General features: G+C 64.4%; 108 protein-coding genes, 2 tRNA genes and 5 pseudogenes (1 of these 115 running past the window's edge). 46 read left to right on the forward strand and 69 right to left on the reverse strand.

What is annotated here, in order from left to right; translation table 11 throughout:
• Positions 1-86: pseudogene (locus tag HDG33_RS37270) on the forward strand (IS5/IS1182 family transposase); the annotation flags it as partial.
• 219 nt (positions 87-305) lie between these two features.
• Here the strand turns inward: HDG33_RS37270 and HDG33_RS10990 are convergent.
• A tRNA-Lys gene (locus tag HDG33_RS10990) sits at positions 306-381 on the reverse strand.
• Between the two features lie 200 nt (positions 382-581).
• On the opposite strand from HDG33_RS10990, the gene HDG33_RS10995 reads away from it, so the two are divergent.
• Both HDG33_RS10995 and HDG33_RS11000 read left to right on the forward strand, forming a co-directional pair.
• Entirely contained in the window at positions 582-986 is a 405-nt protein-coding gene (locus HDG33_RS10995) for a PaaI family thioesterase (RefSeq protein WP_018418954.1), read from the forward strand.
• A gap of 75 nt (positions 987-1,061) precedes the next feature.
• A complete protein-coding gene (locus HDG33_RS11000) occupies positions 1,062-1,940 on the forward strand; it encodes a patatin-like phospholipase family protein (protein ID WP_184025761.1) in 879 nt (292 codons plus the stop codon).
• A 64-nt stretch (positions 1,941-2,004) separates the two neighbouring features.
• Here HDG33_RS11000 and HDG33_RS11005 read toward each other — a convergent pair whose 3' ends face one another.
• The gene (locus HDG33_RS11005) at positions 2,005-3,018 is read right to left on the reverse strand and encodes a D-2-hydroxyacid dehydrogenase family protein (RefSeq protein ID WP_184025762.1); all 1,014 of its coding nucleotides are present in this window, start codon (positions 3,016-3,018) and stop codon (positions 2,005-2,007) included.
• A gap of 386 nt (positions 3,019-3,404) precedes the next feature.
• Between HDG33_RS11005 and HDG33_RS11010 the strand changes: the two genes are divergently transcribed.
• Positions 3,405-5,261, forward strand: coding sequence for a phosphoenolpyruvate carboxykinase (GTP) (locus HDG33_RS11010; protein ID WP_184025763.1), 1,857 nt, complete (start codon positions 3,405-3,407; stop codon positions 5,259-5,261).
• Positions 5,262-5,273: 12 nt separating this feature from the next.
• Here the strand turns inward: HDG33_RS11010 and HDG33_RS11015 are convergent, their stop codons facing one another.
• Entirely contained in the window at positions 5,274-5,543 is a 270-nt protein-coding gene (locus HDG33_RS11015; RefSeq protein WP_184025764.1) for a hypothetical protein, read from the reverse strand.
• 60 nt (positions 5,544-5,603) lie between these two features.
• On the opposite strand from HDG33_RS11015, the gene HDG33_RS11020 reads away from it, so the two are divergent.
• On the forward strand, positions 5,604-6,710 hold the full coding sequence (locus HDG33_RS11020; RefSeq protein WP_090802249.1) for a LysR family transcriptional regulator: 1,107 nt from the start codon (positions 5,604-5,606) through the stop codon (positions 6,708-6,710).
• A 188-nt stretch (positions 6,711-6,898) separates the two neighbouring features.
• Here the strand turns inward: HDG33_RS11020 and HDG33_RS11025 are convergent, their stop codons facing one another.
• The 3 genes from HDG33_RS11025 to dprA form a co-directional block, all read right to left on the reverse strand.
• Positions 6,899-9,565, reverse strand: coding sequence for a DNA topoisomerase III (locus HDG33_RS11025; RefSeq protein ID WP_184025765.1), 2,667 nt, complete (start codon positions 9,563-9,565; stop codon positions 6,899-6,901).
• Positions 9,566-9,873: 308 nt separating this feature from the next.
• On the reverse strand, positions 9,874-10,251 hold the full coding sequence (locus tag HDG33_RS11030) for a thioredoxin family protein (RefSeq protein WP_018418960.1): 378 nt from the start codon (positions 10,249-10,251) through the stop codon (positions 9,874-9,876).
• Between the two features lie 101 nt (positions 10,252-10,352).
• Positions 10,353-11,582, reverse strand: a complete 1,230-nt coding sequence (gene dprA, locus HDG33_RS11035; protein ID WP_184025772.1) for a DNA-processing protein DprA — start codon at positions 11,580-11,582, stop codon at positions 10,353-10,355.
• 277 nt (positions 11,583-11,859) lie between these two features.
• Here dprA and def point away from each other — a divergent pair, with 277 nt between their 5' ends.
• The 14 genes from def (at position 11,860) to HDG33_RS11105 (ending at position 24,603) form a co-directional block, all read left to right on the forward strand.
• On the forward strand, positions 11,860-12,363 hold the full coding sequence (def, locus tag HDG33_RS11040) for a peptide deformylase (RefSeq protein WP_184025774.1): 504 nt from the start codon (positions 11,860-11,862) through the stop codon (positions 12,361-12,363).
• 30 nt (positions 12,364-12,393) lie between these two features.
• Positions 12,394-13,380, forward strand: coding sequence for a methionyl-tRNA formyltransferase (gene fmt, locus HDG33_RS11045; RefSeq protein WP_184025776.1), 987 nt, complete (start codon positions 12,394-12,396; stop codon positions 13,378-13,380).
• 125 nt (positions 13,381-13,505) lie between these two features.
• Positions 13,506-14,147 carry a LysE family translocator gene (locus HDG33_RS11050; protein WP_184025779.1) on the forward strand — a complete coding sequence of 214 codons (642 nt, stop codon included), beginning with the start codon at positions 13,506-13,508 and terminating at the stop codon, positions 14,145-14,147.
• Positions 14,148-14,252: 105 nt separating this feature from the next.
• Positions 14,253-15,110 carry a zinc metalloprotease HtpX gene (gene htpX, locus HDG33_RS11055; protein WP_018418965.1) on the forward strand — a complete coding sequence of 286 codons (858 nt, stop codon included), beginning with the start codon at positions 14,253-14,255 and terminating at the stop codon, positions 15,108-15,110.
• 198 nt (positions 15,111-15,308) lie between these two features.
• A complete protein-coding gene (gene rsmB, locus HDG33_RS11060) occupies positions 15,309-16,748 on the forward strand; it encodes a 16S rRNA (cytosine(967)-C(5))-methyltransferase RsmB (RefSeq protein ID WP_184025782.1) in 1,440 nt (479 codons plus the stop codon).
• Positions 16,745-17,344, forward strand: coding sequence for a DUF4390 domain-containing protein (locus HDG33_RS11065; RefSeq protein WP_184025788.1), 600 nt, complete (start codon positions 16,745-16,747; stop codon positions 17,342-17,344). Before rsmB ends, HDG33_RS11065 begins: the two co-directional genes overlap by 4 nt.
• Positions 17,334-19,760: a PAS domain-containing sensor histidine kinase gene (locus HDG33_RS11070; protein ID WP_184025797.1), complete on the forward strand. Its 2,427-nt coding sequence runs from the start codon at positions 17,334-17,336 to the stop codon at positions 19,758-19,760. The genes HDG33_RS11065 and HDG33_RS11070 overlap by 11 nt, the downstream gene beginning before the upstream one ends.
• Positions 19,761-20,450, forward strand: a complete 690-nt coding sequence (esaR, locus tag HDG33_RS11075; protein ID WP_184025800.1) for a response regulator transcription factor EsaR — start codon at positions 19,761-19,763, stop codon at positions 20,448-20,450.
• 93 nt (positions 20,451-20,543) lie between these two features.
• Positions 20,544-20,619 (forward strand) — tRNA-Phe (locus HDG33_RS11080).
• A 395-nt stretch (positions 20,620-21,014) separates the two neighbouring features.
• Positions 21,015-21,746: a 7-cyano-7-deazaguanine synthase QueC gene (queC, locus tag HDG33_RS11085; protein WP_184025817.1), complete on the forward strand. Its 732-nt coding sequence runs from the start codon at positions 21,015-21,017 to the stop codon at positions 21,744-21,746.
• A 54-nt stretch (positions 21,747-21,800) separates the two neighbouring features.
• Positions 21,801-22,433 (forward strand): 7-carboxy-7-deazaguanine synthase, encoded by a 633-nt coding sequence (queE, locus tag HDG33_RS11090; protein ID WP_184025820.1) that lies wholly within the window; start codon positions 21,801-21,803, stop codon positions 22,431-22,433.
• A gap of 6 nt (positions 22,434-22,439) precedes the next feature.
• Complete coding sequence (queD, locus tag HDG33_RS11095) at positions 22,440-22,898, forward strand: 6-carboxytetrahydropterin synthase QueD (protein ID WP_184025823.1); 459 nt, start codon at positions 22,440-22,442, stop codon at positions 22,896-22,898.
• A gap of 191 nt (positions 22,899-23,089) precedes the next feature.
• Positions 23,090-23,872: an HpcH/HpaI aldolase/citrate lyase family protein gene (locus HDG33_RS11100; protein ID WP_184025828.1), complete on the forward strand. Its 783-nt coding sequence runs from the start codon at positions 23,090-23,092 to the stop codon at positions 23,870-23,872.
• A complete protein-coding gene (locus tag HDG33_RS11105) occupies positions 23,869-24,603 on the forward strand; it encodes a tetratricopeptide repeat protein (RefSeq protein ID WP_184025831.1) in 735 nt (244 codons plus the stop codon). Before HDG33_RS11100 ends, HDG33_RS11105 begins: the two co-directional genes overlap by 4 nt.
• An 82-nt stretch (positions 24,604-24,685) precedes the next feature.
• Here the strand turns inward: HDG33_RS11105 and rodA are convergent, their stop codons facing one another.
• From rodA to HDG33_RS11130, 5 genes are all read right to left on the reverse strand, one after another.
• Positions 24,686-25,834 (reverse strand): rod shape-determining protein RodA, encoded by a 1,149-nt coding sequence (gene rodA, locus HDG33_RS11110; protein ID WP_184025834.1) that lies wholly within the window; start codon positions 25,832-25,834, stop codon positions 24,686-24,688.
• Between the two features lie 10 nt (positions 25,835-25,844).
• Positions 25,845-28,220, reverse strand: a complete 2,376-nt coding sequence (mrdA, locus tag HDG33_RS11115; protein WP_184025837.1) for a penicillin-binding protein 2 — start codon at positions 28,218-28,220, stop codon at positions 25,845-25,847.
• Between the two features lie 79 nt (positions 28,221-28,299).
• Positions 28,300-28,812 carry a rod shape-determining protein MreD gene (gene mreD, locus HDG33_RS11120; protein ID WP_090802227.1) on the reverse strand — a complete coding sequence of 171 codons (513 nt, stop codon included), beginning with the start codon at positions 28,810-28,812 and terminating at the stop codon, positions 28,300-28,302.
• Entirely contained in the window at positions 28,809-29,945 is a 1,137-nt protein-coding gene (mreC, locus tag HDG33_RS11125) for a rod shape-determining protein MreC (RefSeq protein ID WP_184025840.1), read from the reverse strand. Before mreC ends, mreD begins: the two co-directional genes overlap by 4 nt.
• A 154-nt stretch (positions 29,946-30,099) precedes the next feature.
• Positions 30,100-31,143 (reverse strand): rod shape-determining protein, encoded by a 1,044-nt coding sequence (locus tag HDG33_RS11130; RefSeq protein ID WP_004189550.1) that lies wholly within the window; start codon positions 31,141-31,143, stop codon positions 30,100-30,102.
• A gap of 375 nt (positions 31,144-31,518) precedes the next feature.
• Here HDG33_RS11130 and gatC point away from each other — a divergent pair, with 375 nt between their 5' ends.
• From gatC to HDG33_RS11155, 5 genes are all read left to right on the forward strand, one after another.
• The gene (gene gatC / locus HDG33_RS11135) at positions 31,519-31,818 is read left to right on the forward strand and encodes an Asp-tRNA(Asn)/Glu-tRNA(Gln) amidotransferase subunit GatC (RefSeq protein ID WP_184025843.1); all 300 of its coding nucleotides are present in this window, start codon (positions 31,519-31,521) and stop codon (positions 31,816-31,818) included.
• Between the two features lie 158 nt (positions 31,819-31,976).
• On the forward strand, positions 31,977-33,464 hold the full coding sequence (gene gatA, locus HDG33_RS11140) for an Asp-tRNA(Asn)/Glu-tRNA(Gln) amidotransferase subunit GatA (RefSeq protein WP_184025846.1): 1,488 nt from the start codon (positions 31,977-31,979) through the stop codon (positions 33,462-33,464).
• Positions 33,465-33,469: 5 nt separating this feature from the next.
• A complete protein-coding gene (gene gatB / locus HDG33_RS11145; protein WP_184025849.1) occupies positions 33,470-34,945 on the forward strand; it encodes an Asp-tRNA(Asn)/Glu-tRNA(Gln) amidotransferase subunit GatB in 1,476 nt (491 codons plus the stop codon).
• A gap of 153 nt (positions 34,946-35,098) precedes the next feature.
• Positions 35,099-35,938: a PPK2 family polyphosphate kinase gene (locus HDG33_RS11150; RefSeq protein WP_090802221.1), complete on the forward strand. Its 840-nt coding sequence runs from the start codon at positions 35,099-35,101 to the stop codon at positions 35,936-35,938.
• Between the two features lie 52 nt (positions 35,939-35,990).
• On the forward strand, positions 35,991-36,776 hold the full coding sequence (locus HDG33_RS11155) for an exodeoxyribonuclease III (protein ID WP_184025852.1): 786 nt from the start codon (positions 35,991-35,993) through the stop codon (positions 36,774-36,776).
• Positions 36,777-36,821: 45 nt separating this feature from the next.
• Here HDG33_RS11155 and HDG33_RS11160 read toward each other — a convergent pair whose 3' ends face one another.
• The 7 genes from HDG33_RS11160 to argB all read right to left on the reverse strand — a co-directional run bounded on the left by HDG33_RS11160 (position 36,822) and on the right by argB (position 44,191).
• The gene (locus HDG33_RS11160; RefSeq protein WP_184025856.1) at positions 36,822-38,153 is read right to left on the reverse strand and encodes a M48 family metallopeptidase; all 1,332 of its coding nucleotides are present in this window, start codon (positions 38,151-38,153) and stop codon (positions 36,822-36,824) included.
• On the reverse strand, positions 38,135-39,529 hold the full coding sequence (locus HDG33_RS11165; RefSeq protein WP_184025859.1) for an AmpG family muropeptide MFS transporter: 1,395 nt from the start codon (positions 39,527-39,529) through the stop codon (positions 38,135-38,137). Before HDG33_RS11165 ends, HDG33_RS11160 begins: the two co-directional genes overlap by 19 nt.
• Positions 39,530-39,543: 14 nt before the next feature.
• Positions 39,544-40,152 carry a methionine biosynthesis protein MetW gene (metW, locus tag HDG33_RS11170; RefSeq protein WP_184025863.1) on the reverse strand — a complete coding sequence of 203 codons (609 nt, stop codon included), beginning with the start codon at positions 40,150-40,152 and terminating at the stop codon, positions 39,544-39,546.
• Complete coding sequence (locus HDG33_RS11175; protein WP_184025867.1) at positions 40,149-41,294, reverse strand: homoserine O-acetyltransferase; 1,146 nt, start codon at positions 41,292-41,294, stop codon at positions 40,149-40,151. Before HDG33_RS11175 ends, metW begins: the two co-directional genes overlap by 4 nt.
• Before the next feature lie 321 nt (positions 41,295-41,615).
• Positions 41,616-42,326: a nucleoid occlusion factor SlmA gene (slmA, locus tag HDG33_RS11180; RefSeq protein ID WP_184025870.1), complete on the reverse strand. Its 711-nt coding sequence runs from the start codon at positions 42,324-42,326 to the stop codon at positions 41,616-41,618.
• Positions 42,327-42,367: 41 nt separating this feature from the next.
• Entirely contained in the window at positions 42,368-43,135 is a 768-nt protein-coding gene (locus HDG33_RS11185) for a pyrimidine 5'-nucleotidase (protein ID WP_184025873.1), read from the reverse strand.
• A gap of 156 nt (positions 43,136-43,291) precedes the next feature.
• Positions 43,292-44,191 (reverse strand): acetylglutamate kinase, encoded by a 900-nt coding sequence (argB, locus tag HDG33_RS11190; protein WP_018419098.1) that lies wholly within the window; start codon positions 44,189-44,191, stop codon positions 43,292-43,294.
• Positions 44,192-44,456: 265 nt separating this feature from the next.
• Here argB and HDG33_RS11195 point away from each other — a divergent pair, with 265 nt between their 5' ends.
• The 3 genes from HDG33_RS11195 to HDG33_RS11205 all read left to right on the forward strand — a co-directional run bounded on the left by HDG33_RS11195 (position 44,457) and on the right by HDG33_RS11205 (position 46,866).
• Positions 44,457-44,681: a cysteine-rich CWC family protein gene (locus HDG33_RS11195; protein WP_184025876.1), complete on the forward strand. Its 225-nt coding sequence runs from the start codon at positions 44,457-44,459 to the stop codon at positions 44,679-44,681.
• A 335-nt stretch (positions 44,682-45,016) separates the two neighbouring features.
• Positions 45,017-46,327, forward strand: a complete 1,311-nt coding sequence (locus tag HDG33_RS11200; RefSeq protein WP_184025879.1) for an ATP-binding protein — start codon at positions 45,017-45,019, stop codon at positions 46,325-46,327.
• Positions 46,324-46,866, forward strand: coding sequence for a response regulator transcription factor (locus HDG33_RS11205; RefSeq protein ID WP_184025882.1), 543 nt, complete (start codon positions 46,324-46,326; stop codon positions 46,864-46,866). The genes HDG33_RS11200 and HDG33_RS11205 overlap by 4 nt, the downstream gene beginning before the upstream one ends.
• A gap of 133 nt (positions 46,867-46,999) precedes the next feature.
• Here the strand turns inward: HDG33_RS11205 and hslU are convergent, their stop codons facing one another.
• The 11 genes from hslU to HDG33_RS11260 form a co-directional block, all read right to left on the reverse strand.
• Positions 47,000-48,346, reverse strand: coding sequence for an ATP-dependent protease ATPase subunit HslU (gene hslU / locus HDG33_RS11210; RefSeq protein ID WP_090802203.1), 1,347 nt, complete (start codon positions 48,344-48,346; stop codon positions 47,000-47,002).
• A 10-nt stretch (positions 48,347-48,356) separates the two neighbouring features.
• Positions 48,357-48,893 carry an ATP-dependent protease subunit HslV gene (gene hslV, locus HDG33_RS11215; protein ID WP_184025885.1) on the reverse strand — a complete coding sequence of 179 codons (537 nt, stop codon included), beginning with the start codon at positions 48,891-48,893 and terminating at the stop codon, positions 48,357-48,359.
• 339 nt (positions 48,894-49,232) lie between these two features.
• Entirely contained in the window at positions 49,233-49,652 is a 420-nt protein-coding gene (gene dksA, locus HDG33_RS11220) for an RNA polymerase-binding protein DksA (protein ID WP_090802202.1), read from the reverse strand.
• A 682-nt stretch (positions 49,653-50,334) separates the two neighbouring features.
• Positions 50,335-51,435, reverse strand: coding sequence for a GTP-binding protein (locus HDG33_RS11225; RefSeq protein ID WP_184025888.1), 1,101 nt, complete (start codon positions 51,433-51,435; stop codon positions 50,335-50,337).
• A 191-nt stretch (positions 51,436-51,626) separates the two neighbouring features.
• On the reverse strand, positions 51,627-52,829 hold the full coding sequence (locus HDG33_RS11230) for a class I SAM-dependent rRNA methyltransferase (protein ID WP_090802199.1): 1,203 nt from the start codon (positions 52,827-52,829) through the stop codon (positions 51,627-51,629).
• A gap of 61 nt (positions 52,830-52,890) precedes the next feature.
• A complete protein-coding gene (gene xerC, locus HDG33_RS11235) occupies positions 52,891-53,814 on the reverse strand; it encodes a tyrosine recombinase XerC (protein WP_184025891.1) in 924 nt (307 codons plus the stop codon).
• A 28-nt stretch (positions 53,815-53,842) separates the two neighbouring features.
• Positions 53,843-54,601: a DUF484 family protein gene (locus HDG33_RS11240; protein WP_184025894.1), complete on the reverse strand. Its 759-nt coding sequence runs from the start codon at positions 54,599-54,601 to the stop codon at positions 53,843-53,845.
• A 57-nt stretch (positions 54,602-54,658) separates the two neighbouring features.
• Positions 54,659-55,594: a diaminopimelate epimerase gene (gene dapF, locus HDG33_RS11245; protein WP_184025897.1), complete on the reverse strand. Its 936-nt coding sequence runs from the start codon at positions 55,592-55,594 to the stop codon at positions 54,659-54,661.
• Between the two features lie 289 nt (positions 55,595-55,883).
• Positions 55,884-56,354 (reverse strand): DNA-binding transcriptional regulator, encoded by a 471-nt coding sequence (locus tag HDG33_RS11250; RefSeq protein ID WP_184025900.1) that lies wholly within the window; start codon positions 56,352-56,354, stop codon positions 55,884-55,886.
• Between the two features lie 28 nt (positions 56,355-56,382).
• Complete coding sequence (locus HDG33_RS11255; RefSeq protein ID WP_184025903.1) at positions 56,383-56,691, reverse strand: DUF4258 domain-containing protein; 309 nt, start codon at positions 56,689-56,691, stop codon at positions 56,383-56,385.
• A gap of 140 nt (positions 56,692-56,831) precedes the next feature.
• Positions 56,832-57,035, reverse strand: coding sequence for a hypothetical protein (locus HDG33_RS11260; protein WP_184025906.1), 204 nt, complete (start codon positions 57,033-57,035; stop codon positions 56,832-56,834).
• Between the two features lie 308 nt (positions 57,036-57,343).
• Between HDG33_RS11260 and HDG33_RS36935 the strand changes: the two genes are divergently transcribed.
• Genes HDG33_RS36935 through HDG33_RS11275 form a run of 3 tightly spaced genes read left to right on the forward strand, consistent with a single transcriptional unit; the run spans position 57,344 to position 59,827 of the window.
• Positions 57,344-58,393: a hypothetical protein gene (locus HDG33_RS36935; RefSeq protein WP_221311405.1), complete on the forward strand. Its 1,050-nt coding sequence runs from the start codon at positions 57,344-57,346 to the stop codon at positions 58,391-58,393.
• Positions 58,383-58,823: a DUF4279 domain-containing protein gene (locus HDG33_RS11270; protein WP_184027167.1), complete on the forward strand. Its 441-nt coding sequence runs from the start codon at positions 58,383-58,385 to the stop codon at positions 58,821-58,823. Before HDG33_RS36935 ends, HDG33_RS11270 begins: the two co-directional genes overlap by 11 nt.
• 23 nt (positions 58,824-58,846) lie before the next feature.
• Positions 58,847-59,827: a hypothetical protein gene (locus HDG33_RS11275; RefSeq protein ID WP_184025909.1), complete on the forward strand. Its 981-nt coding sequence runs from the start codon at positions 58,847-58,849 to the stop codon at positions 59,825-59,827.
• A gap of 507 nt (positions 59,828-60,334) precedes the next feature.
• Here the strand turns inward: HDG33_RS11275 and HDG33_RS37275 are convergent.
• The 15 genes from HDG33_RS37275 to HDG33_RS11350 all read right to left on the reverse strand — a co-directional run bounded on the left by HDG33_RS37275 (position 60,335) and on the right by HDG33_RS11350 (position 70,374).
• A complete protein-coding gene (locus HDG33_RS37275) occupies positions 60,335-60,706 on the reverse strand; it encodes an HGGxSTG domain-containing protein (protein ID WP_260330405.1) in 372 nt (123 codons plus the stop codon).
• Positions 60,703-61,311 (reverse strand): HD domain-containing protein, encoded by a 609-nt coding sequence (locus tag HDG33_RS11285; protein ID WP_221311382.1) that lies wholly within the window; start codon positions 61,309-61,311, stop codon positions 60,703-60,705. Before HDG33_RS11285 ends, HDG33_RS37275 begins: the two co-directional genes overlap by 4 nt.
• Positions 61,312-61,414: 103 nt before the next feature.
• Positions 61,415-61,678 carry a hypothetical protein gene (locus HDG33_RS11290; protein ID WP_184025911.1) on the reverse strand — a complete coding sequence of 88 codons (264 nt, stop codon included), beginning with the start codon at positions 61,676-61,678 and terminating at the stop codon, positions 61,415-61,417.
• 103 nt (positions 61,679-61,781) lie between these two features.
• Positions 61,782-62,309 carry a hypothetical protein gene (locus HDG33_RS11295; RefSeq protein ID WP_184025914.1) on the reverse strand — a complete coding sequence of 176 codons (528 nt, stop codon included), beginning with the start codon at positions 62,307-62,309 and terminating at the stop codon, positions 61,782-61,784.
• On the reverse strand, positions 62,306-64,522 hold the full coding sequence (locus HDG33_RS11300) for a DUF3631 domain-containing protein (protein WP_184025917.1): 2,217 nt from the start codon (positions 64,520-64,522) through the stop codon (positions 62,306-62,308). Before HDG33_RS11300 ends, HDG33_RS11295 begins: the two co-directional genes overlap by 4 nt.
• Positions 64,519-64,803: a CHC2 zinc finger domain-containing protein gene (locus tag HDG33_RS11305; RefSeq protein WP_184025920.1), complete on the reverse strand. Its 285-nt coding sequence runs from the start codon at positions 64,801-64,803 to the stop codon at positions 64,519-64,521. Before HDG33_RS11305 ends, HDG33_RS11300 begins: the two co-directional genes overlap by 4 nt.
• Before the next feature lie 66 nt (positions 64,804-64,869).
• A complete protein-coding gene (locus tag HDG33_RS11310) occupies positions 64,870-65,133 on the reverse strand; it encodes a hypothetical protein (RefSeq protein WP_184025923.1) in 264 nt (87 codons plus the stop codon).
• On the reverse strand, positions 65,126-65,383 hold the full coding sequence (locus HDG33_RS11315) for a hypothetical protein (RefSeq protein ID WP_184027318.1): 258 nt from the start codon (positions 65,381-65,383) through the stop codon (positions 65,126-65,128). Before HDG33_RS11315 ends, HDG33_RS11310 begins: the two co-directional genes overlap by 8 nt.
• Positions 65,384-65,557: 174 nt before the next feature.
• Entirely contained in the window at positions 65,558-65,824 is a 267-nt protein-coding gene (locus HDG33_RS11320; protein ID WP_184025926.1) for an XRE family transcriptional regulator, read from the reverse strand.
• Between the two features lie 138 nt (positions 65,825-65,962).
• Positions 65,963-66,139 carry a hypothetical protein gene (locus HDG33_RS11325; RefSeq protein ID WP_184025929.1) on the reverse strand — a complete coding sequence of 59 codons (177 nt, stop codon included), beginning with the start codon at positions 66,137-66,139 and terminating at the stop codon, positions 65,963-65,965.
• Positions 66,136-66,369 (reverse strand): helix-turn-helix domain-containing protein, encoded by a 234-nt coding sequence (locus tag HDG33_RS11330; RefSeq protein ID WP_184025932.1) that lies wholly within the window; start codon positions 66,367-66,369, stop codon positions 66,136-66,138. Before HDG33_RS11330 ends, HDG33_RS11325 begins: the two co-directional genes overlap by 4 nt.
• A complete protein-coding gene (locus tag HDG33_RS11335) occupies positions 66,369-66,602 on the reverse strand; it encodes an AlpA family transcriptional regulator (protein ID WP_184025935.1) in 234 nt (77 codons plus the stop codon). Before HDG33_RS11335 ends, HDG33_RS11330 begins: the two co-directional genes overlap by 1 nt.
• A 113-nt stretch (positions 66,603-66,715) precedes the next feature.
• On the reverse strand, positions 66,716-67,798 hold the full coding sequence (locus HDG33_RS37280) for a hypothetical protein (RefSeq protein WP_184027330.1): 1,083 nt from the start codon (positions 67,796-67,798) through the stop codon (positions 66,716-66,718).
• 3 nt (positions 67,799-67,801) lie between these two features.
• The gene (locus HDG33_RS11345; RefSeq protein WP_184025939.1) at positions 67,802-69,070 is read right to left on the reverse strand and encodes a site-specific integrase; all 1,269 of its coding nucleotides are present in this window, start codon (positions 69,068-69,070) and stop codon (positions 67,802-67,804) included.
• 419 nt (positions 69,071-69,489) lie between these two features.
• Positions 69,490-70,374 (reverse strand): lipid A biosynthesis lauroyl acyltransferase, encoded by an 885-nt coding sequence (locus HDG33_RS11350; protein ID WP_184025942.1) that lies wholly within the window; start codon positions 70,372-70,374, stop codon positions 69,490-69,492.
• A 285-nt stretch (positions 70,375-70,659) separates the two neighbouring features.
• Here HDG33_RS11350 and metK point away from each other — a divergent pair, with 285 nt between their 5' ends.
• Complete coding sequence (metK, locus tag HDG33_RS11355; protein WP_184025944.1) at positions 70,660-71,850, forward strand: methionine adenosyltransferase; 1,191 nt, start codon at positions 70,660-70,662, stop codon at positions 71,848-71,850.
• A gap of 231 nt (positions 71,851-72,081) precedes the next feature.
• Here metK and HDG33_RS11360 read toward each other — a convergent pair whose 3' ends face one another.
• The gene (locus HDG33_RS11360; protein ID WP_184025947.1) at positions 72,082-72,456 is read right to left on the reverse strand and encodes a hypothetical protein; all 375 of its coding nucleotides are present in this window, start codon (positions 72,454-72,456) and stop codon (positions 72,082-72,084) included.
• Positions 72,457-73,027: 571 nt separating this feature from the next.
• Between HDG33_RS11360 and HDG33_RS11365 the strand changes: the two genes are divergently transcribed.
• Positions 73,028-73,789: a phytanoyl-CoA dioxygenase family protein gene (locus tag HDG33_RS11365; RefSeq protein ID WP_184025950.1), complete on the forward strand. Its 762-nt coding sequence runs from the start codon at positions 73,028-73,030 to the stop codon at positions 73,787-73,789.
• Positions 73,790-73,820: 31 nt separating this feature from the next.
• On the opposite strand, the gene HDG33_RS11370 is transcribed toward HDG33_RS11365, so the two are convergent.
• Positions 73,821-74,027 carry a DUF3185 family protein gene (locus HDG33_RS11370; protein ID WP_018419114.1) on the reverse strand — a complete coding sequence of 69 codons (207 nt, stop codon included), beginning with the start codon at positions 74,025-74,027 and terminating at the stop codon, positions 73,821-73,823.
• A gap of 228 nt (positions 74,028-74,255) precedes the next feature.
• Here HDG33_RS11370 and mgrA point away from each other — a divergent pair, with 228 nt between their 5' ends.
• The gene (mgrA, locus tag HDG33_RS11375; protein ID WP_184025953.1) at positions 74,256-75,299 is read left to right on the forward strand and encodes an L-glyceraldehyde 3-phosphate reductase; all 1,044 of its coding nucleotides are present in this window, start codon (positions 74,256-74,258) and stop codon (positions 75,297-75,299) included.
• A gap of 100 nt (positions 75,300-75,399) precedes the next feature.
• On the opposite strand, the gene HDG33_RS11380 is transcribed toward mgrA, so the two are convergent.
• The 3 genes and pseudogenes from HDG33_RS11380 to HDG33_RS11390 form a co-directional block, all read right to left on the reverse strand.
• Positions 75,400-75,582 carry a hypothetical protein gene (locus HDG33_RS11380; RefSeq protein WP_090805541.1) on the reverse strand — a complete coding sequence of 61 codons (183 nt, stop codon included), beginning with the start codon at positions 75,580-75,582 and terminating at the stop codon, positions 75,400-75,402.
• 326 nt (positions 75,583-75,908) lie between these two features.
• Complete coding sequence (locus tag HDG33_RS11385; RefSeq protein ID WP_311548287.1) at positions 75,909-77,099, reverse strand: MFS transporter; 1,191 nt, start codon at positions 77,097-77,099, stop codon at positions 75,909-75,911.
• A gap of 428 nt (positions 77,100-77,527) precedes the next feature.
• A pseudogene (locus HDG33_RS11390) lies at positions 77,528-78,348 on the reverse strand (efflux RND transporter permease subunit); the annotation flags it as partial.
• 65 nt (positions 78,349-78,413) lie between these two features.
• Here HDG33_RS11390 and HDG33_RS11395 point away from each other — a divergent pair.
• The 3 genes from HDG33_RS11395 (at position 78,414) to HDG33_RS11405 (ending at position 80,281) form a co-directional block, all read left to right on the forward strand.
• Complete coding sequence (locus HDG33_RS11395; RefSeq protein WP_184025967.1) at positions 78,414-78,578, forward strand: hypothetical protein; 165 nt, start codon at positions 78,414-78,416, stop codon at positions 78,576-78,578.
• Between the two features lie 234 nt (positions 78,579-78,812).
• A complete protein-coding gene (locus HDG33_RS11400; protein WP_018419122.1) occupies positions 78,813-79,025 on the forward strand; it encodes a hypothetical protein in 213 nt (70 codons plus the stop codon).
• Between the two features lie 218 nt (positions 79,026-79,243).
• Positions 79,244-80,281: a serine/threonine protein kinase gene (locus tag HDG33_RS11405; protein WP_184025983.1), complete on the forward strand. Its 1,038-nt coding sequence runs from the start codon at positions 79,244-79,246 to the stop codon at positions 80,279-80,281.
• An 11-nt stretch (positions 80,282-80,292) separates the two neighbouring features.
• On the opposite strand, the gene HDG33_RS11410 is transcribed toward HDG33_RS11405, so the two are convergent.
• The 12 genes from HDG33_RS11410 to HDG33_RS11465 form a co-directional block, all read right to left on the reverse strand.
• Positions 80,293-82,191 (reverse strand): DUF3857 and transglutaminase domain-containing protein, encoded by a 1,899-nt coding sequence (locus HDG33_RS11410; protein WP_184025985.1) that lies wholly within the window; start codon positions 82,189-82,191, stop codon positions 80,293-80,295.
• A gap of 9 nt (positions 82,192-82,200) precedes the next feature.
• A complete protein-coding gene (locus HDG33_RS11415; protein WP_184002850.1) occupies positions 82,201-83,223 on the reverse strand; it encodes an XdhC family protein in 1,023 nt (340 codons plus the stop codon).
• Positions 83,196-83,810 carry a CoxG family protein gene (locus HDG33_RS11420; RefSeq protein ID WP_184025987.1) on the reverse strand — a complete coding sequence of 205 codons (615 nt, stop codon included), beginning with the start codon at positions 83,808-83,810 and terminating at the stop codon, positions 83,196-83,198. Before HDG33_RS11420 ends, HDG33_RS11415 begins: the two co-directional genes overlap by 28 nt.
• Entirely contained in the window at positions 83,801-85,066 is a 1,266-nt protein-coding gene (locus HDG33_RS11425) for a VWA domain-containing protein (protein ID WP_184025989.1), read from the reverse strand. Before HDG33_RS11425 ends, HDG33_RS11420 begins: the two co-directional genes overlap by 10 nt.
• Positions 85,067-85,077: 11 nt before the next feature.
• Positions 85,078-85,959 carry a MoxR family ATPase gene (locus HDG33_RS11430; protein ID WP_090802637.1) on the reverse strand — a complete coding sequence of 294 codons (882 nt, stop codon included), beginning with the start codon at positions 85,957-85,959 and terminating at the stop codon, positions 85,078-85,080.
• Positions 85,960-86,126: 167 nt separating this feature from the next.
• Positions 86,127-86,924: a xanthine dehydrogenase family protein subunit M gene (locus HDG33_RS11435; protein WP_184025992.1), complete on the reverse strand. Its 798-nt coding sequence runs from the start codon at positions 86,922-86,924 to the stop codon at positions 86,127-86,129.
• A gap of 28 nt (positions 86,925-86,952) precedes the next feature.
• The gene (locus HDG33_RS11440; RefSeq protein WP_184025996.1) at positions 86,953-89,334 is read right to left on the reverse strand and encodes a xanthine dehydrogenase family protein molybdopterin-binding subunit; all 2,382 of its coding nucleotides are present in this window, start codon (positions 89,332-89,334) and stop codon (positions 86,953-86,955) included.
• A gap of 10 nt (positions 89,335-89,344) precedes the next feature.
• Complete coding sequence (locus HDG33_RS11445; RefSeq protein ID WP_184025999.1) at positions 89,345-89,866, reverse strand: (2Fe-2S)-binding protein; 522 nt, start codon at positions 89,864-89,866, stop codon at positions 89,345-89,347.
• Positions 89,867-90,283: 417 nt separating this feature from the next.
• On the reverse strand, positions 90,284-91,675 hold the full coding sequence (locus HDG33_RS11450; protein WP_184026002.1) for an amino acid permease: 1,392 nt from the start codon (positions 91,673-91,675) through the stop codon (positions 90,284-90,286).
• Between the two features lie 299 nt (positions 91,676-91,974).
• Complete coding sequence (gene rqpR / locus HDG33_RS11455; protein ID WP_184026005.1) at positions 91,975-92,631, reverse strand: response regulator transcription factor RqpR; 657 nt, start codon at positions 92,629-92,631, stop codon at positions 91,975-91,977.
• A 10-nt stretch (positions 92,632-92,641) separates the two neighbouring features.
• Positions 92,642-93,529 (reverse strand): sensor histidine kinase, encoded by an 888-nt coding sequence (locus tag HDG33_RS11460; protein WP_184026006.1) that lies wholly within the window; start codon positions 93,527-93,529, stop codon positions 92,642-92,644.
• Between the two features lie 405 nt (positions 93,530-93,934).
• A complete protein-coding gene (locus HDG33_RS11465) occupies positions 93,935-94,705 on the reverse strand; it encodes a ferredoxin--NADP reductase (protein WP_018419136.1) in 771 nt (256 codons plus the stop codon).
• Positions 94,706-95,389: 684 nt separating this feature from the next.
• On the opposite strand from HDG33_RS11465, the pseudogene HDG33_RS11470 reads away from it, so the two are divergent.
• A pseudogene (locus tag HDG33_RS11470) lies at positions 95,390-95,590 on the forward strand (hypothetical protein); the annotation flags it as partial.
• Between the two features lie 187 nt (positions 95,591-95,777).
• Here the strand turns inward: HDG33_RS11470 and HDG33_RS11475 are convergent.
• Together HDG33_RS11475 and HDG33_RS11480 are read right to left on the reverse strand one after the other, a co-directional pair.
• A pseudogene (locus HDG33_RS11475) lies at positions 95,778-95,987 on the reverse strand (ABC transporter permease); the annotation flags it as partial.
• Positions 95,988-96,083: 96 nt separating this feature from the next.
• Positions 96,084-96,353 (reverse strand): annotated as a pseudogene (locus HDG33_RS11480) (sugar ABC transporter ATP-binding protein); the annotation flags it as partial.
• Between HDG33_RS11480 and HDG33_RS11485 the strand changes: the two are divergent.
• Complete coding sequence (locus tag HDG33_RS11485; RefSeq protein WP_184026007.1) at positions 96,304-96,549, forward strand: hypothetical protein; 246 nt, start codon at positions 96,304-96,306, stop codon at positions 96,547-96,549. The pseudogene HDG33_RS11480 and the gene HDG33_RS11485 sit on opposite strands and share 50 nt — an antisense overlap.
• Here HDG33_RS11485 and HDG33_RS11490 read toward each other — a convergent pair.
• Positions 96,539-97,591 (reverse strand): LacI family DNA-binding transcriptional regulator, encoded by a 1,053-nt coding sequence (locus HDG33_RS11490; RefSeq protein WP_184026008.1) that lies wholly within the window; start codon positions 97,589-97,591, stop codon positions 96,539-96,541. The genes HDG33_RS11485 and HDG33_RS11490 overlap by 11 nt on opposite strands.
• Positions 97,592-97,931: 340 nt before the next feature.
• Between HDG33_RS11490 and HDG33_RS11495 the strand changes: the two genes are divergently transcribed.
• A complete protein-coding gene (locus HDG33_RS11495; RefSeq protein ID WP_221311383.1) occupies positions 97,932-98,942 on the forward strand; it encodes an aldose 1-epimerase in 1,011 nt (336 codons plus the stop codon).
• Between the two features lie 46 nt (positions 98,943-98,988).
• Here HDG33_RS11495 and HDG33_RS11500 read toward each other — a convergent pair whose 3' ends face one another.
• Together HDG33_RS11500 and HDG33_RS11505 are read right to left on the reverse strand one after the other, a co-directional pair.
• Entirely contained in the window at positions 98,989-99,786 is a 798-nt protein-coding gene (locus HDG33_RS11500; RefSeq protein WP_184026010.1) for an endonuclease/exonuclease/phosphatase family protein, read from the reverse strand.
• A gap of 54 nt (positions 99,787-99,840) precedes the next feature.
• Positions 99,841-100,401: a hypothetical protein gene (locus tag HDG33_RS11505; protein WP_184026011.1), complete on the reverse strand. Its 561-nt coding sequence runs from the start codon at positions 100,399-100,401 to the stop codon at positions 99,841-99,843.
• Positions 100,402-100,671: 270 nt separating this feature from the next.
• Here HDG33_RS11505 and HDG33_RS11510 point away from each other — a divergent pair, with 270 nt between their 5' ends.
• The 3 genes from HDG33_RS11510 (at position 100,672) to HDG33_RS11520 (ending at position 103,556) form a co-directional block, all read left to right on the forward strand.
• The gene (locus HDG33_RS11510) at positions 100,672-101,649 is read left to right on the forward strand and encodes an AAA family ATPase (protein WP_184026014.1); all 978 of its coding nucleotides are present in this window, start codon (positions 100,672-100,674) and stop codon (positions 101,647-101,649) included.
• Between the two features lie 355 nt (positions 101,650-102,004).
• The gene (locus HDG33_RS11515) at positions 102,005-103,111 is read left to right on the forward strand and encodes an NAD(P)/FAD-dependent oxidoreductase (protein ID WP_184026017.1); all 1,107 of its coding nucleotides are present in this window, start codon (positions 102,005-102,007) and stop codon (positions 103,109-103,111) included.
• Positions 103,112-103,244: 133 nt separating this feature from the next.
• Complete coding sequence (locus tag HDG33_RS11520) at positions 103,245-103,556, forward strand: high-potential iron-sulfur protein (protein WP_184026020.1); 312 nt, start codon at positions 103,245-103,247, stop codon at positions 103,554-103,556.
• Between the two features lie 168 nt (positions 103,557-103,724).
• Here HDG33_RS11520 and HDG33_RS11525 read toward each other — a convergent pair whose 3' ends face one another.
• Positions 103,725-105,281, reverse strand: coding sequence for an amidase (locus tag HDG33_RS11525; protein ID WP_221311384.1), 1,557 nt, complete (start codon positions 105,279-105,281; stop codon positions 103,725-103,727).
• A 244-nt stretch (positions 105,282-105,525) separates the two neighbouring features.
• Positions 105,526-106,224 carry a dienelactone hydrolase family protein gene (locus tag HDG33_RS11530; RefSeq protein WP_018419150.1) on the reverse strand — a complete coding sequence of 233 codons (699 nt, stop codon included), beginning with the start codon at positions 106,222-106,224 and terminating at the stop codon, positions 105,526-105,528.
• Positions 106,225-106,545: 321 nt separating this feature from the next.
• Here HDG33_RS11530 and HDG33_RS11535 point away from each other — a divergent pair, with 321 nt between their 5' ends.
• Entirely contained in the window at positions 106,546-107,649 is a 1,104-nt protein-coding gene (locus HDG33_RS11535; RefSeq protein WP_184026035.1) for a nitronate monooxygenase family protein, read from the forward strand.
• Between the two features lie 451 nt (positions 107,650-108,100).
• Positions 108,101-109,246 (forward strand): branched-chain amino acid ABC transporter substrate-binding protein, encoded by a 1,146-nt coding sequence (locus tag HDG33_RS11540; RefSeq protein WP_184026037.1) that lies wholly within the window; start codon positions 108,101-108,103, stop codon positions 109,244-109,246.
• A 106-nt stretch (positions 109,247-109,352) separates the two neighbouring features.
• Here the strand turns inward: HDG33_RS11540 and HDG33_RS11545 are convergent, their stop codons facing one another.
• Positions 109,353-110,567, reverse strand: coding sequence for an MFS transporter (locus HDG33_RS11545; protein ID WP_184026040.1), 1,215 nt, complete (start codon positions 110,565-110,567; stop codon positions 109,353-109,355).
• 250 nt (positions 110,568-110,817) lie between these two features.
• Here HDG33_RS11545 and HDG33_RS11550 point away from each other — a divergent pair, with 250 nt between their 5' ends.
• Together HDG33_RS11550 and HDG33_RS11555 are read left to right on the forward strand one after the other, a co-directional pair.
• A complete protein-coding gene (locus HDG33_RS11550) occupies positions 110,818-111,480 on the forward strand; it encodes a HugZ family protein (protein ID WP_184026042.1) in 663 nt (220 codons plus the stop codon).
• A 399-nt stretch (positions 111,481-111,879) separates the two neighbouring features.
• Positions 111,880-112,133 carry the 5' portion of an H-NS family nucleoid-associated regulatory protein gene (locus HDG33_RS11555; RefSeq protein WP_008921239.1) on the forward strand. The gene runs 49 nt beyond the window's last position, so the window shows 254 of its 303 coding nt (coding positions 1-254); its start codon is at positions 111,880-111,882; its stop codon lies off the right edge, out of view.

Genomic DNA, 112,133 nt, shown 5'->3' on the forward strand with positions numbered 1-112,133 from the left:
TGCCCGAAACCCTGGCAGGCCTGCACTTCGTCGTCTTCGCCATGCTTATGCTCGTTCATGCTGCACCGATTATGAAAAGTGCCTAACACGCTCTAGGTTTAGAAGTGAAATTATGCTAACTGGTTAATGGCATGGCCATTACGCGGGAGCGGGTGTTCGGCGTATGGTGATAGGGTCGCCAGCTTTCGCAATCTCGCAGTAGTTTGCGAATGGGCGTGCCGCAGCCGGGTTGTCCCATTTGCCTGCACAGGCGACAGAACGCAAAAAGCCCGGTCGCAGTGACCGGGCTTTTTGCTTGAATCTGGTGGTGGGGCGTGAGTGACTCGAACACTCGACCTACGGATTAAGAGTCCGCTGCTCTACCAACTGAGCTAACGCCCCAACAGAAGCGAAATTATGCAGGATGTTTTTGAGATTGCCAAGCCCTTTTCGCAGTGTCATTAAAAAGATCGCATCGCCCGAACTTGAGCGTTCCCTCGACAAAGCCGCCATCCCGAAAACATCGACGCGTCCAACGCTGCCGGTATCATGTCGCGGACACCTCCCGCACGCAGCATCGCGGCTTTCGCCCGGGGATTCCCATGGATGACAAAGAGATTACCGAGCTGCTCGACCGAGTTCTCGCCCCTTGGGTCCGGGCGCTCACGTTGACGCCGATCAAGGTCGACGAGGAAAGTGCCACGCTGCGTCTGCCGTTCTCTGGCGAGTGGCGACACTCGGGCGGCATGATCAGCGGCCAGGTATTCATGGCGGCCGCGGACACGGCGATGGTCGTCGCCATCACCGCCGCGCTTGGCGGCTTCAAGCCGATGAGCACGGTGTCGCTGAATATCAACTTCATGCGCGCGGTCCGCAAGGGCGATGTGCTGATCAAGGCGCGCGTGCTGCGCATGGGCCGCAATCTCGTGTTTGGCGAAGTCGAACTGTTCGACGAAGGCGGCAACATGGCGGTTCAAGCCACTACGACTTACGCGCTGCTCGAGTGAATGCGCGTCGGACCCGAGGGCGCCGCCAACACAATCTGCGTGCAGCAAGAGCAAAGGAAAGCAAGGAAAAGCAGCATGTTCGATCAGGTCGTATTCGCCGGCGGCGGCAACCGCTGCTGGTGGCAGGCGGGTTTCTGGGACGTCGTGCAGCCGCAGCTCGACATCCGTCCGCGCGTGATCACCGGCATTTCGGCCGGCGCCGCAACCGCGTGCATGATTTACACGCGCGGCGACTCCGACTGGGTTATGCGCTATTACGAAGACGCACTGCGCCACAACACGCGCAACGCCTACTGGGGCAATCTGCTGCGCGGCGAGTCGGTGTTCCCGCATTACCGGATCTACCGTCAGGCGCTGCTCGATATCTATGGCGACAAGTTTTCCAGGCTCGCGCAGGCGCCGGAAATCCGCATCGGCGTATCGCACCTGCCGCGCTGGCTCGGCGCGAGAAGTGCCGTCGCGGCAGGGCTGGTCGCGTACAACATCGAAAAATACGTGCGCAAGACGCTGCATCCGACGCTCGGTCGGACGCTTGGCTTTCATCCGGAATTCGTGCGCGCGCAGGATTGCGCGAGCGTCGACGAGTTGGCCGACCTGATCCTGCAATCGTCGAGTACACCGCCGTTCACGCCGGTTCTGCGGCGCAACGGCCGGCCGGTGCTGGACGGCGGCATGGTCGACAACGTGCCGGTCGGCGCGCTAGATGCTGACGCGCCGGGCAACGTGCTCGTGATGGTCACGCGTCTTTATCCGCGGCCGCAGATGTTCGTCGTGCCACACGGCGTCCAGCAGCGGCTTTACGTGCAACCGTCGCGCAAGGTGCCGATTTCGAGTTGGGATTACACGAGTCCGTCGCAGATGGTGCACGCCTATAACCTTGGCCGTGCCGACGGTGAGGTCTTCCTTGAACGCATCCCTGCATTGATGGAGGCGGGAGCGCACGAAGCGCGATGAGCGACGCGGCGGGGCGGGGCGGGGCGGGCACACATCTGATCCGCCGGCCGGCCTCGCCCACCAATCACCGCCGACGCCCGCCCTGCAACGCCTCCGGATTCGCGACACTGGCGGTATCGCCGGCATCGAACGCGAGGATGTTGTTGAACGCCGCCGAAAAATACAGTTCGTAGCTCTCCCGCTCCACGTAGCCGATGTGCGGCGTGCAGATCACGTTCTCCATGCGCAGCAGGCTGTAGCCTTGCAGGATCGGCTCGCTTTCGTAGACGTCGATCGCGACCATCCCCGGACGGTTGTGTGACAGCGCGTTCACCAGCGCACTCTCTTCGAGCAGCTCGGCGCGGCTCGTGTTCACGAGCAGCGCGGTCGGTTTCATGCGCATCAAATCGTCCTGCTTGACGATGCCACGCGTGTCGTCGTGCAGACGCAGATGCAGGGACAGCACATCGCTGGTCTCGAACAGTTCCTCACGACTCGCCGCGACGCTGTAGCCATCGGCGCGAGCGGCTTCGCGCGAGTGCTCGCGGCCCCAGATCAGCACGTTCATGCCGAACGCCTTGCCATAGCCGGCGAGGAGTCGGCCGATCTTGCCGTAGCCCCAGATCCCTAGCGTCTGTCCGCGCAGCACTTGCCCCAAACCGAAGTTCGGCGGCAGCGCCGACGTCTTCAGCCCCGACTGCTGCCAGGCGCCCTGTTTAAGGTTTGCCACGTATTGCGGAATACGCCGTTGGGCGGCCATGATGAGTGCCCACGTCAGTTCGGCCGGCGCGACCGGCGAACCGCTGCCCTCGAGCACGGCAATGCCGCGCTCGGTACAGGCCGCCAGATCGATGTGGCTCGACACTTTGCCAGTCTGACTGATCATGCGCAATCGCGGCAGCTTGTCGAGTAGTTGCGACGTGATGCGGGTACGTTCGCGAATCAGAACGAGGGCGTCGACTTCCGCAAGACGGCTCGCAAGTTGTCCGAGACCGCGCACGGTATTGTTGAATACTTTGACTTCCTGGTCGGCCAGCAATTGAAAGCAGTCGAGCTTGCGAACGGCGTCCTGGTAATCGTCGAGGATGGCAATCTTCATGGTATGTAATTTGCGGCGCACCTCATTGGTGCGAACGGAATGTTATGCTGACTGTCCCACCATGTGACTTAGGTCACACGTTAGTCTGGCTAGATGCCCTACCGTAGAAGCTGTCGCACACAAAAGAACGGCAACGGTACGTGAAGGCGAATTGAGAACGTTTTTAGCAGTTTGTTGCGTGTTGAGGCAAGCCGCTTTACACAAGGTTGCAGAAGCCTTGTAGGAAGCGCGCCTCCGCCTGGCAAGCTGTGTGGCCCAGGACGATCTGCGCAATCATGCGCCGCCAGTGGAAAATTGACACGTCGGCGCGATGAATTCAATGCCTCTCGCATGCAGCGTCCCCGGGCTTGTACCGTTTTTCTATTGCTTCAAACGGAGACAAGTCGATGAATCATCCCTCGTTCGAAGGCCAGCTCACTATCGAGGCGCCCACATGGATCAAACACCGCAAGCTGATCGACTGGGTCCAGCGCATCGCCGCGCTGACCAAGCCTGAAAAAGTGGTCTGGTGCGACGGCTCGCAGGAAGAATATGACCGCCTGTGCGCGCAGATGGTCGAAGCCGGAACGCTGAAGAAACTCAACCCCGCCAAGCGTCCCAATTCCTATCTCGCCTGGTCCGATCCGTCCGACGTCGCGCGCGTCGAGGATCGCACCTTCATCTGCTCGCAGCGAGCAGAGGACGCAGGCCCCACCAACAACTGGATCGCCCCGGCCGAAATGCGCTCGACGCTCGACGGCCTGTTCGATGGCGCGATGCGCGGCCGCACGATGTACGTGGTGCCGTTCTCGATGGGCCCGCTCGGCTCGCCGATCGCGCATATCGGCGTCGAGTTGAGCGACAGCCCGTACGTCGTGACCAATATGCGCATCATGACGCGCATGGGCCGCAAGGTGTATGACGTGCTCGGCGAGGACGGCGAGTTCGTGCCGTGCGTGCATTCGGTCGGCGCGCCGCTCGCTGCGGGCGAGCAGGACGTGTCGTGGCCTTGCAACAAGACCAAGTACATCGTGCATTTCCCCGAATCGCGCGAAATCTGGAGCTTTGGCTCGGGCTATGGCGGCAATGCGCTGCTCGGCAAGAAGTGCTTCGCGCTGCGCATCGCATCGACGATGGGCCGCGACGAGGGCTGGCTCGCCGAACACATGCTGATTCTCGGCGTCACCTCGCCGGACGGGCGCAAGCATCACGTGGCGGCGGCGTTTCCGTCGGCGTGCGGCAAGACCAACTTTGCGATGCTGATCCCGCCGGCGGGCCTGAACGGCTGGAAAATCTCGACGATCGGCGACGACATCGCGTGGATCAAGCCGGGCAAGGACGGCCGCCTGTACGCGATCAATCCGGAAGCCGGCTACTTCGGCGTTGCGCCGGGCACGAGCGAAAAGACCAACTACAATGCGCTCGCCACGTTGAAGGAAAACGTGATCTTCACGAACGTCGCGCTGACCGACGACGGCGACGTCTGGTGGGAAGGCATGACCGACGAGCCGCCGGCGCATCTGATCGACTGGCAGGGCAAGGACTGGACGCCAGCCGAGGCAAAAGAAACCGGCCGCAAAGCGGCGCATCCGAACGCGCGCTTCACGGCGCCGGCTTCGCAGTGCCCGTCGATCGACGCGGACTGGGAAAACCCGGCCGGTGTCGCAATCGACGCATTCATCTTCGGTGGCCGCCGCTCGACCACCGTGCCGCTCGTCACTGAAGCGCGCAACTGGGTCGAGGGCGTCTACATGGCGGCGACGATGGGCTCTGAAACCACCGCCGCGGCGGCTGGACAGCAGGGCGTGGTGCGCCGCGATCCGTTCGCGATGCTGCCGTTCTGCGGCTACAACATGAGCGACTATTTCACTCATTGGCTGAAGACCGGCGAGCGTCTGCAGCAGTTGAGCGCGAAGCTGCCGAAAATCTTCTGCGTGAACTGGTTTCGCAAGGGCGCGGACGGCAAGTTCGTGTGGCCTGGCTTCGGCGAGAACATGCGCGTGCTGAGCTGGATGGTCGGCCGCATCGAAGGCACCGCGCAGGGCGAAGAGCATGCGTTCGGCATTTCGCCGCACTATGAGGACATCGACTGGAGCGGGCTGAACTTCAGCCGCGAGCAGTTCGAGCAGGTGATTTCCGTCGATGACGCTGCATGGCGCGACGAGCTCGTGTTGCACACGAAGCTGTTTGACACGCTGCAACACGGTTTGCCGCCGGCACTGACTGAGGCGAAGCGCGCGCTCGAGGAAAAACTCACAGCGTGATTATGTGAGTGCTCACTCAGCATAAAAAGCCGCCCTCGGGCGGTTTTTTCGTTGGGCGCCCGGCTTATTTCCGTTTTTTCGAGTTCCGCAACGGCCGAACGACCGTTGCGTCTGTTCGAACAAAAAAGACAGAGCAAGCTGCAGCGCAGCAGATTGTTTTTGATTTGGGAATAATCGCTGGTCGGACCCCGGTTTTATCGACACAGTCGTACCAAAATTGACAATATTTCCTATTTTGCGGGCAACTTCTGCACGATTTTGCGAGTCGTAGGAGAATTCCAAGTTCGCTTCACTGGTTTTCACCAATTGTCAGGAAGCAGTAACAAGGCAGGGAGTTGTCCTATGGATCATTTGCAGTCGATGCGAGTTTTCGTCAAGGTGGCGGATCTCGGCAGTTTTGCCCGCGCCGCGAGCGCCATGGATATTTCCAACGCGGTCGCCACCCGTCACGTTGCGGACCTCGAGGGCCGTCTTGGTACGCGGCTGCTCAATCGCACGACCCGCAGCTTGTCGCTGACCGAATCCGGTCAGGTCTACCTCGAGCGCGCCCGTCAGATTCTCGACGAACTGGAAGACGTCGAACAGATGGTGGTCGCTCGCAATCACGAACCCGTCGGCACGCTACGCATCGTCGCGCCCGTCGTGTTCGGGCTGCATAACCTCGCGCCCGTGCTGCAAACGTACGCGGAGCGCTATCCAAAAGTCATTCCCGACGTCACGCTGGTCGATCGTCAGGTGGACCTCGTCGAGGAGGGCTTTGACGTCGGCGTCGTGATCGCGCGGCAAATGCGCAGCGCGAGTATCGTTACGCGGCGTCTGACCACGGGCTGCATGACCGTCTGCGCGACGCCGGCTTATCTGGAAAAGCATGGCATGCCGACGCGTCCCGAACATCTGCTCGAGCACCCGTGCCTGAGCCTGCCATCCGAATACTGGGGCGATGAACGCGTGTTTACCGGGCCGGAAGGCGAAGTGCGCGTGCGGCCGTCGAACGTGATCGTCGCGAACAACACGGAGATGCTGAGACAGTTTGCGCTGCTCGGCATGGGCACCGCGATTCTGCCGAGCTATCTGATCGGTCGCGACATGACGCGCGGCCGGCTCGTGCGTTTGCTCGGCGATTACCGTTTGCCGCAGGTCGAGATCAATATTGCGTACCCAAGCCGCCGTCACCTGCCGGCCAAGGTGCGCACGTTCATCGACCATCTGGTCGAGCACTTCAACCAGACGCCGAACAGCGTGCTCGGCGAGCAGTGGATCAAGGACGGTCTGGAGCGTCCGGCGACGTCGGCCGCGTTCGAGACTGCCGAGTCGCGCGCACCGGAAGCGTTCGATGGCGCCGAGCCGCTGTCGCGGCTTCTCGATAGCGAGCTGTCGCCGGCCGTGCCGAAGCCGATGACGAAGTCGTCCAATCGCAGTCCACGCCCGACGGCGTTATCGCCGCTGTAAATCTCTGAATGTCGAAGCCCGCAGCGATGCGGGCCGGCATTGAAAAGGCGCAGTCACCTCAAGTGACTGCGCCTTTTTTCATGGACAGATGCGGACTACACCGCGGGCTGTGCACGGATCGCCGACTGCGGTGGCTAATGTAGCTATTCCTGCTACCACCGCGAGCCGCCGATCCGAATCTCGCCCTACTAGCCGGTTTTTCGCGCCGCGGTCTTTTTCGCCGGTGCCTTCTTGGCCGCCGCGGACTTGGCGGCGGGCGCCTTCTTCGCCGCCACCTTCTTTTCCGCCGGCTCGGCCTTCACGGCCACCGCGGTATCACCTTCGTCCGCTTCCGACATCGCCTTGGCCGCGGAACGAGCACCCGAAGTCTTCGCCGCTGCGGTCTTCGCCGCCGCCGGCTCCTTCTTCTCGAATTCGAAGCCGATCTTGCCGTCGTTCTGCTTGACGAGGAAAGCTTTGAAGTTACGGCCGGTACGCGACGACTTGAAGTTCGTCAGCAGATCGGTGCGACCCTCCTCGAGCAGTTTGGCCATCTGCTCGCGGGCGATTTCCTGCTGCAGGATCACCTTGCCGGAACGGAAGTCGCACGACTTCGGATTCGCCACCGAGTTTTCGCAGACGTAGCTCATGCCATGCTCGAAAACGCGGCCTTGGCACTTCGGACACGCGCCGACCGGCTGCTGATCGGAGAAGTCGGGCGGCTCGCCGTCTTCGCCGGCCGCGTCCTGGCCGAAGTCGAACTCGAGCTTGTAATTCTTGATCTCGTCGTCGAGCGACAGTTTCAGGATCGCCGAGAACGGCCGCCCCATCTTGCTGCGGAAGCCCGACAGCGGCCCGATCGTCTTGTTCTGCAGCAGTTCTTCGACTTCGGCGATCTCGAACTGACGGCCGCCCGGAATCTTCGAGATCGAGAACTCGCACTTCGAGCACGCGAAACGCCGGTAGTTTTCCTTCACCTGGCCACCGCAATTCGGGCAAGGTGTCTGCAATGTCGCGTAATCGCCCGGGATCGTGTCGGAATCGTATTCCTTCGCGCGCTTGACGATAGTCTGCGTCATGCGCGCGATTTCCTGCATGAACGCGTCGCGTGGCAGGTTGCCGCGCTCCATCTGCGACAGCTTATATTCCCATTCGCCGGTTAGCTCCGGCGCAGTCAGCTCCTTCACGCCGAGGCCGCGCAGCAGCGTCATCAGCTGGAAGGCCTTGGCGGTCGGAATCAGATCACGGCCTTCGCGGATCAGGTACTTTTCGGTGAGCAGACCTTCGATGATCGCCGCGCGCGTTGCCGGCGTGCCGAGCCCCTTGGCCGCCATCGCTTCGCGCAATTCGTCGTCTTCGACCAGTTTTCCCGCACCTTCCATCGCCGACAGCAGCGTCGCTTCGTTGTAGCGCGCTGGTGGCTTCGTGACCAGTTGCTGTGCGGCGATCTTGTCGGTCTTGACCTTTTCGTCTTTCTGCACCGGCACGAGGTTCGCGTCGTCGCCGCTGGTTTCGCGGCCGTAGATCTGCAGCCAGCCCGGCTCGACGAGCACCTTGCCTTCGGTCTTGAAATGATGTCCGACCACCTCGGTGATACGCGTCGTCACACGGTATTCGGCGGCCGGGAAGAACACCGAAAGGAAGCGCTTCACGACAAGGTCGTAGAGCTTCTGCTCCGGCTCGGACAGATTCTTCGGCGCCTGCAGCGTCGGGATGATTGCGAAGTGGTCGCTGATCTTCGAGTTGTCGAAGATGCGCTTGTTCGGCTTCACCCAGCCCTTGTCGAGCACCTGCTTCGCGAACGGCAGGTAGTTGTTGCTCTCCTTGAGCATGCCGAGCGTCTGCTTGACCGTGTCCAGATAGTCTTCCGGCAACGCGCGCGCGTCGGTTCGCGGATAGGTCAGTACCTTGTGCTTTTCGTACAGCGCCTGAGCGAGACCCAGCGTGTTCTTCGCCGAAAAGCCGAAGCGGCCGTTGGCTTCTCGCTGCAGACTGGTCAGGTCGAAGAGCGCGGGCGACAGCTGCGTCGACGGTTTCGACTCCTCGGTCACCGTGCCGAGCTGGCCGCGGCAAGCCGCGACGATCGTCTCTGCCGCTGGCAACGCCCAGAGGCGCGAGTCGCGCTTCTCCGGATCGAACTCGTCGCGCTTGAATTTCGGGTCGAACCAGCGGCCTTCGTAGAAGCCGGCCGCGCAGACGAACTCCGCCTTCACTTCCCAGTAGTCGCGCGGCACGAAGCGTCGAATCTTCTCTTCGCGCTCGACGACGATCGATAGCGTCGGCGTCTGCACGCGCCCGACCGTGGTCAGGAAAAAGCCGCCGCCCTTGCTGTTGAACGCGGTCATCGCGCGCGTGCCGTTGATGCCGACGAGCCAGTCCGCCTCCGAGCGGCAACGCGCCGCGTCGGCGAGCGGCTGCATCTCTTCGTCGCTGCGCAGACGCGCGAAACCGTCGCGGATCGAGCCGGCCGTCATCGACTGCAGCCACAGCCGTTGCACCGGCTGTTTGGCTTTCGCGTGCTGCGCGATCAGGCGGAAAATCAGTTCGCCCTCGCGCCCCGCGTCGCATGCGTTGATCAGACGGTCGATGTCCTTGCGCTTCATCAGCCTGGTGAGCACCTTCAGGCGCGACTCGCTCTTCGCGATCGGATTCAGATCGAAATGCGGAGGAATGACGGGCAGATTGGCAAAGCTCCACTTGCCGCGCTTGACTTCGTAGTCGTCGGGCGCGGCGATTTCCAGCAGGTGGCCCACTGCCGACGAAAGGACGTAGTCGTCGCTTTCGTAGTACTCGTCATGCTTGGTAAAGCCGCCCAAAGCGCGCGCGATGTCGTTCGCGACAGAAGGCTTTTCGGCGATGATCAGTGCTTTGGACATGACTCGATGTGAGGTTGGTAGATCCGGGTTGGTGGCCTTGAGGGCCAACATGGCGCGCGACGCTCGCTTGAGACCTCTTTCGACCCAATAACGACCGCTTTATAGCACAAGGTGCGAACCCAACGGGTCAAGTGCCATAAAAGCGCGTCATCATAATTGCGGGTCCGGCGGTTGATCAACTGCGGCAAACGCCGCGTGCGGACAGCGATGCCAGCCGCGATGCTGTGCCAAATGATCGGCGGGGGCCTGTACCGCAAGCGGCGCGTCGCGAGGCTTTCCGTTTGACCGGGCGGCGCGCGAGGCCGCCTTCAGGCGACCGCCAGCGCCGGCCGCAGCTTTGGCGCACCGGTTACGCCGGGCAGCGCGGTCAGATCCGACAGCATCCGCTCGACGATCGACACCTGTGGCAAAACCGTACCGAAAAACCGTGTCGTCACCGAGTCTTCGATCAGGACGGTCGGGAAATTCTCGACGTCCAGATCGTCGAACCGATCCGCATGAGTTTCGATGTCGATCCATGCGAAACAGACTTCCGGGTGCCGCTCGGCCAGTTGGTTGAAGGAGTCCCGGTACTCGCGACACGTTCCGCACCACTCCGCGCACAGGCATGCAACGAACAGCGTGTCGGGTTCGTTGACGCGCTCGGCGATCCGGTCCTGGTCGGTGTCGAGGTTCAGCGCGGGCATGAAGTGATTTCCTTGTGTGTTTTGTCGGGTGCTTTGGCGCGAATGTAGCATGGCCGGTCGCGAAAAGTTGCCAATCTGCATTGACGCCGGTCAGTCTCGGCTCAGTCATGATGGGCTCGCATGAAGCGGCCGCCGGGCAGCAGCGTGACCTCGCCGGCGAGTTCGAGCCGGAGCAAGGCGGCGTGCAGGGCGGCGTTCTCCATCTCGGTACGGGCGGCGAGAATTTCAAGCGTGGTCGGCGAATGGCCGAGCGCGGCGAGCAGACGCTGTGCGTCAGGGGCGAGCGCCGGCTGCGGGGCCGGCCCGGACGGCGGTGCGTCGGCGAAGGCTGCGGTCGTAGCGGGCAAAGCGGTCCCACCCGACGAAACACGCAAACCCGCATGCTCCAGCGGCACGGCCCGCTTCCCCGAGCGTCTCGCATCGCCCGCCGGCCGCCGGGCAAAACCGAGCTCCTCCAGCACCTCGTCAGGCGTTTCCACGAGCCGCGCTCCCTGCTTGATCATCCGATGACAGCCGCGCGACAACGGCGCGTAAATCGATCCGGGCAACGCGAACACGTCGCGCCCCATCTCATTGGCAAGCCGCGCGGTAATGAGCGAACCGGAACGCATAGCCGCCTCGACGATCACGACTCCGCTGACCAGTCCAGCGATCAGCCGGTTGCGCTGTGGGAAGTTGGCGGCGCGTGCCGGCGTGCCGAGCGGCCACTCCGAGAGAATCGCACCCTGCGCGGCGATCTGCCGCGCGAGCGCTTGATGCGCGGCGGGATAGACGAGGTCCGCGCCGGTGCCTACCACCGCGACCGTTCCGCCGACACCTTCCAACCCGCCCCGATGTGCGGCGCCGTCGATGCCGAGTGCGAGCCCCGATACGACCGTCACGCCCGCCGCCGACAGCTCTCGCGCGAACCGCCGCGCATCCTCGATGCCCTGCGGCGTCGCGCTGCGGCTGCCGACCAGCGCGACCGCGCGCGTATGCAGCAAATCAAGCCGGCCCTTTATATATAGGAGCGGTGGCGGATCGGGGATCGTCAGCAGCGCGGGCGGATAGGCGGGATCGTCGAGCGTGACGATCTGGTTGCCCGGCTGCTCGCGCCATGCGAGCACTGCATCGAGCTGGCCGTCGAACGCTGGACCCGGCGGCGCCAGCACCGCGCGCGCCGCGGCGTCACCGGCGACCTCCGCGAGCGTCTCCGGCGATTGCGCCAACAGCGCCTGCGGCAGCCCGAATGCGCCCAGCAACAGGCGCAACGCCGCGGGTTTGAGGCCCGGCGCAAGTGACAACCGCAGCCAGGCGGCAAGTTCGATACGGGTCGCGGGCAAGGTCTGCATGCGGGTCGCTCCTCTGGCGGGGCCTGCGGGCAGGCGGGCGCCATGCTAAAATTTTCATCATCCGAAATAAAAACGCGGAAATAAAACGGCAATGAGCCGCGAATAATCGCGGCGCCGCGCTTACCGGCGCGGGTTCGTCGTCGGGCGCACGAGGCGCGTTGAATCGAACCGGTTCGACATCATCTATCCTCTGCGTATTACGACGGGCTCACAACCTGGCCAAATGGCCAACGCGAGCCTCCAACGGTTGGCGGCGTCTCAAATCACACTCGAAATCATGGCTTTACTGAGCATCCTCAATTACCCGGACAAACGGCTGCACAAGGTGGCGAAGCCAGTCCCGGAGGTCAACGACCGTATCCGCCGTCTCGTCGCGGACATGGCCGAAACGATGTACGCGGCGCCCGGCGTCGGCCTCGCCGCCACCCAGGTGGACGTGCACGAACGCGTGATCGTGATCGACGTGTCGGAAACGCACGACGAACTGCTCGCGTTCATCAATCCGGAAATCGTCTGGTCGAGCGATGAGAGGAAGTTGTCGGAAGAGGGCTGCCTGTCAGTGCCCGGGATCTACGACAACGTCGAGCGTGCCGAGAGAGTGCGCGTGCGTGCGCTCAACGAGAAGGGCGAAACGTTCGAGCTCGATTGCGAGGGGCTGCTCGCCGTGTGCATTCAGCACGAAATGGATCACCTGATGGGCCGCGTGTTCGTCGAGTATCTGTCGCCGCTGAAGCAAACGCGCATCAAGAGCAAGATGAAGAAGCTCGCCCACGCGATGTAACGCGCTTTCAACTTGCCTACCGCCCCATTCATGAGTCATTCGTTGCGCGTCATCTTTGCCGGCACACCGGAATTCGCCGCGGCCGCGCTGGCCGCGATTCATGGCGCCGGGTTTGCCGTGCCGCTCGTCTTGACGCAGCCGGACCGGCCGGCGGGTCGCGGCATGAAGCTGCAGGCGAGTCCGGTCAAGCGCTACGCACAGGAGCACGGCCTCGCGGTTGCGCAGCCCACGTCGCTGCGCCGCGCTGGCAAATATCCACAGGAAGCCGCCGCCGGCATCGAGCAACTGCGCGCGACGCTGCACGATGTGATGGTTGTCGCCGCCTACGGGCTGATCCTGCCGCAGGAAGTGCTCGACATTCCGCGCTTCGGCTGCATCAACATCCACGCGTCGCTGCTGCCACGCTGGCGCGGCGCGGCGCCGATTCATCGCGCGATCGAGGCGGGCGACGCGCAAACCGGCATCACGCTGATGCAGATGGACGCTGGACTCGACACCGGCGCGATGATTTCCGAAGTACGCACCCCCATCTCCGCCGACGACACAACCGCCATGCTGCACGACCGCCTCGCCGGGGACGGCGCGCAATTGATCGTCGACGCACTGATCGAGCTCGAGCGCAGCGGCAAGCTGACGTCGATCCCGCAACCGGCCGACGGCGTGACCTACGCCGAGAAAATCGCCAAGCACGAAGCGGCGCTCGACTGGCGCCGGCCGGCCGAGGCGCTTGCGCGTCAGGTGCGCGCGTTCGACCCGTTCCCTGGCGGCGCCGGCACGCTCGACGACGGCAGCACCGTCAAGATCTGGGCCGTCACCGCCGTGGCCTCGCCGGCGTCGGGCAGCAACAAGGCGCCAGGCACCATCGTCGAGGTTGCGCCCGACGGCGTGCTGGTCGCTTGCGGCGAAGGTGCACTGCGTCTGACACAATTGCAGAAGCCCGGCGGCAAGCGCCTGCCGGTACGCGAATTCCTTGCTGGCTCGCCGCTCGCCGCAGGCCAGCGCTTCCAGCTTCCTTAGGCGCAATAAGCGCGTCTCGCACGCCGGAGCATCGTCCATTCGGCCGGTGTTCTCCGCGCCCGCCGCGAGCGCGACGCGCGTTAGAATCCTCCATGCAGCAGACTAGGTTTTCGAGGGTGCATCACATGTTCGGCATCGTCCATTTCGAGTTTTTCATCGTCGCGGTTTTTCTCCTGAACATCACGCCGGGGCCGGATACCGCTTATATCGTCGGGCGCAGCGTCGCCCAGGGCCGCGGCGCGGGGCTGATGTCGGCGCTCGGCATCTCGGCGGGCTGCTGCATTCACTCGCTTGCCTGCGCGTTTGGACTGACCGCGCTGCTGGCCGCGTCGGCTACGGCGTTCACCATCGTCAAATTCGCCGGCGCGATTTATCTGATCTATCTGGGGGTGCGCCTGATCTTCGCGAAACCGGCCGCGGATGCGCCCGCCGGCGATGCGCGCGCGTCGTCCACGCCGAAGTCACTGCGGCAGTTGTTCCTGCAAGGCTTCTGGACCAACGTTCTGAACCCGAAAGTCGTGCTGTTCTTCGTGTCGTTCTTCCCGCAATTCGTCACGACGGGCAGCGAACACAAGACCTTCGCGTTTCTCACGCTCGGCGCGGTCTTCGTGCTGATGAGCATGGTCTGGAACAGCTTCGTCGCGTGGATCGCGGGAAGCGTCACGCAGCGTTTCTCGGGCAAACCGGCGGTCAAGCGCTGGCTCGATCGCGGCGTCGGCAGCGCGTTCGTCGGCCTGGGCATCAAACTCGCGAGCGCCTCGCGATGATTGAATTTTCCCGCACCGCCCATATCTAACATTTCGCTTACAATCTGGCGCCGCAATCGCGCGGCACGGAGATGAAGGCCACGCTCGGGGCAAGGAGTTGCAGACATGTTTAACTGGGTGAAAACCGCGATGTTGATGGCCGCGATTACGGCCCTTTTCATCGTGATCGGCGGGATGATCGGCGGGTCGCGCGGCATGATGGTCGCGCTCGTGATTGCCCTTGGGATGAATTTCTTCTCGTACTGGTTCTCCGACAAGATGGTCCTGCGCATGTACAACGCGCAGGAAGTCGACGAAAACAGCGCGCCGCAGTTCTATCGGATGGTGCGCGATCTCGCCACGCGCGCGAACCTGCCGATGCCGCGCGTCTACCTGATCAACGAAGACGCGCCGAACGCGTTCGCCACCGGCCGCAACCCGGAGCACGCGGCAGTCGCGGCGACCACCGGCATTCTGCGCGTACTGTCCGAGCGCGAAATGCGCGGCGTAATGGCGCACGAACTCGCGCACGTGAAGCATCGCGACATTCTGATCTCGACGATTTCGGCGACCATGGCCGGCGCGATTTCCGCGTTGGCGAACTTCGCGATGTTCTTCGGCGGCCGCGACGAAAACGGCCGTCCTGCCAACCCGATCGCGAGCATCGCGGTTGCGCTGCTCGCGCCGATTGCGGGTGCGTTGATCCAGATGGCGATTTCGCGTGCGCGCGAATTCGAAGCCGACCGGGGCGGCGCGCAGATTTCGGGCGACCCGCAGGCACTGGCGTCGGCGCTCGACAAGATCCATCGCTATGCGAGCGGCATTCCGTTCCCGACGGCCGAGGCGCATCCGGCCACCGCACAGATGATGATCATGAATCCGCTGTCGGGCGGCGGTATCGCGAGTCTGTTCTCGACGCACCCGGCGACCGAGGAACGCATCGCGCGTTTGATGGAAATGGCGCGCACCGGGCGCTTCGACTGAGGCGCCGCGTCGCTCGGCGCGTCGAGCCTGAAGTACTGAAGAGCGGGCCCGCGAGGCCCGCTTTTTTCACACTGTTCGTCGCCACTGCGCGATAGCGTCTGCGGCCACCACCCACGCATGGCGGCGCCCCACCGGCGCCACGCTACAATGTGCGCTGATTGCGCCGCGCGCACCGTGCGGCTTGCCCTTGCTCCCTTCATGACTTCAAAGCCTTCTTCGCGTTCTGCTTCCTCGTCGGCCGGTTCGCGCGAATCCCGTTTGTCGACGCTGCAACTGTCGCCCGAATCGCTCGGGTTCGCACTCGATTGCGCGGCCCAGGCCGTCGGCGCCGTGCGTCTCGGCGCGGCCTTGCCCGCGGCGCTGCAAAGCGTTTTCGTGGCGGTGCCCGAGGACAACGCCGCAGCGGCGCGCGGCGCGGTGCAGGATATCGCCTATCGCACGATGCGCCGTCTCGCAACCGCCGAGTGGCTGATCGCGAAGCTGATGAAGAAGGCGCCTCCGCCGCACGTCGCGCATGTGCTCGCGTGCGCGCTCGCGCTGCTCGTCGACGACGAAGCGAGCGCCGCCTACACGCCGTTCACGGTCGTCGACCAGGCGGTCAGGGTGATTGCCGCGCGTCGCGAGTTCGCGTTCGCGAAGGGGCTCGTCAACGCGGTGCTGCGCAACTTCTTGCGCGAGCGCGACACGTTGCTCGCCTCCCTGCAAGCCGATGAAGTAGCGCGCTGGAACTATCCGGCCTGGTGGATCGACGCGGTGAAGCGCGCATGGCCCGAGGCGTGGCAATCGGTGCTGGCCGCCGGCAACACGCAAGGTCCGCTGACGTTGCGCGTGAACGCGCGCCATTCGACGGTCGACGCCTATCTGCAAGTGCTGCAACGCCAGCAGATCGCCGCAAGCAAGGCTGGCGAGTACGCGGTCACGCTCGCGACGCCAATGCCGGTCGAGCGCATTCCGGGCTTCAGCGAAGGTGTCGTGTCCGTGCAGGACGCAGGGGCGCAACTCGCCGCGCAATTGCTCGGCGTGCGCGACGGCATGCGCGTGCTCGACGCGTGCGCGGCCCCTGGCGGCAAGACCGGGCATCTGCTCGAACTCGCCAACATTCAAGTGGTCGCGCTCGAAAGCGATGCGTCTCGCGCGCGCCGCATCGGCGAAAACCTGCGGCGTCTGAAGCTCGAAGCGGAAGTGCGCATCGGCGACGCGGGCAACCCCGCGCAATGGCACCACGACCTCGACCAGCCGTTCGACCGCATCCTCGCCGACGTGCCGTGCTCGGCGTCGGGCATCGTGCGGCGTCATCCGGATATTCGCTGGCTGCGTCGTCAGTCCGATATCGCCGCGCTCGTCGCCGAACAGCGCCGCATTCTCGACGCGCTGTGGCCGCTCGTGAAACCGGGCGGCGAGTTGCTTTACGTTACCTGTTCGATCTTCCCCGAAGAGGGCGAGTTGCAGGCACAGTGGTTTGGAAACCAGCACCAGGATGCGGTACGATTGGACGCGCCGGGGCAGCTTTTGCCCTCAGTTGCCCGCGCGCCCGCCGACCCATCGGCCGGTTCTCATGCTGGACGACCCGCTGAATTCAGCGCCGGCACGAACTCAGACCACGACGGATTTTTCTACGCGCGCTTTCAGAAACGGTGACCATAAAACGCTTCTTCCCGCTTCGGCTCGCTGCCGTGCTCTGGATCGCGCTGGCCGTCTGGCTTGCAGCGCCGGGCGCGGCGCACGCTGACTCGATAGCGGTGCAGCGGGCGTCGCTGCAGGCCGACAACGGCGGCTGGAGTCTCGACGCGCATTTCGAATTCCAGCTGAACAGCAATCTCGAAGACGCGGTCAACAAAGGCATTCCGCTTTATTTCACGACCGATTTCGAACTGAGCCGGCCGCGCTGGTACTGGTTCGATGAGCAGCCGGTCAGCGTGTCGCAAAGTTTGCGGCTGTCGTTCCAGCCACTCACGCGCGAATATCGCGTGTCGAGCGTGCAGTCGGGCGGCTTGCAGCTCGGCTTTTCCACGCTCAACGATGCGCTCGCGGTGATCAAGCACGTGACGTCGTGGCACGTGATCGACCGCAATCAGGTGCGGGTCGGCGAAACCTATAACGCGTCCGTGCGCATGCAACTTGACATCGGGCTGATGCCCAAGCCGTTCCAGATCGACGCGGTGAACAACCGCGACTGGAACCTCGCCTCCGATTGGAAGCGCTTCACTTTCACGGCCGCCGATCGTGCTAAATAAAGTGCGCTCATCTTCCACCAGTGTCAGCAGCATCGTCGTGCGCGTGCTCGTGTCGACGGTCGCGGTGACGGCCGTGTTGCTGCTCGTGTTGCTGGCCGCCGCCAGCGCGAACACCGAATTCTTCGACCGCTATTACCAGTGGCTGTATGCGGCCAACGTCGCGGTCGCGTTGATCTTTCTGCTGGTGGTGGCGACGCTCGTCGTCATCATCATCGTGCGATTACGCACGGGCAAATTCGGCACACGGCTGCTCGCGAAGCTCGCGTTCTTCATGGCGCTGGTCGGTGTGGTGCCGGGCGGCATCATCTACATCGTGTCGTATCAGTTCGTGTCGCGCAGCATCGAGTCGTGGTTCGACGTGAACGTCGAAACCGCGCTCGCGTCCGGCCTCAACCTCGGGCGTGGCATGCTCGACGCGTCGCTGTCCGATCTGCAGACGAAGGCGCGTCTGATGTCCGAGCAGCTCGCGAGCGCGGATGCGGCCGGCACCACGTTGACGCTGCTGCGTTTGCGCGACCAGTTCGGTGTGCAGGACGCGACGATCGTCGAGCCGACCCGCAGCATGTCTGGCGCGACGCCGGACATGCACGTGGTCGCGCAGGCGTCCGGCAACTACGCGATGCTCGTGCCAAACGATCTGCCGACACCGCTGATGATCGAGCAGGCGCGTGGCCACGGCTATGCGGCGATCGAAGGCGAAGTGGACGGCGATCCGAATGCGCACGGCGGCAAGGGAGCGCTGCGTCTGCGCGTGGTGCAGCGTATTCCCGATGCGAACGCGTCGCTATTGCAGCCCGCCGAGCGCTTCCTGCAACTGACGCAGCCGGTCTCGACGACACTCGCGCGCAATGCCGACTCGGTGCAGCGCGCGTATCGCGAGTATCAGGAGAAGGCGCTCGGCCGCACCGGCCTGCGCAAGATGTACATCGGCACGCTGACCCTGTCGCTGTTTCTCGCGACTTTCATCGCGATGATGCTCGCGCTGGCGCTCGGCAATCAGCTCGCGCGGCCGCTCTTCCTGCTCGCGCAGGGCACGAAGGAAATCACCGAGGGCGACTACACGCCAAAGCGCGAGATCAAGTCGCGCGACGAACTCGGTTTCCTCACGCAGTCGTTCAATGCGATGACGCGGCAGTTGTCGGAAGCGCGCGGGGCGGTCGAGAAAAATCGTATCGCGCTCGAGCATTCGAAGGCGTATCTCGAGAGCATCCTCGCGAACCTGACCGCGGGTGTGTTCGTGTTCGACCGGCAATTCCGGCTGACCACCGCGAATCGAGGCTCCGAGCGGATTTTCCGTCAGCCGTTCCAGACGGTGCTCGGCTCGTCGCTCGATCAGATCGGCGTGCTCGGCGAATTCGGCGCGATGGTGCGCAAGGCATTCGCCGATCGCGAAGCGGCGAGTGAAGACGGCCATGACGACAACGGCCATTGGCAGCAGCAGTTCTCGGTGCCGGTGCCCGGCGAAACCGAGCCGCTCACGCTGCTCGTGCGCGGCGCGCGCCTCCTCGCGGCGAACGAGCGCGACGCTGAAGACATGCAGACCGCGGGCTACGTGATCGTGTTCGACGACATCTCCGACGTGATCTCCGCGCAGCGTTCGATCGCATGGGGCGAAGTCGCGCGGCGCCTCGCGCACGAGATCAAGAATCCGCTCACGCCGATTCAACTGTCGGCCGAGCGTTTGCAGATGAAACTCGCCGACAAGCTCGCGCCGTCGGATGCGGACGTGCTGAAGCGCGGCGCGACGACGATCGTCAATCAGGTCGCCGCGATGAAGCAGATGGTCGACGATTTCCGCGACTACGCGCGCACACCGCCCGCGGTACTCGCGCATCTGCAATTGAATGGTCTGGTCAGCGAGGTGCTCACGCTGTACGGTATCGAAGAAGGCAAGGGCGCGATCCAGGTCGAGCTGGCGGCCTTGCCCGCGATACGCGGCGACGCGACGCAGTTGCGTCAGGTGATCCACAACCTGCTGCAGAACGCGCAGGACGCGGTCGCCGAAGTCGCGCATCCGCGTGTTTTGCTCGAGACGAGGACAGTAGAATACGGAGACCCCGACGCGCAAGGCAAGGCACGCGTCGCGGTCCGTCTGACAGTGTCGGATAACGGACCAGGCTTCCCCGCGCGTATCCTCACGCGCGCGTTCGAGCCGTACGTGACGACCAAGGCCAAGGGTACGGGTCTGGGACTTGCGATGGTCAAGAAGATCGTCGACGAACATGGCGCGCGCATCGACATTCGCAATCGCATGAAGGCCGGCGACGTGATCGAAGGCGCGCAGATTTCGATTCTCTTCCTTCAACTGGCGGACGACCCCGCGCAGCCGGGTGCACCTGTTTCGGGTGCGCATCCGGCGCACGGCGGCGCGTCGCAGGGAACGACAAAAGCAACAGTGCAGACAAGGGCAGCGTAAATGGCAACCATCCTGGTGGTAGATGATGAAATGGGCATCCGGGAACTGCTCTCGGAGATCCTCAGCGACGAGGGACACGTCGTGGAGGCCGCTGAAAACGCGCAGGAGGCGCGCGAGTTCCGTCTGCGTCAGGCGCCGGACCTCGTGCTGCTCGACATCTGGATGCCGGACACCGACGGCGTGACGCTGCTCAAGGAATGGGCCGCGCAAGGTCAATTGACGATGCCCGTGATCATGATGTCCGGTCACGCGACGATCGACACCGCGGTCGAGGCCACCAAGATCGGCGCGCTCAACTTCCTCGAAAAGCCGATCGCGTTGCAGAAGCTACTAAAGGCGGTCGAGCAGGGACTCGCGCGTGGTAACGCGGCGGCCGTGCCCGGCGGCGTGGCTGCGAAGCCGGCGTTGCCGGTCAGCGCATCGTCAGTCGCGTCGTCGGCCGCGTTGCCGATACTGTCGTCCGATGGCGTCGGCGGCGGCGCGCTCGTCGCGCAAACCGCGTCGATCTCGTTCGACATTCCGCTGCGCGATGCGCGCGATGCGTTCGAGCGCGCGTACTTCGAATATCACCTCGCGCGCGAGAACGGCAGCATGACGCGTGTCGCGGAGAAGACCGGTCTCGAGCGCACGCATCTTTATCGCAAGCTGAAGCAACTCGGCGTCGATCTCGGCAAGAACAAAGGGGAGTGAGCGCCACGTGTTGCATGCGAACGCGGCGCGGCAGATTATTTATGAAAGGGCTTGCTGAACTGCGGATCGCTTGATATAGTTTCGTTCTTCGTTGGCCCGGTAGCTCAGTTGGTAGAGCAGCGGATTGAAAATCCGCGTGTCGGTGGTTCGATTCCGCCCCAGGCCACCAGGATTCAGCCCCAGGAAATCGCAAGATTCCCTGGGGCTTTTCCGTTTGGCGGACAAGTCGTCACTTCGGCTTGCCACGCAGTTGAAGCCGCGCGGGTGGGACAGCTGGCGTCGGCGACATTCGGTGTCGCGTGATAAAATCGCGCCAGTTCAAGGACTTGCATGCAGGCGTCGCACGCGGTCGTGCACCGCGCGAATGCAGTGCCGAGCATGTCGCACCGAAGCACCCAATCCTTCGCCCGACGATCGGCGGTATAAGCGCCCAGCCACGTTCCCGCGCAACGCGCGACCTATACTGCTTTGGGCCGGCACAGTGCCGGCACACGTCGCGCCGCGTTGCTTGCATGGCGCACCTCGCGCAGCGCGACGTGGCACTCTCATTCACGGAGTATCACGGTGATCCGCAAAGACGCTAAGCGTAGCGCGCTCGTGCTGTTTTCCGGCGGCCAGGATTCCGCCACGTGTCTCGCGTGGGCGCTCGACCGTTACGACACGGTCGAAACGGTCGGCTTCGATTATGGTCAGCGTCATCGTGTCGAACTCGAATGCCGCGAAGGATTCCGTCAGGCCGTGGTGCGTGCGTTTCCGGCGTGGGGCGATCGTCTCGGCGACGATCACACGATCGACCTGTCGCTGCTCGGCGCGATCAGCGACACCGCGATGACGCGCGAGATCGAAATCGAAGCCACGGCCAATGGGTTGCCGAACACGTTCGTGCCGGGCCGCAATCTGATGTTCATGACGATCGCCGCGGCCATCGCGTATCGGCGCGGTTTGCAGGTGCTGGTCGGCGGGATGTGCGAGACGGACTTCTCGGGCTACCCCGATTGCCGCGACGACACGATGAAGGCGCTGCAGGTCGCGCTGAATCTCGGCATGGACGCGCGCTTCGCGCTGGAGACGCCGCTGATGTGGCTCGACAAGGCCGACACGTGGCGCCTTGCGCGCGAGCTCGGCGGCGACGCATTGGTGGAACTGGTGCGTGTCGAGACACATACCTGCTACGTCGGCGAACGGGCCGAGTTGCACTCATGGGGCTTCGGCTGCGGCGAATGCCCGGCATGCCGGTTGCGCAAACGTGGCTATGAGGCCTACCTCGCCGGCGAAAAAGTCACCGAGCCGGTCTGACGGTTCGCGCGAGAGCGCGCATCATAGATTCAGGAACACAGGACAGAAAGCAGCATGACGTACGCGGTCAAGGAAATTTTCTACACGTTGCAGGGCGAGGGCGCGAATGCCGGGCGGCCGGCCGTGTTCTGCCGTTTCGCGGGCTGCAATCTGTGGTCCGGCCGCGAAGAGGATCGCGCGGACGCCGTCTGCCGTTTCTGCGACACCGACTTCGTCGGCACCGACGGCGAGAACGGCGGCAAGTACCGCACACCTGACGAACTGGTCGCGATGATCGCGTCGCAATGGCCGCAGGGCGAGGGCGAACGCTTCGTCGTGTGCACCGGCGGTGAACCGATGCTGCAGATCGATCAGCCGCTCGTCGACGCGCTGCACGCGGCCGGCTTCGAGATCGCGATCGAGACCAACGGCTCGCTGCCGGTGCTCGACACGATCGACTGGATCTGCGTGAGCCCGAAGGCCGACGCGCCGCTCGTCGTGACGAAGGGCAACGAACTGAAGGTCGTGATCCCGCAGGACAACCAGCGCCTCGCCGACTACGCCAAGCTCGACTTCGAGTATTTCCTCGTCCAACCGATGGACGGCCCGTCGCGCGACATCAACACGAAGCTCGCGATCGACTGGTGCAAACGTCATCCGCAGTGGCGCCTGTCGATGCAGACTCACAAGTATCTGAACATTCCCTGATTTGCCGTGCTGACGATTACCCGAAAACTCGAATTCGACGCGGGCCACCGCATTCCCGATCACCGCAGCCAGTGCCGTAATCTGCATGGCCATCGCTACGTGCTCGAAATCACGCTGCAAGGCGATCTGGTCGACGCCGAAGGCGCGCCCGATCGCGGCATGGTGATGGACTTCGCCGACGTGAAGTCGCTCGCCAACGAGCACCTGGTCGACAAGTGGGACCACGCGTTTCTCGTCTACGAAGGCGACACGCAGGTGCGTGACTTCCTCGACAGCATGGCGGGTCACAAGACGGTCGTGATCGATCGCATTCCGACCGTCGAAAACCTCGCCGCGATTGCGTTCGACATTCTCGCGAACGTCTACGACGCGCACTACGGCGTGAACCTGCGCCTGCACAAAGTGCGTCTGTACGAGACGCCGAACTGCTGGGCCGAGGTGGTCCGCGACTCGCTTCCCACCTGAATCCACGCCCCGCCACGCGAACGAACTCTCGCGTTATTGTCACGGTATGATCGTTCCGACCAACACACGGAGCGAGACATGCCGGTCACCGCATCGCGTCGCAGCAGGCAACGAGGCCGTCAACGCCCCGGTGCCTGCCTGATCCACTATCTGGCCCCGCTTCGCATTGCAAACCTGCGCGAGGCCAGCCGATGAGCACCTTCACCAACTCCCTCAAACAACGTCTGAAGGACAACGCGCCGCTGATCGGGCTGTGGTTGTCGCTCGGCAGCGAGGCCGCCGCGGAAGCACTCGCGCACGCCGGCTTCGACTGGCTGCTGATCGACATGGAGCACGCGCCCAACGATAGCGGCGGCGTCGAGTCGCAATTGCGCGCGATTGCCGCCGCCCATCTGCCGAGCGAGCCGGTGGTGCGGGTGCCCGCGAGCGAGCCGTGGCTCGTCAAGCGCGTGCTCGACGCCGGCGCGCGCACGCTGATGTTCCCGAACATCGAATCCGCCGAAGACGCGGCACGCGCCGTGCGGCTCACCCAATATCCGACCGCCGAGGCGCTCGACGGCCTGCGCGGCGTCGCGGGCGTCGTGCGCGCGGCCGGTTACGGCATGCGGCGTGATTACGTGCAGACGGCCAACGCACAGATCGCGACGATTGTGCAGATCGAATCGGCGCGCGGCTTGCGGGAGGTCGAGCAGATCGCGGCGACGCCGGGCGTCGATTGCGTGTTCGTCGGGCCGGCCGATCTGGCCGCGAGCCTTGGTCATCTCGGCGACGCGAAACACGCGGACGTGCAGGCGGCGATGGCGCGTATCGTCAGCGCGGCGGACAAGGCCGGCATTGCCGCCGGCATCTTCGCGATGGACGTGGCGAGCGCGCGGCAGCATCGCGACGCCGGTTTTCGCTTCGTCGCGCTAGCCGCCGACGTGATCTGGATGTTGCGCGCGACGCGCCAGGCATTACAGGAGGTGAGGTCATGAACGGCAGAGTGCAGGGGGCCGCCGGGCGGATGATCACGCGAGTGACCGCGCAAGTGACCATGGCGGCGGCGCTGCTCGCGACTGGGGCGTGGAACGCCGCGTATGCACAGGATCACGTCGCCAAGGCGAACGATCCGCAGACGCAATCCGCGGTGGCCGACTACAACGCCGGCAACCTTGGCGCGGCGCTGAGCGAATTCCGCCAGGCCGCCGAGCGCGGCAGCCGGCTTGCGCAGTTCAACTACGCGATGATGCTGCTCAACGGCGAAGGCACGCCGGTCAACGTCGACGAAGGCAAGAAGTGGCTGCGCAAGGCCGCCGACGCGAACATGTCGCACGCGCAATACGTGTACGGCAAGATGTACGACGACGGCGAGTTCGTCGAGCGCGATCCGGTGGAGGCGCATCGCTGGTTCATGAAGGCGGCCGCGCAGGGCCATGTGCAGGCGGAACTCGCGCTCGCGAATCAGTTCCTCGACGGACGCGGTACCGAGCGTGACAACAAGCAGGCGTTCGTCTGGTACAAGAAAGCGGCGCAGGGCGGCGACATGACCGCGCAGTACGTGACCGGCTCGTTCTACGAGCGTGGCGGCGATGGTGTCGACCGGAATCTGAATGTGGCGCGCGCGTATTACGCGGCCGCGGCGGCGCAGGGCGATCCGGCCGCGCGCCTGAAGTATCAGCAGTTGAGCGCGCAGCTGCGCGATCAGAAGGAAGTGAAGCCGCAGTAATGAAGCCGCAATAAAGCAAAAGGGCGCTCGCAACGAGCGCCCTTTTTTGCATTGTCGTTTGCTGCGTGCCGCTAGCTACGGGTTAGCTCTGCATCAACCGCTTCTGTCGCGCGACGCTCATGATCAGCCCGATCGCGACGCCCAATGTAGTCAGCGCGGTGCCACCGTAACTCATGAACGGCAACGGCACGCCGACCACCGGCAGAATCCCGCTCACCATGCCGATATTGACGAACGCGTACGTGAAGAACGCCATCGTCAACGAGCCGGCCAATAATCGCCCGAACAATGTCGCGCCGTTGGCCGCGATGTAGAGCCCGCGCGCGATCAATAGCATGTACAGCGTGAGCAGCACGATTCCGCCTGCCAAACCGAACTCTTCCGAAAACACCGCGAAGATGAAGTCGGTGTGCTTCTCGGGGATGAACTCCAGATGCGCCTGCGTACCCTTCAGCCAACCCTTGCCGAGCGGGCCGCCCGAGCCGATCGCGATCACCGCTTGAATCGTGTGGAAGCCTTTGCCGAGCGGGTCAGAGGTCGGATCGAGCAGCGTGCAGATGCGGTGCTTCTGGTAGTCGTGCATCAGCGGCCACTGCACTTCGGGCTGACAGATCTTGTCCTGGAACGCCGCGATCGACGCAACCGCAATCACGGCCGCGATCAGCACCGGCACGATCAGCTTGAAGCTCAGCCCCGCGAAGTAAATCACGAACAGGCCGGCCGCGAACACGAGCACGGCCGTGCCGAGGTCGGGCTGCTTCGCGATCAGGCCGACCGGCACGATCAGGATCACGAAGCCGACCAGGTAGTCGTACCAGCGCATCACGCCTTCGCGGCGCTGGTAGTACCAGGCGAGCATCAGCGGTGTGGCGATCTTCATGATTTCCGATGGCTGGATCACCACGCCGACGTTGATCCAGCGCTTCGCGCCCTTGCGCGTAAGGCCGAACATCGCGACCGCGACCAGTAGCGCGATCCCGAACGCGTAGAGCGGGACCGCGAAGCGCATCAGCGTATTGGGCGGCACATTGGCGAGCCCCCACATCAGCACGAAGGTGAGCAGGATGTTGCGCAACTGGTCTTCGACGCGGCCCGGCATGTCGAGTGTCGCGCTGTACAGCGTGACGATGCCGACGCACAGCAGCAGAAACACGATCAGTGCGAGCGGACGGTCGAAGCCTACGAACATCCGCTTGATGCGCTCGAGCCAGGCGCGCTTGTCGAATTGCATGCCTTTCTCCTTATTCGTCGATGCCGCCGGCGGCCGGCTGGCGCGGCGACGCGCCCTGGAAGCTGTCCTCGCGCGATGGTGCCGCGACGCTCGGCGCCGGCTCGCTTGCCGGACGGGGTTGGTGCGGGGCGCCGGACGTACGCGACGCCGATTTCTTTGCCACGGACGAAGCCGATGCCGGCTTGGCCGCCGAGGCCGCGCGCGCTGCGGTGGCCGAAGCCGCTGCCGGCGCGCTGGCCGGCACCGTTGCCGCCGCGCCAGCCGACGCCGCCACCGGCGCAGACGCGCCATTCGCGCCCGAAGCCGCAACGGCCGCCGACGCACCGGAGGCCGCCGCGGCAGCCGCCGCCCCCGGCATCGGCAGTGCCGTAAAGCCCGCCGCAATCTTGAGCGAGTGAGCGCCCTCATGCGAGGCCGGCGTATCGCCGACCTGCGGCGCGGATGCTTCGAGCGTGGTCGATGCCGCTACCGCGACGGCCGCTTCTTCCGCGCCGGGCTTGTTCTTGCCGACCAGGTAATAGTCGAGCACCCTGCGCGCGATCGGACCGGCCGCCTCCGCGCCCCAGCCGCCGTTTTCGACGACCAGCGCGAGTGCGATCTTCGGTTGATCGGCCGGCGCGAAGGCGATGAACAGCGCGTGATCGCGCAAATTCTCGGCAACCGCGTGACCTTTGTAGTTCGCGCCTTGCAGCGAGTACACCTGCGCGGTACCGGTCTTGCCGGCCGCCTGATATGGCGCGCCCGCGAACACTTTGGCCGCCGTGCCGTTCGTGACCACGCCTTCCATCGCGCGCTTGATGAAGTCGATGTCCTGCTGCTTGACCGCGATCTTGTCGCTCGGATCGCGCACCACCGGCCGCGTGTCCTTCGTGATCGGATTCTCGATGTCGCGCACGAGGTGCGGCTTCATCACGACGCCGTTGTTCGCGAGCGTTGCGGTGGCATGGGCGAGCTGCAGGATCGTGAACGAGTTGTAGCCCTGGCCGATGCCGAGGCTGACCGTTTCGCCTTCGTACCACTTCTGCTGCTCGGGGCGGCGGTACGCGTGGCGCTTCCAGTCGGTCGACGGCAGGATGCCCTTCGCTTCGCCGGCGATGTCGATGCCGGTGATCTGCCCGAAGCCCCACGGCTTCATGAAGTTCGCGATGTTGTTGACGCCGAGATCGTGCGCGAGCATGTAGAAGTACGTGTCGTTCGATACGACGATCGCGCGGTTCATGTCGATCCAGCCTTGGCCCGAGCGCACGTCGTTGCGGAACGTGTGGCCGCCGAACGTGTAGTAACCGGGGTCCTGGAAGCCCCAGCTCGGTGTGCGCTTGTGCAGCGTCAGCGCGGCGAGCGCCATGAACGGCTTGTAGGTCGAGCCCGGCGGATAGGTGCCGTGCAGCGGCCGGTTCAGGAGCGGATGGTCGGGCGAGTTGTTCAGTTCATCCCAGGTCTGCTGGTCGATGCCGTCGACGAAGGAATTCGGATCGAAGCTCGGCGCCGACACGAACGCGAGCACGTCGCCGGTGGACGGCTCGATCGCGACGAGCGCGCCGCGGTGTCCGGCGAACGCCTGCTCGGCGACCTGCTGAAGGCCGATGTCGAGCGACAGCACGAGGTTGTTGCCCGGCGTCGCCTGGGTGCGCGACAGCGTACGCACCGGGCGGCCGCCCGCCGTCACCTCGACCTCCTCGAAACCGGTCTGGCCGTGCAGCTCGGTCTCGTAGCTCTGCTCGACGCCGATCTTGCCGATGTAATCGGTGCCCTTGTAGTTGTTCGCGTCAAGACGCGGATCGTAGTGGTCCGGGTCGCTGTCGTTCTGATCGCTGGCGTCGTCGATGCGGTCCTGGTCGCGTTGCGAAATCCGTCCGATGTAGCCGATCACGTGCGCGGCGGTCGGCCCGAGCGGGTACTGGCGGAACAGCCGCGCGCGCACTTCGACGCCAGGGAAGCGGAAGCGCTGCGCGGTGAAGCGCGCGACTTCGTCGTCGGTCAGGCGCGTGCGGATCGGCAGACTTTCGAAGTTCTTCGAGTCTTCCTGCAGCTTCTTGAAGCGGCGACGGTCGCGCGCATCAATCGACACGACGGCGGCGAGGTTGTCGATCACGTTATCGAGCGTGTCGTTCAGCTTCGACGGGGTGATTTCAAGCGTATAGGCGGAGTAGTTCTTCGCGAGCACGACGCCGTTCCGGTCGGTGATGATGCCGCGGTTCGGCACGATCGGCGCGACGGAGATGCGATTTTCATCGGCTTGCAGCGAGTACTTGCTGTAGTGCCAGACCTGCAGGAACAGGAAGCGGAAGCCGATCAGCCCGAAGCAGACAAACACGAACAGGCCCGCCGCCGCGACGCGCAGGCGGAATTTCGTGAGCTGCTGTTGAGTGTCCTTGAATTCGGTCATGCGATTCTGCAAAAGGCCGGCATGCGGCCATCAAGAGTGTGCGCCCAAACTGGCCGCGGCCGGTGAGCCCGATGCGGGATCAAATGGGGCGCGTATCGTCCGGGTCGGCGGGGCGGCGCTGCGGCATCAGCAGCAAGATGCTGGCGACCGGCCACAGCGCCGCTTCAACGAAACCGTCGATCAGATAACTCCAGCCCGGAAACGCCGCGCCGGTCAACAACCGGATCACGAACGGCACCAGTTGCGCGACGACGAGCAGCGGCATCACCGCGAACATTTGCACGCCGAGCGACATCCACAACACGCGGCGGTGAATCGTGATCGCGCCGTACGAGAGCAGCGTGTAGGCGAGCGCGTGTTCGCCGAGCAGGCTCGCGTTGTGCACGTCCATCAGCAGACCGAGCAGAAACGCGATGCCCATGCCCACCTTGCGCGGCTGATGGACATTCCAGAACAGCAGCACGAGTGCGACGAAATCGGGCACGCCGGCGAGACGCCCCCACGGCATCAGGTTCAGCAGGAACGCGGAAGCGAGGCTGAACGCGATGAAGTACGGGTTGACGGGCTGCAGGATGTATTGCGGGCGATTCATGGCTGAGCCCCCGGCTCGGCTTGCGGCTTCACGTTCTTCGCGGCGGCCGGCTTTTCGGCTTTCCTGTCGGCTGCGGGCTTTTCGGACTTCTTGTCGGCCGCAGCTTTGCCCGGCGCCTTTTCCACGGATTTGGCTGCGGGCTTTTCGGTCGGCGCTTTGTCGGCGGCGTTCCTGTCGGCTGGCCTGGCGGCGGATTTGTCCGCCGCGCCCTTGCCGTCCGCTGCTTTGGCGCCCTTCTTCGCTTTCGCTTCCTTCGCGACGGTTGCCGCGTCGGGTTCGTCCGCCGGGCGCGGCGGCGCGTTGTTCTGGACGTGCAGCACGAGCACCTGACGCGCACCGCGCACCGCGGCGACCGGCAGACTGACTACGCGCGCAAACGCGGTGTCGGCCTGCTTGTCGACGCGCACGACCTTCGCGACCGGCAGCCCCGGCGGATACACGCCGTCGAGGCCGCTCGTGACGAGCTCGTCGCCGGTCTGGACGTCGGCGCTGATCGGCACGAAGCGCAGATCGAGCGTGTCGCCCTTCGGCGTACCGTAGATCACGCTGCGCAAGCCGGTGCGCAGAATTTCGACCGGCACCGCCTGGTCCTTGTCCGTCAGCAGCGTGACTTCGGCCTGCAGCGGGAACACCCGTGTGACCTGGCCGATCACGCCATCTTCGTCGACGACCGGCGAGCCGTTCTGGATGCCTTGCTGCGCGCCGCGTCCGATCACGACCTTCTGCGTGAACGGATCGCGCGTGTCGTACTGGATTTCGGCGGGCAGCGATTGCGTGGTGAGGCTCTGCGACAGTTGCATCAGCGCGCGCAGATGGCCATTTTCGGCGGCGAGCGACGCGGCCAGATTGGCCTGCTGCGACAGCCGCAGATCCTTCGCGCGCAGCTTCGCGTTCTCGTCGCGTAGCGTGGCGCTCGTCACGGCGAGGTCGGCGGCGCCCATGAAGATGTCGCGCGGCACGAGCGCTGCGCGCTGCAAAGGATAAAGACCCGCGCCGAGCACGCCGCGGACGATTTCGAGCGTCTGGAAGCGAGCATCGGAGATCAGCAGGGCGAGCGCCAGCACGACGAAGAACACCAGTCGGGCCAGAGCGGAGGGGCCTTGCTTGAACAGGGGCGGCGGACTGTATTCCATGGTCGGCGCCGGGGGCGTGAGCGGTTGGGTGAGACGGCGACGCGCAAGGCGCGCGCGGTCAGCGCGCGGAGGCTGGTCGGCCCAGCCAACGACAAAGCGGCCCACAAGGGGCCGTGTGCCAGATCCGCGCTACTGACATGGGAGGAAGGCTCGCTTACTCGTACGAGAAGATGCTGCCGAGCTTGTCCATGCGTTCGAGCGCCATGCCCGAGCCGCGCACGACGCAGGTCAGCGGGTCTTCGGCGACGAGCACCGGCAGGCCGGTTTCTTCGGCGAGCAAGCGATCGAGGTCGCGCAGCAGCGCGCCACCGCCGGTCAGCATCATGCCGCGCTCGGCGATGTCCGCGCCGAGTTCCGGCGGCGTCTGTTCCAGTGCGATCTTCACCGACGACACGATCTGGTTCAGCGGATCGGTCAGCGCTTCGAGGATTTCGTTGCTGGAGATCGTGAAGCTGCGCGGAATGCCTTCCGACAGATTGCGGCCCTTCACTTCCATTTCCTTGACTTCGGAGCCCGGGAACGCGGAGCCGATTTCCTTCTTGATGGCTTCGGCGGTCTGTTCGCCGATCAGCATGCCGTAGTTGCGGCGGATGTAGTTGACGATCGCTTCGTCGAACTTGTCGCCGCCGACGCGCACCGAGCCCTTGTACACGATGCCGCCGAGCGAGATCACGCCGACTTCTGTCGTGCCGCCGCCGATGTCGACGACCATCGAACCCGTTGCTTCCGACACCGGCAGGCCCGCGCCGATCGCGGCAGCCATCGGCTCTTCGATCAGATACACCTGCGAGGCGCCCGCGCCGTGCGCGGCTTCCTTGATCGCGCGACGCTCGACCTGGGTCGAACCGCACGGCACGCAGATGATGATGCGAGGCGACGGCGAGAACATGCGCGATTCGTGAGCAGTCTTGATGAACTGCTTGATCATCTGCTCGGTGACGGTGAAGTCGGCGATCACGCCGTCTTTCATCGGGCGGATCGCCTCGATGTTGCCCGGCACCTTGCCGAGCATCTGCTTGGCTTCCTTGCCGACTGCCTGAATGGTCTTCTTGCCGTTGGGGCCGCCTTCCTGGCGGATCGACACGACCGACGGTTCGTCGAGAACGATGCCCTTGCCGCGCATGTAGATAAGGGTGTTGGCGGTGCCGAGGTCAATCGCCAGATCGTTGGAGAAGTAGCTGCGCAAAAAACCGAACATTCAAAATCCTGTCTCGCTGGGGGCCGGGCCTCGCACCGTATGCGTAGGGCGGCAGCGGAAAAATAACAGCTTCAACCGGGCGGTAGCGACGCCACATGAACTTGAAGCCGCGGGGGAGTCTACCGGAGGCCGTTGCAAAGCCAGGGCGGAAAGCGCCGGACGTTCTTGGAATTGTCCGTAAGGCCTTGGTAAGTCGGTCCGGGTTTGGGTCGAACGCGTAATGATACCTTATAATTTTGGATGTTTTGAAGGAAACGGAGCGCACATTTTGTCGTTGCCGCACCTTTTTCTGGATTGTCCTATCTTGTCGTAACCCGCTGTTACAACGCGACTTTTTTTTAACTGTTGTGACATTCCACCCTTTCCGGTGACTGCATGGCTCTGACCCTGACCGATGTAAAATGCATCGCGCATCTCGCGCGGCTCGAACTGGCCGATGCCGACGCCGAGCACACGCGTGCCCAGCTCAATGATTTTTTCGGCCTCGTCGAGCAGATGCAGGCGGTCGATACCACCGGCATCGCGCCGCTTGCCCACCCGATCGAGCAGATCGAAGACGTCGCGCTGCGTCTGCGTGACGACGCCGTCACGGAGACGGTCGAGCGCGAGGCTTTCCAGCGCCCCGCGCCGGCCGTTCAGGACGGCCTGTACCTCGTGCCGAAGGTGATCGAATAAGACCCGCCGGGCAGACCCCGGGTCTGGCGTCGGCGCGAGCCTCCGTGGTCCAGACGCGCGTCCTCGCCGCGAACCTTGCCGGGCCGGTCTGCCGACGGGCAACCGAACGCCTCCACGGCGGCGTGACCACGCTGCCGCGCTTTCCAGGATAAAACGCAATGCATGAAAAAAGTTTGAGCGAACTGCGCGCTGCGCTCGCGGCCAAGGAATGCTCCGCAGTCGAACTGGCGCAGCTGTACCTGAAGCGGATCGACGCGGCCAATAGCCTGAACGCGTTCATTCAGGTCGATCCGGAACTGACGCTCGCGCAGGCGAAAGCCGCCGACGCGCTGCTGCACACCGGCCATGCGGGCCCGCTGGTCGGCCTGCCGATCGCGCACAAGGACGTGTTCGTCACGAAGGGCTGGCGCTCCACGGCCGGCTCGAAGATGCTCGCGAACTACGAAAGCCCGTTCGACGCGACCGTGGTCGCGCGTCTGCAGAACGCCGGCATGGTGTGCGTGGGCAAGACCAACATGGACGAGTTCGCGATGGGTTCGTCCAACGAGAATTCGTATTTCGGCGCCGTGCAGAATCCGTGGGACCGCAAGGCCGTGCCGGGCGGTTCGTCGGGCGGCTCGGCTGCCGCCGTGGCCGCGCGTCTCGCGCCCGCCGCGACCGGCACCGACACCGGCGGCTCGATCCGCCAGCCGGCGTCGTTCTCGGGCATCACCGGCATCAAGCCGACGTACGGCCGGGTGTCGCGCTACGGCATGATCGCGTTCGCGTCGTCGCTCGACCAGGGCGGCCCGATGGCGCAAAGCGCCGCGGACTGCGCGACGCTGCTCAACGCGATGGCCGGCTTCGACGAGCGCGACTCGACGAGCCTCTCGCACGAGCACGAGGACTACACGCGCTATCTCGGCAAGTCGTGGCAGGACGGCGGCACGGACAAGCCGCTCGCCGGTCTGCGCATCGGCCTGCCGAAGGAGTATTTCGGCCCCGGTCTCGCCGACGACGTGCGCGCGTCGATCGACGCCGCCTTGAAGCAGTACGAAGCGCTCGGCGCGACGCTCGTCGAGGTGTCGCTGCCGAAGACCGAACTGTCGATCCCGGTCTACTACGTGATCGCGCCGGCCGAAGCATCGTCGAACCTGTCGCGTTTCGATGGCGTGCGGTTTGGCCATCGCGCGGCCGGGTACCGCGATCTGCTCGACATGTACAAGAAGTCGCGCGCCGAAGGCTTCGGCCCGGAAGTGAAGCGCCGCATTCTGGTCGGCACCTACGTGCTGTCGCACGGCTACTACGACGCGTACTACCTGCAGGCGCAGAAGATCCGCCGCATCATCGCGCAGGACTTCCAGCAAGCGTTCAAGCAGTGCGACGTGATCATGGGACCGGTCGCGCCGTCGGTGGCGTGGAACATCGGCGCGAAGGGCGACGATCCGGTGCAGATGTATCTGGCCGACATCTACACGCTGTCGGTGAGCCTCGCCGGCCTGCCGGGCATGAGCGTGCCGTGCGGTTTCGGCGCGGGCGCGAACGCGCAGCGTCCGGTCGGTCTGCAGATCATCGGCAACTATTTCAACGAAGCCCGGATGCTGCAGGTGGCCGACGCGTTCCAGCGCGCGACCGACTGGCACCGTCAGGCACCGGCAGGAGTGTGAGCACCATGACCAAACAATGGGAAGTCGTGATCGGTCTGGAGACCCACACGCAGTTGTCGACGCATTCGAAAATCTTCTCGGGCACCGCGACGCAATTCGGCGCCGCGCCGAACACGCAGGCCAGCCCCGTCGATCTGGCCTTGCCCGGCACGCTGCCGGTGATGAACCGCGGCGCGGTCGAACGCGCCATTCAGTTCGGCCTCGCGATCGGCGCAACGGTGGCGCCGCGCAGCATCTTCGCGCGCAAGAATTATTTCTACCCGGACCTGCCGAAGGGCTACCAGATCAGCCAGTACGAAATCCCCGTCGTGCAGGGCGGTCAGGTGACGATCCAGGTGCCGGCCAATGAAAAGGCGGGCAAGGAAGCGTACGAGAAAACCATCAACCTGACGCGCGCCCACCTCGAGGAAGACGCCGGCAAGTCGCTGCACGAAGACTTCGCGGGCATGACCGGCATCGACCTGAATCGCGCCGGCACGCCGCTGCTCGAAATCGTCACCGAGCCGGAAATGCGCAGCGCGGCCGAGGCCGTTGCCTACGCGAAGTCGCTGCACACGCTCGTCGTGTGGCTTGGCATCTGCGACGGCAACATGCAGGAAGGCTCGTTCCGCTGCGACGCGAACGTGTCGGTGCGTCCGGTCGGCCAGAAGGAATTCGGCACGCGCACCGAGACCAAGAACCTGAACTCGTTCCGCTTCCTCGAAGAAGCGATCCAGTACGAAGTGCGTCGCCAGATCGAGCTGATCGAAGACGGCGGCACGGTGGTGCAGGAAACGCGTCTGTACGATCCGGACAAGCGCGAGACGCGTTCGATGCGCAGCAAGGAAGACGCGCATGACTACCGCTATTTCCCCGACCCCGACCTGATGCCGCTCGTGATCGACGCCGCGTGGGTCGAGCGCGTGAAGAGCGAGATGCCGGAACTGCCGGAAGCGATCCAGCGGCGCTTCGTGTCGCAGTACGGACTCACGCCGTACGACGCGAACGTGCTGACCTCGAGCAAGGCGATGGCCGCTTACTACGAAGCGGTGGTCGCCAAGCTCGGTGTGGCCAACGCGAAGGTCGCGGCGAACTGGGTGATGGGTGAAGTGTCGTCGCAGCTCAATCGCGAAGGCCTCGACATTGCCGCGTGCCCGGTCTCGGCCGCGCAGCTGGCGCTGGTTCTGCAACGTATTGCCGACGGTACGATCTCGAACAAGATCGCGAAGGAAATCTTCCTCGCGATCTGGGAAGAGAAGGCCACCGACGAAGCCGCCGCCGATCGCATCATCGAGGCGAAAGGCTTGAAGCAGATTTCGGACACCGGCGCGCTCGAAGCGATCATCGACGAAGTGCTCGCCGCGAACCAGAAGTCGGTCGACGAATATCGCGCCGGCAAGGAAAAGGCGTTCAACGCGCTGATCGGCCAGGCGATGAAAGCAACCAAGGGTAAGGCCAACCCTGCTCAGGTCAATGAATTGCTCAAGAAGAAGTTGTCCTGAGTTGAAGTGCCGCGGGCCGGGCGTGATCGCGCCCGTGTCACCACGGGCCGTTGCCGGATCGAAGCAGGGCAACGGCCCGTTTTATTTTGCGGACCCGCTTCAGCCGGTTAAGCGTGGGTAAGCGTAGGCAAGCGTAGACCTTGGAGTGTATGCATGACAAAGCAACCCGATCTCGACGATTTCCGCGTGCCGTATTTCGACGACGGCAAGAAAAAAAACCACTTCTCGCTCGACCACTTCGATCCGAAGGCGAAGCCGTTTTCGAGCGGCTCGAAAGACGCGGACCGCGCGCGTCTGTCGGAAGTAGGCCTGCTGCTCGACAACCTGCAGGAGCGGCTGCACGCGCAGCGCAAGCGCCGCGTTCTGCTAGTGCTGCAAGGCATGGACACGAGCGGCAAGGACGGCACGATCCGCGCGGTATTTCACGAAGTCGATCCGCTCGGCTTGCGCATCGTGCCGTTCAAGGCACCGACGCCCGTCGAACTCGCGCACGACTTCCTGTGGCGCGTGCATTCGCAGGCACCCGCGGCCGGCGAGCTGACGATCTTCAACCGCAGTCACTACGAAGACCTGCTCGTGCCGACCGTGCTGGGCGCGCTCGACGCCGCGGCGTTCCAGCAGCGGTGCCGCCACATCCGTCAGTTCGAGGAGATGCTCGCCGACAGCGGCGCGACGATTCTCAAGTGCATGCTGCACATTTCAAGGGACGAGCAGCGTGTGCGTTTGCAGGAGCGCATCGACGATCCGCTGAAGCACTGGAAATTCGACGTGTCGGATCTCGAAGCGCGCAAGCAGTGGGACGCGTATCAGTCCGCGTATCGCGACACACTGGCCGCGACGTCGACCGAATACGCGCCGTGGTACGTGATTCCGGCCGAGTCGAAGACGCATCGCAACGTGATGGTCGCCGAACTGCTGCTGCGCACGCTCGACGCGCTGAAGCTCGAATATCCGCCGGCCAAGGAATCGCTGAAGGGAGTCAAGGTCGAGTGAACGCGGCCTTGCCCCTTGGCTTCAGAAACGAATCGAACAAAAGAGGAAAGACATGTTGCGTGTGATTACCGCCAACCTCAACGGCATCCGCTCGGCGGCGAAGAAGGGCTTTTTCGACTGGTTCGGCGAACAGGGCGCCGACGTGCTTTGCGTGCAGGAAATCAAATGCTCGCAGGATGACATGACGCCGGAGTTCATGGCGCCGCACGATTTCACCGGCTATTTCCAGCATGCGGTAAAAAAGGGTTATAGCGGCGCGGGCGTCTATACGCGTCACGAGCCGGACGAAGTGGTCATCGGCTTCGGCAGCGAGGAGTTCGACCCGGAAGGGCGCTATGTCGAGCTGCGTTTCGGCAAGCTGTCGGTGGTCTCGGTGTATGTGCCGTCGGGGTCGAGCGGCGACGAGCGCCAGCAGGCCAAGTTCCGTTTCATGGACGAGTTCATGCCGCATCTCGCCGAGCTGGCCAAGGAGCGCGAGGTGATCGTGTGCGGCGACGTGAACATCGTGCACAAGGAAATCGACATCAAGAACTGGAAGAGCAACCAGAAGAATTCGGGCTGCCTGCCCGAAGAGCGCGCATGGCTCGACAAACTGTTCGACGAAGTCGGTTATGTGGACGTGTTCCGCACGCTCGACCAGCGGCCCGAGCAGTACACGTGGTGGAGCAATCGCGGTCAGGCGTATGCGAAGAACGTCGGGTGGCGGATCGATTACCAGATCGCGACGCCGGGCATCGCAAGCAAGGCAAAGCGCACCGACGTGTTCCGCGACATCAAGTTCAGCGACCATGCGCCGCTGACCGTCGACTACGACCATAAGGTCAAGATCAAGAAGTAAGCAAGGCGCGGCGCTTGAGCGCGCCGCTCCCCGACAGCACCGATATCAGTCGCGCGCAGGCTTGCGGGTCGGCCGTCCGATGCCTGCATAATCGGGCAACTCGTCGACGCTCTTGCCGATTGCCTTCGCGTACAGCGGCAGCATGTCCGGCAGCCGCTTGATGATGTCGTCGCGGCGCGCCGGCGTGTACGGGTGCACGTAGATGAAGCCCTGGCCGCGACTGCCGCGCGTCGCCTGCGCGAGCTTATCCCACAGCGTGACCGCCGCGCGCGGATCGAAGCCGGCGCGCGACGCGATATCGCTGCCAATCACGTCGGCTTCGGTTTCGTCGGTGCTCTCGTACTTCATTTCCAGCAGACGCGAACCGATGCCGAGCGGCGCCATGCCCAGATCGGCGAGGCCGAACAGTTGCGGAATCGTGCCGGACGAATCGAGCTGGCTCGCCTGCAACTGACCGAGCCGCATGCGCGCGTGCTCGCGCAACGCGTGCGCGATCTCATGGCCGATCAGCATGCCGACCTCGTTGTCGTTCAGGCGGACGCGATCGAGAATCCCGCTATAGACGACGATCTTGCCGCCCGGCAGGCAGTACATGCGGATGTCGTTCGAGCGCACCACCGCGACTTCCCACTTCCAGAGCTTGGCTCGCTCGTTCCATTTCAACGAGTACGGAATCATCCGGTTGATGATCGAGCGCACGCGCGTCACGCGCGCGTCCGTCTCGCCGTACAGGCGGTTCGCGTGGCTGGCGCCGTAGACGATCTGGCTGAACTCCTCGGCGGCCTGCGCCTCGAGCATCGACGACGGGATCAGGTTGCGGAACACCATGTAGCCGCCGTAGCGCAGTTGCGGGCTCACGTAGTAGGGCGGCGGGACGGCCGCGGGGGCCGATGCCGCGGCGGGCGCTTTGGCGGTGGCGGGAGGTTGCGCGGGCTGCGGCGCGGGCTGCGGCGCGGAGCCGGAGGTAGCGGCGCCCGGAGCGCTACCGCTAGCGCTGGGCGTGCCCGGGGCACCGGCGTTGGCGCCGGTGCTGTTATTCGCGCCAGGATTCGCACCGCCGGCGCTGTTGTTGCCGCTGTTGCCGGCTGCAGCCGAAGTCGCGTTTTCCGCGGCGCTGGCGCCGCTGGTCGCGGACCTGGCCGCAGGCATCGGGGCCGGGTTGGGCGTCGCACCGCTGGTGGTCGCGGCGGCGGCGGCGGCCGGCGCGGGCGCTTGCGCGCCGCTCACCGGGCTGGCGCCAATCGCCGGCGTGCCGGCCGCATAGGCGCCCGCCGGCATCGCCAGCGCAACGCTCGCGCAACCGAGGACGCTTACGGCGCCGAGTGCGGTGCGGCGCGCGCGGGGCGGAATCGGTACCTTCACGACCGGTCCCTCCACGGCGCGATACGCACCAGCAGCAGCATGCCGGGCACCGCGAGCGCGGTGCAGAGGATGAAGTAGTCGAACCAGCCCATCCGCGCAACCACATAGCCGCTCGCCGCCGACGCGAGCGTGCGCGGCACCGACGCGAGGCTCGTGAACAGCGCGAACTGCGTCGCCGTGTAGCGCGGATCGGTGGTGCTCGCGATATACGCGGTGAAAGCGGCCATCGTGAGACCGGTGGCGAAGGTCTCGAAGCCGTACACGAGCGCGAGCGCGACCGAGCGTGGATCGAGCTGCACGCTCCAGTCGATGCCGACGAACGACAGCAGCTTCGTCGTCCCCTGGCTCAGTGCGACGGCCATGTTGTAAATCGCGGCAAGTCCGGGCGAATCCGGGCCGAGATGCGCGAGCCACGCGAAGCCGAGCGTCGACACCATCTGCAGCAAACCGAAGATCCACAAGCCGCGGCCGATGCCGATCTTCATCAGCCAGATCCCGCCGACGATGCCGCCCGCGAGACTCGCGCCGAACGCCGTGGTCTTGGCGATCACGCCGATCTGCGTGCGCGAAAAGCCGATGTCGAGGAAGAACGACGTGGACAGCGTGGTCGCCATCGTATCGCCGAGCTTGTACAGGAAGATGAAGCCCAGCACGAAAAGGGCAGCGCGCCAGCCGTCGCGCTGAATGAATTCCCTGAACGGCTCGACGATCGCCTCGCGCAGATTCTTCGGCGGCTCGCCGTGCACCTCGGGCTCGCGCACCACCAGCGTCATCAGAACGCCCGGCAGCATGAACGCGGCCGTCACGATGAAGACGGTACTCCACGGCAGATGATCGGACAAAATCAGCGCGAGCGAACCGGGCACGAGCGCCGCGATCTTGTACGCGTTCACGTGCACCGCGTTGCCGAGGCCCTGCTGCGTGTCGCTGAGCAATTCACGCCGGTACGCGTCGATCACGATGTCGGAGCTCGCGCCGAAGAACGCGACCAGGGCGGTCAGCGCGGCGACGCTCCAGATCGATTCGCGTGGCGACACGAAGCCGAGCGTCGCCATCGCGCCGGCCACGAGCAATTGCGTGACGAGCATCCAGCCGCGCCGTCTGCCGGGCCGCCAACCGGGCACGCGCGGTACGTAGCGGTCCATCAGCGGTGCCCAGACGAATTTCCAGGTGTACGGAAACTGGATCAGCGCGAAGAGGCCGATTTCCTTCAGATTGACGCCTTCCGAGCGCAGCCACGCCTGCACGAGGTAGACGAGCGTAAACAGCGGCAATCCCGACGTGAAGCCGAGAAAGACGCAAATCAGCATGCGCGTATTCAAAAACGCGCGCCAGCCGGGATGTTCTTCGTGAGCGGTAAGTGCGGGCGCCTCGTGCGGCGGGTTCGACATGTGGATAAGTGACGTTAGCTTTTCTTGACGCGATAGACCGCAAGACTACCACGCCAGTTCACGCCCCAACGCACCACCTGTCCGTCATGCAGCACGACGCGATCGAGAATCTCGATGCCGACTTCGGGCGCGAGCGCTTCGAAGTCCTTGATCGTCAGCACACGCACGTTCGGCGTGTTGTGCCATTGATAAGGCAGCGACTTCGACACCGGCATACGCCCCTGCAACACCGACAGCCGATGCGGCCAATAGCCGAAATTCGGAAACGACACGATGCATTGCTTGCCGACGCGCACCGTCTCGCGCAGAATCGCCGCGGTCTGATGAATCGTCTGCAGCGTCTGCGACAGCACCGCGAAATCGAAGCTGCCGTCTTCGAACAGGCGCAGGCCGTCTTCGAGATTCTGCTGGATCACGTTGACGCCCTTCTGCGTCGCGGCGAGCACGCCGGCGTCGTTGATCTCGATGCCGTAGCCCTGCACGTCCAGTTCTTCGTTCAGCAGCGACAGCAACGAGCCGTCCGCGCAGCCGAGATCGAGCACGGTCGCGCGCGGTTCGACCCAGCGGGCGATCGCGCGGAAGTCCGGGCGCAATGCCAGGTAATCAAGTGCTCGCTGGTTCATGCGTTGACCTCGTTTGCAATGCGTTCGTAGTAGGCGCGCAGCAGGTTGTGATAGCGCGCATCGTCGAGCAGGAAGGCATCGTGGCCGTGCGGCGCGTCGATCTCCGCATAGGTGACCGTGCGCTTGTGGTCGAGCAGCGCCTTCACCAGTTCGCGCGAGCGTGCCGGCGCGAAACGCCAGTCGGTCGAGAAGCTCGCGATCAGATACTTCGCGGTGGTGTGGGCTAGCGCGGCGGTCAGATCGCCGTCGAAGGCCTTGGCCGGATCGAAGTAGTCGAGCGCGCGCGTGATCAGCAGGTAGGTGTTCGCGTCGAAGTAGTCGGCGAACTTGTCGCCCTGATAGCGCAGATACGATTCCACTTCGAATTCGACGTCGAAGCTGAAGTTGTAGTCATCGAGCGCGCCTTCCGCGCGACGCAGCGAGCGGCCGAATTTTTCGGCCATGTCGTCGTCCGACAGATACGTGATGTGGCCGATCATCCGCGCGACGCGCAGGCCGCGCTTCGGTTTCACGCCGTGCGCGTAGTAGTTGCCGCCGTGGAAGTCGGGGTCTGACAGGATCGCCGAGCGTGCGACCTCGTTGAACGCGATGTTCTGCGCGGACAGTTTCGGCGTCGATGCGACCACGATGCAATGCGCGACCCGCTCCGGATACATCATGCTCCACGCGAGCGCCTGCATGCCGCCGAGACTCCCGCCCATCACGGCGGCGAAGCGCGTGATGCCGAACGCGTCGGCGACGCGCGCCTGAGCGTTGACCCAGTCTTCGACGGTGACGACCGGAAAGGTCGCGCCATACGGCTTGCCGGTCGCGGGGTCGATGCTCATCGGCCCGGTCGAGCCGAAGCACGAGCCGAGGTTGTTCACGCCGATCACGAAAAACCTGTCGGTATCGAGCGGCTTGCCCGGGCCGACCATGTTGTCCCACCAGCCGATGTCCTTCGGATCGTCGGCGTACACGCCCGCCACGTGATGCGATGCGTTCAGCGCGTGGCACACGAGCACCGCATTGCTGCGCGCGGCATTGAGCGTGCCGTAGGTCTCGACCATCAGGTCGTAGCCTGCGAGCGAGCTGCCGTTGCGCAATGGCAGCGGCTCGGTGAAATGCATTTTTTGGGGAGCGACGATGCCGATGGATTCCATTCATTCCGCCATTGAGTCAACAGGGCGGCTAAACGGCGTCGGCGAAGCACGAAGAGAAGGACGGTGTGCGCAGCTGACGACCTCTTTAGCCGCATTTATAGTGAACCGCGGGCCTGGGGCCAAGGGTTCGCGCGCCCGCAATCGAGTCAGCAAATCGGCGCGTGAAGGGGTGTGAAACCGGGTGCAACGTGTTTCGGGATGCCTTGGCGCGGTCCGTTATGCATCGGAAGGCCGCGGCAACATCAGGCGCAAAGTATAGCGGAAAATTCCGCGCGGCAGCGGCACGGGCGATGCCGCGCGAAGGGGGCGAGTCCTCGCGGACTACTGAAGAATCAGCAGCAGTTGCTCGTCCGCGTGTTCGGCGGGCGGCCGCGCGAAACCGCTGCGCACATAGCGATGCCAGCGGCCGATCACATAGCTCACCACCAGGCTCGCGCGAATGGCGGGATCGTAGTCGGCAGGCAACGCAGCGGATTGCGGTGCGGTCTGCGGGCCGGCGTTGCCTGTGACGTCGTTATTCGCACGGGCAAGCGCTTCGGTCTGCGCGAGCCGCAAGCACTGCTTCAGCGATGCCTCGACGCGCTCGAGCATCTGGTTCACGCGCTCGGTGAGTCGCTCGTGCTCGCCGATCAGCGCCTCGCAGGTCAGCACGCGCGTCATGCCGGGATTTTTCGCGGGAAAGTTGAGCAGCATCAGCGCGATCGCGCGCGCCTGCAGCACGCCGTTGTTTTCGTGATTGGTGATCTGGTTGATGAGGCCGAACAGCGTCTGCTCGATGAACTCGATCAGCCCTTCGAACATCTGCGCCTTGCTGGCGAAATGGCGATACAGCGCGGCTTCCGACACACCTAGCCGGGCGGCGAGCGCGGCCGTGGTGACCTTCTCGCGCTTCGGCGCCTCGAGCATGCTGGCAAGCGTCTGCAGGATGTGCACGCGACGCTCGCCCGGCTTCGGACGCGGCGAGCGTGTGGCGACCGGCGCCGCGGGGGAGGCTGCGGCTGAGGTTTCGTCAGGCTTGTCGATCGGCTGCATGGCTGTGGTCCCCCGGCTGATGTCGTTGGCGGCTTTCGTCCCTACTGTCCCGGCGTGCGTCCCTTCCATCGAACCGAGCGCGTGCCCGGTCGTAGCGATTTTAGCGAACGAATGCTGCGGTCGACATAATGCGGCCGGCCGGTGCCCGGCAGGCGCGTCGGTACCCTGTCCGCCTGCGGCTTGCGCGGCAGGTGCCCGGTGATCCACACGGTGCGGATGCCGAGCCGTCGATAGTTTTTCAGGTGCGAACGCGTGTCCTCGACGAGGATCGCGTCTTTCAGCGACACGTGCGCGTCGCGCATCGCGCGGCGCAGCATCGCGTGATCGGGTTTCGCGCGCCATTGGCGGCGATCGCGCATGTGCTCGATCGCGATCACGCGCTCGAATAGCCGCTCGATGCGCAACTCGGCGAGCACCGCGCGCGCGTAGGTTTCGGGCGCGTTGGTCAGCACGATCTTGCGGCCCGGCAGCGCCGCGATCAGACGCGCGACGCCGCGCTCGTGGCGGATCATCGAGCAGAGGTCGGGGAACGTGTGCACGACCTTCAGGAAGTCGTGCGCGTCGAGCGGATGGTGGCGCGTGAGACCGAGCAGTGCTGCGCCGTAGCGCAGCGTGTAGCCGGTGCGCAGACGGTTGGCTTCGTCGATGTCGACTTGCAGCGCGTCGATGATGTACTGGGTCATGCCGCGATTGATCGCGGGGAAAATGGCATGTGACGCGCGGTGCAGCGTGTTGTCGAGATCGAACAGCCAGACGGGCTTGCCGCCTGCGAGGTCAGGACGGCGGCGCCGCGAAGTGGGGGTGCGCATGGTGGATTTCTTCAGCCGCTGACGGGCGTTTCATGCTGCGGATGCGCGGAGATTGCCAGATCAACGCTCGGGGCGCGCATGGACTGCCGGCCGCGAGGTGGGGCACAGGCGTCGCGCCGCTCGGACGCAACCCCTGTGCCGGGGATGCCGCAACGATCAATGCGAGCGGATCATCGTGCCGAACGGCTGTTCGGTCAGAATTTCGAGCAGCACCGAGTGCTCGATGCGGCCGTCGATGATGTGCACCGAGCGCACGCCGCTCTTCGCCGCATCGAGCGCGGACGAGATCTTCGGCAGCATGCCGCCGGAGATCGTGCCGTCTTCGAACAGACCGTCGATTTCGCGCGCCGACAGGTCGGTCAGCAGATTGCCTTCCTTGTCCATCACGCCGGGGATGTTGGTCATCATCACAAGTTTTTCGGCGTTCAGCACGACCGCCAGCTTGCCCGCGACGAGATCCGCGTTGATGTTGTACGACAGGCCGTCTTCGCCGAAGCCGATCGGCGAGATGACCGGAATGAACGCGTCGTCCTGCAACGCCTTCACGACCGCCGGGTTGATCGACTCGACTTCGCCGACCTGGCCGATGTCGACGTACTGGCCCGGAGTTTCGCGATCCGGCATCAGCATCTTGCGCGCGTGGATCAGGCCGCCATCCTTGCCGGTCAGGCCGACCGCGTGGCCGCCGAAGTGGTTGATCAGCATCACGATGTCCTGCTGCACCTCGCCCCCGAGCACCCATTCGACGACTTCCATCGTCTCTTCGTCGGTGACGCGCATGCCCTGGATGAACGTGCCCTGTTTGCCGATTTTCTTAAGCGCCTGGTCGATTTGCGGACCGCCGCCGTGCACGATGACCGGGTTGATGCCGACCAGCTTCAGCAGAATCACGTCGCGCGCGAAGCCCTGCTTCAGACGCTCTTCGGTCATGGCGTTGCCGCCGTATTTGATGACCACGGTCTTACCGTGATACTGACGGATGTAAGGCAGCGCCTCGGCCAGAATTTCGGCTTTCAGGGTGGGCGCAATCTGCGAGAGGTCGGGAAGCTCGGACATGGCGGCAGGCTCGGGCACGGAACAGTTGAAACAGCGCGAATTGTACAGGACTGGCGCGCTGCAACAGGGTTTTCGGCCGCGGCGCGAGCGACGGGCGGTGCAGGCTTGGCGTACCGCACCATGACGCGCCGCGGGGGTGGCGAACAGCAAGCGTAACGCACTTGCGTGACGGCTGTGCATTGCCCGAACGGACGACTGCACCTGAGCGTGTCAGTCATGGCATCATGGCTTGATCAATGTCCCCGGCCCTGAGCGCCGATCTGCGATGAAATCGTCTCCCCCCCGCTCCGAACGCAGCGCACGCTGTCCGCGCTGCGGCAATGCTTTCGACTGCGGCATGCAGACTGATCCGTCCAACTGCTGGTGCCGCGCGCTGCCGCCGCTACCGGTCGAGCGGTTAAAGCCAGGCGGCCGGTGTCTGTGCCCGGAGTGTCTGGCCGCGGAGATTGCACAGGCGACACACGAGGCGAGTGAGCATGAGCGGCCGTGATGGTCGGATTTGCCCCGGGGCCGATCAGAAACCGCCGACGCGCGGCGATGCTGCGCCACCCGCGCCCGCAGATCGCGCACAATCGTTTCCAGCGCCGGCTCCCATTCGCCGAACCGCGGCTGCCGATCCGCGGCGATCGCGTCGGCGTGCCGGCTGGCCATCCGCAGCGTGTAGCCGGCGCGGAATTGTGCGACCGCGTTTCCCGGGTCGAGTGGGGCAATAATGGCGGGCGTCGTCGAGCGGGTGCAGTTTGGCCGCGGCGGCGAAGCAACGGGCTTCATCTGCCGCGGCGCCACTGGCTCGGGCCGCGGCGGCGTAACGGGTAGACTAGGGTCATGCACCGTATAACCAACACCGGCCGCGTCAATCTCGGTCATCTGTTCTGGCTGCGCAGCCTCGCGATCATCGGTCAGCTGCTGACGATCGCGTTCGTGCAGATCTTCATCGGCGCCAATCTGCCGTTGCCCGCGATGCTGCTCGTGATCGGGCTCGAAGTGCTGTTCAACGCGCTCACGTGGTGGCGCGTGTCGCAGCAGCGTCCCGAGTCCAACCTCGAGCTGTTCGGGCAGATCTGGGTCGATCTCGGGGCGTTGTCGGCGCTGCTGTTCCTGTCCGGCGGCACCACCAACCCGTTCGTGTCGCTGTACCTGCCATCGCTTGCGATCGCGGCGGCCGTGCTGCCGTGGTATCTGATGGCCTGGCTCGCGGCGTTCGCGGTCGCCTGCTACGCGATGCTCAGTTTCGATTCCGTGCCGCTCAATCTCGAGAATCCCGCCAACCTGTTCGACTACTACCGCTCAGGCATGTGGGTCAACTTCATGGTCAGCGTGGGGCTGATTGCGTGGTTCGTCGCGCGCATGTCCCGAGCGCTGCGGCTACGTGACGCAGCGCTTGGAGAAGCGCAGCAGCGCTTGCTCCACGACGAACGGGCGGTCGCGCTCGGCGTGCAGGCGGCCACCGTGGCCCACGAAATCGGCACCCCTCTGTCTACAATCGCGATGTTGTCCGAAGAATTGCGCGACGCGGCGCGGACCGACGCGGGACTCGCCCCCTACCGCGCCGATCTCGAGCTGCTCGAGCAGCAGATGATGTTGTGCACGTCGGCGCTCGCGCGGTTGCGCAGCCGCGCAACGACCACGACGAACCGCCAGCCGGTCGACGAATGGCTCGAATCATTTGCCGGGCAATGGCGCCTGCGCCATCCTCACGTGACGTTCGAGCGGCTTGGCACACCGCCCGCCGATGTCAGTCTCAACGACACGGTGGCCGTCAGCCAGATACTGACGATCCTGCTCGACAACGCCGCGCGCGCGAGCCGCGATCACGTGACACTGTCCTGCGTGCTCGCGCCACGCGGCGACCAGATCGTGTTCGAAGTGTGCGACCACGGTCCGGGCATTCCGGCCGCGCTGCGCGGCTCGCTCGGCGCGATGCCGGTGGAGAGCACGCAGGGCGGTCACGGCGTCGGCCTGTATCTGGCGTTTTCGGCGGCGGCGCGTCTGAAGGGATCGATCGAGCTGACCGACGCCAACGGCGGACGGCCGCGCGGCACGCGTGCGGTGCTGCGACTACCGCTCGCCGCGCGCAAGATTTCCGGAGCGAGCCCACATGGCGCTGCGCCATCCAACACGGAGAAACAGGCATGAGCGAAAAGAATTTTCTGGTGATCGACGACGACGAAGTGTTCTCCGGCATCCTCGCGCGCGGCTTGACGCGGCGCGGCTACACGGTGACCGAAGCACACAACGCGGACGAGGCGATCCGGCTCGCGAATCAGCAGAAGTTCAGCGAGATCACCGTGGACCTGCATCTCGGCAACGACTCCGGCCTGACGCTCGTCGCGCCGTTACGCGATCTGCAGCCCGATGCGCGCATGCTCGTGCTGACCGGCTACGCGAGCATCGCCACCGCGGTGCAGGCGGTCAAGGACGGCGCCGACAACTATCTCGCAAAGCCCGCCAACGTCGAGACGATCCTGTCGGCGCTGCAAAGCGAGGCGAGCGCGTTGCAGGCCGAGGAGGCGATCGAGCATCCGCAGCCGCTGTCGGTGGCGCGGCTCGAATGGGAGCATATCCAGCGTGTGCTCGCAGAACACAACGGCAATATCTCGGCGACCGCGCGCGCGTTGAACATGCATCGGCGCACGTTGCAGCGCAAGTTGGCGAAGCGGCCGGTGAAGCAGTAGGCGGCGATCTTCTGGCGCGGCGTTGGCTGTTCGAGGCGCCGCCGCGGGAAGGGCGGCACAAAACAAAACGGGCTGCCTATGCGAAGGCAGCCCGTTTTTCATACATCAGCGCTTCGCGCTGCCACCGCGCAAGTCAAAGCACGTAGCGCGACAGATCCTCGTCTTCGGCGATTTCGTTCAACGCGCTATCGACATACGCCGCGTCGATCTGCACTGCATGGCCCGAATGATTGCCGGCCGAGAACGACACTTCTTCGAGCAGTTTTTCAATCACCGTATAAAGACGCCGCGCGCCGATGTTCTCGGTCTTCTCGTTGACCGAGTACGCAATCTCGGCGAGACGGCGGATGCCGTCGTCGGCGAATTCGAGGTGCACGTCTTCGGTCGCGAGCAGGGCCTGGTATTGCTTGACGAGGCTCGCGTCCGTCGACACGAGGATCGATTCGAAGTCGTTGACCGACAGCGAATCGAGCTCGACGCGAATCGGGAAGCGTCCCTGCAGCTCGGGAATCAGATCGCTCGGCTTCGCGAGATGAAACGCGCCGCTCGCGATGAACAGGATGTGATCGGTCTTCACCATGCCGTACTTGGTGTTGATCGTCGTGCCTTCGACGAGCGGCAGCAGATCGCGCTGCACACCCTGACGGGACACTTCACCGCCGCCCGCTTCGTTGCGCGACGCGATCTTGTCGATTTCGTCGAGGAACACGATGCCGTTCTGCTCGACGTTCTGCACCGCCTTGCTCTTCACCTCTTCGTCGTTCAGCATCTTGCCGGCTTCTTCGTCGGTGAGCACCTTCAGCGCTTCCTTGACCTTCATCTTGCGGCGCATCTTCTTGCCGCCGCCGATGTTGGCGAACATCGAGCGGATCTGCTCGGTCATGTCTTCCATGCCCGGCGGCCCCATGATGTCCATGCCGACCTGCGGCTGCTCGACGTCGAGCTCGATTTCCTTGTCGTCGAGCTGGCCTTCGCGCAGGCGCTTGCGGAACGTTTGACGCGTCGTGCTGCCTTCATCGGCGGTGTCGGTCGAGCTCGAGCTCGAACCGAAGCCGACCGGCCGTGCGGTTGGCAGCAGGATGTCGAGGATGCGGTCTTCGGCCAGATCGCCGGCCTTGGTCCGCACCTTGCGCATTTCGGTTTCGCGGGTCTGCTTGACCGAAATTTCGATCAGGTCGCGCACGATACTGTCGACGTCGCGGCCCACGTAGCCGACTTCGGTGAATTTGGTCGCTTCGATCTTGATGAACGGCGCGTCCGCGAGCTTCGCGAGACGCCGCGCGATTTCGGTCTTGCCGACGCCGGTCGGTCCGATCATCAGGATGTTCTTCGGCGTGATTTCCTGGCGCAGCGGTTCGTCGACCTGCTGACGGCGCCAGCGGTTGCGCAGCGCGACCGCCACGGCCTTCTTCGCGCGGCCTTGGCCGATGATGTGTTTGTCGAGTTCGGAGACGATCTCGGCGGGGGTCATGGTGCTCATCGATGGGTCCTTACTCGATCGTCTCAATGACGCGGTTATGGTTCGTGTAGATGCACATCTCGCCGGCGATTTCCAGCGACTTTTCCACGATGTCGCGCGGCGACAGCTCGGTGTTGTCGGCAAGCGCCTTCGCGGCCGCCTGCGCGTACGCACCGCCCGAGCCGATCGCACAGATGCCGCCTTCGGGATCGAGCACGTCGCCGTTGCCGGTGATGACGAGCGTGGTGGTCGCGTCCGCGGCGATCAGCATCGCCTCGAGACGACGCAGCATGCGGTCGGTGCGCCAGTCTTTCGCGAGCTCCACGGCCGCGCGGGTCAGATTGCCCTGATGTTTTTCCAGCTTCGCCTCGAAGCGGTCGAGCAGCGAGAAGGCATCCGCCGTGCCACCGGCGAAGCCGACCAGCACCTTGCCGTTGTAGATGCGCCGGACCTTCTTCGCGCCGCCTTTCATGACGATGTTGCCGAGCGTGACCTGGCCGTCGCCGCCGAGCGCCACCTTGTTGCCGCGGCGCACGGAAACGATCGTCGTGCCGTGAAATTGCTCCATATGCGTTCCTCTTTGCAAAACGGGTAGGACGCGGCAGCGCTGTGCGCTACCGCATGAATCCAGTCAGCGAACGGCGCGCCGGCTGGCGCGCTCGTGAGCGCATGTCCGATCTATTTTAGGGCGCGCGCGGTCATATCAAGATCCGCCGGAAGGCCTAGGACGAAAAACTGAAAATCCGCTCAGGGAGCCTGAGAAACGAGACGGGAAGGGACGGCGGGGCGGGACGGATGGCGGAGCATGCGCGGATGTCGCGCAAAAAGAAAAGGCGCACGGTTCACCGTGCGCCTCTCGACGAAGCAGCGTTTTCAGGGCGCTAAGCCGAAGCCGCGCCGCAGATAATCAGTCGCCGAACAGCTTCTGGCGCAGTTCGCGGCGCTCCTGGGCTTCGAGCGACAGCGTAGCCGTGGGCCGCGCGAGCAGACGCGGAATGCCGATCGGCTCGCCGGTTTCCTCGCACCAGCCATAGTCGCCCGCCTCGATTCGCGCGATCGATTGCTGCACCTTCTTCAGCAGCTTGCGTTCGCGGTCGCGCGTGCGCAGTTCGAGCGCATGCTCTTCCTCGATCGTGGCGCGATCGGCCGGGTCCGGCACGATGACCGTTTCGCGCAGGTTCTCGGTCGTCTGGCCGGCATTGCGGAGAATGTCCGCCTGCAACTGTTCGAGCCTGTTCTTGAAGAAGGCGAGCTGATCCGCATTCATGTAATCCTTGTCGCTCATCTTCAGGATTTCGGCTTCGGTCAAGAGTCGTTTCGTCGTCATCTGGCTTACTTCTTCAATGTGAGGCAAAACTCATAGGGCCCGCACTTTCGTATTGCCCGCAAACGCGTCGCGCGGACGCGCAGCGCAGGGTGGCCACGAACGTTGGACTGTCGTGACGCCGAAGCGCCTGGCGCCCACACACCGGGCGTTGCTAGCTACGCCGCTGCGGGGCCGAACTCCTCTGGAAACCGATTCACACATGCTCCTGAGGCATCGCTCGCCGACGAGCGCGTGCCTTTTCAGGCCGTGCCCGCCGGCGTTTTCGGCGTGTCTCCGGACAAGATTTTCCGGCGCCGTTTCAGGCCCGTCGCGGGATACGCGCGACCGGGCAATTCGTTGTCATTCTCCAGTGGGCACGTATTGTAACTGAATCACAATACGGCACCGCAACTGCTGAAAGCCGGCCTGCGGCGCTGCGATATCCCGAAAATATAACGCGCAGAAAGCCAAAAAGCGATGGTCGTCCACGCTTTAATACAGCAGGGTTTTCACGCGTTTTTCATATGGCCTGAATTCGAAAGGCCTCGGCGCCGCGGCGTCGCAGTTTCAGCAGAGGATTCACGCCCGCGCAGTCGGCGGCGGGCGTCTCACCGCACTAGAAGTAGCACGGCGCATGCCGCGCTGCGGGCGGCGCGTCGTGGGCTTGCTCCGAGGCTTGCTTGCGCGACGGCGCTGCGCCCGCTCAGGCGAGGCAGGCGTCGAGACCGTCGGTGATCAGATCGCGCGGCAGTTCGATGCCGATGAACACCATCTTGTTGGTCTTCTTCTCGGCCGGTTGCCATTTCGCGGCGAGGTCGCTGCCCATCATTTGATGCACGCCCTGGAACACGACCTTGCGATCGACGCCCTTCATGTACAGCACGCCCTTGTAGCGCAGCAGGTGCTCGCCATAGATCTGCAGGATGCCGCCGAGGAAGTCTTCGAGCTTGTTCGGATCGAACGGACGATCGCTGCGGTACACGAATGACTTGATCTTGTCGTCGTGATGCGCATGGTGGTGATGTCCGTGATCATGGCCTTCGTGATCGCAATGGCCATGGTCGTGATCGCAATTGGCGTGATCGTGGTCATGGTCGCCTTGCGTGTGGCCGTGCTCGTCGTGCGCGTGCGCGTGGCTATGCGCGTGTTCGTCTTCACTCAGGAAGTCCGGATCGATTTCGAGCTTCGAGTTCAGGTTGAAGCCGCGCAGATCGAAAATTTCCTTGATGTCCGCCTCGCCGAAATTGACGACCTTGATCGCCGCCTTCGGGTTCATGTGCAGCAGACGGTGGCGCAGATCGCCCACGTGCCGCTCGTCGACGAGATCGGCCTTCGTGATGAACAGCCGGTCCGCGAAACCGACCTGGCGCTGCACCACTTCGTGCTCGTCGAGCTGATGGTTCGCGTGCTTCGCGTCGACCAGCGTGATGATCGCGTCGAGCAGGAATTCGCTCGCGATCTGGTCGTCCATGAAGAAGGTTTGCGCGACCGGGCCCGGATTCGCGAGGCCGGTGGTTTCGATCACGACGCGGTCGAAGTCCACTTCGCCCGCCTGCTTCTTCGCGGCCAGCTCGTTGAGCACGCGCGACAGGTCGCCGCGAATCGTGCAGCAGATGCAGCCGTTGCTCATCTGGATGATCTGCTCGCTCGTGTCCTGCACGAGGATCTCGTTGTCGATGTTCTCTTCGCCGAACTCGTTCTCGATGACGGCAATCTTCATGCCGTGCTTTTCGTTCAGGATGCGCTTGAGCAGGGTGGTCTTGCCGCTGCCGAGAAAGCCGGTCAGGATGGTGACTGGAATCATGTGGGTCGCCTGTAAGTCGTGAAACGGTGCGTGATCGGACGCTAGCGCAAGGCTAGCCAGATGCGTTAGGCGGGCCGCCGCAGCCAGATGGCGCGGGCCCTGTCCAGCCGGTCATTGAAACATATTTGCCTGGCGGGCGCAGGGGCGGCCGTCAGCCGCCACCACGCGCAATCACCGGGAAATGAGGGCGATCAGGCGATTTGCAACAGCAGCCCCTTCAGATACTCGCCTTCGGGGAACGCAGTGAGCAGCGGATGATCGACGCCCGCGCCAAGGCGCTTCAGGATGCGTGCGTCGACGCGTGCGTCGGCGGCCGCGCCCGACACGATCTTCTGGAACAGCTCGGGATCGATCGCGCCCGAGCACGAGTACGTGAACAGCAAACCGCCCGGGCGCAGCAGCTTCAGGCCCGTCAGATTGATGTCCTTGTACGCGCGCGAGGCGCGGTCCACGTGCTCGCGCGATGGCGCGAATTTCGGCGGATCGAGCACGATCAGGTCGAAGCGTTCGCCTTCGTCGTAGAGGCGCCGCAATGTCTTGAACGCGTCGGCGTCGAGCCAGGTCGCGCGGTCGGCGTCGAAGCCGTTGGCCGCGACGTTCTGCTGCGCGAGCGCGAGCGCTTCACCCGACGAATCGACCGACACCACGCGCTTTGCGCCACCCCTGAGCGCCGCGAGCGAAAAGCCGCCGGTGTAGCAGAAGCAGTTCAGCACGTCGCGATCTTTCGCGAACTGCTGCACGAGCAGGCGGTTATCGCGCTGGTCGACATAGAAGCCGGTCTTGTGGCCGTTGCGCACGTCGACGTGATAGCGCACGCCGTTTTCGCTCGCGATCAGCTTCTCGGAAGGCGGCTCGCCCGCGAGCACGCCGGTGATCTGCTCGAGCCCTTCCTTCTGACGGATCGACACGTCCGAGCGCTCGTAGACGTTCGGGCAGCCGGTCGCGCCGACCAGCGCCGCGACGATCGCGTCCTTCCACGCTTCGACGCCGGCCGCCATGAACTGACAGACGATCTGGCTGCGCTGATCCGCGTCCTCGGCGACGTAGTAATCGACGATCAGGCCCGGCAGACCGTCCGCCTCGCCGAAGATCAGCCGCACGGCGCCGGTGTCGCGCACCATCGCCTGACGATGCGCGAACGCGCGCTGCACGCGGCGCTTGAAGAACGCGTGATCGATCGGCTCGGCTTCGTCGAAGCTCCAGACGCGCGCGCGGATCTGCGAGTGCGGGCTGTAGGCGGCGCGGGCGAGAAAGCGGCCATCGTGCGCGCGCACGAGCACGGTCGCACCGGGCGCGGGGCGGCCGTCGACGTGCTCGATCGCATTGGCATAAACCCACGGATGGCGGCGCAGCAGCGATTTTTCTTTCGACGGTTTGAGCGTAACGGTATTCATCAGGTGTAGGTAAAGTGCAAGCGAAGGCGGCGTGTCGTGGCGCGCGGCGTCAGTCGCGTGATCAGTTGCGTTTCTTTGCGCGAGGATGCGCGCTGTCGTAGACGTGGGCGAGGTGCTGGAAATCGAGGCCCGTGTAAACCTGCGTCGCGGTGATGCTCGCGTGGCCGAGCAGCTCCTGCACGGCGCGCAGGTCGCCGCTCGACTGCAGCACGTGCGTCGCGAACGAATGGCGCAGCACGTGCGGATGCACGTTGGCCGGAATGCCGGCGGCGAGCGCCGCGCGCTTCACGCGCTCGCGCACGACGTTCGGCGACAGCCGGTTGCCGCGCGCCGACAGGAACAGCGGATGCGGATCGTGGCGGACCATCGGTTCGCGCACCGCGAGCCATGCGTTCAGCGCCGCGACCGCCTTGCTGCCCACCGGCACGACGCGGCGCCGATTGCCTTTGCCGAGCACTTCGACTTCGCCGGAATCGAGTTTCAGCCAGCCGGCCGAGCGATAGCCGTCGACGTCGGCGAAACGCACGTCGAGGCCGACCAGTTCGGCGAGGCGCAGGCCCGACGAGTAGAACAGCTCGAGCATCGCGTGATCGCGCAGGCCTTCGGGCGAGTCGGCGGGCGGGCTGTCCATCAGGCGCGCGGTGTCGTCGACGGAAAGCGCCTTCGGCAGTATTTTCGCCTGCTTCGGCGCGCGCACCGCGGCGACCGGATTGGCCGGCAACTCGACGTGGCCCGCGAGCCAGCGATAAAACGCCCGCCATGCCGACAGCCGATGGCCGATCGACCGCGCGGTGAGACCGCCTGCATGCGCACGCGCGACGGCGCCGCGGATGTCGACGGCGGTGAGGCTTTCGAGCGCTCGGCCTTTGGCGAGCTGCTTCAGTTCCGCGAGCTCATGCGTGTAGCCGCGCAGCGTGTGCGCCGACAGCCGCCGCTCGTGCTCGAGATGCGACAGGTAGGTGGCGATCGGGTCGGCGGCGGTCACGGTACGCGGTGACGTTGCGTGGCGCGGCTCAGCGCGGCAGCAGCCGGCTCAGCGCGGCGCTCGCGAGCGCGCCGATCTGCGTGAGGAAATCGGTGGCCATGCCTTCGTGGAAGCGCCGCGGGTCGGATGAGCCCATCACGAGCAGGCCGAACGTCGGCGCGTCTTCGGCGCCTTCGGGGTCGCGCAGCGCGAGCAGCGCGATCGATTCGGTGCTCTGCGCCGTCCCGTTCGAGGCGACGCCGAGGTCGTCGGTCGCGCTCGTTGCCGCGCTTGCCGCCGGGTTGGTCGTCCCGTTGGACGCGACCGCAGCTTGCGCGAGCCATTGCGCGGCCTCGAAGCCGGTGTTCGCGCCGCAGTACGGCGTGCTCAGGCTGCCCGCGAAAATGCGCACTTCCTCGCTGACGTGGCGCGCGAAGTCCGCTTGCGCATACGGCTCGGCGACGTCCCACACGCGCAGTGCCGCTTGCGGCACGTCGAAGATGTCGCGCAGACCGCCGGCGATCGTGCGCGGCAGCGCGTAGGGATCGCGCTCGGCCATCACGCGGATGGTCCAGCGGTTGAATTTCGACGCGATGCTGTCGTTCTCGTGACCGTAGCGCAGCAGTTCGGCAAGACGCCGCTCCAGATGCTTGTTCTTGTCGCGCAGCATCTCCATCTGCCGCTCCTGCAGCGACACCGCGGCTTTGCCGTGCGGGTTCGCGAGCCGGATCGTCGCGAGCGCTTCCGCGTGTTCGACGAAGAATTCGGGATTGGCGAGCAGGTATTCGGCGACTTCGCGATCGTTCATGGTTTCGGCTAGAGGACTACGGGACGGCCGCCTCACGGCGGCGCGTCGGTCAATGAGTTAGACGGAGGGTGCCATGTCGGCCGGGCTGGACGGATTGTGCTGCGACGAGTGCGACGAGGCGCTCGACGCCTCTTCGGCCAACTCGATCTCCCCTTCGAAGACGGTGGCCGCGGGGCCGGCCATCAGCAGCGGCGCGCCTGGGTGCGCGCTGTCCCACGTGATGGTCAGATCGCCGCCGTGCGTATGTACGAGCACCGGCGAATCCAGCCGCCCGCGCCGGATGCCGGCCGCGACCGCCGCGCACGCGCCGGTGCCGCACGCGAGCGTTTCGCCCGCGCCGCGTTCGTAGACGCGCAGCCTGATCTCGTTGCGGTCGACGATCTGCATGAAGCCCGCGTTGACCCGCTGCGGGAAGCGCGTGTGCCGCTCGATGGCCGGACCTTCGACGAGCACCGGGAACACCTCGGCATCGTCGACGACCTGCACGGCGTGCGGATTGCCCATCGACACCACCGACATCCAGCGCGTCGTGCCGTTCACGTCGAGCGGCCAGAGCGTATCGGCGCCTTCGCGGCGGCCTTGCAGACCCTTGGTTGCGAACGGCACGAGTTCGGGATCGAACACGGGCGTACCCATGTCGACGATCACTTCGCCGTTGTCCTGCATCGTCAGCGTGATCGTGCCTTTCTGGACCTGCACGCGCACGCTGCGCTGGTCGGTGAGACCGCGCTCGCGCACGAACTTGACGAAGCAGCGCGCGCCGTTGCCGCAGTGTTCGACCTCGCCGCCGTCGCAATTGAAGATGCGATATCTGAAATCGACGCCTTCGACGGTCGGCTTTTCGACCAGCAGCAACTGGTCGGCGCCGACGCCGAAATGGCGGTTCGCCAACGCGCGCACCTGCGCCGTGGTTAGATCAACCGGTTGGGTATAGCCGTCGAGTACGACGAAGTCGTTGCCCGCGCCGTGCATTTTGGTGAATTTGAGCTTCACAAACCCTCTATGTTCCTTGTTACGTAAGGCTTTGCGCGATACTGATGGCGGACAATTTTGTTCTGGCTACCCACCTGGCTACCCATTTGGGCCGCGCTGGACTGATAGCGAATGATACACGCTGATACAAGGGAGGCAGGGAGAGAACGGGTGCGATCAGGCGAAAGAGACCGCGTTACAGATGCTCGTCGGAATAGTTCGGCTGAGGGGCGGCACTGTGCGGGAGATCGAGTCGGATATCGCACCCGGAAACGCTGTCTCGCGGGTCGCGGCGCAGACTGGTCAGGCGTTAGACGATCCCGCAATCGGCTGCTTCCTGTGGCTCAATCTTCGACGCCCATCCAGACCGTGCCTCTTTCATCACGATCCGCTGTTTCTCGGCGCGCTCGATCGCGTTGATTCGTTCGATAGCTGAAGCGATCGGCGCATTGCCCTCGGCGCGTGCGAGGTAAAGCAGCCGGATCAACTTGTCGGCCCACCGCGGCACCTTGCCGGACTTCTCCCACCGCGCGATCGCCTGCTCGTTGTTACCGAGCACCTTGGCAAGGCCCGATTGCGACTGCATCAGGCCGGCGCTGCGCACATAGCGAAACTCCGCGCCGGTCAATGGGGACGGCTTCTTCGCGAGCGCCAGGCAAATCGCGACGCCGAGCCCGTCCAGGTCGTTGATGGAGATCCCTTCGCCATATGGCGTCTTGTGCTGCTTGTAGCCGTTGACCAGCCACACGTTTTTAAGACCGCCGTCTGTGTAGTGGTACATATCCAACCCCTTGGATTCCTGCGTTGACTCAACCCTTTTTGACTTCCATGACAGTGATGACGGTCAGATCCGGCGCGGGATGCTCAACGAGCACTACCACGCCGACATTCACGCCAGAAACGTAGCGCTCCATGACACATCGAAGGCCAGCCGCTTTCATGTCAGGCTCGGGTTCGCGCGCAATGATGCCCTTGCGCAACGTCTCGAGCACCATCGGATCGTTGATTTTTCGGAGCCGCATTCGCTCGCGCGCGTGGTTGACGAAAACGATGTTCGCCGAGTCGTGCGCGCACTGCTGAATGTGTTTTTCGAGTTGTCGTTTCGACGGCTGTGCCACTCATCCACCTATCAAAATGATAGGCGAGACTATACCGAAGTTGTGCCAAAAACGGCGCGAAAAGTGATGGGGGCGAGCTCTTGCACCTTGGTTGCCGCTCCGGTATGGCTCCGGCCGATGGGCGGGTTGTAAGGACGTGGCTACGTTTTCGGGGGCTGGATCAGCGCCGCCAGTCGCCGGATCTCCAGCGCCATCGCCAGAAACCGGGCCGCCCAGCCGGGAACCGGCGTGGTGCCCTTGATCCATCGGCTCGGCGTGTTCTTGTCGACATCGGCCATGCGGCAGAAGTCCGATTGTTTCCAGCCGAGCTGGGCGAGGGCGGCTTCAAATTCAGCGGGTGTCATGGTTTCTCGCGGGCGCGTGAGAGTGGGTGTGCGGCGAGAATAGCACGTCTACCGTAAAGCGGAGATAATACGCGATAACGTCCGCAATTTTACATAACGTCCGTTATCACATTGTCGATGTGTGGATAAGTTTTGTCCGCTTTACGGGAAACTCGCGTCCGTGAACGCGTTTCGCGATCGGCCGATTTGCACAATTGTTAAGCACGCCGGGGCGCGCGAGTTATCCACAGCCGCGCAGACCTGAACAAACCTGAACATCCGCCGCGGCGAGCACGCTTCGCCATGCCGGGTGGGCGGCTCGACCGGGTATGCCCGCCAGCAATCGTCAAAAATTGTCATGTGCAGTTTCCCGCCCCTGTTCCGTGCTACGTATACCCGCCTCAGATCGACGCGGAGGAAACATGTCGTTTCCCGAATGGGGGTGTTCGTACAATGCGCTGCATGTGCCGTTGACGAGCGACTGGCAATGCGCGCTCGTGCCGGCTCGTGACGTGCAGGAGGTGGATCGCGGCTGGAAGCTCTCTTACGAGGAGCGCCAGAAAGCACGCAAGGAGCGCGAGGAGCAGATCGAACAGGACCAGCGGGACTTCGACCGGCTGTTCCGGGTTTCCACGCGCCGCCGCGATGCACGCGGCTGTAGTGACTTCAGCGCCTATGCCGCCTTTATCAGCGAGCACCTGGGCATCTCGTGCCTGGGCGCGCCGGTCGACGGCGAAGGCGTAACGCGTATTCTTCGCGACGCGGTGCGCGACGGCCGGCTCGTTCCTGCCATCAATCGAGCCTGGCGAGGTAGCCGGCGCGTTGCCCGGCCCTACGGGCCGCAGAGCTGGCCGAAGCGGGCACCGGACCCGAAGCCGACCGTCTACGGGGTGCGCAATGGCGAGTTCGTACCACTCGACGACTACGGGCGCTTTATCGATCGCACGCCATACGTTTTTTCGACGGTCGCGACCGCGAGCAAGGCCGCCAGTTCGAGCGGTGGGGCTGACTGGCTTGGCGCAGTAGCCGCGGTCGCAGGGGCTGCGCTCGGCGGGGCCGCGATGTTATCTGCCGGCGACGATGCAGGCCTGGGTGCTTTCGGCTCGGGTGGTTCGACGCCGCTCGGCGATGCGAAGCCGTTCGAGTACATTCCGGATACCGTAAGCGGTGACGTTCAAGAACTCGCCGCGAGAACCAATAGCCCGCGCTATGCGGCCAAGATGCTCGGCTACGATCAGAACACGTTTAGCGACATGCTCCACGTATTCAAACCGGCCAACGGACTCGGGCCTGCCGACAACGTGATTTTTCACGATGACGGAAATGTCGAATTCAATGGCCGAATGCTCGATGACAACATACACAACTATGCGCCCTGACGAGAAATCCGATCCCATCGCTCACGCGCTCGCACATGCGACGTTCATTATTTCCGGGGAGTCCGTGTCCCCACAGTTTTGGTCTGCCTACTTTGGCGTGCAGCCCAATCGCGAAATAACGAGGGGGCAGCCATTCAGGCTTCCGTCGGGTAAGTCAAGTCCGCTACCGGGCAAGCTCGGCCTGTGGGCCGTCGAGAGCAGGTCGGCGGTGCATAGCAACAGCCTTGGCCCGCACGTGAAATACCTCGTTGACCGCCTTGGCTTACCGCGCGCGAACTTGCGCGAGGTGGCAGCCGCACAGGGCGCGAAGGTCGCGCTGTGGTGCTACTGGATGAACGAGAGCGGCGACCGCGTACCCGACGTGCCCGACGATATCCGCGCGATGATGGAAGCGATGGGCGGCACGGTCGAAATTGACGAGTACCGCTAAAACGGGCACGAAGGAAGGAACAAGTGGCGATCGAAATTCATGCTGGAGCGGGCCGACCCTGCACGCTTTATGTGCGTGGGGAATACGAGGGCAAGCCAACGGATGATGTAGCGCTGGCTGGCGTCCAACTCATTGCATCCACTGCCCCTGAGGTCCTGGCGGGGGACTTGCAGCAACAGGCGAAGCTCGCTTATTTTCTGCGCGATGCCTGCGCAGCGTTTCACGTTGGCGATCACTCCCCTCTGCGAATCGGGCGCGCACTGCAACACGCGGTCGAGAGTGGCGATGTGATCGCAGTCGCGATAAACGAGCGCGCGGCGGTGGTCGAGCTTGATCGGGAGCGCACCGCGCGGCGACCGGAGCCGGGCGAGCGCAAACAGGCCGCTCTTGAATCCCTTGAGACCCAGCTCGAGGCGCTGACGGTCGAGGACGTCCAGCGCGCGTTGACTGCCGCGGTGGCCACCATGCCCGAGAACCAGCGCCGCGCTGCCGTTGACCACTGGCGTCTCGGGGCGCATTCCGAGGACAAGCTTTCTTTGCGACTTGCCGCGCTCTGGCATAAGGCCGTACAGACGGAGCGCGAAGGCTTTGCGGCCGAGATAGTGGAGAAGGCGCGCAAGACGGCAGCGGACCACCGGACGGATGCCCTCCAGCCGCACCTGGATCGCGAGCCGCGCTTATTCGGCAAGGCTGCATGGCAGGACAGGCGCGAGGATCTGGAACGGGTCGACCGCGTGAACGTCGCCCAGTATGAGCGGGTGAAGGAGGGCCGGTTTACGCCCGAGGAGACTGAGAGGCTAGATGTGGAAGCCGGCCGCCGCGCCGCCGAGAAGAACCCGAAGCAGGGAGAGATCGGCAAGCGCGCGCAGCACCGGGTAAAGGCGGCTGTGGAGCGGGGCAGGGTGGTGGACAGCAATCGACCCCACTGCGAGGCCCAACAGCAGCCTGAGCAGCGGCGCCAGCGGGAGCTTGACGGCCCGACGATGGACGGGCCGTCGCGCTAACCGCATCGCACGCGCCAGCCGGGTGCGTGGAGTTGCGTGAGGGCTGGCGGTTATTTCCGTCCGCCGCCTTTTATATAGACAAAAAAAACCCCGCCGCGCTCGCGCGTGATGGACTCAAGAAATTCGGCGCGCATTAACTACCCGGTACAAATGGGCGTTGTTTCGTTCGGACTCATTTTCCGCGCGGCGCGAACTTCCGCGGCGGAGACGGAACTAGCGCCGCCGTGAGCGGCAAGGGTTTGCGCGCGCTTCGCGTTCGCACCTATTCGTACTTTCGTTCGGCGTTTGCGGACATTGCGGACTTATCCGAATGGCGATCGTGCGGCGCGCGGCGATGGTTTCTTTCACCCGCCGCGTCTTTTTATAAAGGAAAAAACTCCCCGTTTCCGTGGCAACCTGCATGGCAACCTCGCACGTGGTAACCAGCGCGAGGGCCGTATCGGCAAACGGCTTCCGCTCAGCATGATGCGCGTGCATCAACGCCGAACGTCAACATTTCTCAACCTCTCATGGGGTCCGCTTCTTCTTCGGCATATGGCCGTTGCTGGCGGCGCGCGCCTTGCCCTCGGGCGTGGTCGGTCCGGTTGATAGCCCGCCGTGCAGCGGGCACCGCCCGTTGGCGTACAGGTCGACGCGCTTGCAGGGAGTTCCGGCCGGGGTCTTTGCGCCGCACCGAAGTCCGACCAGATCAGCAGGCAAGGGTGGGCAATCGGGCAGCGCCGGCATGGGCAGCAGCCCGACCCGACGAGGCCCATACATCACAAGGTGGGCGAGCCGTCGCGCGTGGGTGGCACGTTCGAGCTCATCGCGCAGCGCCCGCACGTGGTCGCACTCGGCGTAGTGGGCTTTGAGGCGTCGCCGCTTCCCTGCGTCGTTCATGGTCGCGTGAAGTAATCGTCGATGATCGCGCGCACGTCACTTCGCAGGTGTTCATCCGCTCGGGTCAGGACGTTCAGCAACAGCCGTTTCTCGCGCATGTAGATTGCTGCGAACTGCGGATCGCGAGCCTCAACCGTACGCAGGTTCGATATGAGATCAGCCGCCTTGATGGTCTGCGCCGCTGCCGATGCGCGTGCCGTATGTGCCCGGTCCAGCGTCTTGCGCGTGCTCCGGTCCCCATCCTCCGGTGTCGATATTGCGGTCAGCTCGCCAACAAGTCTGCCAACGCACGTGCCAAACTCCGCCTCAATCAATACCAACTGCACTGCGGTATCCTCAACCGTATCGTGCAGCCAGGCGGCCGCAACCATTTCCGCTGTCACACCTTGGGCCCGCGTTACCAGCTCAGCCACCTCGGCCAGATGCGTTGCATAAGGCTCGCCCGTATATTTGCGCCGCTGGTTGAGTGCAGCGTGCGCACCCAGCGCGAACGCCCGTGCTCGGTCTATCAGTGCCCAATCCTGGTCCTTGAAGCGTTCCTTCATCATCATTCCCTGTCGGTTTGCCGTGCCGTACAGCTTCCCCGCGATCAGTCCATCGATCATGCAATTTCCCCTTCGCTATTGAGGAGCCGCCGCGACTCGACGGCGCGGCTCGCCGTCTGCCATTGGGCGCGGATGCGACCGGACAGCGTTTTTAGTTTGCACATTATTGTGCGCCCCCCTTGATATCCGAGCGATAGGACGGCAACCCGAACGACGAGGCCATCACGTCTATCTGACGATGCATGACGTTCAACGCGACCATGCAGCCGCGCAGGATCATCTGCGTCTCCTCGTCCAGATTGTCGCCGCGCTCGGCAAGGTGGTGCGCGATGTGCGCCTGTATGGTCGCAGGATCGAGGCCGTAGTTTTCGCGAAGCAGGTGCTCGGCGGTTGCTTCAGCCAGTTCGTACTCGTTCTGAATCGTCATTGCATTTCCTTCGCAGCGAAAAACAGGCCATTGATCACGACGGCCTCCCGTACTGGTTCCGATGCTGTGCCGTCGTGTCGCATCGGTTTGCGGATACGCTCCGTCATCGGCGCACCCTCCCAGGCTGGCGCGTCGCGGTCGTGCCTCGCGCCTCCGAATAGCCGCGCTTCGACAGATCCTCGTTCGCGCGCCAGGCACGGCGGCGCAACAGCGCGCGCGCCTCGCACTCGGCGGAGAACTCGGCTATACGCTCGCGGAAGTAATGCAGATTCGGCAACAGGTCATGCAACGGCCCGCGCATTGCACGCGCCAGCACTTCATCGCGATATGACGCGGGCCAGTCCTCGGCATCGGCCATGTCTTCGATCAGTTCGGCCAGCTCGGCGCGCATCCCGAACACGTCATCGGGTGACAGGTGCGGTCCCCACGGCAGATATACGCCGCCGTCCGGGTCGATCAGCGCGCCGCCCATCGCCCGGAGGAACGACATGACTTCCTCTTTCTCTGCCGCAATTTCGGGCTTGAGTTCAGCCAGCGCCTCGGCCGGCCCCTTCATCTTCACCCGGTCACCCTCGACCCGCAGACGGACACCCAACTCGCGCGCCCTGCACAGAATTTCAGCAACGCTCATATGTCCTCCTCGGGCTCATCACAGGTCACAGAATTTCCGTTTTCCCCGGCTTTCCCCCTTTCTCCCGATACAACGAAACAACCCTTATCTGACAAGGGTTCCAGCGTTTCGGGTCTGTTTCCCGTTTCGCATCCATCGGAAACACGAAACACGGGGGAAACGCTGGAAGCCGCGCCAGTCCTGGGTTGTTTCGTTGTTTCGCTTGAAAGGGGGGCAGCCAGAGAGGAAGGCAAATATCGGCTGAATGCGTCATCGAACTGACTACGCAAATAGCCCTTTTTCGACTCATAGCCGATGCGAATCTGGGCGCTCCTGATGCTGTATTCGCCAAGCCGGGTTGCGAGTTGCTTGAGCGCCATCGGTTTTCCACGGTTCCATGTCGCCCAGGGCTTTTCTTCATCTTCGCAAAGACGCTCCAACAGGTCGGCGGAAAAGATGCGCTGCGCCTTGTGAGTGTCGAAAACGTCCTGAATGTCCGCCAGCAGCTCGGCCCCACGGCTCTGCGCCTGGTCGCCGTTCCCGCATAGCTTGATAGCTGCCGTGCGCGTCCACGCGGGCCATGTGCCGCCAACCAGATCGGCCACCGCGAGCAGCGGCTCCCAGTTGTCCTGGTCGCGGTCGCCCAGCTCGGCGGGCAGCTCGGGGCGCGCGGCGCGGATCGCGTCGGCGTGGTCCTCGGCCCAGCGCGCGATCTTCGCCCGGAGCCGATCGAACAGGCCCGGCTCGGCATGGCGAAGGCGCTCGACGCTTTCGTGAGGCAGCTTGCGGCGCAGCGCGGCCACCACTGAACGGCTCGTGATCGTCTCGGCCAGCCGGTCCGCGTTGATCCCCGCCAGCGCCTTGAAGCCGAACACGTTGAAGCGCTTCGGCTCGAAGTCGTCGCCCACCGCCACGCTGCGCCAAACGAAAGCCGAATCGCGCGTATGTCCCGCGTTCAGCAGCCCGCGCAGGTCTTCGGCTTCCTTCGTCAGGACCGTCTCGATCTCATCGACCAGCAGCGTCGGCTGATACTTCTCGATCATGCGGAACAGCACCGACGGCGAGATACCAGCCGCCTGGGCCGGGCGCGGCACCATGCGGCCCACCACCGTCAGCAGTTGCGTCTTGCCGCACGCCTTTTCCGGGGCGTTGACAAGCAGGATCGGACAGGTGCCGATGTGATCGACCAGCCACGCAGCGACGCACCACAGCGCGGCGGCCGTCACGGTCTCCGGGTCGCACACGATAAAGCGGCGGATGGTACGCGCGATTCCGGCCAGCAGTTCAGTACCGTCCACCGGCTCATGCCACGGTTCCACGTCCTCGAACGGTGACGGCTCGCCGTTGCCGGTTTCCCCGCGCGCCTCCCTGACCATCAGGTCGAGCGTGGTCGGCCGGACCTTCAGCCGGGCCGCCTCCGTCTTGCGTGCCCGGTCGTATTCCATCGGCCTGAGCGCGGCCAGGCGCGCGATTACCTCGTCGTCGGTTTCTGGCGGTGCGGCGTCGCCTTCCGTATCGGCCGCCGACGCGTCGCCTGGTACGGTCTCGCCGGCTGTTGCCAGTACCGCCGGCGGTGCGCCCACTCGCGGCAATGCCAGCACGTCATCGGCATCCGGCGCGCGGCCGTGCGCGACCTTGAACTGGTCCAGCCAGTCGACTACGTCGCCCTTCGGCGGTAAGCCCATCGCAGCCACGTCCAGCCGCCCGACAGCGCACCCTACCGATCCGAGCTTCGCCGTTACCTCGTCGGCGTACCGCGTGCCCGAATCGTCGTGGTCGGGCCACAGCAGCGCGGTACGGCCCGCCAGCGGCGACCAGTCCGCGCCGCCCGCGCTCGTCGCGCTCCCGCTCGTGATGCCGACAAGGCGGCCCGCGCCGATCCTCGTCAGCGCGTCCGCTTTCTGTTCGCCCTCCGCGACCACCAGCAGGGCGTCAGGGGCGGCCTGCGCCTCGCACAGGCCATACAGCAGCTTCCCGCCTTCCTGTTTCGGCTCGCCGTGCGTCCAACGCTTCCCGTCGTGCCAGAAAGGGCGGATGAACTTCTCGTGGCCCCCGCCATCAAGCGGCTTGTGGAGTCGCACGCGGGCGTAGCAGATCGCGCCATCGGCGGCGCGGTACAGGTGCAGCGCGGCCGGTTGAAACCCTTCCGCCGTCTTGAAGGCGAACAGGCGGCGCGCGGCATCCTTCCACGCCTCCAGCCCGAACGGGTCGTGATTGTCGATTACTGCGTTCATTGAGACTCCCAGCAGCCCAGCTCGCGCGCCGCCTGTACGAAGGTCAGCCCGCGCGCACGGCGGTACAGTTCCAGCACGTCGCCACCGCTCGCGCCGCACGCGAAGCAGCGCCAGTTACCGCGTTCCATGTGAATGGAAAGTGAGGGATGCGTTTCGCCGTGCACGGGGCAGAACGTCTGTCCGTAACCCGATGCGTTGACTTTCGCGGCGGTCAGTCCGAGCATGTCGAGCGCCGCGCGCACGTCCGGTAGCCGATCGCGTCGAAATTGGCCATGCTTCATTGGCGCGCCTCCTGTGAGGAATCCTTAGTACTACGCGCACGCGAAGAGGCGGCCGGCTTTGTGTTCTCAGACATGGGATGCCTCCAGCGATTGGAGGAGGCTTTTGCGCGAATCGCGGGCCAGGCGTTCAACAAGGGAAAAAAGCGTCGTCCGCTCGATCGGGTTGAGGTTGCCAATGGCGATGGTCGTATCGTCGTCGGCGAGTAGCGCGGTCAGCGCAACCAGCTCGCCCAGTCGCATGGTCGCGGTGTCGAAGGCAGCTCGTGCCGTGTCGGTCGCTTCAATGCCCGCTTCGAGCGCGGTGTCCAGTGTGGTGATGGTGTTAGCCATGTGCCACCTCCATCCCGCTGGCCAGCGCAGCGCGAATGTCGGCCAGACGATCTTCGAACAGGTCGAACAGTGCGACTTGCGCAGTGGTCGACATGCCGGCGAACTGTTCAGCGACTTCTTCGAGACTCAACAGGCCGGCGAGCGCGTGCAACTGGTCGAGACGGACAATTGCGGCGTCCGTTGCATAGGTCGTGCAGGCGTCGTGTTGCGGGGTCTGGGTTTCTGCGGCCCTCGTCGTTTCATTACGCATGAGCTGCCTCCACTTTCGCGAGGTCAGCAATAGCAGCGAGCGCGCCGCCCGCAATATCGAGGGCTTCGCGCTCGGTTGAGGCGAGTGTGGCCGCGCGCAGGGCGTCGGCAACGATGGATTGAATGGGGGATTGCGCCCGGCGATCGCGGGCGCGAGGGGATGCAGACGAGGCGGTTACTCGGGTGCGTTCAGGTCGATCGTCGCGCCCAATGAGCGCATCGCATCCAACACGATCTCGACAGCCTCCGGACTGAGTTTGAGGCGAGCCATCGCGAAGAACAGGGTTGAGGCGCTGACCGACCGAATGTCGGCTCCCCCTGTGTACGACCGCCAGTGCCGTCCGCTGGACAGCCCAAATAGTTCCGCCATCTGCGCACTGGACAGCCCGAGCTCGTCTTTCAGGTGTTGCAGGTTTTCCGGGGTAGGTGGTGTGTACTTCATCAAATGGGCGTGCGCTCACAAGCGCATCAAAATGTGCGTTCAAGATGGGATCCTTCTCAGAGATATGGCCGCGTGGGATACGCTTCCAAGGCGTCATCAGGATAGGCGCATTGTGCCTAAGCGTCAAGCAATGAGGTTTCACAGCTTCACCTCCGCACTCGCAGAGTCGAGCAGCGCCAACAGCACCTTGTCCAGCTCGTCGCGGCTCACGCGCATCGGCGGCCTGCGCTCAGGATTCGGCGTCGCACTGGTGCGCACCAGCACTAAAGCCGGATCGTCGGAGGGCTCGACACACACATAGATGGTGGCGGTCATTGGCGGCCCTCCAACGAATACAGGCCCACGCGATGGCGCGCGCCAGCCTCGGTGGTTCTCCAAACCCAAGACGTGGTGATGTCGTGCCCGAGCTTGCGCAGCTCGAACACGCGGCGGGGCGGATGGATGATGTCGAGCTGGCGGCTTGCGTGCTGCGTGTCGACGGGGCCGCGCTTGAGTGCGCGCAGCAAACGGGTGCGCTGAGATGCGGCAGTGTTGCGATCGGCCATTACGCGGCCTCGGCTGTCGTACCGGTGGCTAGGGCGGCGCGCAGCTCTCCCACGTTCCAGCGTGATGACGCACCGAACTTGCGGGGCTTAGCGATTGAGCCGTCACGAACACGTCGCCATACGGTCGGCGTTGCGATGCCGTAGAGAGCGCCGACGACGCGCACATCTACGTGCGCTTCGTCGGGAAGGTCGTTGAACGAGGCGAGGGTTTCTGCCTGAGTCTTTGCGGGCATGTATCGCTCCAAGGCGGCGCGACACATAGACCCCGCTGTACCGCGCCGGATCGTGATTGATACGGGGCAGTGCGATTAGATATCGGGGCTCGCCTTCTGAAACGGGATGAATTTCAGCTCGATTGTTCCGATTTCGTCCCACGGGAAGATTTTCGCGTCGCACGAGCGGTTTTTTTCCCGTCCTTGCGGAGATAGGGCCGAACTGCATCGCGAGACAATGGCTCGGGCAGGTCGGCGATCGCAGAGGCGAGGAGTGCCACGGTGCTGTCTAGTGGTTTGCCATACACCCCATTCGTGCGAGCCGACAGTTCTCGGATGACAAACGGCAAAAGCCCACCGTCGCTCCTTCCGGGCTGGGCGACGGGTAGAGGTGTGTTGCCCGCGTCGCAGATGCGACCGACCGAAAAACTCAGCACGTCCATGAGCGAGGTCCGCTGAATCTCGTCGTGCAACCACCGAAACTTGTCCTCGGCAGACCATGCGTGCCAGTCAGGGATAGGTCCATAGCCGAGAATTTCAATCGATTCCGGGGCGCCGTAACGATCGACATGATCGAAAGCGAAGCGCGGACACCATGCGGAGCCAGCGAGGATTTTCTCTCCCCACATGGCCCGTGCGTTGAGGTTTCTGTTGCCAATAAAGTCCGCGAGGGCTGTGTTCATGAGAGACCCAACTTCGCCGCATTCCTCTATTGCCTTGAGCAAGTTCTCCGCAGCCGAAATGACCTTGGCAAACGACTTGTTGCGCGCCGCCGCTGTGAGTCTGGGCATCGAACTGAAAGCGCTCATAATCCCGTCTATCTCGCGGAGCATCCACTTGATTGCGCCATCGCCGGTCAGAATGAGTCTCTTGAACAGATCGTGAGCTATTGGCGTTGTCGCGATCGTCTCCCAGACCTTTTTCATCTCGGGGTTGTATTGGCAGAGCCGAATCGTGCGAGCGATCTCACCTTCGACCCAGCGCGGGTTAGTCCTGAATAAGGACTTCTGACCGGACAATGTTTCCCAGCGGTTCTCGATCCTTGCCGAATGAAGGGAGCAAAGTTGCTCGTGATACTGTCCAACTATTGGGGCAGGCGTCCAATCAGGCAGGTAGCGCTTCCTAATGCGCTCGTAGCGTCGCCTGCGCTGTTTCTCGCGACGTTCCTCTACCGCCATCCACTGTTCAACAGAAGCTGTGTCCTCCTCCGGCTCCATTTCTTACCCCGTCTTGCGCATCGGCGTTACGTTCCACCGTTCGCCTGATTCGCAAGCGTTCAGAAATCGCGCCCACAATTCGAGCGCGACCTGCCTTTCCTTCAGGTAGTCGCCCTTGTCGTAAATGCCCTCCATGCCGGGCAACTTGTGATTGAGCGCGCGCTCGGCGATGTCGCGGTCGACGCCCATTGCTCGAAGATGCGAGCGGGCCGTGCTGCGCAGGTCGTGCGGCGTGAATGCGCGCACCTTGTCGGAATGGCTGTCGAGATAACGGACGAGTGCCGCCCACATGGTGTTTTCCGCCTGTGGCCCATCTCCGTCCAGGCGTGCGCGGCGCCCAGCCTGCCGAGCTGGGAACACATAACGCGAACCGCACGCGAGTCCACGAAGCTCCGTGAACCAAGCGATAACGGCGGGTGCAAGCGGAACCGCGAAGGCCGAATTATTCGACGCGCGCGTTTTGATACGGCCGGCCGGGATCGTCCACAGAGCATCGTCCAGTCGGAACTCGTCCCACTCAGCATTGCATAGCTCGCCGGATCGAACGCCAGTTGCCAGCAGGATGCGGAGCATCAAGCCGTTTTGTCTGCCGACCTCGTCTATCGTCTGCAGAAGGGTGCGCAGCTCGTTTTCTGTAAGCATCAGGCGCTGGCGGCGCGGCGGGCGTACTCCAAGGATGGCGCTCAGTTCGATTCCCCGGCATGGGTTCACGGAAATGATTCGCTTGCCCGCTGCGTGCGCAAAAAGCCGGGTGGCCGTGTTGAGCATCAGTGACGATGTGGGCCACCGCTTCTTTGCGTCCTCAATCATCGCGATGATGTCGCCGGGTTCCACGTCGCGCGCGTGCATCGCGCCAAGCTTCGGCACGATGAAACTGTCGAGGTGATATTCGTGCGTCGCGCGAGTCTTTGCCGCCCTCGCAGGCAACACCTTCTCCCGGTAGTCGTCGACGAGCTGGCGCACGGTGAGCGCGGCAACAGCCGCCGTCTTTTCGCGCCGCCGGATCAGTGCAGGATTCTCGCCGCTGTTGATCCGCACGCGTAGCGCAGCGGCTTCTTTGCGAGCTTGCGTCAGCCCCATGTCGGGATAGCGGCCAACGGTGACCTCCGCACGGCGACCCCCGTACCGGTAGCGCAGCACCCATGCCGCCAGCCCTGCCGCCGACAGTGTGAACGTAAGCCCGTCACCATCCGCCTTCGCGAGTGGTTGCCCGGCCTTGATCCAGTGCCGTATTTGTACGTCCGTGAGTACCTTGGTTTCCCGCCGCGCCATCGCCCGCCTCTTTGCTTGATGCATCGGAGACAAGCGCGTGCAACTTAATCGGATTGGGCCGCTTTCTGGCTACCCATCTAGCTACCCATTTGGGGCGCGCTTGCCTGAGAGCGGATGATACTGCTAGATCGCGCTTGATTGTTTACAGCCAAGCCAGGCAACGGTTTAACGGAGATTGTCGAGAGTGGGAGATAGCACGTGATCGCGCTATATGCATCTTTTTACACTGGTGAATTTGAGCTTCACGTTTTCCGTGTATCCGTTGCTGCGTAGGGCTTCGCGCGTGCGGGCGGAGCCGAAAATCCCGGCCTCACCGGCCGTTGGGCGAATCGCCCATTGGAGCCGTGCCCGGCCAATAGCAGATGATACACGTTGGCACATGGGAAACGGTACGGCTGGCAAGGAGCCCAGCCCCACCTTCAATACACCCCCGGCACCCCCGGCGGGCGTGTCTTGAACCGCTTGTGCACCCAGTAATACTGCTCGGGCATCAGCGGAATCTGCTCTTCGAGAAACTCGTTCATGCGTCGCGCATCAGCGTCATCGTCGCCGGTCGGATAGTCGTCCCAAGGTTTGAAGACCTTGAGCCGGTAGCCCTTGTAGTTCGGCAGCACCTCGCCGATGAACGGTACGACCTGTGCGTGCCCGACCTTGGCGAGACGGCCGACTGCGGTCAGCGTGCAGGTCGGCACGCCGAAGAACGGCACGAACGTCGAATTGCGCGCGCCGTAGTCCATGTCCGCGCCGAGCATCACCGGTTTGCGTTCGCGCAGCCAGCGCAGCACGACGCGCGCGCTGTCCGCGCGGCTCGCCATGTCCGCGCCGAAACGCGCGCGCGCTGCTTTCGCGGCTTCCTCGAACTCCTGATTCGACATTGGCTGATAGAGGGAGCCGCACTGGCGCTTCAGCGAGTAGTTCAGAAAGATCGAACCGGCCTCGATGCCGACGAAATGAAAGCCGAGAAACAATGTGGGCGGCAGGTTCGGGTCCGTCAGGTCGATCGCGCTGTCGAGCTGGATCAGCTTTTCGAGCTTCTTCGCCGAGCCGAACCACTGCACGCTGCGCTCGAGATAGCTGCGGATCGCATGACGGAAGTGCTTTTGCGCGACGTCCTCGCGGCGCTCGTCGCTCCAGTCGGGGAAGCACAGCTTCAGATTCGTATGAACGATGCGCTTGCGACGGCTCGGGATCTGGTAGAGCAGCCAGCCGAGCCCGTCACCGAGACGAGCGACCCATCCGTAAGGCAACAGCGCAAAGAGTTTGAGCAGCCCGATCGCGAGCTTCGCGCCGTAGCGGCTCAGCATGCAGCCTCCAGGCGCGCGGCGCCGCAGGGGGCGAAATTGTGGAAAGCGGAAAAATTGACGTGATACCGCACTCGTTTCGACTCTGTGACATTCAAAGGAAGTCGCTATAATAAAGGCTTCGCCGAGTTAATAGACAACTTGCGGGGCGAAGCCGGCGGGTGCGGTCCATGGGTTTTCATGGGTTTTGCGTCCATCGGTCAGGTAATCCGCTAAAGCGTCGCCGCTTCAGACTCCCGAAGTCGGCTACGTGGAACGCAACCGTAACCACTAACAGGAGTCTGCAACGTGGCAAACGACTATCTCTTCACTTCCGAATCCGTTTCCGAAGGCCATCCCGACAAAGTCGCGGACCAGATCTCGGACGCGATCCTCGACGCCATCCTCGCTCAAGACAAGTACTCGCGTGTCGCGGCCGAAACGCTGTGCAACACGGGTCTCGTCGTGCTGGCCGGTGAAATCACCACCACCGCGAACGTCGACTACATCCAGATCGCGCGCAACACGATCAAGCGCATCGGCTACGACAACACCGACTACGGCATCGACTACCGCGGCTGCGCGGTGCTCGTCGCCTACGACAAGCAGTCGCCGGACATCGCCCAGGGCGTGGACCGCGCGCACGACAACAACCTCGATCAAGGCGCGGGCGACCAGGGCCTGATGTTCGGTTACGCGTGCGAGGAAACGCCGGAACTGATGCCGCTGCCGATCCACCTGTCGCACCGCCTCGTCGAGCGTCAGGCGAATCTGCGCCGCGACGGCCGTCTGCCCTGGCTGCGTCCGGATGCGAAGTCACAGGTCACCGTGCGCTACGTCGACGGCAAGCCGCATTCGATCGACACCGTCGTACTGTCCACCCAGCATTCGCCGGACATCGAGCTCGACACGTTGCGCGAAGCGGTGATCGAGGAAGTGATCAAGCCGACGCTGCCGGCCGAGCTGATCAAGGGTGACATCAAGTTCCTCGTGAACCCGACCGGTCGTTTCGTGATCGGCGGTCCGCAGGGCGATTGCGGTCTGACGGGCCGCAAGATCATCGTCGATACGTACGGCGGCGCGGCGCCGCACGGCGGCGGCGCATTCTCGGGCAAGGATCCGTCGAAGGTGGACCGCTCGGCAGCGTACGCCGGCCGTTACGTCGCCAAGAACATCGTGGCCGCGGGCCTCGCGTCGCGCTGCCTGATCCAGGTGTCGTACGCGATCGGCGTCGCCCAGCCGACCTCGGTGATGGTCAACACGTTCGGCAGCGGCCGCGTGTCGGATGCGACGATCACGGAACTCGTGCGTCAGCATTTCGACCTGCGTCCGAAGGGCATCATCCAGATGCTCGACCTGCTGCGCCCGGTCTACGAGAAGAGCGCGGCGTATGGTCATTTCGGCCGCGAAGAGCCGGAATTCACGTGGGAAGCCACCGACAAGGCGCTCGCACTCGCCGAAGCGGCAGGCACTGAGCCGGTCGCGGCGCTTGCCGAATAAGGGCGAGCCGATCGCCGCTTGAAAGCAAACAAACCCCGCCGGCGTGAGCCGGCGGGGTTTTTCTTTGTCTATCGATGGCGTAGCGATGCGGCCGCGCGATGCACGTCGTCGAGGCGGCGCGCTCGAAGTCTTGCGGTGCTCGAAGTCAGCCCAGCGGTGAACGGCCAGCCGGTCGGCAGATCAGCGGTCTAGCCACTCAACGCGCAACTGCAACTCACCGGCCCAGCAATCTCACCGGCTCGCAAACGCAAACGCAAACGCAAACGCGAACCACCCGCCGCTGCTCGCCGACAGGCGACGCGGTCGGCGGCTCGCAGGCGTGCGCACCGCCGGCGCGCGTTTCGCGACCGCGAGGCGCAACGGTGTCGGTTTGCGCAGCAGCGTGCGCAGCGACAGACGGCGCGTGCCGCTCTGCTGGCGTAGCGCCGAGAAGAACGTACGGAACCAGGTGCGAAAGCCGTCGATGGCCTTCGCGTCGCGCCACTGCTCGCCGAGCGCGCGGGTGCGCGCGGCATGATGGCGCAGCGCCCGCATCATATTGCGGCGCGCGGGACGCGCTGCTTTCAGCGCGGCGCGGGTAAGACGGGTGCTCAAAAGAGTATGCATGGCTTCACATTTAGGCAATGAACCGCACGTCGGCGCGTGCACCGGATGTGCACGGACAAACAGCACCATATGTGCCAATGACGGGGTTGCGATGAACGGCCTGAAAGCGGGAAATTCGGTGCGGGTCGTGGCGCGGGAGATTGCGACGCGAAACACGGCGCACAGCGCAGCGAAGGTACAACGCGGAGAAACCGACGGCACGGGCCCTGACGGCCTGCGCACAACAGAAAACTGCGTAAGCGACGATCGACATGCGAGCAGGCTACACGGGAATCATGACGTCAGAAAGTCGGTTATTACCCTGCGAGACCGGATTTCTCCGCGGATCGAATCGTCGCGGATGCCAGTCTGCTGTCACCCGTTACGGGCGATTTGCGTGCGCGTTTGCCCAGCGAATGTGCGGTGCGGGCGCGCCGCGCGCCTGAAACCGGTGCATTGGCGCGCCGCGAAAAGCGAAGGCGACCGGCGCAAAAGATCAGCAGGACGCAGGAGCCTCTCGCGGTGAACCAACGCATCCCGATCGCGCCCGTTTTACAATCGAACATCAGTTAGTCGACGGTAACCGAACGCCATGTCACTCCATTCGAAGAAAGAGCAGATTCAAACGTTGCGGGAGCAGGGTTTTGTCGTCGTGCCAGGACTCGTGTCGCCCGAGCGTTGCGACGAGCTGAAGCGGATCGCGCAGCGGCAGCTGCAGGAAGCGGCGGCACCGATCGAATTCGAAGCTGATTTGCAGTATCCGGGCGCGCCGTCATCGAAGGATGCTCCGGGCGGACATACGGTGCGGCGCCTGCTCGACGCGTACGGTCGTCACCCCGCGTTCGCGCAATGGGCGACCGCGTCCGAAATCCGTGGCTGGATGGAGCTGTATTTTGGCGAGGAGCCGCGTCTGTCGCGCGCGCATCACAACTGCATGATGACCAAGCACCCCGCGTACGGCAGCCTGACCGGCTGGCATCGCGACGCGCGCTACTGGTCGTTCGAGCGCGACGATCTGGTGTCGGTGTGGCTCGCGGTCGGCCCGGAAACCGTCGATAACGGCGCGCTGTGGTTCGTGCCGCAATCGCACGGCGCCGCGTTCACATCGGACCGCTTCGACGAAGCGAAGTTTTTCCGCGCGGATCTCGCCGAGAACGAGGCCGCGATCCGCACGGCGGTGTCGCCCGAACTGAAGACTGGCGACGTGGTGTTCTTTCACTGCAACACGCTGCACTCGGCCGGCAAGAATCTGAGCGACCAGGTGAAGTTCTCGCTGGTGTTCACCTATCACGGCGCAAGCAATGTGCCGCTGCCCGGCACGCGCTCGGCTGCGAAGCCCGAGATCGCGTTCTAGATTATTTTGGTCGCGGGCCTCGCGCCGACGCTCAGCGCTTGCGCCCCGACATCGCGATTCCCGTCAGCCCGGCGAGCGTCGCCACCACGCCCGCGACGATCAGCACGATCGCCTTGTTGCTAGGCGAGCCGGTAAAGAAGCGCGACACGTCGCTGCTCACCGAATTGAATGCCTGCCCGCCGAAATACAGCAGCACGATACCGCCGACAATCAGCGCGATCGAAATCGCTTTCGTCATCTGCACCTCCCATCAACCTGAACCGGCCAGAGTGTAGGTGAGGCGTGCGTGCTCGTCCATCCCGCATACTGGTTGCGCTGCAAGCGCCGCGTCGATTGGCTAACATAGCGGGCGGGCCGCATCGCGGCGACACCACAACAACAAATCTCCCCAGCAGCACGCCTCCCGCAACGCGCGAATCCTCACGCCCCCCATCCTCGGGCGATCTCATCGACAAGGACACTAGCAATGGCTTACGAAGCAGCTTCAGAACGCTATTCGGACATGCAATACCGCGTCTGCGGCAAGTCGGGTCTCAAACTGCCGGCGCTGTCGCTCGGCCTGTGGCACAACTTCGGCGACACCACGCCGATCTCGACGCAGCGTGACATTCTGCGCACGGCCTTCGACCTCGGCATCACGCACTTCGATCTGGCGAACAACTACGGCCCGCCGTACGGCAGCGCGGAAACCAATTTCGGCCGTCTGTTCAAGGACGATTTCAAACCGTATCGCGACGAGTTGCTGATTTCGTCGAAGGCCGGTTGGGATATGTGGCCCGGTCCGTACGGCCAGGGCGGCGGCTCGCGCAAATATGTGCTCGCGAGTCTCGATCAGAGCCTGAGGCGCATGGGCCTCGATTACGTCGACATCTTCTATTCGCATCGCTTCGACGCGCACACGCCGCTCGAGGAAACCGCGGGCGCGCTCGCGAGCGCGGTGCAGCAGGGCAAGGCGCTGTACATCGGCATCTCGTCGTACTCGTCGGCGAAAACGCGCGAAATGGCGAAGCTGCTCGCCGAATACAAGGTGCCGCTGCTGATCCATCAGCCGTCGTACAACATGCTGAACCGCTGGATCGAACACGACCTGCTCGATACGCTCGATGAAGTCGGCGCGGGCACGATCGCGTTCACGCCGCTCGCGCAGGGATTGTTGACCGGCAAGTACCTGAACGGCGTGCCGGAAGATGCGCGCGTCAACAAGCCGGGCGGCGGTTCGCTGAAAGACGAGCATCTGAGCCCGCGGAACATCGAGCACGTGCGGAAGCTCAACGACATCGCGCAGCGCCGTGGTCAGAGCCTCGCGCAGATGGCGCTCGCGTGGGCGTTGCGCGATCCACGCGTGACCTCGGTGCTGATCGGCGCGAGCCGCGCGGAGCAGGTGCGCGAGAACGTCGGCGCGCTGAAGAAGCTCGCCTTCTCGGCCGACGAACTCGCCGAAATCGATCGCTATGCGACCGAAGGCGGGATCAATCTGTGGGAAAAGCCGTCGACGGATCAGGCGATCTGATCGCGTGAGGAGCCGTCCGCGCAACAGGCGGACGGACGCAAGGGCAAAACGAAGCCGCACGCTCAGCGTGCGGCTTTTCTGCAGGTATTTCGCCGCGCCGCTACACGAGCGCCGGCAGACCCTCGACCAGCGCAACCGCGCACATCACACCGATCAGCGCGCCCAGCACACGCAGCCCGTTGTGTCGCAACTCGGTCTTGCAGGGCAGCGCGCCGACGAATAGCGCGCCCGCCAATGCCATCGGAATGACCAGGATGAAATCGCCGATCGTAAAGTAGGTCATCTTCGTCTCCTCCCATGCGGGATGGTTGCTGTGTCGTTCCGGCAGAGGCCGCGGCTTCGAAATCATGCCGCGCCATTGCACGAATCGAGTATAGGAGACCGATCGAGCGGCGCGACGGCGCAAGCTCGCGCGTCGGCGCTTATTCGTAAGCTGCTGAACCCAGGCGCGGCGCGGCCCGCGGCGATTGGCGCGGCGCAACAAAACGCGGCGGAAAATATCAAACGTTCGCTTACGCAAGCCTTTCGTTTTGCCGCCGATCCATGCGGGTTGGCTGATTGCGGCCGGGTCGCGGTGCCGGCACCGCGCAACGCGACCGATGCGCCGGGCTATTCGCGCCCGCGCAGGCGGCTCGCCGCGATCAAGCCGATCACGAGCAGCGCACCGACTAGCCCGACGACGCCGTTCCAGCCATGACCGGCCCACACATGGCCGCCATACGAACCGACCAGGCTCGAGCCGATGTAGTACGCGAGCAGATACAGCGCAGCGGCCTGGCCTTTCGCGTCTTTCGCCAGACGCCCGACCCAGCCGCTCGCGACCGAATGCCCGGCAAAGAACCCGAATGTCACGCAGGCGATACCGGTCGCGATCGCCGCGAGCGGATGCAGCATCGTCAGCGCGAGGCCGAACACCATCAGCAGCAGGCTCCCGATCAGCACGCGTGCACGGCCGAACGTGTCGGCCATGCGCCCGGACCATGGCGACGCGACCACGCCAACCAGATAGACGATGAAAATCGCGCCGATCTCGGTCTGATTCAACCGATACGGCGGCGCGAGCAGCCGGTAGCCGATGTAGTTGTACAGCGTGACGAAGCTGCCCATTAGCACGAAGCCGAGCAGGAACAGTAGCGGCAGACCCGGTCGCGTGAACTGGCGCAACAGCAGCGTGCGGTGATGCGCCAAGCCGAGCCCGCGGCGCGGCACGAAATGGCGCGACGGTGGCAGCAGCGCGCGGAACGCGAGCATCGACAGCAGTCCGAGCACGCCGATCGTGCCGATCGCGATGCGCCACGAAAACAGATCCGCGACCACGCCGGTGATGACCCGGCCGGCCATGCCGCCGATCGCCGTGCCGCCGACGTACAGGCCCATTGCGAGGCCGAGGCCGTCGGGATGCACTTCCTCGGCGAGATAAGCCATCGCGACGGCCGGCACGCCGCCGAGCGCGAGCCCTTCGAGCGTACGCAGCACGAGCAGCTGGTGCCAGTGCGGCGCGACCGATACGCCAATCGTCAGCACGGACGACACCGTCAGCGACAGCGTCATCAGCTTGTGCCGGCTCCAACCCTCGGAGACGAAACCGGCGACGAAGATCGCGAGCGCGAGCGCAGCAGTGGATAGTGACAACGACAGACTGCTTTGCGCCGGCGTCACGTTGAACGCTTCGGAGAACGACGGCAGCAGCGGCTGCACGCAGTAGAGCAACGAGAACGTCGCGTAGCCGGCGAACAGCAGCGCGAGGCTGGCACGCCAGTACGCGCGCGAGCCGCGTTCGAGATAAGGGATGTCCGACACGGTGGTGGTGCTTGCGCAAGCGGCTGAAGCTGCGCCGCGGGAAGGAACGGCAGATGCAGTCCGCTGGGATTGCGGCGGCAGGGTCACAACAAAACTCCTTGGGTCACACGGAAACGCGCAAAAGTGTTAAGGATACGCTGAAAACGCGTTTCAAGCCGGCGTCGCGGGCAACGCGGCGTGCCAATGGTGACCCGCAGCGCTCCATCCGCAACATGTCGCGCGCCTGTCTCCCGGCGCTAGCCGTGTGCCTCGGCTTCACTGCCCGGCGCCGGCGCCCGCGTCGGCCCCGAAGTCGCCGTCGACGGATGCACGAGCGCGTCGTCGCCCGGCAGTCTCGAGGTATCCCAGCCGCCGCCGAGCGCCTTCACCAGCGCGACGCTCGCGGCCATCCGGCGGCGCGCGATCGCGACCGCGTTGCGCTCGTTGGTCAGCGCGATCGTGCCGGCATCGACGGCGGGGAAAAAGTCGCGGCCGATAAACGGCAGCAACAGCAGCGACGCGCAACAGCACGCGAGAAACAGCGTGACGAACAGTCCCGGTCGCGCGACTCGCGCTTCGAGATGTAAATCCGCGGGCTTGTGGTGATAGCGCAGCAGATACTTCGCGAGCGTCGGCACGAGCGTACGCGAGAAGAAGTACGACGCGAGCATCGCGAAAACCACCGCTTCGGCAAGCGGAATGAACAGATAGTGCGCGACACCGGTGAGCAGAAGCATCGGCACGAACACGATACAGATCGACAGCGTCGACACCAGCGTCGGAATCGCGATCTGATGCGCGCCGTCGAGAATCGCCTGTTCGAGCGTCTTGCCCTGTTCGAACTGATGGTTGATGTTTTCGATCGCGACGGTCGCATCGTCGACGAGAATCCCGACCGCGAGCGCGAGGCCGCCGAGCGTCATGATGTTGATCGTCTGACCGAGCGCGGACAACGCGATGATCGACGTGATCATCGACAACGGAATCGATACTGCGATGATCAGCGTCGCGCGCCAGTTGCCGAGGAACAGCAGAATCATCAGGCCCGTCAGGCACGCGGCGATCAGCACTTCACGCAATACGCCCTGCACGGATGCACGCACGAACCGCGCTCGTAGTTCAGCGCGATGCGCCGCTCCATTTCGTCGGCGGGCGGGCCGTTATACGACCAGATGACCGAGAGCACCGGAATATCGATGTTCGGAAAGATGTCGGTGGGCGTGCGCAGAATGGTCAACGGTCCGACGATCAGCAATAGCAGCGCCAGCACGACGAACGTCTAGGGGCGCCGTAGCGCGAGACGAACGATCCACATGACTAGCGCAGACGAATGAAATGAGCGGCGAGCGCGCCGCGCGGATCGGAAACGCAGGCGCGCACCTCGGCGCGAAGGCAGGTGCGAAGCCGCGCGGCGCCCGCATCTGGCAGATCGTTCTGGCCGTGCACGTTTTTGATGTCTCCCCCCGCAGGGTTTATGATGGTCCGCATTACGACGTCTGACGCCGAGATAATCGGCCATGCGCAGCGTAATGGGAATAGGGCGAAACGACGGGTGAAAGCCTTCTATTCGCCTTCCCAAAGCCCCGCAAAGCGGGAACAATGACTCGAACCTCTTACGCGCCATGCGCGCGACAGATTAAGTGCGCACGCAACGTCAAATGCGAAGCGGCGTTTTTATCATCACCTCGACCGGCGTGAAATCATAAAGCCGGCTAAGGGAAGCGGGGAATTATCATGGAAGTCGGTTCCATTGTCCGATCGGTACATATCGCCGTGCCGCAAGGCGCGCGCGGAATCGTCATGCGCATTCTTGGCGACATGGCGATGGTGGCGTGGTACGCCGGCGAGCCCGGCGCCTCGCAGCAACTCAATACCGAACCCTTTTTCCTGGAAGATCTGATCGATACCGGCGACCTGATACGTCCGGCCGGCGCGCAGACGCATTGAACGAGAGGCTTACCGGTTGCTCATTGCCGTTGTGTGACCCGCAGGTGCGGGCTGTAGTGATGCTGTAAGGTGAGATCGGCTCGCCAGCATCGCCGTGGGCCGATGCGCGCGTCGATTCACGGCGCGTCCCAAATCAGCCCGTATTTCTAGCGATGCCACGCACGCATTGTGAGTCGTCGCCCTCGTCTTTACCCGCGGCGCGGCGCACAATGCGGGGCATGAACGACACCATTCCCGACAATTCCCATCCCGAGGCCGGCGCCGATGGCGCCGTGCCATTCGCGCGGCTCACGCCGGAAACCGTGCTCGACGCGATCGACGGCGTGCTCGCAACGACCGGCGTGCGTACCGACGGCCGTCTGCTGCCGCTCAACAGCTACGAAAATCGCGTGTATCAGGTCGGCGTCGAAGACGGTCCGCCCGTGGTCGCGAAGTTCTATCGTCCCGAGCGCTGGAGCGACGCGGGAATTCTCGAAGAGCACGCGTTCGTCGCCGAACTCGTCGCGCGCGAGATCCCAGCCGTGCCCGCGCGCGTGCTCGATGGCCGCACGCTGCACAGCTTCGACGGCTTCCGCTTCTCGGTCTTCGAGCGACGCGGCGGTCGCGCGCCGGATCTCGACCGGCGCGACACGCTGGAATGGCTGGGGCGTTTCATCGGACGCATTCATGCGATTGGGGAGACCCAGGACTACGTAGAACGTCCCACGCTAAACATCGACACGTTCGGCTACGAGCCGCGCGACTTCCTGCTCGCGCACCGTTTCGTTCCCGACGATCTGCGCACCGCGTGGGAAACCGTCGTGAATCTCGCGCTCGAAGGCGTCGCGGGTGCCTTCGAGCGGGCTGGCGAGATTCGCAGGCTGCGTCTGCACGGCGACTGTCATCCGAGCAACGTGCTGTGGACCGACGCGGGCCCGCATTTCGTCGATTTCGACGACAGCCGCATGGGGCCCGCGATTCAGGATTTGTGGCTACTGTTGCCGGGCGAGCGTGCGGAGGCGTCGCGCGCGCTGGCCGATCTGCTCGCCGGTTACGAGGATTTCTGCGAATTCGATCCGCGCGAGCTTTATCTGATCGAAGCGCTGCGCACGTTGCGGCTGATTCACTATCAGGCATGGCTCGCGCGCCGCTGGAACGATCCGGCGTTTCCGGCCGCGTTTCCGTGGTTCAACACGCAGCGCTACTGGGAAGATCGCATCCTCGAGATGCGCGAGCAGATCGGCGCGATGCAGGAAGGGCCGTTGTGGCCGGTTTGACGTCCTGACGGTCAAGGCGCCTGCGACGCCACATTCGACGACTCCACCAACGTCGATCTGACGATCACCTCCGCGCGCACGTCCCGCCCAATCGCTTCGATCGCGGGACGCATGCGCGTGAAATCGTCGGGCGTGCAGACGTCGCTGTCGAAATGGGTGGCGCCGTCGCGCGTCATCGTGACCACGTGGCTACGCGGATCGAACGTGTACTGCGACGTGAAATCGACGAAGCGGTCCTGCGTGCGTTGCGCCTCCGGCATGTCGAGCACGCGGAAATTGGCCGGCAGTTCGATGCGCGCGCGTTCGTGGATCGCGAGGTTGTGGCACACGAACGGCTGCGTGCGCTTGCGTTCGCCGAGCCAGTAGCGCGTGTCGGCTTCGACGCCGCCGCCGAAGCTCGTCAAGGCCGGAATCGAGGCCGTCATGCCGGTCACCACGAGACTCTCGAGCGTGCCTTTCATCGTCAGCGTGAGCGGGCCGTCGGCCGCGCTGAGGTCGCTCGTCGTCAGCGTCGCGGTGCCGCGCAGATTCGCGTTGCGCAACTCGGTCTGAATCGATTCCTCGCGTTGCGCGGGCGTTTGCGTGCGCAGCCGCGCGCGGGCCTGCTCGGCGTACGGCCCGGCATCCTGCAGCCGATACGTGAAGCTCGCCGAGCCATCCGGTTCGATCTTGATCGCGAGATCGGTGCTGCGCGACATCTGCGCGGTGGCCGGCGTCTGCGCGAGCACGCCGTCGCCGATCAGCACGGTAGGACGGTCCATGTCGGACGAAGGCAGAAAACCGAATTCGACGTTCGACGCGGTCGAATCCGCGTACATCTGCAAATCAGGCAGCCACGTGATCGCATGATTGATGACGCCGTAGCCCGGGACGCTCGGCAGCGTGTAGATCGTGCCGCTGCTGATCAACGCCGGCTCGTTGCGCACGCCGAGCGCGTCGAGCAGCGCGCCGTAGAGCGCGACGTGGTCCTTGCAGTCGCCATAGCGGTTCGCGAGGATCGCGCTCGCGCTGTGCGGCACGACGGCGCCGCGTCCGACGTAGATCGCGACATAGCGGATATTGCGGCGAACCCAGTCGTACAGCGTTTTGGCTTTGTCGTGTGGGGTGTGATCGTGCGCGGTCAGCTGCTGCGCGAACTGGGTGATCGCGACGTCGTGCGCGCCCGGGTCGGCCGCGGAGCTGCGATAGGAGGCGGCGAACGCGGCATAGCTCGGGAAGGTCGACACCATCAGCCGATCACCGTACGACACGTACGCGACCGAGCCGCGTTCGAGCCGGTCGAAGTGTGCCTTGTCATAGCGGAATTCGTAACGCGTGCGGCCGTCGCGCGTGACCGGTGTCACTGCGCTGAAGCCGCGCGCGTCCGCATACAGCGGCTTGTCGGCGGGTAGGTCGTAGATCAGGCGGAAGTTGCGGGTCGGCGCGAGATCGGGCGGCGTGAAGTCGCTGAATTCGCCCGGCACTATCGGCTGACGCTGCGTCTTGCGGTACGTCAGATGCACGCGCGCGCCGGGTTCGACCGCGGGGAACACGATCACCTTTTCCTGGATGTCCTGGAACATCGGCGCGTCGAACGAGCGGACTTCCTGCACGTCGCGGATCTGCTCGGGCGCAACATCGTGACGCTTGCCGTCGGCGGTGACCGTGTAGGCCTCGAGGATCTGCACGTCGGCCATGTTGCGGTTGAACCAGACGTATTGCTGAGCGACCCGCTCGACGCCGGCTTCGTTGTTCACGCGCAGCGTCATCGAATCGAGCTTCGCATACGAGCCGTCAGCGTTGACGGCGAAGGTCTGCGTCTCGCCTTCGTTGGTGTAGGGATCGTCGAGGTTGAGCGGCGCGCTCGCGTTCGCGGCGTGAATGCCGGCCAGCCAGCCGGCGGAGGCAAGGACCACGAGGCAGAGTCGCATGACGGCGGGCTACACGCTGCAAGCGGCGCCACCCGACGCCGCAATCTCCCGCGCGGCCTTCGCGCCTTCGACCTGCAATAGCGTCGGCAGCGACACGCCATTTTTCGCCGCCGTCACCTCCGCCAGAATCGACACCGCGATCTCGGGCGGCGTCCTGCTGCCGATATAAATGCCGACAGGTCCATGCAAGCGGGCCAGTTCGGCTTCGTTCAGATCGAACTCCTTCAGGCGCTCGCGTCGCGCGTGATTGTTCCTGCGCGAGCCGAGCGCGCCGACATAAAACGCCGGCGTCTTCAATGCTTCCATCAGCGCGAGATCGTCGAGCTTCGGATCGTGCGTGAGCGCGATCACCGCGCAGCGCTCGTCGAGCTTCATGTCGATCACGGTGTCGTCCGGCATCGTGCGCACGATCTTCGTGCCCGGCACGTCCCATTCCTCGGTGTATTCCTCGCGCGGATCGCAGACCGTCACCTGATAATCGAGCCCCACCGCGATATGACACAGGTAGCGAGACAACTGCCCGGCGCCGATCACTAGCATCCGGTAGCGCGGGCCGTGGATCGTCAACAGACGCTCACCGTCGAAATGCACGCCGTCGGTCGCCTGCGCGTTGTCGAGCCGCACCGCGCCCGTCGTCATGTCGAGTTCGCGCGCGACGAGCCGGCCATTTTCGACTGCGTGACACAGCTCGGCGATGCCGCTTTGCCGCGTCAACGGTTCGAGCACGAGCTGGATCGTGCCGCCGCACGGCAGGCCGAAGCGATGCGCTTCCTCGGCCGTGATGCCGTACTTCACCGCCTCCGGATGTGTCTGCTCGATGCCCCGTTGCCGCACGCGATCGATCAGATCGTCTTCGATGCAGCCGCCCGACACCGAGCCCACCACGAGGCCGTCGTCGCGCACCGCGAGCATCGCGCCCTCGGGACGCGGCGACGAGCCCCACGTCTTCACGACCGTCACGAGGAGCGCGCGATGTCCGTCCGCCAGCCAGCGGGCGCTGGTTTTCAGAACTTCGAGATCCACGCTGTCCATGATTTCTTCCCTTTCTTTGCTTCGCCGCCGGACTCGCCGTCCGCGGCCTCGTTCGATTCCGTTTGCCCGGAGGCGGATGCGGCTTCGGCTTCGGTTTCGGTCTGCACCGGGGCGTCGCCTTCCGCTGTTTCATCAGCGCTATTGTCTCCCGAGAGCTGGGCGCCAAGGCGCTTGAAAAACTCCCCCGCAATCTTGCGCGCCGCACCGTCGACGAGCCGCGAGCCGATCTGCGCGAGCTTGCCGCCGACCTGCGCATTGGCGGTGTAGGAGAGCTTCGTCGCGGCATCGCCGTCGGCTTCGAGCGTGACATGCGTGTTGCCCTTGGCAAAACCCGCGGCGCCGCCCTGGCCTTCGAACACAATGGTGTAGCTGTTCGGTGCGTCGATATCGGTCAGTTGCATGCGCCCCTTGAAGCGCGCCTTGACCGGGCCGACCGCCGCGACCAGCGTGACCAGGTACGCGTTTTCGCCGTCCGGGTCGATGCTTTCGCAGCCGGGGATGCAAGCGCGCAGAATCTCGGTGTCGTTCAACGCGTCCCACGTTTGCTGCTGCGCGACCGGCAGCGTATGAGTTTCGCTCAATTCCATGACGTTGCTCCTGCGAGTGTCGTCGCGGCGACGGCGTGGCGAGGCGCGCGCGTCAGTTGCGCGAGATCGTGGCCGAATGCTGCGAGACTGTCTAGATTATGAACCGGACGATGCGCGTCGACATACGGCAGGATCGCCTGCACGCCGCGCGCCTTCGGAGTAAAGCCGCTGAACCGCAGCAGCGGATTGAGCCACACGATGCGATGCGCGAAGCGTGCGAGGCGCGCCATTTCGGTATCGAGCACGTCGATCGCTTCGTGATCGAGACCGTCGGTGACGAGCAGCACCGTCGCACGACCTGTGAGCACGCGGCGCGCCCAGCGTCGGTTGAACTCGGCGAGCGCCGCGCCGATGCGTGTGCCGCCCGACCAGTCGACCACCTGATCGCTGAGCGTCGCGATCGCGACGTCCGGATCGCGTTCGCGCAATGCGCGCGTCGCGTTCGTGAGCCGCGTGCCGAACAGAAACACCTGCAGACGTTCGCGCGACTGCAACAACGCGTGGCAAAAGTAGAGCACTGCGCGCGAGTAGTTGCTCATCGAGCCGGAAATGTCGAGCAGCAGCACGAGCGGCGGCTTGCGCTCCACCCTCGCGCGATACTTCCACACGGTCCAGTCGCCACCGGCGCGCACCGCATGCCGCGCGCTCGCGCGCAAGTCCGCATGCGTGCCGTGCGATGCCGCCTTCAGGCGCCGCGTCGATTCGGTTGCGAGCGGCAGCCGCTGGCCGCGAATCAGATGCCGCAGCGTGCGCCATTCGTCGGCGTTCAGCGTGTCGAAATCGCGATGACGCAGCCGCTCTTCTGCGCTGAACGTCAACTGCGCATGCAACTCGTGCTGCTCGGTTTCCTGCGGCGCATTCAGATGCGGCGACGGTGGCATGCGCACCGCGAGCGCATCGGCGAGACGGTTGTTGCGCTTCGGCGGTGGCAGCCCGTCGCGCACTTTCGGCAGCAGCAGCGCGCGCAGCTTGCCTTCCCAATCGGGGTCGCGCCAGAACAGATCGAACGCGGCATTGAAGAGTTCGCGTTCGTCGGGCGCGGTGACGAGCAGCGCGGCAAGCGCGGCGTGCACGTCGTCGCGGCGGCCGAGGTCGATCCACTGCAACGCGGCGAGTGCGTCGACTGCTTGTGCGGGCGACATCGGCAAGCCGGCGCCGCGCAGCACGCGCACGAAATGGACGACGTTGCGCGCGAGCGTGGGCGCAGTGTGCTGGTTCGTGTCGTCGAGCCTGCCCGAGCCGGTTCCGTTCGTCATGCCAACGACCCTCACCCGGACAGACACTGCGCGATCTGCGCGGCATCCACACGCGCGAGATCGTCCTGATACTTGAGCAGCACGCCGAGCGTGTTCTGCACCGATTGCGGATCGAGCTCCGTGACCGACAGCGCTTCGAGCGCGCGGCACCAGTCGATCGTCTCGGCAATGCCGGGCGCCTTGAACAGATCCATGCCGCGCAGCCGATGCACGAAGTCGACCGCGCGCCGCTGCAATTGCGCCGACGTTTGCGGCGCGCGCGCGGCGACGATCTCCAGTTCGCGATCGCGGTCCGGATAGCCGATCCATTGATACAGACAGCGGCGCTTCAACGCGTCGTGCACTTCGCGCGTGCGGTTCGACGTCATGATGACGAGCGGCGGCTGCGTCGCGCGCACGGTGCCGTATTCGGGAATCGATACCTGGAAATCCGAAAGGAGTTCGAGCAGGAATGCCTCGAACGGTTCGTCGGCGCGGTCGATTTCGTCGATCAGCAGCACGCGCCGCGCGCCGGGATGGTTTTCGTCGGGCATCAACGCCTGCAGAAGCGGACGCTTCAGCAGGAATTCGCCACGATATAGCGTGTCGTTGTCGGGGCGCTCGCCGCTCGCTTCGGCAAGCCGCAGCGCCATGATCTGGCGCGGGTAATCCCATTCATAAAGCGCGCTCGCGGTGTCGAGGCCTTCATAGCATTGCAGGCGCAGCAACGTGGTGCCGAGCATGCCCGCCGCCGCTTTCGCGAGCTCGGTTTTACCGACACCCGGCTCGCCTTCGACGAACAACGGCCGCTCCATGCGCAGCGCGAGATACAGTGCGGTCGCGAGCTCGCGGCTCGCGAAATAGCGTTGGGCGGCGAGTTGGGCGAGGGTGTCGTCGATCGAAGCCGGCTGCATGGTGATCCTGAATCTGCGCGACAGGCCATGGCAAAGCGTGGCGCGAGTGAAGAACGCAATGGCCGCGAGCCCGGCGTCGAACTGTCGCGCCGGCTCGCGAAGTGAACGAAGCCGGCTTGCGCGCACCGTGGTGAAGGCGCGGCAAGCCGGGGCGCTGGCGAGGATCGCTAGGCATTTGCCTTCGTGACCGCGCGCGCCGCGAGCACCGGAATCAGATGCGCGCGATACGCGGCGCTCGCGTGCATGTCGTCGTTCAGCTCGTCGGGCGACACGCTGACCGCGCGTGCCGCGTCGGGGGTGAAGTTCGTCGACAGCGCGCTTTCGAGCTCGGCCACGCGAAACACCGATGACGCCGCCCCCGTTACCGCGACGCGCACGCCGCTCGCGGACTTCGCGACGAACACGCCGACCAGCGCGAAGCGCGAGGCCGGATTGCGGAATTTCTCGTATGCGGCGCGCTCGGGCACCGGAAACTCGACGGCGACGATCAGCTCGTCGGGCGCGAGCGCGGTCTCGTACATGCCGACGAAAAAATCGCCCGAGGCGATGCGCCGCCGGTCCGTGACGATCGTCGCATCGAGGCCCATCGCCGCCGCCGGGTAGCACGCGGCCGGGTCGTTGTTCGCGAGCGAGCCGCCGATCGTGCCGAGCGCGCGCACCTGGCGATCGCCGATATTCGCGGCCAGCTCCGCGAGCGCGGGCAACACGCGCCGCACGTCCGCGTGTTCGGCGACGTCCGCGTGACAGACGGCTGCGCCGATCGTCACCGTGCTGGCGTCGATGGTGATCGTCCTGAGCGCGGGAATGCGCGTCACGTCGATCAGTTGCGACGGCTGCGCGAGACGCAGGCGCATCGTCGGCAGAAGGCTCTGGCCGCCGGCGAGGAACTTCGCGTCGCTGTCGGCGGTGAGGGCTGCGGCGGCCGCTTGCGGATCCGTCGCGCGTTGATACTCGAATGAATACATGTCGAATGCTCCGCTCAGGATCGTTGGGTCAGGCTTGCTTCGCCGCTTGAATCGCGGACCAGACGCGATGCGGCGTGGCCGGCATCTGCAGATTGGTCACGCCAAGCGGCGCGAGCGCGTCGATGATCGCGTTGATCACGGCCGGCGGTGAGCCGATCGCGCCCGCTTCGCCGCAGCCTTTGACGCCGAGCGGATTGTGCGTGCACGGCGTGCCCTTCGACGTTTCGACCGTGAAGTCGGGCAGGTCGGACGCATGCGGCATCGCGTAGTCCATGTAAGAGCCGGACAGCAACTGGCCGCTGTCGTTGTCGTACACGCAGCGCTCGAGCATCGCCTGACCGATGCCTTGCCCGAGCCCGCCATGCACCTGACCTTCGACGATCATCGGATTGATCACGTTGCCAAAATCGTCGACCGCGGTGAACTGCTGGATGCGGGAGACGCCGGTGTCCGGATCGACTTCGATCTCGCAGATATACGCACCCGACGGATACGTGAAGTTGGTCGGATCGTAGAACGCGCTTTCTTCGAGCCCCGGTTCGAGCACGTCGAGCGGATAGTTGTGCGGCACGTACGCGGCGAGCGAGATCTCCGCGAACGCCTTGGTGCGGTCGGTGCCCGCGACGCGGAACACACCGTTCTTGAACTCGATGTCTTCAGCCGACGCTTCGAGCAGATGCGCGGCGATCTTCTTCGCCTTTGCTTCGATCTTGTCGAGCGCCTTCGAGATGGCCGAGCCGCCGACCGCGATCGAACGCGAACCATACGTGCCCATGCCGAACGCGATGCGGCCGGTGTCGCCGTGCACGATCTCGACGCTTTCGAGGGCAATGCCGAGGCGGTCCGCGACGACTTGCGCGAAGGTCGTCTCATGCCCCTGGCCGTGACTGTGCGAGCCCGTGAACACGGTGACCGAACCGGTCGGATGTACGCGGATCTGGCCGACTTCGAACAGGCCCGCGCGCGCGCCGAGAGCGCCCGCGATGTTCGACGGCGCGAGACCGCATGCCTCGATGTAGCAGGAGTAGCCGAGGCCGCGGCGCTTGCCGTTCTTTTCGGATTCCTGCCGGCGTGCCGCGAAGCCCTCGACGTCCGCGAGTGTGAGCGCGCGCGAGAGGATCGCGTTGTAGTCGCCGGTGTCGTAGGTGAGGCCGACCGGCGTCGCGTACGGGAATTGCGTGATGAAATTGCGGCGGCGGATTTCCGCGGGGTCGAGTTTCATCTCGCGCGCCGCGGCTTCCACCAGGCGCTCGACGACGAACGTCGCTTCCGGCCGGCCCGCGCCGCGATACGCATCGACCGGAACGGTGTTGGTGAAGACCGCCTTCACTTCGGCGTAGATCGCGGGCGTTGCGTATTGCCCGGCGAGCAGCGTCGCGTACAGGATCGTCGGCACGCTCGACGCGAACGTCGACAGATACGCGCCCATGTTCGCGATCGTATGCACGCGCATCGCGAGGAACTTGCCGTCGGCGTCCAGCGCAAGCTCGGCTTTGGTCACGTGATCGCGGCCGTGCGCATCGGAAAGGAACGCCTCGGAGCGCTCGGCGGTCCATTTGACCGGCCGGCCGATCTTCTTCGACGCCCAGGTGAGCGCGACGTCTTCGGCGTACAGGAAGATCTTCGAGCCGAAGCCGCCGCCGACGTCCGGCGCGATCACGCGCAGCTTCGATTCCGGCAGCGACAGCACGAACGCGGCCATCAGCAGCCGCTCGACGTGCGGGTTCTGATTCGCGACGTACAGCGTGTAGCTCTCGTCCTGCGCCGAAAAGTTCGCGTTGACCGCGCGCGGCTCGATCGCGTTCGGCACGAGGCGGTTGTTGACAATATCGAGCGTGGTTACGTGCGCGGCTTTCGCGAACGCGGCGTCGGTCGCGGCCTTGTCGCCGTGGCCCCAGTTGTAGCAGACGTTGTCGGGCACTTCGTCGTGCACGGCCGCTTGACCAGGGTCGGCCGCATGCGCGGTATCGACGACGGCCGGCAGTTCTTCGTAATCGACTTCGATCAGTTCGGCCGCATCTTTTGCCGCCTTGATCGATTCAGCGATCACGAGCGCGACCTGATCGCCCACGTGCCGTGCTTTCGTATGCGCGATCACCGGATGCGGCGGCTCGTTCATCGGCTTGCCGTCGGTGCTATGGATCAGCCAGCCGCACGGCAGTCCGCCGACGTTGTCGGCGGCGAGATCCGCGCCGGTGAAGATCGCGACCACGCCCGGCGACTGTTTGGCCGCGCTCGTGTCGATGCTTCTGATCTTCGCGTGCGCGTGCGGTGAGCGCAGGAACACCGCATAGGTTTGCTGCGGCAGCACGATGTCGTCGGTGTACTGGCCTTTGCCGGTCAGGAAGCGATAGTCTTCCTTGCGTTCGACGGCGGCGCCAATCAGGCTTTGTGTATCGGGTGCGTTCATCGTCGGCTCCTCAAGCGGCGGTGGCGCCGGCGGCATTCGCGCCGGCAGATGCGCTCGATGCGGCGGACTTCATACCCGCGGCGCCTTCGAGCACGGCCTTGACGATGTTGTGATAGCCCGTACAGCGGCATAGGTTGCCGTCGAGCTGCTCGCGCACCTCGTCGCCCGTCAGATCGGGTTGACGCTGCACCAGCGACACCGCGTTCATCACCATGCCCGGCGTGCAGAAGCCGCATTGCAGACCGTGGCAGTGCTTGAACGCGGCCTGCATCGGATGCAGCGCGCCGTTGTGAGCGAGCCCTTCGATGGTCGTGACTTCCGCGCCATCGGCTTGCACGGCGAGGATGTTGCAGGACTTGATCGCGCGGCCGTTCAGATGCACGGTGCAGGCGCCGCATTGCGCCGTATCGCAGCCGACATGGGTGCCGGTCAGACGGAGTTGATCGCGCAGGAACTGGACAAGCAGGGTGCCAGGGTCGACTGAGGCGCTCACGGGCGCGCCATTGACCGTCAGACTGATGCTGATCGCCATGAAGCTGTCTCCTATATTGATCGGAGCGAGCGCTTCGGCGTATCGATCCCTGCCTCGGCGCAGACCACGATCCCATGCAAGATAGTTGCTGTGGGTGAGACCGGACCTGTGATTGTTATTGCCCCTGCTTTGCTTCGACTGCGTGCTGACTTCGATTCGCCAGGTCCGATGAGGGTGCTACGGGTTTTACAAATCTGCCGAAAAGTAAAGCACAAATCGCGCGGGCGCGCTATGAGGGGAAGTGTGTTCGGCGCGCGCACGAGCGCACGAAGAGAACATGGCGGCCACGGAATGGGACGCCGCAAAGACAAGCGCCCCGTCTGCGGAGCATGACGGGGCGCATCGATAGATCAGCGGAAAGCGAGGCCACGCTCGCGAGCATTCAGCTCATTGGCGTGGCTTCATCGAAACGGCGCTTTACTTTGCCAGTTTCGAATGACGGCGCGAGTAGCCGAAATAGATAACCATGCCGATCAGCAGCCAGATCACGAACGCGCCCCACGTGATGCCTTGCAGATTCAGCATCAGGAACAGGCACGATGCGACCGCGAGCACCGGCACGACCGGCACGCCAGGGCAACGGAACGCGCGCGGCAGCTCTGGGTGCGTCTTGCGCAGCACGAGCACCGCGATCGACACCATCGAGAACGCCGCGAGCGTGCCGATATTGATCAGCTCAGCCAACACATTGAGCGGCACCAGCGCGCCGATCAGGCCGAAGAAGATGCCGACGAGCCACGTCGTGAAGAACGGCGTCGCGAAACGCGGATGCACTTTCGACAGCTTCGCGGGCAGCAGGCCGTCGCGCGACATCGCGAAGATCACCCGCGTCTGACCGTAGGCCATCACGAGAATCACGGTCAGCATGCCTAGCACGGCGCCGAGGTCGATGAAGCCCGCGACCCAGTTCTGCCCTGCGAGTTGCAGCGCGTACGACACCGGGTGCGAAATGCCCATGAACTTCTCGGAAGGCACGATGCCGGTGACGACCGCGGCCACGGCCACATACAGCACCGCGCACACGCCGAGCGACGCGATGATGCCGATCGGGAGGTCGCGCTTCGGATTCTTCACTTCTTCGGCCGCCGACGACACCGAGTCGAAGCCGATGAACGCGAAGAACATCACCGCGGCCGCGCCGAACACGCCGCTCCAGCCGTGAGGCATGAACGGGTGCCAGTTGGCCGGCGTGACGTGAAACACGCCGACGCCGATCACGAGCAGCACGACGACGACCTTGATCGCAACCATGATGTTGTTGATTCGCGCGGATTCGCGCACGCCAAGCGACAGCAGCGTGGTGATCGCCATCATCACGAGGAAGGCGGGCAGGTTGAACAGCGTTTCGTGTCCGGGCACGGCGCCCGGGGCTGCGCTCAGCGCCATCGGCAGCGATACGCCGAAGCCCGACAGCAACGACTGCAGATAGCCGGACCAGCCGACCGACACCGCCGAGGTCGCGAGCCCGTACTCGAGCATCAGGTCCCAGCCGATGATCCACGCGGCCAGCTCGCCGAGCGTCGCATACGAGTACGTGTAGATCGAACCGGCGACCGGAATCGTCGATGCGAATTCAGCGTAGGCGAGCGCGGCGAAGCCGCAGGCGATCGCCGCGATCAGGAACGAGATCATCAGCGCGGGACCGGCCTGTAAGGCGCCCGTGCCGGTCAGCACGAAGATGCCGGTGCCGATGATGGCGCCGACGCCGAGGAAAGTCAGGTCGAGCGCGCCCAGCGCCTTTTTCAGGCCGGCGGTCTGAGCGCTCGCCGCAAGCAGCTGCTCGACGCTCTTTTTGCGAAACAGGGACATTGGCGTGGGTCTCCAGTGGTGCACGCGTGTTGCGCGCCGAATGTCGGGAAAACCCGCGATTCTAGCGGATGCGTGTCGCCGGGCTGGTTCGCGCGGCGCTTTTCTGGGCCAAGGCGATGGGCGGAAACTCCCGCCAGGAGGTGATTTCGAGGAGGTCTTGCGGTGCCGGAAGCGGGGCGGCGGTGAAGCTATTTACTGAATAGTCAATTGATGAGGATGGAATCTCTCCGTTTGCGCCGGCGCCACGATCGGACGACTGCGGCGCAACGCCGCAGGCACGGCTGGCGGCGCCTGCTGGGCTAGCCCGTCATCGCGGGATTCAGATCGACGAGGCGGTTGCTCATTACATAGAAGGTCAGCTCGGCGTTGTTGCGCAGCTTCATCTTGTCGAGCAGCCGCGTGCGGTACACGCTGACGGTCTTCACCGACAGCGACAGCGCGGCCGCGATATCGGTGAGACGTTTGCCGGACGCGAGCATGCACAGCGTCTGGTACTCCCGATCGGACAGCTTTTCGTGCGGCAACTGCTCGCCGTCGAACGACACGTAGTCGGCGAGCGCCTCGGCCATCTCGGGGCTCACGTACTTGCGGCCCGCCGCGACCTGCTGGATCGCGCCGATCATCTGCGCGGCATCGACCGTCTTCGACAGATAGCCGGACGCGCCGGCTTTGAGCGCGCGCACCGCGTACTGGTCCTCGCGGTACATCGAGAACATCAGCACCGCCACGCGCGGCGCCTTGCGCTTCAGACGCTTGAGCACCTCGACGCCATTCATGTCGGGCAGCGAAATGTCGAGCAGCACGACGTCGAAGCTCTGGTGGACGACCAGGTCGAGCGCTTCGGAGCCGCTTTGCGCCTCGGCGACCTCGCGCGCGACGCCGCGATCGAGCAGCAACTGGCGAACGCCCTGGCGGACCACCGCGTGATCATCGACGATCAGGATGCGCAGGCTCATGGTCGCGGGCTCACGATTGCAGCGCGCGCCGGGCGGCGCGCGGCGTTGGGGCGGCCGCGAGCAGCACGTGCCACGCGAAGCGGGCCTGGATCAGGGTGCCGCGCGGGGTGATGGCGCCGTTGCTGCCAGTGCCGCTGTCCTCGCCACGACCGACGCTCGTGCGCCTCGCGCTGATTCGCAGCGTGCCGTCGAATGCGGCGCAGCGCGCCTGCATGCCGGCGAGGCCGAAATGACCGCCGTTTTTTTTCAGCCCACCGCGTTCGCGCGCGCCACGCGGCGGGCCGATGCCATCGTCGCTGACGAGGAGCCTCAGATGACGCGCACCGGTTTCGACGCGCAGGTCGGCGCAGGTCGCGCGTGCGTGCTTCGCGACGTTGTTCAGCGCTTCCTGCGCGACGCGGAACACGGCGAGCGCGGCATCGGCGGGCAGGCGCGCGAGCCGCGCGTCGCCGCTGCAGGTGAAGGTGGTGCGCAAGCCGGTGCGCGTGGAGAAGTCGCGGGCCCAGCACTGCAGCGCGCCGGCGAGGCCTGTCTCGAACGACGGCGCGTGCAGTTGCGCGATGGCGTCGCGATTTGCCGCCTGCACGGCGTCGAGCGAACGATTCGTGACCGCGAGCGCGGCCGCGCATTGCGGCGGCGCGTCGGCGGGCAGCCAGGTTTCGATGCCGGCGAGCGCGAAGCGCGTCGCAGTCAGCTCGGCGCCGACGCCGTCGTGCAGTTCGCGCGCGACGTGACGGCGCACGCTTTCCTGCGCGTCGACCAATTCGGCCGACAGCTCGCGTACCCGCGCGCGCAGCCGCTCGATCTCGCGCGCGGCGAGCGATGGCATGTCGAAGCCATCACGCTGCGCGGACGAAGCCAGCGCAGCGTTGAACGGGACGGCAGTCGACGTATCCATGAATTTCCCTCTCAGGAAGCGGAGTGGACGGCAAAGCGGGCACGCGCAGACGGAATCAAATCCTGCGAATCACGAGGTTTCGCGTCGGACGAAACACGATGGCGCAACGTAACGAAATTTACATTCAGTAACAACTCTGGTGGACGACGATCGGTGCATGAATTCGTCTGATCTCGCGGCGCGATGATATCTCAAAAAGATTAAAAAAGCAGTCGCACCAAGGCTTAGCGCAGAGTCTTCAGAGATTACATGATGTTTACCGCGGACTCGTGCTGTCAGAGGAATTCTGACAGCGAAGGTGACGCAACGCGCTCCAATTTGTAACGGAGCAACAAAAAAAGGAGCCCGGAGGCTCCTTTTTTGGAATTCGCGGCGCGCGGGCCGCGAAGAAGAATGCCGGCCGGCTTAGCCGACGAAGGCCTTTTCGACCACGTAATGGCCCGGCTCGTTGTTGCTGCCTTCCTTGAAGCCCGCGTCTTCGAGCAGCTTGCGCGTGTCGCGCAGCATGTGCGGGCTTCCGCACAGCATGACGCGGTCGTCCTCGAGCGAGAAACCCGGCACGCCGAGGTCGGCGAACAGCTTTTCGGTTTCGATCAACTCGGTGATGCGGCCGCGGTTCTGGAACGCTTCGCGCGTGACGGTCGGGTAGTACAGCAACTTTTCCTGTACGAACTCGCCGAGGTGTTCATGTGCCGGCAGGTGCTCGGTGATGTATTCCTTGTACGCGAGTTCGTCGACGAAACGGCAGGTATGCGTGAGGACCACGCGCTCGTAGCGGTCGTAAATGTCCGGATCCTTGATGATCGACATGAACGGCGCGAGGCCCGTGCCGGTGGACAACAGCCACAGCGTCTTGCCCGGCAGCAGGTTGTCGGCCACCAGCGTGCCGACCGGCTTCTTGCCGATCAGCACTTCGTCGCCGACCTTCAGGTGCTGCAGACGCGATGTGAGCGGGCCGTCCTGCACCTTGATGCTGAGGAATTCGAGATGTTCTTCGTAGTTCGCACTGGCGAGGCTGTATGCGCGCAGCAGCGGCTTGCCCTCGACCTGCAGGCCCACCATCGTGAACTGGCCGTTTTCGAAACGGAACGACGGATCGCGCGTGCAGGTGAAGCTGAAAAGCGTATCGGTCCAGTGATGGACGCTCAGGACGGTTTGTGAATTCAGGTTGCTCATGGCTTCTTGGATAGTGCGAAAACAAAGGCGGCCAGTCGTCTGAGCCGGCCGGCACGGCAAGGGGCGATGCTGCGCTGACCCGTGGTCGGGACTCCCGCGCAATCCGTCATTTTACCGTGCCCGCCGGGGCGGGGCCGCGGCGCGGCGGTCGAGCGTGGTAAAGCGGGTTGCCAAACCGGGACGCGGCGGCGCCGGCTTGTTGGCGCCGCGAAGTACGTTGGCGTGAGTGCGGCCGTGCTTCAGCGGGGTACGGCGATTCGGCGAACGCCGCGAAGGGCGGCTGCCATTGGTTACCCGGCAGGCGCGAAAACGACGCGCTGCAAGAGCAACATTGTCAAGATGATACCGAAAGGCGGCGTGCGCTGCAGCATTGACCCTGCTGATAAAACTGGCAAATGGGGCGGAACCCTGCCGGCGCCATCGAGATCGCCTCGCTTTCGACTATCGTTTGCGCGCCGCGATTTTTTGGGGAATACGCCCGACGTTGCCTCGTTTACGCAGGACGCGAGTCGCGCGAAGCCAGACAGTGCGGTGGGTGCGCGACTCCTCCTGGCGGCTGCGGCCGTCCATGCGAGCAGGAGGTGTCAAATGGAGGCTTCTCGCGCGATATCTGCATTCGGTTCATACACTGGCTTCGACGGGTTGGTGATACGGGCACGCGCATCGCGCCGCGTGCGTCGCGCGCCCGACCCGAAACGTTCCAGCGAAATCGTCGAGTTCACCGTCGACGGACAATTCGTCGCTCAAATGTCGGTCGACCCTGCGCCGGGCTCCGCGTTCGGCCTCGCATTCGGCCTCGATAGCAAGCGCCACTTGCAGTTCACCGCGGTAGACGACGCCACGAATACGGCGACCGTCTGGACGTTGCACACCGACAGTCAATAAGGAAACCGGGGACGACGATCGGGGACGTCGTGACGCGTAGGGGACGCGTCACGGTCACACGGTTTCGCGGCGAGTCTATTGGTACACAGAGATGGGTCGGGGGCGGCGATTGTGGCGGCAAGCCTCGGCCAAGTAAGGAAATTCTGTCCGATGGAATTGATGACGCCAATTCGCGGGTGCCGCTTGCTCACACCGCCGGCACCCGTTTTTTTCCGCGCTGTTTCAACACGCACGCCTGCAGCACGATCACGAGTAGCAGGAACACGCCGCGAATCACCGATTGCCAGTACGCGGACAGACTGATGAACCCGAGCCCGCTCTCGAAGTTCAGCAGATTGAACACGAGCCCGAGCAGCAGCACGCCGGCAATCGTCATCGCGACGGAACCCTCGCGCCCGCGGCGACGCTCAGATTCGCGGAACGGCACCAGGTTGATCTCCTGGTAGATCGTGCTGATGCCCGCTTCGCGCGCCTGCTTGGGCGTGCGGAAATCGAGCATCGTCGTGACGAGCTGCAGCTTGTCCATCTCGGCCATCGTGCTTTGCACGACCGTCTGGCCGTCGCGCATCACGGTCACGCGATCGCACAGCGCGTACAGCTCGTCGAGCCGGTGCGAGACGAAAATCACCGCGCGGCCGTCGTCGCGCAGCTTGCGCACGACGGTGAACAGCAGTTCGACTTCGCGCTCGTCGAGCGACGACGTCGATTCGTCCATGATCACCATCTTCGCGTCCGACGACACCGCGCGCGCAAGCGCCACCATTTGCCGCGATGTCTTCCTCCAGCAACCGGTGACGGTTTATTTGCTTTTCTTGCTGCTCGGGATTGCCTCTGTCCAGCCGGGGGGCCGACGTTGGTTCGCCGGCGAGCGCGCGATTGGCTATGACCCACCGACGCGCTGTCTTCCCGACCCGACGTGCCGATTATTCCACTCAAAATTATTATCGGTCAATCACTAATAATATTAGTTGTCACCGGTTTTGCCTCGGTAATTACCCGGACCGAGGTGCGTTCCACCAGCGGTCCGTCGAGCTTGACCGTTCGATGGCGCACCGGCGCGCCGGCTGCGCGGTTGTGCTCTTCCTGCAGCAGCGTTTCGACGGCCCAGCGGCCGAGTTCGTAGTTGGGCAGCACCACCGTCGACAGCGGCGGATGCGTGTGGCGCGCGATTTCCTGGTCGTCGTAGCCGAGCACCGACACGTCCTCGGGCACGCGCAGGCCTAGCTGCTTGAGCGCCTCGATCGCGCCGATCGCGGTCAGGTCGTTGGCGCAGAAGATCGCGGTGGGCGGATTGGCCTCGCGCATCAGCGACAGCGTCAGCTCGAAGCCGAGGCCGGGGCTCCAGTCGCCGTCGCGCACGAGTTCGGCCGCGAAAGGCAGATCGGCGGTCGCGAGCGCGGTGCGGTAGCCCTTCAGGCGGTCTTTCGCGGCGTCCTGCCACGGCTCGCCGTTGATGTAGCCGATGCGCCGGTGGCCGGCCTGCAGCAGGTACTCGGTCGCCAGATGGCCGCCGGCGACCTCGGCCGGCACCACGGACGAGAACGTGCTGTCGCCGGTGTAGCAGTTCAGCAGCACGGTCGGCACCTGCGATAGCGCGGTCGGCGGCGCGACCTTGCGCGTGTAGACGGTCGCATAGATCACACCGAACACGTGCGGATTGGTGAGGACCGTGTCGAGTACCTGTTTTTCGATGTCGGCGTTGCCGTGCGTCGAGTAGACCGCGAGCATCCTGCCGCTCACGTACGCGGCGTCGCGCGCGCCGTCGATGTTGACGACCGGGTGCGGGCTCGTCGAGATTTCGTCGGCCAGATAGACGATCAGGTTGCGCTCGTCGCTCGATGCCGCTACGGGCGCGCGCAGCGACAGCCGGTAGCCGAGGTCGTGCGCGGCCTTCAGCACCTTGTTGCGGGTCGCATCGGAGAATTTCGCGCCGGCCGCGTTGTTGAGCACGAGCGAGACGGTGGATTGCGACACGCCGGTGAGCTTGGCGATGTCGGTCATGGTGGGGCGGCGTTGAGTCGATTTTTTCATTGTGCGGGCCGCGCGCAGGCGGCGCTGAAGCGGGGGAATGCCAGCGGCATCATGCTGCTGACGGTACCACTAATAATATGCGCGCGGCAACGCGCGCTAACCCGCCATTTGGGAATGGAGCGTACGGTCCGTTACCGACTCTTTTTGAACTTATTTATTACTAATAATATTGACCAATGGTGCGGTGTCGTGCGATTCTCGCTCGGGGCGGACTGAGGTGGTCCGCCGGCCGCGGGGTGCGCGGCACGTCAAAGGAGATATGAATGCACGTTGATGCCGCTTTCCGCTCGCGGTTTCGCCTCGTCTGACCATGCGCGACGTTTCCCTGAATCCTGCCCGGCCGCGGCCGCGCGAGGCACATGCCGTGACCCGTTCGGCGACTCAACGCTCATGGCTCGACGATCCCGCGCTCGCCGCGCGCCTCGTCACGTTGTCGGCCGGTGCGTTGCGAGCGGTGCTCGCGCCGGACGTTGGCGGCGCGCTCGCGGCGTTCTACGAAGTCACGCCGGAAGGTCCGTTGCACTGGCTGCGGCCGGCGCTGCCGGAGGCGTTCGAAGCGCGTGACCCGCTGCGCATGGCGAGCTTTCCGCTGTTCCCATACTGCAACCGGATTCGCGATGCGCGCTTCGCGTTCGACGGCGCGACGATCGATCTCGCCGGCAACGACCCGCGTTTCGCCCACGCGCTGCATGGCAACGCGTGGCGGCATCCGTGGCGCGTCGGCGCGCGCAGCGAAAGCGAGGTGGACTTGCACTTCGAGCACGAACCGGATGCGAGCGCGACTGGCGACTGGCCGTTTCGCTATCGCGCGCGGCAGCGTATCGAGTTGCGCGGTGGCGCGCTCCACATCACGATGTCCGCGCGGAATCTCGCCGGCCGGCCGATGCCGTTCGGCATGGGCCATCATCCGTACTATCCGCGCACCGCGTCGACGCGCATCCATGCCGACGTTCAGGCGATGTGGCACGCGGACACCGACGTGCTGCCGACGCATCTCGGCCCGCATCCGGCCGTCGACGCATTGCGCGCGGGCATGTCGCCCGATGCGTTCGATCTCGACAACAACTTTTCGAACTGGGCGCGCGTGGCGACGATCGCGTGGCCCGACGAGCGCCGCAATCTGACGATGCGTGCCGACGCGCCGTTCGATCACCTGGTCGTGTTCGCGCCGGCCAACGATCCGCAACTATGCGTGGAACCGGTCACGAATACGACCGATTGCTTCAACGCGGTTGGTACACAAGAACACGCCGGTGGCTGCGTATTGCAGCCGGGGGAGGAGATCGAGGCGGCGTTGAGCTGGACGCCGCATCGCGAGTGAGGGGGGACGCGCTTTCCGTTGGCGAAAGCTCAACCAACAGAAGCGCTCACTCCAGCCGCAACTTCGCCATATACGGCAAATGATCGGACAGCCACGCGGTCTCCTGCGTCGGCTGGATCCATTCGACCGGCTGCATGTCGCGCACGAACATCTTGTCGAGCGACAGCGCCGGCGAGAACGCCGGGAACGTTCGCGCCGGTTCGCCGAGCAGCGTCGCGACTTCCTGCAAGCCATGCTCGCGAAAGAGCGGCACCGAGTCGTTGCGCCAATCGTTGAAATCGCCGGCCAGCACGAGCGGACCGTCGGGGGCTTCCTTCGCGATCCAGTGCGCGATCCAGTCCATCTGCCGCAACCGCGCCGGACGCGTCAGCGCGAGATGCGCACAGAGCAACGTGACGAGTCGTCCGCCGAACGTCGCACGCGCGACCAGCAGGCCGCGCTTTTCGAAGCGGTGCGCGGAGATGTCCCAGCGGCCGCCGAGATCGAGCGGATGCGGCGACAGGATCGCATTGCCGTGCCGCCATGACGGCTTGAACACGTTCGGGCCGAGCGCGACTTCGAGTTCGAGCGCGCGCGCGATTTCGGTTGCCTGACAGTGCCATACGTCGGTCAGTGGATCGCTCATCGGCGTGCCGAAACTGCTCGCCAATACCGGCGACGGCATACGCCGCGCCATCGCTTCCTGCAGGAAGTATGCGTCCGCGTGGGTCGATTGAACCCAGCGCTGCATCGCCTGCCAGGCCTGAAAACCGAGCGGTGTGCGGCCCTTGTGCAGGTTCCAGCTCACTGCGACGAAATCGTTCGGCGCGAGGTTCTCGCGGATCAGTTCTTCTGGGTTTCGCATGCCGCGTTATCCACGTGTTCTGTTTGAGCGCGTCGGTAAGGCGCGCGGTTCCTGTCAGTTCGGATTGCTGCTGCCGGTCGCGGCGCCATTGCCGCTCATGCCGCCGTTCGCGCCGTTGCCGTTCGCACCGTTGCTCACGACGTTCCCATGCACGCGGTACACGAGGTTCGGATTGTGATCGACGATCGTCCAGCTCGCCCATTGATCCGGCGGCACCACGAGACCCGGGTGGCTCGCGCTCACCTGGCGCGGCTGCGGCGGCAGCTTGCAGCCGATGTCGGTGCGCGCCGCATTGTCGTCCTCGAGCGTTTCCTGTGTGTCGATCGAAAACATCACGCCCTCGGGATCGACGCGCAGCGGCGACACCGTGATCGTGCGTGACAGATCGATGCTGCCGGCCGGCTGGTCCTTGCAGCCGACCTCGTGTTGCACGACCTGGTGATGTGTATCCGTGCGCGCCTGGCCGACGGTGGTGGTGCCGTCGAACGAATCGATCTGCTGGCCATCTTTCACCACCTGCAGCTGCCATTGCACGACCTGCTGCGCTGGCCGTTGTTGCCCGTGGGCGAGCAACGAAGCGCCAAGCAGCATGGCCACGATACTGGTTTTCCACATAAACAGGATCTCCGCTCACGCGTCGCTTGCGTGGGTGCCTCGTAGCAATTAGAGAGCCATCTTACCCCCGATGGCCGCAACGATTTCTGACACGGTCGAGGAGGACCGGTTCAGCAACACTCCATTCCAGATGAGGATGGGATGCCTGCGATCGTTAGCAGCAGAGCCACATGACTGCTGGCTTGCACGCGTTTGTGTCCTCGCTACACTGGACTCGAACCGGCGCTCACAAGGCGCCGCCGCTGCAGAATCAGCCAGACGGGGTGAGCGATGACGACAGCAATGGTCAAACAGGAAATCGCCGTGGCCTCGTTCAGCCGGGTGTACGACCTCGACGAGGTCGAAAGCGCGCTGAACGGTCTCGGCGAGGGCGCGAACGAGGCGCTGCGCGCGACCTACGAAAAGATGCTGAAAACCGGCAATCTGCGATTCTGCGTGAAGCCGAACCGGATGCCATCGATCGACGATCTGATCGGCGCGCTGCCCAATTTTTCCGCACCGCTCGACGACATCCGCAAGCAGGTCGCGCTGTGCCTCGAAACCGAGGACCGGCTCGAACTGATGCCGATCCTGTTGCTCGGCGAGCCCGGCATCGGCAAGACGCATTTCGCGAAGCAGCTCGCGCGCCTGCTCGGCACCGCGTACCAATACGTCGCGATGAGTTCGCTGACGGCGGGCTGGATTCTGTCGGGCGCGTCGTCGCAATGGAAGAACGCGAAGCCGGGCAAGGTGTTCGATGCACTCGTGAACGGCAGCTACGCGAACCCGGTGATCGCCGTCGACGAAATCGACAAGGCGAGCGGCGATTCGCAATACGATCCGCTCGGCGCGCTGTACGCGCTACTCGAACACGACACCGCCCAGAGCTTCATCGACGAGTTCGCCGAGATACCGATCAACGCGGGCAACGTGATCTGGATCGCGACCGCCAACGACGAACGCGCAATCCCCGAGCCGATCCTGAACCGCATGAACGTCTACGAGATCTCGCCGCCGGACCACGCCGGCGCGCGACGCATCGCGCAGTCGATCTACGACGAGATCCGCGGCGCGCACAACTGGGGCCTGCGCTTTCCGGGGACGCTTGGCGAAGCGACGCTCGATGTGCTCAAGCGGGCGTCGCCGCGCGAGATGCGCCGCGCGATCCTGAACGGCTTCGGCGCGGCGCGCATCGCGGGACGCGACCAGATCGAGCCCGCCGATATCCGCCTCGACTACGGAAACCGGCGAAAACCGATCGGATTTTGAGGTTTTGGGTCGGTTTTTTGCACCCAAACCCCGCTTCTCTGGAATTTGGGGAGCTGTCTCGGCAAATTTGGACAGCCTGCGCGGTGAATGCCGCGGCAATTATTGCTATTTTCGATGTGGAGCGCAGAATCAAGCCAGCTTGCGCCGCCATCGCCTGGTCGGCGCGCACGAACGTTTGTCACTTCTGTCTGTACCGAGTCGTACAATTTTCCGTGGCGGTGATAAAAAGACATAAGCAGACCAGCGGACAGATGCGTTCGACAACAAACGGAACGCGGCGGCGAGGTGCCGTACTTGTCTTCCTTCCATCGGCTGAACGAGGCAGCGCGCGGCCCAATGCGCCGCGTCAACGGATATGGATCAGATCGAATGTGTAGTGATCGGCGCCGGCGTGATCGGCCTCGCGACGGCGCGCGCGCTGGCGGCGCGCGGGCGCGAGGTGATCGTGCTGGAGGCCGCCGACGCCATCGGCGTGGGCACGAGTTCACGCAACAGCGAAGTGATTCACGCGGGCATCTACTACCCGCGCGGATCGCTGAAGGCCACGCTGTGCGTGCGCGGCCGCGAGATGCTGTATGACTATTGCGCCGAGCGCAACGTACCGCATTCGCGCTGCGGCAAGCTGCTCGTCGCCACGTCGCGCAACCAGATTCCGCAACTCGAAAGCATCATGGCCAAAGGGCGCGACAACGGCGTGCTCGACCTGATGCGCGTCACCGGCGATCAGGCGCAGGCGCTCGAACCGGCGCTGGAATGCGTGGAGGCGGTGTTTTCGCCGCAGACGGGGATCGTCGATAGTCATCAGTACATGCTCGCGCTGCAAGGCGATGCCGAGCGCGACGGCGCCGTGTATGCGTTCCATGCGCCGGTCGAGGCGATCGAGGCTCACAACGGCCGTTTCACCATCGCGGTCGGCGGTGCGGCGCCCACCACGATCAGCGCTGCCTGCGTGATCAACAGCGCGGGTCTGCATGCGAACGCACTCGCGCGCAAGATTCGCGGACTCGACGCGCGCCACGTGCCGCCGCTCTATTTCGCGCGCGGCAATTACTTCAGCATTTCGGGGCGCGCGCCGTTCAGCCGCCTGATCTATCCGATGCCGAACGAAGCCGGCCTCGGCGTGCATCTGACGCTCGACCTGGGCGGCCAGGTGCGCTTCGGCCCCGACGTCGAATGGGTCGATGCGATCAATTACGACGTCGATCCGCGGCGCGCGGAGTCGTTTTATGCGGCGATTCGCGCGTACTGGCCGGCCTTGCCCGATGGCGCGTTGCAGCCGGCGTACGCCGGTATTCGTCCGAAGTTGTCCGGCCCGGGCGAGCCCGCCGCGGACTTCATGATCCAGGGGCCGGCCGCGCATGGCGTGCGCGGGCTCGTCAATCTGTTCGGCATCGAGTCGCCGGGGTTGACCGCATCGCTTGCGATTGCGCAGCGGGTCTGCGAGCTGAGCGGGCGGCCTTGAGGCTGCGTTTGGACCGTACCGATCCGCTTATCTTTAGCATTTGGAATATCACGGGCGACGGCTACGTTGCTATGCTTGGCGAACGCTGTCATCAGAACGGCGTTGATTCCCATATAAATGGAGTGCGTTCCCCATGAGATCTTCCCGTCGTACGTTTTTGATCACCAGCATCGGTGTGGCATCGACGTTCGCGCTGTCGCGCCAGGCGTTCGCCGACGCGCCGAAAGTCTCCGAAACCGATCCGACCGCGCAGGCGCTTGGCTACAAGGCGGACGCGAGCAAGGTCGACAAGGCGAAATTCGCCAAATACACGCCTGGCGAGCAATGCAGCAACTGCAGCTTCTTCCAGGGCAAGGCGGGCGATGCCTACGGCCTCTGCCCGATGTTCGCGGGCAAGCAGGTCGCGGCCACGGGATGGTGCAGCGCCTATAACAAGAAGGCCTGATCAAGCCTGCGCTTGAGGTGCTTGCAAGCGCGCACGGGATGCGCCGCAATCCCGCGGCGCATCCCGCGATTGTGCGCATCGTGGCGCTTCGCGCCGCGCGCGGCGCAGGCTGCGCTGCGCAAGCCGGTCCGGTTTTTCAAAGCTTCATTGCAGCGGGCCGCTGGACTTTTAGCGGCGCGCATTCATCAATGGTGGCCGCCTATCGAACCACGGCCGTGCCGCCTCGAGTTGCGCGGCGAGTCTGAACAGAGTCGCCTCGCCGCCGCTACGCGCCGCGAACTGCACGCCGATCGGCAGCCCGCGCGCATTCCAGTACAAAGGCACCGACATCGCCGGCTGGCCGCTCAGGTTGAACAGCTCCGTGCATCCGGCCCACGCGAATGCCTTGTTCGACGCTTCGAACAGCAGTTTTTTCATCAATCGTTCTAGCGGTATCGTGGTGACCGCGCGCATCTGCATGCGCTCGACCGAGCTTGGTCGCATCTCGCCGATCTTGATCGGCGCGGACGCGAGCGTCGCGCACAACAGCACGTCGTAGCGGTTCAGCAGGTCGGTCAGACGCGCGGTGATGCGGCGCTGTTCGTCGAGCGCGGCCGGCAAGCCCTGCTCGCCGAGCTTGCGGCCGACGTGCGCCATCGCCCATGTCGAAATTTCGAACTCGCCGCGCGTTGGCTTGTGGCCGGTGATGCGCTCCGCGTTCAGCACGAGGTCCTCGGCGGTCACCGACCACAGCGTCAGGAAGGCATGACGGACCGCCGCGAAATCGACGCCGAGCGACACCGGCTCCAGACGATGGCCGAGTGAGCTCGCGAGTTGCGCGGCGTCGTCGAGCGCCGCGCGCGCATCGGCCGATAACGACGGCGCGAGCATCGGCTCGGTCACATAGGCGATCGTCAGCGGTTTGCACGGCTCGCGCGTCGCGCCGAGAAAGGTGCCGGGCGCACCGCTCGGCCGCTCGGCGTTGCCGGCCAGCAGATCGAGCAGCAACGCGCTGTCGCGCACGCTGCGCGACACGGCGTGATCGATGCCGAGTTCGCCGGCGCCGGCCTGCGCCGCGCGCGGCACGCGACCGCGCGAGGGTTTCAGGCCGAACAGTCCGCAGCAGGACGCCGGAATCCGGATCGAGCCGCCGCCGTCCGACGCATGCGCGAGCGGTACGATGCCGGCAGCGACCGCCGCCGCCGCGCCGCCGCTCGAACCGCCCGGCGTGTGATCGATATTCCACGGATTACGGCACGCGCCAAATAGTTCGGGCTCCGTATAAGGCATCTGGCCCAGCTCGGACGTGCTGGTCTTCGCGAAGATATTCAAACCCGCCGCTTTCGCGAGCGCGACGACCGGCGCATCCTGAGTCGGAATGAAGTGGCGGTAGTGTCGGCTGCCCATTGCCATGGGCAGTCCCGCAACGGGCGCGCCGAGATCCTTGATCAGGAACGGCACGCCGGCGAGCGCGGCGTGGGCGGCGGAGTTGTCCGTTCCGTTCGTGCCGTCGACGGTATTCGCGCGATTCGCGTCTTCGCGCGACGCACGTTGGCGGGCCGCATCGTAGTCCTTCAGAACGACCGCGTTGATCGCGGGATTGACGGCCTCGGTGCGCGAGATCGCGACGTCGATCAATTCGCGCGCGCTGACCTGGCGCGTGCGCACGAGTTCGGCGAGGCCGATGGCGTCATGAGCGAGATAGTCTGATTGCACGTCGGTTGAGCCCTCGCGGTCGGTTGGCATGCTGCGTCGAATTCGGGGCCGGCCATGCACGCGCGACTGGGGCATTTCGCTCGGCATCGCGTTGCCCCGCTCGGGCGTCGCACATGTGAAAAGACGGCGTGTCGGCGCGACACGCCGTCTTGCACAGAGTACCCGAGTTGAGCGCCGACGTGACTCATGTGAATTCGAGTGCGCACTTCAAATGCGCGAGCGTGCGATCACATGCGCAACGCGGCGGGGCCGACTGAATGCCGGAACCCGCGGATTACATCCGCTCGCCAAGGAACGTCAGCGTGCGGCCATGCGCCAATGCCGACGCGTGCTGGTTGTACGACGCACGCTCCGAGCAGTTGAAACCGTGGTCGGCGTTCGGGTAGATGTTGAATTGCACGTCGGCGCGACCCGCGAAGCGCTCCTGAATCTGGCCGATGTCCGACGGCAGAATATGCGCGTCGAGCTCGCCGTAGTGGAACTGCATCGGCACCTTGATGTTCGCGGCTTTGTCGAGATGGTTATGGATGCCGCCGCCGTAGTAGGCGACAGCGGCGTCGACCGAACCGGCCGCCGCGGCCAGATAGGCGAGACGGCCGCCGAAGCAGTAGCCGATCGCCGCGATCTTGCCGGTCACTTCCGGCAGCGCGCGCAAGGCGGCCGCAGCGGCGCCGAGGTCGGCGACCGCGTCGTCGACCTTGGTTTTCTGCATCAGCTCGATGCCCTTTTCGCGATCCTTGCCGTCATACGTCAATTCGACGCGCGGCTGCACGCGCCAGAACACGTCCGGGGCGAGCGCGACATAGCCGTCCTGCGCGTACTGATCCGCGACCGAGCGGATATGGCCGTTCACGCCGAAGATTTCCTGAATGATGATGACGGCCGGTCCCTTGCCGCCCTTCGGCAGCGCGAGGTAGCCGCCGAAACTGTCGTTGCCGGCGGGGATGTCGATCCATCGGGAAGTCGTGCTCATGCTGTTCTCCATTGACTCGCGCGACCGCCGCGCGAGGTCGGTGTGTACGAAACGCTCAAGGCCACGAGGCCCTGCAACGGGCGGTTAGTTTGCCATCAAAAGAATCGCCTTGCAGGGAGGCGGGACGGGGCCTCGCGGGTGATGCGGCGTGCTTCGATTCTCGTCAGGCGATTGAAACGATCTCGATAATTCATTTCTCCGCGTTGGCGCGTGTCGGTAAAGTCAGCGCGTGATGGCTCGCGCGTGTCAGCGCATCTCGCGAACATGTTGGCGAGCGCATGAATCAGCACATCGACGGCTTTGCACCGGAAGGAAACGAACATGAATGAAGGCGGTTTCGTGACGCCGTTCGCCGAGCACTTCCAGATGCCGGTACCCGTCGTGCAGGCGCCGATGGCCGGCGGCGCGACGACGCCGGCGCTCGTCGCGGCGGTATCCAATGCGTGCGGACTTGGTTTTCTCGCGGGGGCGGCGCTCGCGCCCGAGAAGATCGCGAGCGAGGTCGCGGCGATTCGCGCGCTGACCGATCGCCCGTTCGGCGTGAATCTGTTCGTGCTCGATCCGGTCTCGCCCGATGAAGCCACCGTGCGCCGCGCGCTCGACGCAATCGATCCGCTGCGATCCGATCTCGGCTTGCCGCCGGGACAGCCGCTCGCACGCTATGCGCCTGACTTTCGCGCGCAACTGGAAACGCTGATCGAATTGCGGGTGCCGGTCGCCGGCTTTACGTTCGGACTGCTAGCAGCGGACGACGTCGAGCGTTTGCACGCGAGCGGTAGCTATGTAGTTGGGACTGCGACGCATGTTGAAGAAGGCATCGCGTGGCGCGATGCGGGCGCCGATGCCGTCGCCGCGCAAGGCGCGGAGGCGGGTGCGCATCGCGGCACGTTCATCGGCGCATTCGAAGATGCGCTGGTCGGCACGATGGCGCTCGTCCCGCAACTGGTCGACGCGACCGGGCTGCCGGTGCTCGCGGCCGGCGGCATCATGGACGGTCGCGGCATCGTTGCGGCACTCGCGCTCGGCGCGCAAGCCGCGGTGATGGGCACCGCGTTTCTGACCACCCGCGAGAGCGCGATCCCCGAGGTATGGAAAACCCGCGTGCGCGGCATGGCAGATACCTCGACCACGGTGACGCGCGCGATCACGGGCCGCCACGCGCGCGGCATCCGCAATCCGTTGATACAACGTTTGCGCGAATCGGCGGACAGCATCGCGCCGTATCCGGTGCAAAACGCGTTGACGCAGGAGCTGCGGCAAAACGCGGCGCGTGCGCAGAACGGCGATTACCTGTCGTTGTGGGCGGGGCAGGGTGCGCCGCTTGGCCACACGCGCGCCGAAGCAATCGGCGCGATCGAACTGATGGCGCAGCTCGAGCAGGAATGGCAGGCGGCCTCCGTGCGAATCGCCGCGTTCTTGCGTTGATTGCATGGCCGATTTAAGGCTGATTTAAGTTTTTTACCGCACTCACAATCCTGTGCGGCACGCCACATTTTTGAGTTGAAAAACCCTTCGAATCATCTGTGACAGAAGCCGGAAAATGGCTAAATCCGCGCCCGCGGAGAAACTTTCCAATTAGCGGAAACCCGCATGGGCTGGGGCTTTCCGGCCCGCTCGCCCAAGCCACGAGCGGTTCGCCCGGGAACTGCGCTATTAGTGTTGTTCCCACTTTCTCAAAAAATTCCCGCAAATTAATTTGATGGCCTACACTTGCGCGCAAGTACGGTTTGCCAACTGTCACAAACAGTCCGGTAAACGTACTGGCCAAGTGCATGAACGATGCAACCGGCGTGGTCGTCCACGGGACTGAGCGACACGTGTAGGGGAAGCGGGGCACAGGGCGATTACGTTGTTTTGACCGAAACTGGAGACTTACATGAACATCAAGATTCAAAAGCTGTTGCCGATCAGCGCTGCGGCGGTGCTGTTCGCGACGTTGGCAACATCGGCCGCGGCCGACACGGTCGTGAAGATCGGTCACGTCGCGCCGTTGACTGGCGGTATCGCTCACCTGGGTAAAGACAACGAAAACGGCGCGCGCCTCGCCATTGAGGAAATCAACGCGAAGGGTCTGACGATCGGCGGCCAGAAGATCACGCTGCAACTCGACGCGCAGGACGACGCGGCCGACCCCCGCACGGCCACGCAGGTTGCGCAGAAGCTCGTCGACGACAAGGTCGTCGCCGTGGTCGGCCACCTGAACTCGGGCACCTCGATCCCGGCATCGAAGATCTATAGCGATGCGGGCATCGTGCAGATCTCGCCGTCGGCAACGAACCCGGCCTACACGCAGCAAGGCTTCAAGACGACCTACCGCGTCGTCGCGACCGACGCGCAGCAAGGCCCGGCACTCGCGAACTACGCGGCGAAGGGCATGAAGGTGAAGAGCGTCGCGATCGTCGACGACTCGACCGCTTACGGCCAGGGTCTCGCGAACGAATTCGAGAAGACGGCGAAGTCGCTCGGTATGAACGTCGTGTCGCACGACGCGACGAACGACAAGGCCGTCGACTTCCGCGCGATTCTGACGAAGATCAAGGGTGAAAATCCCGACGCGATCATGTACGGCGGCATGGACGCGACCGGCGGCCCGTTCGCCAAGCAGGCGAAGCAGCTCGGCCTGCGCGCGAAGGTGCTGGCAGGTGACGGCGTGTGTACCGACAAGCTGTCGGACCTGGCCGGCGACGCAACCGACAACATCGTGTGCTCGGAAGCCGGCATGGCGCTCGAAAAGATGGCGGGCGGCAAGGCGTTCGAAACGAAGTACGAGAAGCGCTTCGGCCAGCCGATCCAGATTTACGCGCCGTTCACGTATGACGCGGTGTACATCATCGTCGACGCGATGAAGCGCGCTAACTCGACCGATCCGGCGAAGATCCTGGCAGCGATGCCGACGACCGACTACAAGGGCGTGATCGGCGAAACGACGTTCGACTCGAAGGGCGACCTGCAGCACGGCGTGATCTCGCTGTACAACTACAAGCAAGGCAAGAAGACGCTGCTCGACGTCGTGAAGATGTAAATTCGGTGTGGTCGAAGGCGGCGTCGGGCCGCACTTCGATTTGCCGCTAAAGAGGCACGTGGGCCGTCAGGCTTGCGTGCCTCTTCTTTTTGGCGTCGCGTTTGCGTCAGATCTTCAAACGCCGCAGCACCTTCGGCCCGACGAGCGCGATCATCGCGGCGCACACGGCGACGACCGACAGCCCGATCGTCAGATTGGTCACCTGCGCGACCGCACCGATGATCACCGGTCCGAGCAGCAACCCGAAATAGGCCAGCCCCGCGACGTGCGCGAGCCCCTCGGCCGCGTGGATGCCCTTCACGCTCGCGGCCGCCGCGAACAGCACCGGCATCATGTTCGCAAGGCCCAGGCCGATCAGCGCAAAGCCGGCGAGCGCGGCCACCGGATTCGGCAGCAGCAGCGCGTCGACCATCCCGGCGCAGGCGAGCGCCGCACTGATCATCACGAGTTGCGGCGCGCCGAAGCGGGCGCGCACCGCGTCGCCGGCAAAACGCGCTGCCGCCATGCCGCCGGAAAACGCCGCGTAGGCGGCGCTGGCGAGCGCGGGCGTCGAGAGCACGACATCGCGCATATAGACCGTGGCCCAGTCGTACATCGCGCCTTCGGCGATCAGCGCGACCAGCGCCATCGTGCCGAGCGCCCACAACGCCGGCGAGCGCCAGCGGCTCGCGCGCGGCGTCGCGGCATCGGGATGCTCGGCGTGCGGCACGTGCGGCAGCACCGACGGGCACGCGAGCACCAGCACGAGAGCGCTGGCCGCCGCGGCGAGCGCGAGATGCACAGCCGGCGCCATGCCGCGCGACAGCAGCGCCCCGCCCACCGCCGCGCCGAACATGCCGCCAAGGCTGAACATCCCATGCAGCGACGACATGATCGGCTTGCCGAGCGCCTTTTCGACGGCGCTCGCTTCGGCGTTCATCGCGACGTCGAGCGTGGCCATGCCCGCGCCGAAGACGGCCAGCACGATCAGCAGGATCCAGTACGCCGGCACGACGAGGATCAGCGCGGCGCAGGCGGCCATCGCGAGGCCGCCGGTCAGGCAGGCGCGGCGCGTGCCGACCCGCGCGATCCACGACGCATTGGTCACCATCGCGCCGATCGATCCGCCCGCCACCGCGAACAACGCGAACGACAGCATCGCCGGATTCAGATGGAAGCGGTCGCGCACCGTCGGCACGTGCACGCCCCACGACGCGTACATCATGCCGGCGATGAAAAATACCGCCATCGTGGCAATGCGTGCGCGTTGCCGTGCGGTGACGGACAGATTGCGATGCGCGGCGGGCGGGACGGCGAATTCGGAGGCTTGGTGATCAGGCACGGAGGTCTCGAGGCGAAGTGCGCGAGAAAGCGCATTGAAAGCGGATCTTCGATTCTATCGAAGCGTGGTGGCGAATGCTTGGAGCCGTGGGATCGGGCGCATACGATTGATAGGCTGGGGATGCAACCTGGCGGTATTGCCGGCTGTCATGCCATGGCACGCCGCAGTTGGTTTTTGCATTGCCGTGCGCGGCGGCTTTTCTGCTGCTCACCGCTTTCCGTTCATTCCTGATTCACCGAGGAACGCTCAGTTGAATATTCCGGCTCACGCTCCGCTGCATCTGCTGCACACGGCCACGGTCGGCACGCTCGCCACGCACGCTCGCCAGCCCGAGGGCTTTCCGTATCCGTCGGTGCTGCCGTTCGCGCCGGACGCGCGGCATCGTCCGACGATCCTCGTGAGCCGGCTCGCGGAGCACACGCACAACCTGCACACCGATCCGCGCGCCGGTTTTCTGGCCGTCGACGCACCCGACGGCGACGTGCTGGGCGGCCAGCGCGTCACGCTGCTTGGCCGCTTCGAGCCGGTCGGCTCGAGCCAGGAACTGGCGCGGCGCTACCTGCGCTATCACCCGGACGCGGAGCGCTACCTGATGCTGGGCGATTTCACGTTCTGGATCATGGAAGTCCAGCGGCTGCGCTACATCGGCGGCTTTGGCGCGATGGGCTGGCTCGATGGCGCCGAACTCGATCCGCTGCCGCCGCTTGCAGTCAGCGAGGAGGACGCGCTGATCGCGGAATTCGGTCACCGGCTGAGTGGCGCAGGCGGCGTCGAATTGCTGGGTGTCGACCGTTATGGCGCCGATCTGAAACGCAACGGCGTGCGCCACCGTTTCGCATTCGATGGCGCCCGGTCCGATACCGGGACATTGCACGCCGCGCTCGAAGTCTGCATCGAGCGGCATGCGGATTAAGCATTTATCGTTTATCGGGAACACGCGCATGCGCCAGTCGCGACGAACGGGGTCTTTGTCTCAATAGTGCGCGGCTTATCCAAGCCAAAGCTTTCATGCCGTGAAATGTTCGATGTGCAATGGACCGCTCAAGTCTCATTTCCTGATAGTTAAATCGTGTAAATATGCAGATGAGTGGACTTTTTTAGCGACATGCGAAATCAGCGATTAGAAAGGCCGTAGTCCGACCCAAAAGCAGCGCAGGAAACTTTTTGAAACGAATTTAAATTAATTTTTTCCGGCTGCTTATCCAGCCTTTCTATTTTGTGTTAATCTCGCCGTCAAATTCCGAGGCATGAAACCTTCAAAGGCGAGTCGGCAAAAGACCGGCGGTCATTTATCCATACCACAAGGGAACCTATGTCTTCTTACAAGGAACTGCTCGCGCAGCGCGAGAAGCTCGAAAAGCAGATTGAAGAAGCGAAGTCGCGCGAATACGCGGAAGTCTTGAATGAAATCAAGCAGAAGATGGCGGATTACGGCATTTCGCTGAGCGAACTGGGCGGCGGCCGCGCACCGAAAGGCGCTAAAGCGAGCCGGCCGCGCGCAGGCGTCGCGCCTAAATATCGCGATCCGGAAAGCGGCAGCACATGGTCCGGTCGCGGCAAGCCGCC

Source organism: Paraburkholderia sp. Cpub6, assembly GCF_014201065.1.
GTDB classification, from domain to species: Bacteria; Pseudomonadota; Gammaproteobacteria; order Burkholderiales; family Burkholderiaceae; genus Paraburkholderia; species Paraburkholderia tuberum.

Excerpts from the sequence above, each read along its gene's own strand:
- HDG33_RS10995 (WP_018418954.1), top strand. The coding sequence starts at position 582 with ATGGATGACAAAGAGATTACCGAGCTGCTCGACCGAGTTCTCGCCCCT.
- HDG33_RS11000 (WP_184025761.1), top strand. The coding sequence starts at position 1,062 with ATGTTCGATCAGGTCGTATTCGCCGGCGGCGGCAACCGCTGCTGGTGG.
- HDG33_RS11005 (WP_184025762.1), bottom strand. The coding sequence starts at position 3,018 with ATGAAGATTGCCATCCTCGACGATTACCAGGACGCCGTTCGCAAGCTC.
- HDG33_RS11010 (WP_184025763.1), top strand. The coding sequence starts at position 3,405 with ATGAATCATCCCTCGTTCGAAGGCCAGCTCACTATCGAGGCGCCCACA.
- HDG33_RS11020 (WP_090802249.1), top strand. The coding sequence starts at position 5,604 with ATGGATCATTTGCAGTCGATGCGAGTTTTCGTCAAGGTGGCGGATCTC.
- HDG33_RS11025 (WP_184025765.1), bottom strand. The coding sequence starts at position 9,565 with ATGTCCAAAGCACTGATCATCGCCGAAAAGCCTTCTGTCGCGAACGAC.
- HDG33_RS11030 (WP_018418960.1), bottom strand. The coding sequence starts at position 10,251 with ATGCCCGCGCTGAACCTCGACACCGACCAGGACCGGATCGCCGAGCGC.
- dprA (WP_184025772.1), bottom strand. The coding sequence starts at position 11,582 with ATGCAGACCTTGCCCGCGACCCGTATCGAACTTGCCGCCTGGCTGCGG.
- def (WP_184025774.1), top strand. The coding sequence starts at position 11,860 with ATGGCTTTACTGAGCATCCTCAATTACCCGGACAAACGGCTGCACAAG.
- fmt (WP_184025776.1), top strand. The coding sequence starts at position 12,394 with ATGAGTCATTCGTTGCGCGTCATCTTTGCCGGCACACCGGAATTCGCC.
- HDG33_RS11050 (WP_184025779.1), top strand. The coding sequence starts at position 13,506 with ATGTTCGGCATCGTCCATTTCGAGTTTTTCATCGTCGCGGTTTTTCTC.
- htpX (WP_018418965.1), top strand. The coding sequence starts at position 14,253 with ATGTTTAACTGGGTGAAAACCGCGATGTTGATGGCCGCGATTACGGCC.
- rsmB (WP_184025782.1), top strand. The coding sequence starts at position 15,309 with ATGACTTCAAAGCCTTCTTCGCGTTCTGCTTCCTCGTCGGCCGGTTCG.
- esaR (WP_184025800.1), top strand. The coding sequence starts at position 19,761 with ATGGCAACCATCCTGGTGGTAGATGATGAAATGGGCATCCGGGAACTG.
- queE (WP_184025820.1), top strand. The coding sequence starts at position 21,801 with ATGACGTACGCGGTCAAGGAAATTTTCTACACGTTGCAGGGCGAGGGC.
- HDG33_RS11100 (WP_184025828.1), top strand. The coding sequence starts at position 23,090 with ATGAGCACCTTCACCAACTCCCTCAAACAACGTCTGAAGGACAACGCG.
- HDG33_RS11105 (WP_184025831.1), top strand. The coding sequence starts at position 23,869 with ATGAACGGCAGAGTGCAGGGGGCCGCCGGGCGGATGATCACGCGAGTG.
- rodA (WP_184025834.1), bottom strand. The coding sequence starts at position 25,834 with ATGCAATTCGACAAGCGCGCCTGGCTCGAGCGCATCAAGCGGATGTTC.
- mrdA (WP_184025837.1), bottom strand. The coding sequence starts at position 28,220 with ATGACCGAATTCAAGGACACTCAACAGCAGCTCACGAAATTCCGCCTG.
- mreD (WP_090802227.1), bottom strand. The coding sequence starts at position 28,812 with ATGAATCGCCCGCAATACATCCTGCAGCCCGTCAACCCGTACTTCATC.
- mreC (WP_184025840.1), bottom strand. The coding sequence starts at position 29,945 with ATGGAATACAGTCCGCCGCCCCTGTTCAAGCAAGGCCCCTCCGCTCTG.
- HDG33_RS11130 (WP_004189550.1), bottom strand. The coding sequence starts at position 31,143 with ATGTTCGGTTTTTTGCGCAGCTACTTCTCCAACGATCTGGCGATTGAC.
- gatC (WP_184025843.1), top strand. The coding sequence starts at position 31,519 with ATGGCTCTGACCCTGACCGATGTAAAATGCATCGCGCATCTCGCGCGG.
- gatA (WP_184025846.1), top strand. The coding sequence starts at position 31,977 with ATGCATGAAAAAAGTTTGAGCGAACTGCGCGCTGCGCTCGCGGCCAAG.
- gatB (WP_184025849.1), top strand. The coding sequence starts at position 33,470 with ATGACCAAACAATGGGAAGTCGTGATCGGTCTGGAGACCCACACGCAG.
- HDG33_RS11150 (WP_090802221.1), top strand. The coding sequence starts at position 35,099 with ATGACAAAGCAACCCGATCTCGACGATTTCCGCGTGCCGTATTTCGAC.
- HDG33_RS11155 (WP_184025852.1), top strand. The coding sequence starts at position 35,991 with ATGTTGCGTGTGATTACCGCCAACCTCAACGGCATCCGCTCGGCGGCG.
- HDG33_RS11165 (WP_184025859.1), bottom strand. The coding sequence starts at position 39,529 with ATGTCGAACCCGCCGCACGAGGCGCCCGCACTTACCGCTCACGAAGAA.
- metW (WP_184025863.1), bottom strand. The coding sequence starts at position 40,152 with ATGAACCAGCGAGCACTTGATTACCTGGCATTGCGCCCGGACTTCCGC.
- HDG33_RS11175 (WP_184025867.1), bottom strand. The coding sequence starts at position 41,294 with ATGGAATCCATCGGCATCGTCGCTCCCCAAAAAATGCATTTCACCGAG.
- slmA (WP_184025870.1), bottom strand. The coding sequence starts at position 42,326 with ATGCAGCCGATCGACAAGCCTGACGAAACCTCAGCCGCAGCCTCCCCC.
- HDG33_RS11185 (WP_184025873.1), bottom strand. The coding sequence starts at position 43,135 with ATGCGCACCCCCACTTCGCGGCGCCGCCGTCCTGACCTCGCAGGCGGC.
- argB (WP_018419098.1), bottom strand. The coding sequence starts at position 44,191 with ATGTCCGAGCTTCCCGACCTCTCGCAGATTGCGCCCACCCTGAAAGCC.
- HDG33_RS11195 (WP_184025876.1), top strand. The coding sequence starts at position 44,457 with ATGAAATCGTCTCCCCCCCGCTCCGAACGCAGCGCACGCTGTCCGCGC.
- HDG33_RS11200 (WP_184025879.1), top strand. The coding sequence starts at position 45,017 with ATGCACCGTATAACCAACACCGGCCGCGTCAATCTCGGTCATCTGTTC.
- HDG33_RS11205 (WP_184025882.1), top strand. The coding sequence starts at position 46,324 with ATGAGCGAAAAGAATTTTCTGGTGATCGACGACGACGAAGTGTTCTCC.
- hslU (WP_090802203.1), bottom strand. The coding sequence starts at position 48,346 with ATGAGCACCATGACCCCCGCCGAGATCGTCTCCGAACTCGACAAACAC.
- hslV (WP_184025885.1), bottom strand. The coding sequence starts at position 48,893 with ATGGAGCAATTTCACGGCACGACGATCGTTTCCGTGCGCCGCGGCAAC.
- dksA (WP_090802202.1), bottom strand. The coding sequence starts at position 49,652 with ATGACGACGAAACGACTCTTGACCGAAGCCGAAATCCTGAAGATGAGC.
- HDG33_RS11225 (WP_184025888.1), bottom strand. The coding sequence starts at position 51,435 with ATGATTCCAGTCACCATCCTGACCGGCTTTCTCGGCAGCGGCAAGACC.
- HDG33_RS11230 (WP_090802199.1), bottom strand. The coding sequence starts at position 52,829 with ATGAATACCGTTACGCTCAAACCGTCGAAAGAAAAATCGCTGCTGCGC.
- HDG33_RS11240 (WP_184025894.1), bottom strand. The coding sequence starts at position 54,601 with ATGAACGATCGCGAAGTCGCCGAATACCTGCTCGCCAATCCCGAATTC.
- HDG33_RS11250 (WP_184025900.1), bottom strand. The coding sequence starts at position 56,354 with ATGTACCACTACACAGACGGCGGTCTTAAAAACGTGTGGCTGGTCAAC.
- HDG33_RS11260 (WP_184025906.1), bottom strand. The coding sequence starts at position 57,035 with ATGACACCCGCTGAATTTGAAGCCGCCCTCGCCCAGCTCGGCTGGAAA.
- HDG33_RS36935 (WP_221311405.1), top strand. The coding sequence starts at position 57,344 with ATGCCCGCCAGCAATCGTCAAAAATTGTCATGTGCAGTTTCCCGCCCC.
- HDG33_RS11270 (WP_184027167.1), top strand. The coding sequence starts at position 58,383 with ATGCGCCCTGACGAGAAATCCGATCCCATCGCTCACGCGCTCGCACAT.
- HDG33_RS37275 (WP_260330405.1), bottom strand. The coding sequence starts at position 60,706 with ATGAACGACGCAGGGAAGCGGCGACGCCTCAAAGCCCACTACGCCGAG.
- HDG33_RS11285 (WP_221311382.1), bottom strand. The coding sequence starts at position 61,311 with ATGATCGATGGACTGATCGCGGGGAAGCTGTACGGCACGGCAAACCGA.
- HDG33_RS11290 (WP_184025911.1), bottom strand. The coding sequence starts at position 61,678 with ATGACGATTCAGAACGAGTACGAACTGGCTGAAGCAACCGCCGAGCAC.
- HDG33_RS11295 (WP_184025914.1), bottom strand. The coding sequence starts at position 62,309 with ATGAGCGTTGCTGAAATTCTGTGCAGGGCGCGCGAGTTGGGTGTCCGT.
- HDG33_RS11300 (WP_184025917.1), bottom strand. The coding sequence starts at position 64,522 with ATGAACGCAGTAATCGACAATCACGACCCGTTCGGGCTGGAGGCGTGG.
- HDG33_RS11305 (WP_184025920.1), bottom strand. The coding sequence starts at position 64,803 with ATGAAGCATGGCCAATTTCGACGCGATCGGCTACCGGACGTGCGCGCG.
- HDG33_RS11310 (WP_184025923.1), bottom strand. The coding sequence starts at position 65,133 with ATGGCTAACACCATCACCACACTGGACACCGCGCTCGAAGCGGGCATT.
- HDG33_RS11315 (WP_184027318.1), bottom strand. The coding sequence starts at position 65,383 with ATGCGTAATGAAACGACGAGGGCCGCAGAAACCCAGACCCCGCAACAC.
- HDG33_RS11320 (WP_184025926.1), bottom strand. The coding sequence starts at position 65,824 with ATGAAGTACACACCACCTACCCCGGAAAACCTGCAACACCTGAAAGAC.
- HDG33_RS11325 (WP_184025929.1), bottom strand. The coding sequence starts at position 66,139 with ATGACCGCCACCATCTATGTGTGTGTCGAGCCCTCCGACGATCCGGCT.
- HDG33_RS11330 (WP_184025932.1), bottom strand. The coding sequence starts at position 66,369 with ATGGCCGATCGCAACACTGCCGCATCTCAGCGCACCCGTTTGCTGCGC.
- HDG33_RS11335 (WP_184025935.1), bottom strand. The coding sequence starts at position 66,602 with ATGCCCGCAAAGACTCAGGCAGAAACCCTCGCCTCGTTCAACGACCTT.
- HDG33_RS37280 (WP_184027330.1), bottom strand. The coding sequence starts at position 67,798 with ATGGAGCCGGAGGAGGACACAGCTTCTGTTGAACAGTGGATGGCGGTA.
- HDG33_RS11345 (WP_184025939.1), bottom strand. The coding sequence starts at position 69,070 with ATGGCGCGGCGGGAAACCAAGGTACTCACGGACGTACAAATACGGCAC.
- HDG33_RS11350 (WP_184025942.1), bottom strand. The coding sequence starts at position 70,374 with ATGCTGAGCCGCTACGGCGCGAAGCTCGCGATCGGGCTGCTCAAACTC.
- HDG33_RS11360 (WP_184025947.1), bottom strand. The coding sequence starts at position 72,456 with ATGCATACTCTTTTGAGCACCCGTCTTACCCGCGCCGCGCTGAAAGCA.
- HDG33_RS11365 (WP_184025950.1), top strand. The coding sequence starts at position 73,028 with ATGTCACTCCATTCGAAGAAAGAGCAGATTCAAACGTTGCGGGAGCAG.
- HDG33_RS11370 (WP_018419114.1), bottom strand. The coding sequence starts at position 74,027 with ATGACGAAAGCGATTTCGATCGCGCTGATTGTCGGCGGTATCGTGCTG.
- mgrA (WP_184025953.1), top strand. The coding sequence starts at position 74,256 with ATGGCTTACGAAGCAGCTTCAGAACGCTATTCGGACATGCAATACCGC.
- HDG33_RS11380 (WP_090805541.1), bottom strand. The coding sequence starts at position 75,582 with ATGACCTACTTTACGATCGGCGATTTCATCCTGGTCATTCCGATGGCA.
- HDG33_RS11395 (WP_184025967.1), top strand. The coding sequence starts at position 78,414 with ATGAGCGGCGAGCGCGCCGCGCGGATCGGAAACGCAGGCGCGCACCTC.
- HDG33_RS11400 (WP_018419122.1), top strand. The coding sequence starts at position 78,813 with ATGGAAGTCGGTTCCATTGTCCGATCGGTACATATCGCCGTGCCGCAA.
- HDG33_RS11405 (WP_184025983.1), top strand. The coding sequence starts at position 79,244 with ATGAACGACACCATTCCCGACAATTCCCATCCCGAGGCCGGCGCCGAT.
- HDG33_RS11410 (WP_184025985.1), bottom strand. The coding sequence starts at position 82,191 with ATGCGACTCTGCCTCGTGGTCCTTGCCTCCGCCGGCTGGCTGGCCGGC.
- HDG33_RS11415 (WP_184002850.1), bottom strand. The coding sequence starts at position 83,223 with ATGGACAGCGTGGATCTCGAAGTTCTGAAAACCAGCGCCCGCTGGCTG.
- HDG33_RS11420 (WP_184025987.1), bottom strand. The coding sequence starts at position 83,810 with ATGGAATTGAGCGAAACTCATACGCTGCCGGTCGCGCAGCAGCAAACG.
- HDG33_RS11425 (WP_184025989.1), bottom strand. The coding sequence starts at position 85,066 with ATGACGAACGGAACCGGCTCGGGCAGGCTCGACGACACGAACCAGCAC.
- HDG33_RS11430 (WP_090802637.1), bottom strand. The coding sequence starts at position 85,959 with ATGCAGCCGGCTTCGATCGACGACACCCTCGCCCAACTCGCCGCCCAA.
- HDG33_RS11435 (WP_184025992.1), bottom strand. The coding sequence starts at position 86,924 with ATGTATTCATTCGAGTATCAACGCGCGACGGATCCGCAAGCGGCCGCC.
- HDG33_RS11440 (WP_184025996.1), bottom strand. The coding sequence starts at position 89,334 with ATGAACGCACCCGATACACAAAGCCTGATTGGCGCCGCCGTCGAACGC.
- HDG33_RS11445 (WP_184025999.1), bottom strand. The coding sequence starts at position 89,866 with ATGGCGATCAGCATCAGTCTGACGGTCAATGGCGCGCCCGTGAGCGCC.
- HDG33_RS11450 (WP_184026002.1), bottom strand. The coding sequence starts at position 91,675 with ATGTCCCTGTTTCGCAAAAAGAGCGTCGAGCAGCTGCTTGCGGCGAGC.
- rqpR (WP_184026005.1), bottom strand. The coding sequence starts at position 92,631 with ATGAGCCTGCGCATCCTGATCGTCGATGATCACGCGGTGGTCCGCCAG.
- HDG33_RS11460 (WP_184026006.1), bottom strand. The coding sequence starts at position 93,529 with ATGGATACGTCGACTGCCGTCCCGTTCAACGCTGCGCTGGCTTCGTCC.
- HDG33_RS11465 (WP_018419136.1), bottom strand. The coding sequence starts at position 94,705 with ATGAGCAACCTGAATTCACAAACCGTCCTGAGCGTCCATCACTGGACC.
- HDG33_RS11485 (WP_184026007.1), top strand. The coding sequence starts at position 96,304 with ATGATCACCATCTTCGCGTCCGACGACACCGCGCGCGCAAGCGCCACC.
- HDG33_RS11490 (WP_184026008.1), bottom strand. The coding sequence starts at position 97,591 with ATGACCGACATCGCCAAGCTCACCGGCGTGTCGCAATCCACCGTCTCG.
- HDG33_RS11495 (WP_221311383.1), top strand. The coding sequence starts at position 97,932 with ATGCGCGACGTTTCCCTGAATCCTGCCCGGCCGCGGCCGCGCGAGGCA.
- HDG33_RS11500 (WP_184026010.1), bottom strand. The coding sequence starts at position 99,786 with ATGCGAAACCCAGAAGAACTGATCCGCGAGAACCTCGCGCCGAACGAT.
- HDG33_RS11505 (WP_184026011.1), bottom strand. The coding sequence starts at position 100,401 with ATGTGGAAAACCAGTATCGTGGCCATGCTGCTTGGCGCTTCGTTGCTC.
- HDG33_RS11510 (WP_184026014.1), top strand. The coding sequence starts at position 100,672 with ATGACGACAGCAATGGTCAAACAGGAAATCGCCGTGGCCTCGTTCAGC.
- HDG33_RS11515 (WP_184026017.1), top strand. The coding sequence starts at position 102,005 with ATGGATCAGATCGAATGTGTAGTGATCGGCGCCGGCGTGATCGGCCTC.
- HDG33_RS11520 (WP_184026020.1), top strand. The coding sequence starts at position 103,245 with ATGAGATCTTCCCGTCGTACGTTTTTGATCACCAGCATCGGTGTGGCA.
- HDG33_RS11525 (WP_221311384.1), bottom strand. The coding sequence starts at position 105,281 with ATGCCAACCGACCGCGAGGGCTCAACCGACGTGCAATCAGACTATCTC.
- HDG33_RS11530 (WP_018419150.1), bottom strand. The coding sequence starts at position 106,224 with ATGAGCACGACTTCCCGATGGATCGACATCCCCGCCGGCAACGACAGT.
- HDG33_RS11535 (WP_184026035.1), top strand. The coding sequence starts at position 106,546 with ATGAATGAAGGCGGTTTCGTGACGCCGTTCGCCGAGCACTTCCAGATG.
- HDG33_RS11540 (WP_184026037.1), top strand. The coding sequence starts at position 108,101 with ATGAACATCAAGATTCAAAAGCTGTTGCCGATCAGCGCTGCGGCGGTG.